Raw genomic sequence first — 114,850 nt, forward strand, 5'->3', positions numbered from 1 at the left:
GAAAACACCGGCACGTACGATCCCGAATTTACATTCGGAAACATCGTCTCGATGGTCGAACTGGCCAAGGCTAATAAAATAAAAGTGATTATAGCCTCGGTGCACCCTGCGGGCGCTATGCCTTGGCATCCGCATGTGACAGACGTTCCGGCAAAGATACACGCCTTGAATTATGTGCTGAAAGATTATGCCAAAACGAATAAAATCCCTTATATCGACTATCATGCCGCTATGGAAGACGGCAGCGGAGCAATGCGCAAAGAGCTTAGCGCAGACGGCGTACACCCCAACAAGGAAGGCTATGCCATCATGGAAAGCCTTGCCAAACCGATTGTCGACAAGGTCGTTAAATAATATTCACAAACCGCAGAGGTGGATTACACACTAATTTAACTATTTTTGTCGTTCAATTCATGTAACATACGTGTAACTCGTAACGAATAACTTGTAACTATTAATTAGACATATGAAAAAGTATCTGATAGCATTCTTACTATCATTTGTTGGCGTAGTAAACTTTTATGCACAAGAGGTTACCTATTCCATCAGTGCGCCCAATTCGACCGTGGAAGGGGCACAGATACAGCTGCGCTATGTTTTGCGTGTGACAGGTGACGCAGGAAAGGTAGACCTTCCTGTGCTCGACGAGAACGAACTCGATGGCTTTGTCGTCCTCTATGGGCCGGCTTACAGTGTGTCGCAAAGTATGAGAACGATAAACGGGCAGACCACATCCGAAGGCAACTGGACGTTTACCTATACCCTCACGGCTAACAAGCAGGGGACATTTACTTTCCCGCCAACAACAATCAAGGTCAACGGTAAGACGTATACGTCCAACACTTCCACTATCAAGGTGTTGCCTCCTGACAAGGATGCCCAGACGACCAACGGCAAGCCTACGCAGGAAACGACATCTACTTCCACTTCCAAAAATATCAGCCCGAATGATGCCTTTATCAGGGCTATTTTCTCCAAGAAAAAAGGAATGGAGCAGGAAGCCTATGTTGTTACGTTCCGCCTCTATTCGGTATTGAGTATCCGCCAGCTCGATAAGATTCAATTCCCTGAATTCGAAGGATTCATGGTCGAAGATTTAGATATCCCCGAATCATTGCAGGGGCGTCTGGAAAATTATAACGGCAAAAATTATGTGACCTACAACCTGCGTAAGATGCTGATATTCCCGCAGCGTTCGGGCAAAATGACGATACCTTCGGGCTCGATAGATATTGTCTTTTATGTGAAGTCGGGGCAAATCATTATGGACCCTTTCTGGGGGCCGCAGGAAGGGATGACCGACGTGAAGCGTACACTCAAGACCAAGCCCGAAACGATGGATATATCTCCTTATCCGGCGGACGGAAAACCGCTCGGCTTCTCGGGTGCGGTGGGGTCATTCGATTTCGAACCGACTATATCCAAGACCGATGTGGTGGCAAACGACGGTATCACCATTACCCTGAAAATAAAAGGTACGGGGAATATGAAGCTCATCAAGAACCCGGAAATTCAATTCCCGACCGAATTTGAGACATACGATGCCAAAGTGACAAACGACCTCAAGGTAACCGAAAACGGATTGTCGGGGACACGTACTATCGAGTACCTGTTCATCCCGCGCTATCCGGGCAAATACACCATTCCGCCGATAAACTTCACCTATTACGACACCAAGGCGAAGGAATATAAAACACTCTCGTCGGAAGAATATACCATCAACGTAGCCAAAGACCCGAATGCATCTGCAACCAACTCGGGAACAAGCTACAGCAGCCAGCGCGAAGTGCAGATAGACCAGGATATCCGCTATCTGAAAACGGATGATTATGATTTCAGAGATACCGAAGACTTCCTTTTCGGTTCGGCGAAGTATATCCTCCTGTACTACCTTGCGCCGTTGCTGATATTTGTGGCGCTCGCCATCTACTACCGCAAGCGGATAAAAGCGAATGCCGACGTGGTGCGCATGCGGACGAAGAAAGCGAATAAGGTGGCTTCGAAACGTCTCAAACTGGCGAAGAAATACCTTGCCGCCCACAACAAAGACAGCTTCTACGAAGAAGTATTGCGCGCTGTATGGGGCTACCTGAGCGATAAGCTGGTTATTCCGGTAGCCGACCTCAACCGCGAGAATATCGAAACCGAACTGACCGGCTACGGCGTAGACGAATCGCTGATAAAGCAATTTATCTCGATACTCGATACCTGCGAATTTGCCCGCTATGCTCCGAGCGAATCGGACGAGGCAATGGATCGCACCTATGCCGAAACGGTAGATGCAATAGGTAAAATGGAAAATGTGATTAAAAAGTAACCGATTATGAAACGGATTATATTATCCCTGTTTATCATTCTTTGCACCGGTGCAGTATACGCTCAGGAGGTACAGCCTGCCGACTCGCTGGCGCAAGCCGCCCCTGTTGTAACGGAATATGCGAGCGAATTGCAGCGTAAGTTTATCGAAGCATACAACGCAGGCGAATACCCCAAAGCTATCGCCTTACTCGAAAAAGAGAAAGAAGAGCAGCTTGCCAAAGGCATGGAGTCTGCCGACCTGTACTATAATCTGGGCAATGCCTATTTCCGCGACAACGAAGTAGCCAAAGCCATCCTCTATTACGAGCGTGCCCTGCTGCTCAAGCCGGGCGATAAGGACATACAGCACAACATATTGTATGCCAATACACGGATAGAGGACAAAATAGCCAAGGCAGGGACGTTTTTCCTTAGCGAATGGATGAAAAGCTTGCAGGAAACAAACAGTTCGGACGGCTGGGCTGTTTTTGCCGGAGTATGTTTTATACTGCTCGTCGGCGTATTGTTCCTGTTCTTTTTCAGCCGTAAGATAGCCTTCAAACAGCTCTCTTTTTATCTTGGCATCCTGCTTGTGGTGCTGGTCATCGTAGGCAATGTGTTTGCCTACCGCCAGAAAGTCGATATACAGCAACGCGACTATGCCATTGTTATGTCGCCTACGGCCACCGTACGCAGTTCGCCCGATAAGAATAGCAATCAGGTATTTACCCTCCATTCGGGTACGAAAGTGAAAATTACGAAAGACGACCGCGACTGGTGCGAAATAGAAATTATCAGCGGCAATGTCGGTTGGATAGAGAAGTCGCGTATAGAAGTTATTTGAACCAAAAGATAAATATATATCGAATCCGGCAACTATTTGTCGGATTTATTTTTTTGTTTTTTGCCGATATGGAAGAATATGTGTATATTTGTGTTGTAGTATAATTGATTGCAATGTTGATGAGTAAGGTGAAATTCTGCATGTTTTTTTTAATCAACTTCTTTTTTATCAATGAGATAATTGGTGGAAAATTAATGCACACACACACACACACACACGAAATATAGTCAATATTTCGGAATAATCCAAGGTTTCAGGGTAGTTTTTTTTAAAAAGAGTCACCTCCCCCCAGCCCCCTCCAACAGAGGGGGAGCGAGGGGCTGTCTTTCAGTTAACAGTGAGCAGTTATCAGTCAACAATAGAACCCATGTAGGGGCGCACCTGTGTGTGCGCCCGCGAATCCATATATACGAGGCAATATTTATTGCCCCCTACAAAGCTATAACGAGATCCCTCGTAGTCACTCGGGATGACAAAGCTAACAGCTATCAGCTAATGGCTTACAAAAATAATGAGCTAATTAGCCAATGTGCCAATATGCAGATAAAAATCATTACACTGAGAACCATTGAGAATGCATTGAGGACCACTGAGAATAAACTCAGTGTCTCTCAGTGTGTCTCAGTGTCTCCTTTGTGTAACTCAGTGTTATAAAATTTTCGAATATGCTAATTTACTAATTTTCAAATTGATATTATTATGAACAAAACTTTGACACAGGCTATTATCATATTAGCCTTACTTACAGCAATCAACCTGCATGGACAGGTGACTATCGGTAGCGACCAAGCTCCGAACAAAGGGGCTTTGCTCGACTTGAAAGAACATGCACCCGATGCTAATAACGCAACAGCAACACGAGGGCTTGGACTACCAAAAGTAGAACTTTCAGATTTAAGCAAACTAATAATAGGCACCGCCCCTGAAATAACGGGGGCAGACGCATTGAGTCATGCAGGACTGATAGTCTACAACACAAAAGCTTCGATGTGTTTTTCCGAAGGAATGTATGTCTGGAATGGCACGCAATGGGATCAATTGGCTGGAGTGGGAATTGGCAGCTACCAATCGGATGTAGAAGCGCTGAAAACGCTCTATAATGCTAATCCGGGCAATACTTTAGGGTGGAATCTAGCTCTCGATCCAAGTACTTTTGCCGGAGTGATATGGGCTACTGTGTGTGGCGAAACCAGAGTGATAAAACTGGATGTAAACAGTAAAAATTTAACTTCTTCAGCGGGAATCGAAAAGTTGTATATGCTGACCGAGTTGAACTGTTGGTTTAATTCGCTGACGACGCTGGATGTTTCGGGGGCTAAATCTTTAACACATTTGTATTGTGGTGAAAATCAGCTGACCAGTTTGGACGTTTCCAAGAATACAGCACTGACACATCTGTATACCGGCTTTAATAAATTAACATCTTTAGATGTCTCCAAAAATCCAGCATTGGTGCTTATGGAATGCTACGCTAATCAGCTAACATCTTTAGATGTCTCCAAAAATACGGCATTAGTAACCTTATTTTGCCATCGCAATAAGCTGGCATCATTGGATGTCTCGGGTGCTACGGCATTGGAAACACTGTATTGTCTTGAGAATAAACTTATGACATTGGATGTCTCCAATAATATGGCGTTGACATCCATCACATGCGGTGATAACCTATTAACTACTTTAGATGTTTCCAATAATACACTCTTAAACTATTTGGAGCTCTATAATAATTCACTCACCACATTGAATATTTCCAACAATACAGCACTAACAAGTTTGAATTGCTCAGATAATAAATTCACTACTTTGAATATTTTCAACAACACAGCATTGATGAGTCTAAATTGCAATAATAACAAGCTCACCGCTTTGGATATTTCCAACAATGCGGCATTGATAGCTGTGTGGTGCTCCGGCAATTGGCTTACACAAACGGAAATAGATAAATTCAAGCTTCACCCGAACTATTGTACTTCCTCTTTTATGCGAAACAATCTCTTACCTCAGTATATCTACGGAACAACAACCGTAAATGCTTCTATAACAGCGCCTACCTGCCCGTAACGAAATAAAAGATATTTTTATCTATTCCATAAGAGGCGAGCCCAGCAGGTTCGCCTCTCTGCTTATAAAAAAGACACCTTATATCAAACAAAAAGCCCTTGTAAACGTTTAACCGAAAGAGAAAAGCGTCTCTCTCCCGAAAGGTATATTTCGTTATTTTGTTAATGAGTTTAGGATTTTTTTAGAAAAAAGATTTGCGTATTTCATTGTTATTATTAAAAGTATTACATAACTTTAAAAGCACAATCAGTTATGCGTGATATCGAGATATTACGATTAAGTCTAACCCATAATACCATTAAACATTATGACAAAAGTGATAACATTTCAGGAGTTGCGCAGAATAAAAGATACTCTGCCCGACGGAAGCGTTCACCGTATCGCCGAGGAATTACAGATTCCAGTAGAGACCGTATGGAATTACTTCGGTGGATACAGTTACAAAGAAGGTCAAAGTTGTGGTGTGCACATCGAACCCGGTCCTAATGGCGGATACGTATCGCTCGACGATACCACTATCCTCGAAATGGCACTGGACATAATCGACGCCAGTAGCGCCAACTGAAAAAGAAACTGAAATTGTCGGAGCAGAAAAGGCTATACAAACATAATTCGATTATAAAATATGGAAGCAGAAAAACTGGTTACACTCGCGATACATACGCCGCAAAAAGCTAAGATACTCGAAGCCGTTCTCGAAAAAGAACACATCACCGTGTACACATCCCCCGTAGGGAATGATGAGCTGACGGAAATGAAAGGTATCCGCATCCGTATCCGCGAAGCCGACCTTCCGCGCGCATTGAGCGTTGTCGAAAGCCGTCACCTGTTCAGCTACGACGAAGAAGAAACTTATCGTGTGGACGATGGACGTCCGCGCATCCTTATCCCCGTCGATTTCTCCGACTATTCTATCAAAGCCTGCCGCATAGCCTTCAATATGGCGCGCGACCTGAATGCCAAAGTCAAAATACTGCACGTCTATTTCAACCCCTATTACCCTACGGCTTTGCCCATCGCAGATGCCTTTGCCTATCAGGGTAAGGAAGAAAAAGAGTTCCAGAATATAATCAATAAGGTAAAAAACGACATTCAGAAACTGTGCAATATCATTGACGAAAAGATAGCATCAGGCGAATTTCCTTCGGTCAACTACTCCTACGTCCTGCGCGAAGGGCTGCCCGAAGAAGAAATAGTCGGCTTTGCCAAAGAATACAAGCCCGCTGTCATCATCATGGGCACGCGCGGCAAAGACCAGAAAGATGCCGACCTGATAGGAAGCGTTACGGCCGAAGTGATAGAAATGACAAAGATTCCTATCGTCACCGTTCCACAAGATGCACATTTTACCGATTTGAAAGAAATAAAGCACGTATCTTTCCTTACCAATTTCAGCGAACGCGACTTGATGTCGTTCAGCCAATTGACCACTCTGCTCGCTCCGTACGATGTGCCTTATACCATTGTGCACATCAACGAGAAAAAGAGCGGAACATGGACAGAAATCAAACTGGAAGGAATCAAGGCCTACTTCAGCAAACAATATCCGACACTCAAAATCGACTATCAGTTGATCAACACCAATGATATGCTGAAAAGCCTCGACGAATACGTGCAGGAAGACCATGTGGACATGCTTGCCCTGACTACCAGCAAACGAAACGTATTTGCCCGTATGTTCAGCCCGAGCATTCCGCGCAAAATGCTCTTCCACTCCGACACCCCGATGTTTGTATTGAGGGGGTAACTTTACGAGAACAAAAGAATGGATTAAAGGCGGATTTTACAGGTGTAGGATTCGCTTTTTTCTATAAAAAAAGCTAAATAGTAATAACACTTACTATTTGTCTTTGTATCTTTGATAAGAAAATAAAAAGACTGTTATGGAAGAGGAAAAATTAGTAACATTAGCGGTTCATACCAACAAGAAAGCCCAGATTTTGAAAGACTTTCTTGAAGAAAAAGGAATCGAAGTACACATCGACAGCATCAACGGGAAAAGCCTTACGGACGTGACGCCGGGCGTACGCGTGCGTGTCATGGAGCAGGATTTGGCACATGCATTGGCATTGGTCGAGAGCGTGCACCTTTTCAGCTACAACAAAGAAGAAACCTACCGCGTGGATGACGGAAAACCCCGCATCCTTGTGCCGGTCGACTTCTCCGACTATTCGCTCAATGCCTGCCGTGTAGCCTTCAATATAGCCAAACTACGCGATGCCAAAGTCAAGATATTTAATGCCTACTACAACCCCTATTACCCGGTCGATCTGCCTTTTGCCGATATACTCTACGGGAGCGATGAGGAAGAAAAGAAAGAGGCAACCAACATTATCGACAAAGTAAAATCCAAAATGCAGGAGCTGGTTTCGGAAATCGGCAAGCGCGTCGAGAGCGGCGACTTTCCCTCGGTCAACTATTCCTACTCCTTCCGCGAAGGCGTAGCCGAAGAAGAGATAGCCGAATATGCCCGGCAATATAAACCCCGCCTGATTGTGATGGGGACGAAAGGTGCCGACGACCAATCGGATAACATGCTCGGTAGCGTTACGGCCGAAGTGATAGAAATGACCAATGTAGCTACGCTGGCCATCCCTAAGGATTCGCTGCTGAGAGATCCGTTGGCTATCAGGCATATCGCTTTTTCCACCAACTTCAGTCAGCGCGACCTTATCACGTTCGATACCCTGTACCAGTTTGCTAAACCCTATGGCAAAGACCTTAGGATTACGCTGTTGCACGTGAATATCCTCGACAAGAAAGGCGCTAAGTGGAGCGAAGAAAATGTGCAGAAAATTCTGACCTATATCAAGGAGCATTACCCCGAACTGAATATCGGATATAAACAGATAGACACCGATAACGAGAATATGTATTCCGAAATCGGACAATTCATCACGGACGAACATGTCGAAGTGGTGACGGTCAACACCCGCCGACGCAATGCATTTACCCGCCTGTTCGTGCCGAGTGTTTCGCGCAAGATACTTGCCCGTTCCAAAGCGGCATTGCTCGTCTTGAGAGAAAATTAGTTATATGTAGCGCAAATTAAGAGGCAAATCCTTTCGTCAGATGGAATGGATTTGCTTTTTTTGTATATGTAAAATAAATAAGTATTTAAATGATAAATAGATGAAAAAAATCGTATTGGGAGCAACATTTGCTCTTGCAGCATTGTTTACAGCATGCGACGGAGAAAAGAAAGGACAACCGGAAACGAATCAAAATTTTACGTACGAAGTGGAAGAATTTGCAGATATACAAGTCCTGCGGTACAAGGTACCCGGATTTGAAGACCTCACATTGCAGGAGAAAACATTGATATACTACCTCTCGCAGGCAGCACTCGAAGGGCGCGATATACTCTACGACCAGAACAACAGATACAATCTGGCTATCAGGCGCACGCTCGAGGCTATCTACGAAAACTATCAGGGCGACAAGGAAAGCGCCGACTACAAAGAGTTTGTCGTTTACCTCAAACGCGTCTGGTTCTCCAACGGTATTCACCACCATTACGGCGAGGAAAAATTCCTGCCCGGCTTTTCGAAAGACTTTTTCAAAGAGCAGGTAAAAGCCCTTCCGGCCGATAAAGTGCCTGCCAAAGAGGGACAAACCGTAGACCAGTTCATCGCCATGATGGAACCTGTCATGTTCGACCCGAATGTGATGGCAAAGAAAGTAGACAAATCGGCGAAAGACAAAATACTGGCATCCGCCAACAACTACTACGGCGAAGGCGTGACGCAGAGCGAAGTAGAGGCATTCTACGAAGCCATGAAAAAACCGGACGATGCGACGCCTGTTTCTTACGGCCTGAACAGCCGACTGGTAAAAGAAAACGGCAAGCTGCAGGAAAAAGTATGGAAAGAAAACGGCCTTTATTCGCCCGCCATCAAACGGATTGTTTACTGGCTCGAAAAATCGCTTCCGGCAGTGCACAACTATGATAAGTCTCAGGAAGAAACCATCTCCAAGCTTATCTTCTACTACAAGACAGGCGACCTGAAAATGTTCGACGATTACGCCATTGCTTGGGTAAGCGATAATGCCCGTGTGGATTTCGTAAACGGATTCACCGAAACATACGGCGATGCCTTGGGCATCAAAGCCAGCTGGGAGTCTATCGTGAACTTCCGCAACGAAGAAGCGACCAAACGCACCCAGACGATAAGCAGCAATGCCCAGTGGTTCGAAGACCATTCGCCGGTGGACAACCGCTTCAAGAAGGAAGAAGTGAAAGGTGTGACAGCCAAAGTGATTACCGTTACCCAGTTGGGTGGCGATTGCTATCCCGCTACGCCGATAGGCATCAACTTGCCCAATGCCGATTGGATTCGCGCGGATTATGGCTCTAAATCGGTTACTATCGAAAATATAATGGAGGCATACGACCAAGCTTCGCTACATACAGGATTCAACGACGAATTTGTGTGGAGCGAAAACGAAATCAATCTTATCAAAGAATATGGCTTCATGACGGACGTATTGCATACCGACCTACACGAATGCCTCGGACACGGTTCGGGTAAGCTCATGCCGGGAACAGACCCGAATGCTTTGGGCGAATACAGTTCCGAGATAGAGGAAACCCGCGCCGACCTTTTCGGGTTGTACTATTGTGCCGATCCTAAAATTGTAGAATTGGGCTTGTTGCCGAACGCTGATGCTTACAAGTCAGAGTATTATCGCTTTATGATGAACGGGCTGTTGACGCAGCTTGTCCGCATCGAACCGGGTAAGAATATCGAAGAGGCACATATGGTCAACCGCCAACTGATAGCCAAGTGGGTATTGGAACACGGCAAAGCCGACAATGTAGTCGAATATAAAGTTCGCGATGGCAAAACGTATGTGGTGGTGAACGACTACGAAAAACTGCGCGACTTATTCGGACAATTATTAGCCGAAATACAACGCATCAAGTCGGAAGGCGACTTTGCCGCCGGAAAAGCATTGGTGGAGAAATATGGCATCAAGGTAGACCCGAAACTTCATCAGGAAGTATTGGAACGCTACAAAAAGCTGAATATGAAACCATACAGAGGCTTTGTGAATCCTGTCTTTACAGCCGAAACGGACGATAAAGGTAAAATCACGGATGTCAAGGTTTCGTACGACGAAAGCTATATCGATCAGATGCTTCGCTACTCGAAAGAGTATTCGACTTTGCCGACATACAACGATTGATTTCTTGTTGAAACAGATACCAAACGGAGTTCTCTCACAGGGAGCTCCGTTTCTTTTTTACTGAAAAGTTATTTTATCCAGGAACTTGCTCTTGAAATCGAGCCGTTTGGTAAAGCTAAGCTGCACAAGCCCCGAAGAAAGATTCAGCTTGTCCTCTTTCGTCTTTATCAGGCTGGAATTGTAAAAGACGCCCGACACGCTCACCGTCCAGTCGTCGCCGTAATAGCCGGCCGCTATGCGTGGCAGGACGGAAGGATAGACATTTACCTTGCTGCGGTAGAACTCCGAAATATTGTCCGTCCCGAGATTCACACCCGCCGTCAGCGATGCCGTGATATACCATCTTTTGATAAACCACGAATGTGTGTATCCGCCCACGATGCCTACCTGTAGGTTCTTTTGCTTATAATTGTCTTTATATACGAGCGAACTGTCCGATGTTATGCGCGTGTAGAATACATTTCCTCCGAGGTGGAAACTGCCTGCCGAACGTATCTGTCGGGCATTGTTGTTGAAGGCGGCCGTGTACGAAAAGCGTTTGTTGTTGAATATATATTGCCCCGATCCTCCGTATCGGGTAACATTTATATCGGGACAGATGGCTAAGACGTCATTCGTTTCGTCATCCTTCTGGTAAAAGCCTTCGTAGTGCTGGACGAATATGTCGGATACGAACTTCTGCCCATAATAGTGATGCTGGAAATCGAACGATTTGGTCTTTCCCCGTTTTTTGTCGCGCAAAGGCGAAATACTGACCGAGCCGCTCACCGAAACTTTTTTCCACGTGATACCCACTCCGACGGACATAGGATTGTTAGAGTTGAACGAATCTTCGATTTTACCATATTGATGCTCCAGCTCCATAAACTTATACTGCGTATATACTTTTATGGAAAGGGGATGGTTGTAGCGCTCCACATAGCTGCTATCGACCTGTGCAGCCACATTGGTCTGTACAAGAAAAAGGAGCGCCCCCGCAAAAATACTTAAAATGGCAGATCTCGGCATGTTAATAGAACGCAGCTATCGGTAAATAATTATTGCAGGATGGCGAAAAGAAGCTCGGGGTGTTTTCGTGCCTACTTTTTATCTTCCTCTTCCTCTCCGAAAGAGAGCGGATAGGCAACCTGATTGATTATCTCGCCACCGGACAGATAAATATAAGTGGTGAAAAACGGCTTGCTATCCCACAATTCTATCACGCGGCAACCGTTCTTGCCGAGGTTGTTGTATACCGTATTACCGCCCGAATAGCGTCCGTATGCCAATGCAATATCGTAATACGAACCGATGTAGTCGTTGTCGTGGTCGTGTCCGGCAAAAATGCCTATCACATCGCCCGACTCGCGCATCGCCGTATACATGCCCGTATTGAGTATCCCGTTGCACTCGTTTTCGCGGCGTTCGCCGAGCAGATTTGCATTCTCTTTTGTCGCCATCGTATGATATTCGGGCAGCGGAATATGCAGAAATGCCAGTGCAGGCAGCGGGCTTCCGTTGTTGTTGGCGGTGTATGCAGCGCTCTTTTGGCGGTACCAGTTCACTTGCGAAAAATCGAGCCAGTTGTATGTCCCGATGCCTTTAACCGGGCTGTAAGCACCCGAATCGAAGAAGTACAGAACCGATTTTACCTTTGTCTTGTCATGGTCTTTCAGTTCGATGATGAAGTTACCCACCCCTTTTACATGCTCTTCTCCCGCACGTGACAGGCAATAAGGCATCTGCACCAAAGAGTCCATCAGTTGCTGGCGCGACATATCCGATTCGTCGTCGTGGTTGCCAAAGACCATCGCCCACGGAATCTTTCTTTCTATGACAGGTGCCAGAACGGCATCCAGCGCCTCTTTAGCGGGCTTTCCCCAAACGATGTCTCCTGTGAAAACTACCAAATCGGGCTTTTCGGCATCCAGTGCCTCGTTGACTAATTTTATCCCTCTCAGCGAAGCCGTATCGCCGGGACGGTAGTGCATGTCCGTGAACTGGATGATTTTAAATTTCCCATCTTCGTTGAAAGCAAGCGCTTCGGGCGAAGTTGCGGGAGCCTCATTGTTGCAGGCCGAAAAGAGTAACGATGCTGCTATAACGAGCAAGCCGATGATGTAGGATAGTTTTTTCATAGTCGTTTAGATTTAATAAAAAGTAGCTGTAAAGATAAAAAAAACAGTTCAGAATTTGGCAGATTGAATTTTTTTATATCTTTGTAATATCAAAAAGATAATAGAATGCAATTTCAATTAGTAAATATATATTGGTGGTGGCGCTTACGAAACAAAAAGTCGTGAGTTTATTGCTGCGTATTTACACAATGATATAAGAATACTAAGCCTATCGTAACTCACGGTAGGCTTTTTTCTTGTTAATATCATAAAAACGCTCTTTACTCGTAACTTGTAACTGCCTGAAAGGCGAAGTAACTCGTAACTAATAAAATATAATTAAAATGGGAAAATTCGATGTTGATGAAAATGGTTTTTACGGAGATTTCGGCGGTGCCTATATCCCCGAGATACTCTACGACAATGTAGAAAACCTGAAAAATAATTACCTGAAAATACTGGAAGAGCCGTCTTTTCAGCAGGAGTACCGCGATTTGTTGCGCGACTATGCGGGGCGTCCGTCGCCGCTGTATCTGGCAAAAAGGCTGTCGGAAAGGTATGGTTGCAAAATCTATCTCAAGCGCGAAGACCTCAACCATACAGGCTCGCACAAAATCAACAATGCGCTGGGGCAGATTCTCGTTGCCCGCCGCATGGGCAAAACCCGCATCATTGCCGAAACGGGTGCAGGGCAGCACGGCGTGGCTACGGCAACCGTCTGTGCGCTGATGAATATGGAATGTATCGTCTACATGGGCAAAACGGACGTGGAGCGGCAGGCATTGAATGTGCAGAAGATGGAGATGCTGGGGGCGAAAGTCGTACCCGTTACCAGCGGCAATATGACGCTGAAAGATGCGACCAACGAGGCTATCCGCGACTGGTGCTGTAATCCGGCTGATACGTTCTATATCATCGGCTCAACGATTGGTCCGCATCCTTATCCCGATATGGTAGCCCGCCTGCAATCGGTTATCAGCGAAGAAATACGCCACCAACTGAAAGAGAAGGAGGGACGTGAAACGCCCGACTACCTCGTGGCTTGCGTGGGTGGCGGTAGCAATGCTGCCGGAACGATTTACCATTTTGTGGACGAGCCGCAGGTAAAAATCATCCTTGCCGAAGCAGGAGGAAAAGGTGTAGATACAGGAGAGTCGGCGGCAACTATCCACCTCGGCAGGCTGGGTATTATTCACGGTTGCAAGACATTGATAATGCAATCGGAAGACGGACAAATAGAAGAGCCGTATTCTATCTCGGCGGGACTGGATTATCCGGGCATCGGGCCTGTGCATGCCTATCATGCCAGCATCGGGCGCACCGATGTAGTTGCCGTGAACGACGATGAGGCTATGGAAGCTGCCTTCGAACTGACACGCTTGGAGGGAATTATTCCGGCTATCGAATCGGCTCACGCCTTGGGAGCGCTCAATCATAAGCAATTCAAACCAGATGATGTGGTCGTGCTTTGCCTCTCGGGGCGCGGCGATAAGGATATGGAGACGTTTATACAATATAAAGCTATTAGCTGTTAGCTATTAGCTGATAGTATTGTCATTTCGAGCGGATGCGAGAAATCTCGAGATTCTTCGTTACACTCAGAATGACAAATTAAAATAATAGAATATGAAGACAAGTCTTACTGTTCAAACTAAAACCCTCCTTGCCGACCTGCAAACGCCGGTAGGGTTATACCTGAAAGTGAGGGATGTATATCCCGAATCCGCTTTGCTGGAAAGCTCCGATTATCACGGCGGAGAGGATAGCTATTCCTTTATAGGCGTAGATCCCATTGCCCGCTTCAAGGTAGAAGACAGGACGATAACCCGTTCCTATCCCGATAATACCTTCGAAACGGAGCTACTCGGCGAAGATGAAAAGTTAGTGGATAATTTCCAGCAATTTATACAGGAGTTCGACGTAAAAGGCGGAGCAGGTGCTAAATTTAACGGCTTTTTCGGTTATACCTCGTACGATGCTATCCGCTATTTCGAGGCGGTAGATCCCGTGAACGAGAAGAAAAGCAACGCCGATATTCCCGAGTTTTATTATATCCTCTATCGTTTTACGCTGGCTATCAACCACCTGAAAAACGAGTTGGTGATAGTAGAAAATATTGTCGGCGACGACCAACCGAAGGTGGAAGAATTAGAAGCCATCTTGGCCAATAATAACTTTGCCTCGTACAATTTCACGGCTATCGGCGACGAAGTGTCGCAAATAACAGATGACGAGCATAAGGGGATGATAAACAAGGGAATCGCTCACTGCAAGCGCGGCGATGTGTTCCAGATTGTCCTTTCGCGCTGTTTCTCGCAACGCTTTGCAGGCGACGACTTCAAAGTGTACCGCTCGTTGCGATCCATCAACCCGTCGCCCTATCTCTTTTATTTCGATTTCGGCTCGTACCGCATCTTCGGTTCTTCGCCCGAGACGCATTGCCGCATACACAAAGGCAAAGCTTATATCGATCCCATCGCAGGAACGTATTTCCGTACGGGTGACGACGAAAAAGACCGCATCCTCTCCGAAAACCTGCTGAAAGACGAGAAAGAAAATGCCGAGCATGTGATGCTGGTCGATTTGGCACGCAACGACCTCAGCCGCAACTGCCACAATGTGCAAGTCGAATTTTACAAAAATGTCCAGTTCTATTCGCACGTTATCCATCTGGTTTCGCGGGTGAGCGGCATTGTCAATGCAGACCGCAGCAGCATATCGGTCTATGCCGATACCTTTCCCGCCGGAACGCTTTCGGGTGCGCCCAAAGTGCGTGCAATGCAGCTGATTCGCGACATCGAACATCAGATGCGCGGCGTATATGGCGGCTGCATCGGCTATATCGGTTTCGATGGCGAACTGAATCAGGCGATTACGATACGTACGTTTCTCAGCAAAGACAATACGCTGTATTATCAGGCGGGCGGAGGCATTGTTGCCAAATCCAATCCCGATACCGAAGTGCTGGAAGTGAAAAATAAATTGGGCGCTCTGACGAAAGCTGTTAAATTTGCAGATAAACTAAAAAACTAAACACACATGAAAAAAGCATTAATCATTATCGGAGTCATCGTCTTAGCTGTTGCCGTCGGGTTGTACGTCTATTCGCAAGGCGGTTATCAGGATATTCACGTAGCCAAAGGCGAACATTTGGACGAGGCAGAACTTAAACCCGTAAAAGACCTGATAGATATGGAATTTGAAGGGAAGATACAGGAATACGATCTCGAATCGGACTCGACAAAAGGCTTTTTTACCAAAATATGGCATAAATGGAACTATCAATACCCATCTAAGGTATTCTATACCGACGACGAGTATGTCTACTGGGGGCGCGTCCGGTACGACTTTTTGCGCAGCGAGGTTATAGAGCTCAACAAAACCAAAAAGGAGAAATATGAGCAGGTGATGCAGAAATTCAACCATATTACGTTGGACAAAAGCCGCGAAATATTAGCCCAATATTATAATCAACGGCGGTTTCAGGAATCGAACGGCGACATAAAACCCTCCGCAGTTTATTTATATTGGATACAGCTCAGCGAAGGATACACTCCTGAACTGGTATTCCTGATAAGGATCGATAGCCATATATATCGTGCGACTTCCAGAAATGGGACAGAAATAGATTATATGTATGCCAGCAGCTTGACAGGTTTTTAAAAGAGATAACATGAAGATATTAGTTTTTGACAATTACGACTCGTTCACCTATAACCTCGTTCACCTCATCCGTGAGTTTGGATATAGCGATGTAGAGGTGCACCGCAACGACAGGATAGCATTGGCGGACGTTGCCCGCTACGACAAGATAATCCTTTCGCCCGGGCCGGGCATTCCGTCCGAAGCCGGATTATTGTTGCCGCTGATAAAGGAATATGCCGATAAAAAGCCTATCTTAGGCGTATGCCTCGGGCATCAGGCTATCGGCGAAGCATTCGGCGCGAAATTATCGAATCTGGAAGACGTCTATCATGGCGTATCCACCGAGATAAAAATCATCGAGGCCGATTATATCTTCCACGATGTGAATCCCACTATCGAAGTCGGACGTTACCATTCGTGGGTTGTCAGCCGCGAAGAGATACCTGCCTGCCTCGAGATTACCGCCGAAGACCGCAACGGGCAGATTATGGCGCTGCGCCACAAGGAATTAGATATTCATGGCGTACAGTTTCACCCCGAATCGGTTCTGACGCCGAGAGGAGCGGCTATTGTGAAGAATTTTCTGGCACACTAAAAATAGATTGCTATGAGACACTTGTTATTGCTTCTTACACTTTTGTCGACGCTCTCGCTCGCAGGGCAGGGATATGTAACCGCCGACCCCGATGGATATACCAACGTCCGCGAACTGCCCGGCTCCCGGTCGCCGCTTTTGGGACGGGTTACGGCGTGCCTATATTCTACCATCCGGAGGTCGTCTGCGGGTTCGAAGACTACGCAGAATCCGACTCCATCGTTATGGATAACCCTGACTGGATGCCTGTCCTTATCTCCGAATATCCTTTTAAGGTGGGTTATATATACAAGAAATATCTCCATTCGCTTGATGAATTTCCTGCTCTCGGCTACGCACTCAAAAGCGATAATCAGATAGCGTTCGCCGATGAAGATATAGAGGTTATGGTAGAAACGCAGCTTTTTGATGCGACGAACCATATAGTAGAGAACGATTCCGAAGGGATATTGCTCGTAGACGGCGAACGTACTAACATAAGCGGCGATTATGAAGAATATTATGAGTTGAAGCGGGTGTCGGTAATGTATAAAGGAAAAAAATACCAGCTTCCGGAGGTGAGGATAAATGACGTCTTCTTTCTGAATAATCCGGTGCGGGTTGAACGTTATACTCCGGAAGATGTATATTGCCCTATCCGTGTGCAAAAAGGGATGGACGATATTTATTATCTCTCTATCAATGGGGGAGATGGCGCCGAAAGCTTCGCGGCGATATGGGTATTGAAAGACGGAGAACTTTGCCGGCGCTATATTACCTATGTGTGTGGCGCGCCGGATTTGGATTTGGTTTTTTAGATAAACTTAAAAGAAGATATTTCGATGAAACACATCCTTACATTCAAAAATGCTTTGCTCGCACTGCTTTTGCTTTGCAGTTTGCCCGCATTTTCGCAGCAGGAGACGATAACAATAGAAGGTACTGTTGTGGACGAAATGGGAGAGCCTTTAATTGGAGTTGCTGTTTATCATAAAATGGATGAAGAAACGAAAGTATATACCGACATAGATGGTAAATTTACTATTCAGTCTCCCTCACCGACCGATAATGTATTAAGATTTGATTATGTGACATTAAAAGATATAGAACTAAATGTTGCTGATGTAAAAAGCCAGCCTATAACGGTGGTTTTCGACTTTAGGGATATAAACTCTATAGAGTTTTATGCTTCCTACCCCGAGCATCGGATGCGGGAAGATGATGATGAAGCTTTCTACATCAACACTTATAAATTTGATTTGAGGAGGAAAGAGATCGGACGTTTTGTATCATATCCAGTCCATTCGGGTAATATGGCGAAAAAAACACCTTTTGTCCCTTTCGAGAATATCGATTATGATAAACGGAAACTGATAGTTGTCGGAAATGAAAACTTCTTCGTAGATAAAAACTTCGACCATGAACTTTTATTCCGATTAAGAGAAAACAGAGACAATGCCTTTGAATACGCCGAAGAGCAAACCGACCGATTGCAAGGAGGGCAGGACAAAATAGAAGGATATGAGTATATCGCACCCTTTCTCTACGAAAAAAATGACTATCTTTTTCTCTGCGATGAACAAAAGAATATGTCTGCTACAGGTTTACGATACAATGAGCCGCTAAAATACGTAGCGGATAATGTTTACATATCAGCGCACCATATATATATCTTTACCCCTCATTGTTGGTACACGCGTATAAATTACAAGGGAGAGAACGGCAATTACAACGATGGCTCTTTATTTGTTTTTACAAATCTGTTGCAAAATGATTATTCAAAAGAAAAAGAATCGGACGAGTATGAAACTATAAAAGATGACCTCGGCCGAAATACCTACTACACCACCGACGGCTACCATCTGTTATATAAAAACCAGCTCATCGACAAAGGCATAAACCCGAAAAAGCTAAAAGCCGTCAATGCCCACTTTATCCGCTCGGGCGATACCTACTATCTGAAAGAGAAGAAAATAAACAAAAAAGATATATTCATCGAAATTGTATGTCCGTAAAAAAAGTATGAAACATATATTAAATAGACTATTCGAGCACCAGTACCTCACCCGCGACGAGGCGAGGGAAATACTGACCAAGATGTCGGCAGGCGAGTATAACGAATCGCAGATAGCCGCCTTTATGACCGTATTCCTTATGCGCAGTATCACTATCGAGGAATTCTGGGGATTTGCCGATGCCCTGCTCGAACTGCGAGCCGATGTGACGCCCCTCGCAGCCTACAATCCGATTGATATTGTGGGCACGGGAGGAGACAATAAAAATACGTTCAACATCTCCACGCTGGCATGCTTCGTGGTGGCGGCGGCAGGATATAAAGTCGCCAAACATGGCAACTACGGCGCATCCTCCGTCAGTGGTGCGTCTACCGTAATGGAGCAGCAAGGCGTAAAATTCACGAACGATGTAGGCAAACTGGAAAAATCATTAGCCGAAGCCAATATCGCCTTCCTCCATGCACCTATGTTCAACAGCGCCATGAAGGCCGTCGCCCCCGTCCGCAAAGCATTGGGCGTGCGCACGTTCTTCAATATGCTGGGGCCTGTCGTCAACCCCATCCGCCCCAAGCGTACCGTTCTGGGCGTATTCAACCTGAAAATGGCGCGTATGTATTTCTATACCTATCAGTTGACCGATGTCGATTACTCCATCGTGCACAGCATCGACGGATACGACGAGGTATCGCTTACCGACGCCTTCAAGGTCGTAAGCCCGCAGGGAGAGCGCATCTATACACCCGAACAGTTAGGCTTTCGCCGGTGCGCACAGGACGAACTGTCGGGGGGCGAAACAGCCGAAGATGCTTCGCGCATTTTCAGCGATGTCATCTACAACAGGGCAACCGAAGCCCAGAAAAATGCGGTCGTCATCAACGCTGCCATCGCTATCAATACCATCGACCACGCCAAGCCGCTGACGGACTGCATAGCAGAGGCGCGCAAGGTGATAGAGAGCGGAAAATTAAAAGAAACCTTTGCCCGTTTTCTGGCTTTAAATAGCTAATTTTGTAGTATGAATACAGTCCCAACAAACAATACATTGCCGCCTGCACCCAAGCCCCGAAAGAAAAAAATGTCCGGCTGCATAAAAACTTTTCTTATCGCGTTGCTTGTGGGATTCCTTGTATTTGTCGGAGTTGTTATATATGCAGTCGATTATTTTTCTTCCGGTCCGAAAAAAAGGCGCGAAGCCAAGATAAACAAGGAGTTGGCGAAAGAAGAAATTCCTTTGAAATATCAGTCGTACCAATATCTGTATGAGACCGAAAGCTCGGATGCTTTTAGTATTACGATCATAAACAGGTATTGCTCGTCAGCCTATCTCTTGCCCGACAGCACATTGATATTGAACATCCCTTCGCATGATAGCATCAGTTATTTCTACAAAATCAATACCAGCGGAAACGTTACGGGGATTTATAAGAGTAATGATTTGCACTTTTACGGCACTTCGCTGATGGGCTATATCGCCCCGCCGAATGAAGAGCCCGAAGAGGAAGATGTAACGGCTAATGATACCGAAAATGAGGAAGGCGGCGATCACGAGGATGACCTGAAATTGGTTACTACTGTACATTTTGTCCCACCGGTAATAAGAAAAGCCGAAACAGACTATTATTATTCCGATTGGCCGCTCACCGGAGATACGGCACTGCACCGGGTAGAATATATCGGCAGCACAGGCAAAACAGGAGATGAGATATATGATCAGTCTGATATTGTATTGATTCCCACCGATAGAAATGCGAATAAAGAAAAAGAAAGACTTATGCACTACAACGGATCGTGGTATATGGCATCTTGCGGAAAAGAAGTAAAAAACTCCTACAAATCACCCCTTTATAAATTATTAGAGAAGGAAAGGCTTGCATTGAAGTACAGCTATAAGAAGCAGACAAGATATTACCGGTCAATACGTGAGTACCGTATAGGAAACTGGAATTCAAGAGGTACTACTTATCATCAACCGGAATATTGGGATGTCGATTACTATTTCGACCTAAAAGCCGGACAGACGCTTATTTCGTTCAAAGTATCTGGAAGTGAGGAAAAAAGAGAAGAAAGTTATTCGTTGAGAATCTATAATCTCGGGAAATATTTTATAATAGAGGCTGGTCGCAATAAAACGTATCTTGTACGGCTTAAAAAATAGAAAACAGAAAAGAAATGACCATCGCACCAATAACTTCTTCGTTGAAACGCATACGCTACGCCGTGTTTGCGTTCTACTTTATGCAGGGATTATGCTTTTCCAGCTGGGCGAGCCGCATCCCCGATATTAAAAACTCGCTGGGCATGGACGATGCCGCATGGGGCACTATCCTGCTGATGATTCCCGTGGGACAGATATGCGGGATGAGCCTTTCGGGCTTACTCGTTTCGCGCATCGGCAGCAAGCGTATACTCCCCATTGCCAATATAGGCTATGCCGCCACCCTGCTCCTCGTGGGGCTGGCAAGTAGCGAATATGCCCTTATAATGAGCCTGATAGTTTTCGGGTTCTTCGGCAACTTCTGCAATATATCGGTCAACACGCAGGCGGTCAACGTAGAACGTATGTACGACAAACCCATTATGGCATCCTTCCACGGCGGATGGAGTGCCGCAGGCTTGACGGGAGCGTCCATCGGGCTGCTGATGTCGTCGCTCGAAGTGAATCCTTTCATGCACTTCTGCGTAGTAGCCGCATTGGTGGTCACCAACCTCATCGTCAACCTCAAATATTTGCAGGAAGATGTAAAAGTGCAGAAATCACCCGAAGAAAGAGCTGCCCGTAAGAAGAACAAACCCGAAAAATTTCTCTTTCTGCTCGGCATAGTCGCCTTTTGCGGGATGGCTGCCGAAGGAGCTATGTCCGACTGGAGCGGGTTGTATTTGCAGGACATCGTAGGCGTTCCCGCGCATTTGGCGCCTCTGGGACTGACAGCCTATATGATAACGATGGCTACAGGGCGTTTCTTTGCCGACAAAGCATCGTCCCGCTTCGGGCAGAAACGCGTTGTACAGGCAGGCGGACTGTTGATTTCGGCAGGCTTGCTTCTTGCCGTTGCCTTGCCTCATGTCGTCACCACGCTGATAGCCTTTATGATTATCGGTTTCGGCACATGCAGCATCGTACCCACCGTGTATAGCGTGGCCGGCAAAAAGACGAAAATCTCCACCGGCATGGCACTCACCATCGTGTCCAGCATCAGCTTCACCGGCTTCCTGATGGGACCGCCGCTTATCGGCTACATTTCGCATCTCACCAACCTGCGCTATTCGTATGCCTTTATCGCGCTGTTCGGTATTTGTATAATTTTGCTATCTTCACAAATCAAAGTGTTTAAGAAGGATTAGGCATTTTATTTACATACACTAAAAACTAATTATTATGGCAAAAAGAGCATTTACATTCAAGGACGATAAATCAGACAAATTCTGGTGGATAGAATGTGGAGGAACAGATTTTGTTGTTAATTACGGAAAAACCGGCACAGCAGGAAAATATCAAATCAAGGAATTCGATAGTGAAGAATTATGCTTGAAAGAAGCGGTAAAGATGATTGCTCAAAAACAAAAGAAAGGTTACAAAGAAGCTCCGGATTTTGACTTCGACAAACACCTTTATTTCGACGATGAAGAAATCGGCTTGCATCTGTTGACATCGCACCCGAATTTCCGCGAATATTTCACAGATGAACTATATTATAATTGTGGAGATGAAGAAGCGCCATTTGGAAGTGATGAGGGGAACGACACGCTATACGAACTTGTAGAAGCCGTCCGTAAAAAGAGTAAAGTAAATTTTGCAGGTTTCCCGCAATACCTGATTGAAAATATCTGGGGTATGACATATATCGCTCCCGGCAAACTGGATGAGGAGACTGTAAAAGGACTGATTGAAACGGACGAAATGAACCTCACACAGAGCGATATGATAACGTATGCTTCGGCCTTCGGGCAGATAAAAATAACGGGTTATGTGGATAAATCCCTGAAAGAAGCTGGTATAATGGCTCTGCAACGGGCACAGGTGTGGGCAAAACTACAAGGATATAATTTTTCCGAAATAACGGAAATGCTGATTAAAGACTTATCGGCTTTCGAGAAATATGCCGATTAATGCATAAAATGTCAATATGGAAAATATTTTAGACAAGATAATAGCCAACAAGAAGAAAGAGATAGAGCAGGAAAAATCGCTTATCTCTATCGCGCAGATGGAGCAAAGCTTCACAGATGCTACCATCCGCTCTTTCCGGGAGGCGCTGGCAACATCGCCTACAGGTATCATCGCCGAGTTTAAGCGTCGATCGCCCTCGCGCGACTGGATTTTCAAGGATGCCAAAGTAGAAGATGTTATCCCCCTCTATTCGCAGAACGGGGCGGCGGCTATCTCCGTGCTGACGGATATAGACTTTTTCGGCGGCAGCCTGACCGATTTGGCGCAGGCGCGCGAACTGACTGATACCCCTCTGTTGCGGAAAGACTTTGTCGTGGACGAGTACCAACTCTATCAGGCACGGTTGTCCGAAGCGAGCGTCATTCTCTTGATTGCATCGGCACTGTCTGTCGAAGAAACCAAGCGGCTGGCATCCGAAGCGCAAAGCCTTGGGCTGGAAGTGCTGCTCGAAATACATAACGAGCAGGAATTGGGGCACATCAATGAGTACGTAGATGTAGTAGGCATCAACAACCGCAACTTGGGCACATTCGTTACCGATGTGCAGGTTTCGTTCGATTTGGGCGACAAGATACCCGCCGAATTCCTCAAAATCTCCGAAAGCGGCATATCCGATCCGCAGACAGTGAAAGACTTGCGTCAGGCAGGATTCCGAGGTTTCCTGATGGGCGAGAATTTTATGAAAACCGCCGATCCGGGGCAGGCATTGAAGGAGTTTATAACGCAATTGATATGAGAATAAAAGTCTGCGGGATGAGAGAGCCCGACAATATAGAAGAACTGGCGGAATTGCCTATCGATATGATGGGGCTGATTTTCTATGAGAAATCGCCGCGATATGTAGGGAATATTTCGAAAAGTAACCGTCAGGCTATCGGCAAAGCAACTACCGAACAGGGAATAGACAGGGTAGGGGTGTTCGTGGACGAAAGCCTCATGACCATCCTTCAGGCGGTGGATAGCTATATGCTCGACATGGTGCAGTTGCATGGCGACGAATCGCCCGATTTCTGCCGCGAGCTGAACAAAACCCTCCCCGTCATCAAGGCATTCAGCATAGCCGAAGCCGCCGATCTGGAACAGACAACCGCCTACGAAGGGCTTTTCGGCTATTTCCTATTCGATACCAAAACCCCTCAACGGGGAGGCTCCGGCCAGCAATTCGACTGGACGCTGCTCGACCGTTACACGGGACGTACCCCTTTCCTGCTGAGCGGAGGTATATCCGTGGATGATGCGGCGGCCATCCGTGCCATAAAGCACCCTAAATTCTACGGCGTAGACCTCAACAGCCGATTCGAAGTAGAACCGGGATTAAAAGATATCAGATTACTTGAACAATTTATAAAAGCATTGAAACAATGAACAGGATAAACGAACTATTCACCCGCAAACCGAAAAATATACTTTCTATCTATTTCACGGCGGGATTTCCGCATCTGAACGATACATGCGAAGTAATCAAAGACTTGGAAGCCAACGGCATCGACCTGATAGAAGTCGGCATTCCTTTCTCCGACCCGATGGCCGACGGACCTACCATTCAGGAGAGCGGGACAATCGCCCTGAACAACGGTATGACGCTCAAAATCCTGTTCGATCAGCTGAAAGATATACGCCGGACGGTCAACATCCCGCTGATAATGATGGGCTACCTCAACCCGATGATGCAATACGGGTTCGATAAGTTTTGCCGCGACTGCCAAACGGTTGGCATAGACGGGATTATCATCCCCGATTTGCCTTTCAAGGATTATATGGAGGAGTACAAAGCCATTGCCGAGAAATATGACATCAAGATTATTATGCTCATCACGCCCGAAACTTCGGAAGAGCGTATCCGCCTCATCGACGAACATACCGACGGCTTCATCTATATGGTTTCTTCGGCGGCGACAACAGGTGCACAGAAGGATTTTGACGAACAGAAGCGAGCCTATTTCCGCAAAATCAACGGCATGAACCTCCGCAATCCGCGCCTTATCGGCTTTGGCATCTCGAACAAAGCCACCTTAGAAGCCGCCCAAGCCAATTCGAGCGGAGCCATTATCGGCAGCAAATTCATCACCTTGCTGAAAGAATCGCCGTCGATAAAAGAGGCTGTAAGCCGCCTGAAAGAAGCGTTGAGCAAGTAGAATAGTTTCTTGTGGCTTCTTGGTTTTTCTTTCACTTCCTGATAGACGACATTTAGGGAGTGTGGATTATATATTTGTTAAAAAAAGTAATTCTATGTATAGAAAAAATCTTATATTTGAGCCTTAAAATAAATTCGCCCCACTCAATAGGCGTCCAAAAGATTAAAGCAATTTATAACTTAAAGTTACACAAATTATGAACTTGAAAAAAACAATGACCCTTAACATCTCTTCCATATTCAGGAAAGCAGCTTTTTTATGTGCCGTTATAGGCATCAGTACCTTAACCCTCTTCTCGTGCGGCAGCGACGACGACGATACGCCACCACCTCCAACAGAAATCGCCAACGGATCGGCCGGCCCGCTCACATGGATATTGATGAGCGACGGCGTATTGACTATCAGTGGCGAAGGCAAAATGCCGAGCTATGAAACTACAACCGCTCCGTGGGATGCATATCGCAGTTCTATCAAGAAAGTTGTTGCCGAAGATGGCGTAGCCTCCATTGGCAAGGGAGCTTTTAAGAATTATACAAACATCACAGAGATGGCTATCGCTCAATCGGTAGATAGCATCCATACGTCAGCTTTTGCTGGCTGTGGCTTGACCAGCATCGTATTTCCAGAAGGGATGACAGATATAGGCGAATATGCCTTTACTGATTGTACAGACTTAGAAGATGTTACATTTCCTTCTTCTTTATTAGGAATACATGAATCAGCCTTTGCCGGTTGTACCTCCTTGAATAATTTTACGCTTCCTGCTCTCGAATATATGGGACATGAAGCTTTTGCGGGTTGTACCAGTTTGACACAGGTAACATTCGATAAAGATATATTTGATTCGAGTCTTATGCCCGGGGTGAACGATTTCTTTATTGGTTGTACCAATTTGCAGTCTATAGATGTTCAGTCGGGTGGAGTCAGTGCTTATACTTCTGTAGATGGTGTACTTCTTTCTAAAAGTAAGTATTCTTTACTGGAGTGTCCAGCTGGAAAAGCTGGAAGTTATGTAGTTCCGGATGAAGTAACAATAATATGGTTAGGTGCTTTTTATGACTGCTCTAAACTAACAAGTATTACACTTCCTGATGCTTTGGAAACGATACGAATCCAAGCTTTTATGGGCTGTACCGGTTTGACAGAGATTACTATTCCTGCGAATGTGAACTATATAAATGTAGAAGCCTTTAAAGATTGCTCTAAACTAACAAAAGTAACTGTGATGGCAACGGCTCCTCCATCTCTTAAAAGAGATAATTTCACTGCAGCGAATGACGTCCTTTACGTACCTGCCACCTCTTTGAGTGCTTATCAGGCTGATCCCGATTGGAGTGCGGCATTCTCGGATATAAAAGGTTTCTAAATTCTCCGAAACTATATCAAAATAAAAATCCTCTGTCTTTCGGTAGGCAGAGGATTTTCTTTATTTTATTTCTCTATCGAGCCTCCTCCTTTGGGGGAGGTTTGGAGGGGGTGGCTACTTGTTTGACTGTTTCTTCACCCATTCGCGGGCATTGACAAAAGCTTCCATCCAAGGCGATACATCATCGCGGCGATGCTCGAACGGATAATACGCATTCTGCCAAGGGAAGATAGCACGTTCGGGGTGCGGCATGATGGCTAAGTGGCGGCCATTGTCCGACACCACAGCTGCCGTACTGAAATCCGAACCGTTCGGGTTGCCCGGATACTCGTCGTATACATATTTGGCTACGATGTTGTATTTGTCTTCGCCTTCGGGCAAAGCGAATTTTCCTTCGCCGTGAGCTACCCAAACTCCTAATTTGCTGCCCGACAACGAGCTGAACATCACCGAGTTATTTTGCGGAATAACCAAGCTCAGGTAGGTCGATTCAAATTTGTGCGAATCGTTGTGCAACATCACCGGTTTCAGCGTACGGTGCGGATAAATCAGGCCGAGCTCCATCACCAGCTGGCAACCGTTACACACTCCCAAACTCAACGTATCGTCGCGCTCGTAGAAGCGGCGGAGCGATTCCTTAGCCCGTTCGTTGTACATAAAGCTACCCGCCCAGCCTTTGGCCGAACCCAGTACGTCCGAGTTGGAGAACCCGCCACAGAAGACGATAAAGTTCACATCTTCCAGTGTTTCGCGTCCCGAAGCCAGGTCGGTCATGTGTACATCTTTCACGTCGAAGCCTGCAAGGTGCAGTGTATAAGCCATTTCGCGCTCGCCGTTCGTTCCCTTTTCGCGGATAATCGCGGCACGGATGCCCGACTTTTCTTTGCGCTCGGGGTCGATGCCCAAGGAGGAGAATTTACCGTTGAATTCCGGCTTGAACTGGAATTGAAGCGGTTGTTTTTTATAGTTGTCGAAGCGGTCTTTCGCCAGCTTCTCGCCGCTTTGTTTGCGGTCGAGCAGGTATGACGATTCGAACCATACATCGCGCAGGGCGTCTATATCAAATTCTTCGCGGAACGTATCTTTTTGTATAATCAGTTTGCGCTCTTCGATAGGGCGCGCAACAATGGCAAAGCCTACGCCGTAATCGTCCAGAATCTTCTCTACCAGATGATGGTGTTTCACCTGAATGAGGATACCCGGATTTTCGGCGAACAATATCTTCATCAGGTCTGAATGGTGCAACTTATCCAAACGCGCTTCCAATCCACCTTGCGGATTCGAGAAACACATTTCGAGCATGGCGGTAATCATCCCTCCTGCCGAAATATCGTGTCCGGCGAGGATTAATCCCCTGTCTATCAGTTCCTGTACGGCTATAAAAGCATTCTTGAAATATTCGGGATCGGTCACCGTCGGCACTTCTTCGCCTAATGCGTTGAGTGTCTGTGCGAATGCCGAACCGCCCAATTTGAAGGTGTCGAACGAGAAGTCGATATAATAGAGGTAAGTACCTTTGATATAAGCCAGTGTAGGCGATACAATCTTGCGGATGTTTTTCACCTCTCCGGCGGCTGAAATAATAACCGTTCCCGGCGAATAAACTTTATCCTGACCGTATTTCTGCGTCATCGAAAGCGAATCTTTACCCGTAGGGATGTTGATTCCCAAGGCGCAGGCAAAGTCCGAACAAGCCTCAACGGCACGGTAGAGACGCGAATCTTCGCCCGGATTCTTGCAAGGCCACATCCAGTTGGCGCTGAGCGAGATACTCTTCAATCCTTCTTCGAACGGAGCAAAAACGATGTTTGTCAACGCTTCGGCAATCGACAATACCGAACCGGCAGCCGGATCGACCATCGCCGCTTGCGGAGCGTGTCCGATAGACGTGGCGATACCCGTGCGCCCGTGATAGTCGAGGGCAACTGCACCCAAGTCGCTGAGTGGTAGCTGTATTTCTCCCTGCGTTTGCTGGCGGGCTACCTTACCTGTCACCGAACGGTCGACCTTGTTGGTGAGCCAGTCTTTACAGGCCACAGCTTCGAGTTGAAGCACATCTTTCAGATAGGTTTCGAGATGCTCTATGCTATATTCAGGATTCTGATAAGTATCATCCTGTGTTTCGTCTTTGATGATGGTTTTCGGCGCTTTTCCGAAGAAATCTTCCAGTTTCAGGTCGATAGGCTTTTCGCCATTTTCTTTGCGGAAAACAAGTTTGGAATCGGTGGTCGTTTCACCTACCACATACATCGGCGAGCGTTCGCGGTCGGCAATGCGTCGGATACGTTCGGTAGCCGATTCGGGAACGAGCAAGCCCATGCGCTCCTGACTTTCGTTTCCTACGATTTCCTTGGCCGATAGGGTAGGGTCTCCCACAGGCAGTTTGTCTACGTCGATAACGCCTCCCGTCGCCTCAACCAATTCGGACAAACAGTTGAGGTGTCCGCCTGCACCGTGGTCGTGGATAGACACAATCGGGTTGTCATCCGATTCGGCAAGGGCACGGATAACGTTGGCGGCGCGTTTTTGCATTTCGGGATTGGCACGTTGTACGGCGTTCAGTTCGATACCGCTCGAATATTGTCCTGTATCGACCGAAGAAACAGCTCCTCCACCCATACCGATGCGGTAGTTGTCGCCTCCTAAGAGTACGACTTTTTCGCCGGCTTCGGGTGTGCCTTTCAGCGCATCGCGTTTGTTGGCAAATCCCACCCCTCCGGCAAGCATGATGACTTTGTCGAAGGCGAATTTCTTCTGGTTTTCCTGATGTTCGAATGTCAGTAGCGAACCGCAGATAAGCGGCTGCCCGTATTTGTTTCCGAAGTCCGATGCTCCGTTAGATGCTTTGATGAGGATTTCTTCCGGCGTCTGGTATAGCCAGTCGCGCTCGGCCATTGCCTGCTCCCATGCACGTCCTTTTTTGGTGCGCGGATAGGCGGTCATATAAACGGCTGTTCCGGCAATCGGAAGCGATGCCTTTCCTCCGCCCAGACGGTCGCGGATTTCTCCCCCCGAACCTGTTGCAGCCCCGTTGAACGGCTCTACGGTGGTGGGGAAGTTATGCGTTTCGGCTTTCAGCGAAAGCACGGATTTTATTTTCTTCGTCTCGAAGTAGCTCGGTTTGTCGGCTTCTGCCGGAGCGAATTGTTCTATTTCGGGCCCGATGTTGAAGGCTACATTGTCTTTGTAAGCCGAAATCAATTTGTTCGGGTTGACCTGCGATGTTTTCTTGATGAGTTTGAAGAGTGAACTTTCCTTCTCTTCGCCGTCGATGATGTATGTCCCGTTGAATATTTTGTGGCGGCAGTGTTCGGAGTTGACCTGCGAGAATCCGAAAACTTCGCTGTCGGTCAGTTTGCGTCCGAGGCGCTCGCTCACATTGTTGAGGTATTCTATTTCGTCTTCGCTCAATGCCAATCCTTCCTGCACGTTGTAGGCAGCTATATCGGCTATTTCGAGTATCGGCTCGGGTTGGTGGTCGATGGTGAAGATCTCCTGGCTTAGCCCGTCGTATACGCGTTGTAGCATGGGGTCGTGGTCGGCATCTTTGCCCGAAGCGGCAAAAAACTCCTCGATGCGTACAATGCCTTCCACACCCATATTCTGGGCTATTTCTACGGCATTGGTACTCCACGGGGTAATCATTTCGCGGCGCGGACCAACAAAAAAGCCTGAAACGGTTTCGGTCTCAAGCAGTCCGGCTCCACTGAAAGCCCAAGTAAGTCGTTCGATACTTTCGGCGCTCAAAGGCGCGTTTGTTTGTACGGCAATAATGTCTTTGGATGCGGTTTGGAAGAAAGAAATCATACGTTTATCAACAGATTAAGGTCGCAGACCTATTTATTACTTTGTAAGTATAACAGTTAAAGTTCATTATGGCTCAAAAAAGCTCATTAAAAACTTTTGTTACTGATATTTCTAAATTCTCCCACAAAGGTAATGAATAGTTACGAGTTACAAGTTACAAGTTACAAGAAAATAGTTGCGAGTTATGAATGATGAGTTACAAATTAGAACAAGCGCATCGAAATCCACTTACCATACCGCATGCATATGTAGGGGCGAATAAACATTCGCCCTCTATATCGCTATTTGCACAAGTAAAAAAAACGTTATAATTCAGATATGCCGCTTCGCCGGGAATTATAGATTCAGGTCGTTCTTTTTGCAGCGTACCGGCATGAGAATACTTTTGCTCAGAACACTTCTGCTAACACCTACTGTCGCACTTTTCATATCTCTGGCTCTTATGGTGTTACTTGATGTCTGAGAGGCAGATGCTAAATAGGCAGCGCTTTTTCGCGATGCTTTACCGTTTGATCCATATATGTAACCTACGAGCGGTAGATCAAAACCTCCATTTTTTGCTGACAGGCTTTTGCCGTTCGGGGTTCCTCCGTCGACAGGGCAGATCGATTTCATTGCTGCTCCGTGAGCTGCTGTCACAGTAGAAGCCGGTCTCACTGCGCTGGGCTGAATTTCCCAGTTCGGATCCCAGGGAAGTGCAGTATTCCATGCCGAAACTTCGGCGGCAGTGTATGTACTGTATTGGGCTGCGTTTTGATATATTTCTTTTTCCAGCTCGTTCCATTCCCTGTCGCTCGGCAGATGCCAGCCATCGGGGCAGATTCCCTGCACGATATGACGTCCCCGGTAGTCAGTGTCAGGAAGCGTTGCGTCTTTTTCAACTTCATTCGCTCCCGGTTCGCTGCTTGTGGTGGTTTGCTCAGAGTTTGACGCACCCGCATAATAATTTGTATAGGCCGGATAGTTGTAACATACACCATATCCCTTTTTCCACGAAGCAGGTTTCACATCCCAATTGGGACTGGTAGCATCCGAGTATCCATACATGGCTTTAGTAGGGTTCGAGATCGCTTCGTCATGTACATCCAAAGGTGTTCCGTCGGGGAAGACAATTGCTCTCAGGTGCTGTGTCATCCAGATGCCTGCGTCGCCGAATTTGCGATAAGTGTATGTCTCGCCATCGCGTGGGTCTGTGAAAATATGGACTTCGGAGTTTCCGCCTAAAGGCTGCCATTCTTCTCCGTCCCAGACGTATAGCCCTTGTGAAATGTCAGGATTGGTACAATGATCTTCGAAGCTGTTGTATACCAATAGCCCTATATGGTCGCTCAGTCCCCAGTTGCCGCTCGCTCCAATGGAGGCGGACAATGTTGCCGGAGTGGTCGGTTTCAGATCCGTTAATTTAACTCTTGGAAGCCCGAATCCTTTGGTTGCATTTGCGTCCGAACTTGCATTTTCTTTCAGGTCGAGTAAACTTCCTTTATTTGGTTTATGGTCACTCCCCACCGTTATCTGGGAATGAGCTTGTCCCGCGAAAAATAACCCTCCAAATATCAATAATATTATTACTTGTTTAGCTGTCATATCTTACTCTATGCTCTATTAGATAATACCCTTCTGTCAAGCAGCAAAGATAAACTAAATTTATATAATGGCAAAATGCAAGCTTTCAGCGACTTCTATATTAACGGATTTATAGCATTTATTGTGCTTATTTAATAGGGAAATACAACTCTCCTTTTTCGTCGAGGTATAATAAAACACAATCGCAGGGGCTGCCGAAGCGTGTAAGCATTTATTTCGTAGTCGTAGGCTATATCGTTGCCTTTGCGGTCGAAATAGCTGGAGAAGATATACCAGTCCCCCGAAAGGGGTATATCCTCGATATGAAACGTCATTTCGGACAAAACAATAATCGTGGTATCCGCATCGGTGATGAAATTGAGTTGGGCATAAGGATGCAGCGATGATTCGGAGTATCTGAAATATCCGGTTTCGTCATTATACACGAACTTTTTTCTGTGAAAACCTGATGCCTGCAGCCGTACCTTTCCACTCCAAAAATCTTCGGGGGTTATCTTCGTACCTTCCTTATCCGTCAGGGTAAAATTAAGTCTGAAGGAAAAACTCTTCTGCCCCCACAGAGGTGGGATTGTAAAAAGAGATAATAAAAAGAATAGAAAAGCCGTTTTTTTCATGTGCCGATAGCTTCAATAGCCGTAAAGGTATAGTAAATTCTTTCAAAGCAGAAAAAGAAATTGTATTTTTGATTCCACTATGAGCCGACCGAAAATAAGCGTTATCATCCCCGTCTATAATCCGGGCAAGCATTTCGAGAAATGCCTCGATTCGCTCGTCAATCAGACACTGAAGGAGATAGAAATCATCATTATCCTCGATTGCCCCACCGACGGCAGCGACCGGGTAGCCGAACGTTTTGCCGCTGCCGACAGCCGCATCAACGTATTGCACAATACCGAAAAGCTGCATATCGGTTTCAGCCGCAACCGAGGACTGGCGATAGCACAGGGCGAATATATCGGCTTCCACGATTCGGACGACTATGCCGAACCGCAAATGTACGAATGGCTATACGGACAGGCAGAGCGCGACCATGCCGATATCGCACGGTGCAACTTCTATTGCGTCTATACGCAGCAGGCGGGCGGCAACATAGAACAATACCGCTATCCCGAAGCCTCATCGGCGGTAGGAGCGCGCGACTGGCTCTACGAGTACGTCAGCGGCGACAAGGTGTCGTGTGTCCTCTGGAATCATATTTTCAGCGCCGATTTGCTGAAAAAGAACAATATCACCTTCCACGATACGCGGACGCTTTGCTCCGAAGACAGTATCTTCTTCCTCGAAGCCTATCACGCCGCCTCAGAGCTGGCTGTCGCGGACGGATATTTGTATCACCACATATTCCACACCACCAACACGGGTAAAGCATACAGCTATCGCTCGATAGGGAATAACATCCGCTACTTCGAGGCGCTGTACCGTTTTATGGAAGCCAACGGCGTGGACGAAGATAAGCGCCTTGCCTACCTCTCGCGCAACGTAGCCCGTTCGCTATATAGCAGCGCCCGCAAGGCATTGATTGCCTTTCCGCTGAAAAAAGCATTGGCCGAGATAGGGCAGATAGGCGGCAGCGACGTCGTGCTGAAATGTGTCGCTTTCCTCTACCGCAAAGCGAACCGCAAGGAACGGAAATCGCTGAAACCGACTATCCGCATTTTTCTGCGCCTGATAAAAGCAAAATTTTAAAATCTTTCTCTATCGGAGCGAACAAAAGCAATTCCTTTTTTGTTAAAAAAAATAGAGAAAACATAATGAAATTGATAAAAAATATATTATATTCGAAGTGTGATACACTTGTTACGTAAAATTTAAACCATTAAATATTGAAGATTATGAAAAAGTACCTATTAATTTGCCTTACCGTGATTCTTGCAGCATTTACATTCTCGTCTTGTGGCCCTACTGATGCCGAAGTACAAGGAAATGCCAAACAAGTATTGCTGATGACAGCTCCAAGTACAGACTGTACCGTGCGTAACGGAATTGTTACTATCACCGGAACAGTAGAGTCTGAAGCTATCAAAACCGAACTGGAAACGAAAGTTGCCGAACTGGACGGAGTGAAAAGAGTATACAACGACGTACAGGTAGTAGAACCTGCTCCTGTTCTTTCGGAAGACGATACATTGCGCGCTGCGGTTATCATGGCTATCGAAGAAGCTAAGTTCAAAGACGTAGACGTTATGGTAAAAGACAAAGTAGTGACATTGAAAGGTAAATTCAGCAAAGCCGACCAAAACAAGATCGTTGCTGCTGCCAAAACTATCGATGTGGCGAAAGTAGTGAATGAAATGACAACAAAATAAAAATACTCTTTTCATAAGTAGAGCAGCCCGCAAGATTGACTTTGCGGGCTGCTTTCGTTTGTTAACGGTGTATTTGCCGTTCGAAACGCTCCTGATCCTCTTCCGCCCTCATCTTGTCGGAGCGGTAGAGTAGGAATCCGAAAACTTCGACAACCGTTTTTTGAGTGATTTCATCAAAAAGGTATATTTTATCCTCTGCCAGATCGGCAATCGTTTTGTACCACCCCCACTTTGCACTAAATGCTCTATATCCCTGACAAACCGGTTTGCTTGCGTGACGGTTGTTGAATAAAGGTTCGAAATCTTGCAGAAGCTTTGATTTCTGTGCAAAAAAAAAGCCAGCAGCGGAAGCACTTGCGAGCAAGGCAAGCCGCGAAAGACGGCGCTCCTCGCTTCTGTATTGTCGGGGTTGTATTTCTCACCCACAGGGCGGCAAAGGATAGCCAGCACTTCCGACAGGCGGTTTTCGCGCTCCCCCTCGAAGCAGTTTTCCACGTCCACCCATTCGCCCAGCGTCAGCTTGTCGCCATAGGAAACGGCATACTTCTCGCCCGCAATGCTTACGCTCTCCGACGGGGCGATACTGTCTTCGAACATAAAACCGAGGCTGCCGGCAATGCTCTCGAAAAGCTGGGGTGGGGCACTCATCAGCCAAGCCTCGTCTACCTTGCACAGTTGCGCGATAAACTCGATGTGTTCGCTTTGCGTTTTGGGTTGTTGGAAGTACCATTTCTCGTACTCGCCGAAAAGGATTTCGTCCCAGCTTTGGGGGACATTAATCGTTTTACCTTCAAATTCAATCTTAGTCATAATATTCTTGTTTTTAGTATTCTGAATATTGATAAAACAGGAGGCGGAGCGCTTACTTTTTTAACAAAAAAGAAAATAATACGGCAAATACTTTTTAAAATATTTTAAAAACAGTAATTTTGTAATTCTTCGGAATTTATAAATCTATCAAAATGAAAAAATATCCTATTGGTGCACTCATTATTATTCTATTCATCATTTTCTTCGCAGCTATGTCGAATAGTAAAAATAAAGAAGTAAACGTAGGCGGAGAACAACTACCGCACATCATCGCCCATCGCGGGCATTGGGACACCGAAGGCTCGGCACAGAATTCGCGCAAAGCGCTCGAACTCGCTATCGCACACGGTTTCTACGGATGCGAATTTGATGTACACCTGACCAAAGACAACCGTGTCGTTGTTTTTCACGACCACGACATACAGGGCATCAACATCCAGACGACCGATTATGCCGACCTGAAAGACCTCAAACTCCCGAATGGCGAAACGCTCCCCACGCTCGATGAATACCTCGAAATAGCCTCGAAGCAGAAAGGCACCAAACTGATACTCGAAATCAAGGGGCATCAGGGGGCTGAACGTAACCGCGAGGCTGCACGCGAAGTGCATAAACTGGTAAAGCAATACGGTGTGGAAGGCATCACCGAATATATATCCTTCAGCATGGATGTCTGCAAAGAGCTTATCGCTATGGATGACAAGCATAAGGTGTTCTTCCTCCATTGGGACAAGGATGCCCCTTCGCCCAAGGAGTTGAAGGCTGCCGGATTCTACGGGCTGGACTATGCGTGGGGCGCTATGAAAGAACGTCCCGAGTGGATAACCGAAGCACGCGAGGTAGGGCTGAAAGTCAATATCTGGACGGTGAACGATGAGGCTGATATGCGCCATTTTGTAGAGGCGGGAGCCGATTTCATTACGACCGATGCCCCCGAATTGCTGAAAAAAGTTATAGACGAAAAGAAAAAGAAATAATCCTCGATGACTAAGACATTTTACTACTTAACACTGTTGTGCCTTGCTGTCCTTTTAGCCGGAGCGGGCTGCGGGGGCAAGAAAAAGGAGAGCGACGAACCTGTGCAATACATCCCGCCCAAACCGAAAGGCAAAACAATGGATGAGGTACGTGCCGAACTGAAAAAACACATTGTCGATGCGATAGATAGGTGGGTGGATGAAGACCGCAGCGGACGGAAATACGGAGCAGTTGCCGAGTATTATCAGGATTTCAACAACGACGGGCGCACGGATTATCTGCTTGTCTTCGAATACGCAGAAAAGGGAGAATACGTCAATAATATATGGCACGAAGATGCTGCTTATGGCGTAGGCTATGTGCTCTCGAACAAGGAGACGAAAGACTATGATGCAAGGGTGGTTTACGACGTTTTGCCCTCCATCAGTGAAGCAAGTAAAAGATATGGCGACAAGGAAAAATATGCCTATACCCTCGTAGGGGTGGAAAGCCCGAAGAATAATACACTTACGCTCAAATACACCGATTATTACTTCGATGGCGACGAATATGAGGAGGTGAAAGAAGCCGCCCGCAAAAAGAAAATGGAATCTTTCTGGGCAGAAATGACCTTCGAGTGCGATACGGAACAGAACTTTTTCCGGCTTGTAAAGTTTGGCGGGCTGAATGTATATGGCAAGGGCGAACAATATATCGATTTCAACGATTCGCAGTATACGCCTCTCTATCTGATAGACTGGAGTTGGAAGTGGTATGCTCCGCTCAAATTTATGACAGTAAACAATACGCCTGAAAAGGAGAAAACTATATATGTAACCGACGAAGTAGAATTTGTGGAGGCCATAGGCAGCGACAGAACCATTATTATTCAAGTAGATGAACTGAATCTGACATCTGACACCATCGAGGCGAAAATGCGTGAAAAGAATGACCAATACAAAATTTCCGAATTTTATGATTCGCTGTATGGGCTAAAAAATCTTACCATCATCGGTAGATCGGGAGCAGGCGAATATGAGGAGGAGTATAGTACAAGGCTTGTCAGTGATGAGACAAGTGATATTATTTTCTTCGTTTCTTATTCCAGCAACATCACGCTGCGCAATCTGCATATGACGCACGATGTCCCTCCGGGCGGTTGCGAAGAAGGCGTGTTTTCGGCTTTCAAGTGTCAAAACCTGCATATCCGCAACTGCACGTTCGATGGGTCGGGTATTGTAGGCATCGCCTTAGATAGTGTTACGAATGCCGTTATAGAATCCTCCTATTTCCTCAATAATTCGGATAATGCTATCAAGGTGCGCGATTCGGAAAATATCCATTTCTTCCAATGCTCGGTATATCAAAACAAAACAGCTTACCCCACTGTCAGTGTCAACAACTCGTCTGTCCGCTTCGGGCGATGCTATCTAAGCAGCAATGTACTTCCTGACGAAGAAGATGCGCTTATCTCTTTTACCGTGCGCGACCATGAAAAGACGATGCAGAAAGAAGAGAACCCGATAAACGGCCGGTTGGAATTCTTCGATATGCACATCGACGAAAACGAAGGGGAAAGCGGTTGCTATCTGATGTGTGTAAAAGAATGGGAAGCTTACACGTCGTTAGACTCAACTTATATGGAGACACAAAACTGGAGAATACCGTTTACCCCAATCAATCCGGGCGAAATTGCGTATGAATCGTATGACATCAATATAGATGATGGAAGGTAAATAGATAAATTTATCTATAATTAATAGAGTAAAAATGTTCTTTTATTTTATACTTATTCTTTCGCGTCTTGGCTGCGCGGAATCGTTTTCGCGATTCCTTGCGTTCCTTTTGCCCAAAGCCGCAAAAGGAACCAAAAACACATTCCGCCACACTTCTCGGCGACCCGTCGTAGGCTCAATGGCGAAATGAAATAAAGGAATGCTTCGCATTCTGGCATTTCATTTTACGCCATACATCGCCTGTCGGGTTCCCCGCCTGCGAAGTTGGGGGCGGGAGATTTCTTTTTCATTGCATGGCGCTCCCCTGATTCCGACATTGCCGGATAGACGGGGCACCCACACAGCGCCAGTGAGCGATATGAGCAAAACGTGTTTGAGCGCAGCGAGTTTTTTGCTCAGCGAACAAGCTGATTGTGGGTCGTCGTAGACGGCTAAGTCGTGAAAAGCTTTAGCTTTCGGCCTTAGCCAATTTGCAGGTTCGTTTTTGGTCAAGCAAAAATGAACGAAGGCAAGCAACGACAGTTGCGCGGCAGTATAAAATAAAAGAACATTAAAGAATATTGCTGCTGAAATTTAATAAAAAAGCAAAAATGCTTAAAGAAAATAAAGCGTATTACCCATCGCGGGCGATACGCTTTCGTTGTATAAACACAAACTAAATATGAAAATGAAGAAAGTATTTTTTATTTTCCGAAATAGAAGCCGCTATCGTACGATTTCTCGTCCGAACCCTGTTCGCCTGCATGTTTTGCACATCCCTCCGACGGTTGCCACAACGGGTAATTGGCGCGGCATTTGCCGAGGAAATCAATCAACTGCGTGCGTAGCGTGTCGGCGTCATCCTTTATCCATCGGCGGAGTTGAGCAATGTCTTTGATGTCTACGCTTTTGCTGTTCTCGCTCTCGCGAATGGTAATCCCTTTATTCACAATGCTTGCCCAGTGGAAAGGCAATGCCTGATAGACCGCATAGAAAGAGAGTGCCGGAGCGATGCGCACAATCAGGTCGCTGTTGGCAGGCGTGAGTGTGTCCGAGGCGATTTGCTCCTTCAATTCGGCAGTAAGCGGTTGCCCTAAGACGGTTTCGATATACAACTCCTGCGCGATGCAGATATAAGGCACGAAATCGGTTATATCGGTCGATTGCGTCACAGGAGAATGGAGCTTGAAAAGTTCTTCGCTGATAAGTGGGGTTTGCATGTATTCGTTCATAATCTTTTTCGTTATAGATAAATACCCTCCGCCCGCAAACATTTTATTAACATATTAATGATAGTTACAAGTTACAAGTTACGAGTTACAAGGCTTGATTTTTGTTTTCTTGTAACTTGTAACTGCCCGTAGGGCGAAGTAACTTGTAACTTTTTTAACAAAATATACTTATTTTTGCAGATGCCAATAAGAAAGTTGCCTAAACATCGTTATGTTGTTTAGTAAGCATGCTTATAAATTATGTCTGACAATTAAAAACTCACTGAATACTGTATGAAACAACTTGTTTTTCCTATACTGACTATACTATTCACCCTCTCTTCGACCGCATTAGTGGCGCAAAGTAGCCATCTGGAAGACGATATCTTATTAGACAAAAAGTTCGATGGCTTCAAAGCCCTCGACATACAATACGAATACCTCTCCCCGTCGGACTATCGCATGAAAATGGATAAGGAAAACAAGCAATACGAAAAAGGGCGTATCAATTCGATACAGCGCTTCAATGCTGCCGCTACGATGCCCATTATCGCAAAAAAGACTTTCGTTTTCTCCCTCTCGGGAAAATATAACTATCAGGCAGTCGATTTCGGTAAAGTGCAAACCGTGAATATCGGCGTGCCTACACCTCCGCACCATTATAGCGAAGAACTGCACGGATATGCCGTGGGCGCTTCGGCCGTGATGAACGGTAAACTATTCGGCAAGCATATGCTATATGTGGCCAGCATAGTAGCCGACGGTTCGCACGGATTCGAGACTGTGACAGGGATGATGGTGGCGACCATGGTGCTGAAAAAGAACGAAACCACCAGCATGTCGGTCGGGCTGTACGGAAGCACGGCACGCTCGTCTATCTTCCCCTTCTTCCCCATCTTTGCCTATACACACCGCTTTGCATCGGGGTGGACGTTCGATTCCGTATTGCCGCAACGTGCCCACATGCGCAAGGTGATAGGGCGCAACGGACGCTTTTCGGGAGGATTCACCCTCGACAGCAACACGTTTTATATCTACCCGTCGGACAGGCAGAATTTCCCGCACAACTATACCTACAACCGGATAGATGCGCGCCTCGATGTGGAATACGAGCACTTTATGACGAAGCACATCCTTTTCAATGCCAAGGCGGGATTCAACAAATGCTACGAAGGGGCGTTGAGGCAGAAATATAAAACCAAAGATATTGTGATATTCAAGCAGGATGCCAACTTCTTTATGAATGTGGGAGTAGCTTACAAACTATAAAAGAGAAGTTATAGGATACAAAAAAAACCGGATATATATCCGGTTTTTTGTTCCTTAGCCCTAATAGCTTGGTTTATTGACGTGTGTAAGTATATATATCAGTTGCATGGGTTTGGTCTGTCAATTGTACAGTCAATACATTTCCGCTGATAGTGTACAACCAGATAGAAAGGGGTTTGTCTTTTTCGTCGTAAAGCATATACGCTTCATCGTTGATACCATAGCGGCTGGTACGTTCAGGAGTAAGGCCTCCGTTTTCGCCACGGTTAGCATAGAAATCCATATATAGCTTACCGTCTTCGCCTCTTCTGCATATCATCCATTTGAAAGGGTTGGTGTCGCGTACCCATTTGCCTTCTATCGGATTAAACGATGCTCTGTATCCCGGATCGAGCGGATCGTTATAGTCACCTTTCCATTCATGTGCTAATGAACCAGTGGGCTTGCTATCGTCATCATCGTCGCTACAACTATTGAATCCTACTAAACATGGTGTCAGAAACAACACAAGCATAAGTAATTTTTTCATTGAGTTTAGTTTTTATTAGTTTGGTTATGTTTTTGTATAAATATAATACGCTGTACTAATCAAATTTTCCTCAAAAATAATATCTTTTTCTCTTTTATCATATTTTTAACGGCAAAAAATGTAACCTTAACATCTCGCCACCCCTTAATATCCTTTTCCCGATGCGCTTTTTTCCGATTGTGATTTGTATATTTGCAATATGTTAATTTCTCGTAATACTATCGATATATGATGAAAATATACCTTTTCGCACTCTGCTGCCTGCTGTGTCTGCCTGCCTGTAACAGCAAAAAGGCCGAAACAACCGAAGCAGCACCCGAAAATACCGAGAACACCGAAAACACCGAAGAGCCGGCGCCACAGGCTGCATATACCGAAAAAGCCGATACCTTGGCAGAGTATGTGTACAGCAACTATTACCGGGTAGACGACCTGTTCGACCAATCCACCCCGTTTGCACCTGCCAAAGAGGAGACTGACATGATGAAAACGCCTGCCGATGGCAGTTATGCAGTCCTGCGGATGAATGTCAACTACACAGCCGGAATACACTCGCGCATCGTCTCCTATGTCAAAAGCGACAGTTCGGATATGCGCCTGTTCTGGATGAATTACGATGCCGGCAACACGCCACTCTATGCAAAAGAAATCTCGCAGTTGGCAGGAGATAACCGGTACGACTTTTCATTCAATGCCAAATCGAGAATAATGAAATTGCAGTACGAGCAGAAAGAAGGATTTTCTGACTATAAGTATTACAAGCTGGGCGACGACGCCCGATTCCATCAACTGCCGACGCCCGTACTCTATCAGGTGAAAGAGGATAAGGTAATGAATTGCAGCCTGCGCGGAGGAACGGAGCTCACTGTTTTCAGCCCCGATTGCGATTCGCGGGGAGCAGAAGATTGCAGCTTTGTTGCCACGCTCAAAGCATCCGCTCCGCCCCACAAAGAAATATACGAACATAGCGTTGCCGAAGACGGCCGCCTCTATCTGGCGATAGAAGGCGCGAAAAGATATGCCTGCCAACCTGATTTGCAGGAAGTTCCTGAAACGCAAGAGCGGCTCGATTGGCTGCGCCAACGGCTGATAGACCAGTACATGAAAGACGATGCCACAGCCGCCTTTATCAGCGACGAAGTGGTAGCGCACAAAATACCCTTTGGAGATAATACATATCAAGTCTATACCATCGATTCCTCCTTCCGCTATGGCTCATACAAATGGTTCTTTGCGGCGGTAGACGAAGATTTGGACAATCTCTACTATATCGGCTCTGTGCCGGGGACGATTCTCGGAGGGATTAAAGTTTTTGCCCTCGACGAGCATCTGTTCTTATATATGCGCAACGAATGGTACACGGCCGATAGCGAACTCTACACGGGCGTGCAGATGAGTTACCTCAGCCCCGAAATCTGCTTCGACCTTTCGATGCTTGGTTTAATGCAGGAGAAAAACAGTGATTCGGGCGAAGAAGAAGAAGTTGTAGAGTATGATGATAGCGACCGGTATGCATATTAATCTGAATCTATTGAGGATATGAAAAAGTTAAAGGCGGACGGCATGAAAGTATTGAAAATCTTTCATCTGATATTTGTAATGATGTGGGTTGTGGGCGTGGCTACGCTGGCGATTATCAGTGCGCTGACCTATTACTCGGGCGACGAATTATACACGGCGTTGAGGCTTAGTCGTATAGTAGACGATGTGCTGGTGATACCCGGGGCAACGCTGACCGTGCTGACGGCAATCGTGTATGGCGTGTGGACGAACTGGGGATTCTTCAAACATCGCTGGATAACTGTCAAGTGGATTATTTCCTTGACTATCGTCCTGTTGGGCACTTTCTATTTCAGCCCTCATCTGGATAACAGCCTCTACATTGCCGACACCACGCGTGACGCTGCCCTGACAAATGCCGAGGTGACAGACGGCATACGCATCTCGCTGATAGGGGGTATTGCACAAGGGAGCGCCCTTGTCTTTCTGGTGGTGATTTCGGTATTGAAACCGTGGAAAGCAAAGAAGAAATAGCTGATAACATTGTAGGGGGCAATAAATATTGCCCCGCGAAAACCGAGTAGCTTGTAACTCTCTAAACAACAATTATAACGATATTGGCGACGGGTTTTGACCGAATTTTCATACTTTTACACTTTCAATAAAACGACAATATACAATATACATGAAACGAAATAGCATTCTTCTCGGCGCATTGTGCGTAGTCATCCTGCTGCTTTCCTCGTGCCGTACGACCCAACGCCTGCAAGTCCTTCCCCCTTCCGAAGCCGAAATCAGGCATCCGAAGCGCGAGTTCCGCGGAGCATGGATAAGCACCGCCTGGCAAAGCCGCTACAAGGAAATGAACAGCGAGCAGATGAAACAGTATTTCAGCCGTGCCCTCGACGAATTGCAGGCAGTCGGCATCAATGCTGTTATCTTCCAAGCCCGCCCGCATGCCGATGCTTTCTATCAATCGGGCATAGAGCCGTGGAGCGCCTTGCTCACAGGCACACAGGGCAAAGCGCCTGACAATGGCTTCGATCCGTTGGCATATCTTGTTGAGGAATGCCACAAACGCAATATGGAGCTGCATGCATGGCTCAATCCCTATCGTGTGACGGCAGGGGTAAACGACGTACTCGCGCCCAATCACCTCTACTATCGCGAACCGCAACGCTTTGTGACGTATGGCGGCAAAATCTATTTCGATCCCGGGCTACCCGAAAACGAAGCCTATATCTGCCGCATAGTGAAGGATATTGTGGCGCGCTACGATGTAGATGCCATCCACATGGACGACTATTTCTATCCCTATCCCGTGGCAGGGGAAGCCTTCCCCGACGATGCCAGCTTTGCGCGCTACGCAGCGGCGCAGGGTTTCGGAGCCGAACAGCGTGCCGATTGGCGGCGCAACAATGTCAACAAGCTCGTCAGGGAGATAAAATACACCATCGCCGCTACCAAGCCGTGGGTGCGCTTCGGGATAAGCCCCTTCGGCATCTACCGCAACAAGAAGAATACGCCCGACGGTTCGGGCAGCGACACGAATGGTTTGCAGAATTACGACGACCTCTACGCCGATGTATTGCTCTGGGCGAAAGAGGGTTGGATAGATTACAATATGCCCCAGCTATACTGGGAGATAGGGCATCCGGCTGCCGATTACGAAACGCTGATCCGCTGGTGGTCGAACAAGCGCGACGACAGCCACCTCTATATAGGGCAGGATGTGAAGCGCACGATGGATGCCACGCAACCTTCTGGTGAATCGCAATTGGAGCAAAAAATGGTGCTTGCGCGCCGGATGAGCGGAGGTAGCTGCTTCTGGCCGGCATACGAATTGCTGGACGATTACAAGGAGGTTTCTACTGACCTGTTGCTCAACTATTACCGCTATCCGGCTCTGATTCCGGCATATACGCACATGCACGGCAGAGCGCCCAAAAAAGTGAAGAAGATTTGGGAAGAATATACCGAAAAAGAGCATTTGCTCCGCTGGACGGCAGACGTAGATCCGTCCGACCCCGAAAAGGCGAAGTATTATGTCGTTTACCGTTTTGCCAAATCGGAGAAAGAGAACACAGACGATGCTTCGCGAATCGTTTCCATCACACGCCAACCGCAATACGTATTGCCGTATGAGGGTGGGAGAGGAAGCGAATACAAATATGTGGTGACGGCTGTGGATGCCTTTCACAACGAATCGAAAGGGCGCACGAAGAAGGTGAAGCTATGAAAAAATCGCGTTTCTCGCTGATAGCGCTCGCCTGCTATTTTATTACTTGTCCGCCTGCCTTTTTTATGGCGGGGCTGGCTTACGGAGGCTCTGCTGCGAGGTTGATAGAAGAAGAGCCCGACTATGCTCTGTTTGTGCAGATTGGCGGTTTTGCGATACCTGTGTTTCTATTGGCTGCTATCATCTTCTCTGTCCTTGCCTATAAGAGAAACGAGCCGTGGCGCCCATTGTCCATTGTAGGCGGTGCTTTCTCGCTCGGCTTCAATGCGATGATGTTCCCCTTTTGGAGCCGCCTGTTTTTTGACATTCTGCATGCAACATAAAAGCCCCCGATTATTTTCCGGAGGCTGTATTTTGATAACTGATAACTGATAACTGTGTGTCAGTTTTTCTTGCAGCGCACACTCATTAGCGAGCGATGATAGTATACATCTGATTTCTCTACACTATCTTTATTGTAGGGTAATATCCTGAACCATGCATTTATAGGACTGTTATTACTTGCTGTCCAGATGTAGGCTACTTCTCCGTATTCTTGGGTGTATGAGACATCTACTTGCCCTACTAATAGCGTATTGAATCCCCCTTTTGAGAGCGATAAACTATTTCCTCCTGCCGGATATGTACTGTTGGGCAGAGGGCATTGGCTTTTCATAACCGCCCCATGGGTTCCTCGGAGTGCCCAGGTAGCATTTTCCCAAATGGTGTTCCATACGCTATTTGCTGTGGATTCGCTATAGAGCGAAGCATTTTCGGTCAGTTCTTTTTCCAATACATTCCATTCCCTGTCGTTAGGTAAGTGCCATCCTTTCGGGCAAATACCCTGTATTCCTTCCGAATCGGATTCGTCTGCCTGTCCCTGTCCTTCGCTGCCCACAGGTGTCGTCCCATCGCTACCTTTGCGCGATTTGGTAGCCGCCTGCCAATTGTAGAGTATTCCCTGCTCGAGCCTCCAAGTGGAAGGTATTACACTGAAGTCAACACTCCCGTAGGGTATTGAACCATTTTCATTTGCATTGGGATAAGCTATAAGCGGATCCACCAGTTCGTCTCCCGAGTAGTATGATTGCGTAAACGGTATCGGGTTGTCCGTATCGGCCGTTCCGTCGGGTTTGGCATAGTGCTTTGCCGCGAGGTTCTGCGTCATCCATGTGCCCGCATTCCCGAACTGGCGTGCATAAAACGCATTTCCGTCCTGATCGGTATAGGTTTCTACCGGCCCGAAAGGATCTGATCCTATCGGCTGCCATTCGCTGCCATTCCATACGTATAGCCCCGATGGTATGGCGGCACAATACGGGTTGCTCTCGTCAGCTACGTTGTAGACAAGTAATCCCGTATGGTCGCCCGGATATGCTCCTGCGGCCACGCCGTTGATGGTTGTCGAAATGTCGCTGTCGACGCGTTTGACTAATTTCACGCGAGGCAAACCTAATCCTTTGGTTGTTGTACCTGCTTGTTTCAGATCGAGGATAGCTCCGGATGCCGGAGTTTCGGTACTTCCTATGGTGACCTGAGCATGCAAATTGACTGATAAGAATAATGATAAAGTCAGTGCCAGTGCTGTCGTTAATGTTTTCATTTGTTTATTTTATAGTTGCTTTATATAATATGTTAATGTGCTGATGTGCTGCTTGTAAGTGCAAAGGTAATATTTTTTTACAAATTGCAAAATCTAATTGCGATCAATCGACTCATTTAGGTGGCTGCATGCAATGCAAAAGCCCCCGGTTATTTTCCGGAGGCTGTATTTGATAACTGTTAACTGATAGCTGTGTGTCAGTCTTTCTTGCAGCGCACGCTCATCAGCGCGCGGCGGTAATAGTAGCCTGCACGTGCTACACCATCGGACAGCCACGAATTGTTGGTAACCTCCCTATAGCATGAACCAGCTGCAGAATCTCCACTGGCTGAACTCAGAAATGCATTTGTCCCATATTCCGACGGAGAGTCCTGATCGATTATCCCCACTAATAACACCTCGAATCCTCCTTGCCCGAGAGAGAGGCTCTTGCCGCCCGTAGGAGTTGCATTCGGACTCCCTTTGACGATACAAGGGCTTTTTATCACTTTGCCATGTTGCCCGCGCCAATTTCCGGCATCCTGTTCCCAATAAGTATTCCATGCCGAGTTGGCTACATCTTCGGCATAAGAAGTCGCGTTCTCGGTCAGTTCCTTTTCCAGCACATTCCATTCCCTGTCGGTCGGCAGATGCCAGCCTTTGGGGCAGATACCTTGTACATTGGCTGCGTTGTATTCGTCGGTAGATCCTTGACTTTCGTTCAAATAATCGAATCCATCTGTATTACCACCTCTTCTGTTTGTTGCCGCCGCCCAATTATATAACAATCCCTGTGCTATCGTCCACGTAGAAGGCGCCCTGTCGTATTGTATAGGGTATATCGTTCCGTTTTCGTCTACGTTCGGATACGAGTAGCGGGGCTCGCGGATATTTTCGTCATTCGATACCGAAGGATCCGGCACTAACAGCGGATTGTCCGTGTCGGCTGTCCCGTCGGGTCTGGCATAGTGCTTCGCTGCCAAATTCTGTATCATCCATGTGCCTGCATCTCCGAATTGGCGGGCGTAAAACTCGTTCCCATCCTGATCGGTGTAGCTTTCTATCGGCCCGAGAGGTTCTCCGCCTACCGGCTGCCATTTGCTGCCATCCCATACGTATAGCCCCGATGGTATGGCGGCGCAGCGCTCATTGGCTTCGCCCGATACATGATAGACAAGCAATCCCGTATGGTCGCCCGGATATGCTCCTGCGGCGACGCCGTCGATGGTTGTCGAGATGTCGCTATTGAAGCGTTTGACTAATTTCACGCGAGGCAAACCTAACCCTTTGGTGGTTGTACCCACTTGTTTCAGGTCGAGGATGGCTCCTGCGGCAGGTGGCTCGCTACTCCCTATGGTGACTTGCGAATGTAAGTTTGTCGATAAGAATATAGCCACTGACAAGAATAGGGCTGTTGTTAATGTTTTCATTTAATAGTATGCATATTTGTTAATAATCTTATTTTTAATTCGTGTCGGTAAGCAAAAATAAGATGATGAGATATGCCGATATCAAAAAGTAGACAAACAGCCCCAATTTTGCGACAAGTGGGCTTGTGGCTGAGATAAATGTTTTTATCGCCGGGATTTTTTTTTGTGTAGTTTCCGTTTCTTATTCCATAAATCAGTAGATTTGTAGAATCGAAAACAACTTCAAATACAACACACGATGAAAAAGCTTTGTGCTATGCCTTTCGTATTTCTGTTCCTGTTTCTTTTTTCCTGTTCCCAATCGAAGAAAGAATTCCGCATGCCCCGTATCCCTGTGGACTATGTCATAGCAGGCGTGTTGGATGTCGACCGCAAAGGACAGACAGATGCTTTCTACGAGCCGTTGTACTTCGGCAAGTGCGATACGCCCGAAATCTATCCCAACTTTGGGTTGTATCTCGATTCGCGCCTATGGAGACAAGTGTCTGATACTACTATCCGTCGCGACGAAGAAGTTGTTGCCGACTTCGACCGTAAAATTGTTTCGCGCGATATGCCTCTCCATCTCCCTGTTGCTACGGGATTGGGTTTGTATGTCGATACGGCGCAATACTTTTTAGGCGAAGCCCGCCATTGGAGCCGTCAGGATAAGATGCAGATATGGCACCCTTTCGAGGCAGTGGTGCGTCCGGCAGCCCTTGTCAACCATTCGGCGGACAGCCTTGCCATCTGGATAGATAATGACAACCTGCCGCTATTGCTGGAGGCTAAGGACAAAGAGGGCAAATGGAAAGCGATAGAAATATTGAACCGGGGGCGCGAACGCGAATTGGAATATCTCTATACAAACAGGACTATCTGGTATTATCCCTTACCACCCGATGAAATGATACTGACTGCCGTGCCTATATTGAGCGGTGAGTTCGAAACCAAATTGCGCCTTTGCTATCGGTGCGATTCGGTGCGCATCTATTCCAATGAATTTATGGGGAAAGTGAATCCCGAACAATTCGGTCAGGAAGAGGAGTAAAAAACAAACGGCGATTATCCTTTCGGGGGATAACCGCCATTTAACTTCTTCTTTCACTTGGGGCTTTTTTCCTTTATCTTAATTCAAGCTTTGGGCATTGTTGTTGCAATTCCTATTCTGTTCCATGCATTGATGATGACAATGACCATAATTATTTCGGCGAGTTTCTCCTTCCCGAACATCGCTTCGGCCTTGTGATACCTTTCGTCGGATATCCCGTGCTTGGCGATTTTTGTAATGTCTTCGGTGAGAGCCAACATCATTTTTTCCTCTTCGGAGAATAAATCCGATTCCTTCCAGACGTTCAGCATATATATGCGTTGCTCGGTTTCGCCGTGCTGGCGGGCTATCTTGGTGTGCATATCCAGACAATAGGCGCATCCGTTGATTTGCGATGCCCGTATCATCATTATGCCCTGTTCGATGGGTGTGAGTGATATTTTCTGCAAGTAACCTTGTAGCCCCTGTATTCTTTTCAGTGCATCAGGAGCTACATCCATCAGGTTTATTCTTTTCGATTCCATTTTTTATACTTTATTGATATTCCTTTCTACAACTTAAACAAGATGGAATAGAAATAGTTCATTCTTTTTATAAAAAACTTGCTTGCGCAATTAATTGAATCGCGACGTTGTTGTGATTGTGTCCTGTAAAATAATGGCTTATGTATTCTTTTTTGCAAAAGGGAGAATCCCGTTAATCCGATTATATTTCCTACATTTGCAGCAAATTAATCCGAAAAAGCGTATGTATAGCAACGAGTATGCAATGATAGCCAAAACAATGGCGGGGCTCGAAGAGGTATTGGCCTCGGAACTGATAGCATTGGGGGCGAACGATATAGAGATTGGGCGGCGGATGGTTTCGTTCACCGGCAACAAATCGCTTATGTACAAAGCCAATGTGTGTTGCCGTACGGCGTTGCGCATCCTCAAGCCGATACATACCTTCAAGGCGAAAACGACGGACGAGATATATAAGGAAGTGAAAAAACTGCCTTGGTTCGACTACCTCACGCCCGAAAGCACATTTGCCATCGACGCGGTGACTTTCTCGGATTACTTTACTCACTCCAAATTTGTGGCATACCGCACCAAGGACGCGATAGCCGACTATTTCACCCAGCGCACGGGCAACCGCCCTTCGGTGGATGTGCGTAATCCCGATTTGCTGATAAATATCCATATCGCGCAGGATAAATGCACCCTTTCGTTCGATTCGTCGGGCGAATCGTTGCACAAGCGCGGTTATAGGGTGGGGCAGACCGAAGCTCCGCTGAACGAGGTGCTGGCGGCGGGCATGATAATGCTCACCGGGTGGCGCGGCGAATCGGATTTTGTAGACCCCATGTGTGGTTCGGGGACGTTGCTCATCGAGGCGGCGCTCATAGCGCGCAACATTTCGCCGGGGATATACCGCAGCAACTTTGCCTTCGAAAAGTGGAAAGATTTCGATAGCGAGCTTTTTGAGGAGATATACAACGACGATAGTGGCGAACGCGATTTCGAGCACAAAATCTACGGCTCGGATATCGACCCCAAAGCGGTGGATGTAGCCATTTCGAACGTGAAAAGCGCCGGGTTGTCGGACTGTATCGACCTCAAAATAAAGCCGATGGAGCGATACGATGCTGCTCCTGCTCCTGCCGAAAAGGGTATACTCGTCACGAATCCGCCTTATGGCGAACGGCTGAATCCCGACGACCTGTTCGGGCTGTACGAGATGATAGGCGAACGCCTGAAACATGTTTTCACAGGCTATCAGGCGTGGATATTGAGCTATAAGAAAGAATGTTTCGACAAGATAGGCCTCAAGCCGTCGAAGAAAATCAAGCTGATAAACGGTTCGCTGCCCTGCGAATTCCGCCGCTACGATATTTTCTCCGGCAAACGCAAGGAACAGGGGTAAGCCTTATTCGAGGCTGTACACATATTCCAGCATGCGGGCGATATCCCCTTGCTGTTTGAAGTTGATTTTGTTCTCTTTGGCAAACTGTTCTATTTCCGTCTTTTGCGATTTATATATTTTCGTTAATGCTTTTGGCGAAGTAATCCGGACGAATTTATCGTTGCTTTTGATGTAATACATCGGCTGCAACTCCTCTTTGATGCGATGCTCGTGCTCCTCCTTCGCTTCGGCAACCGGCAGGTGCGACGAATCCAATATCGGCGTCACATTTTTGGTCGATGTGGAAGGCGAATAAAATCCGTAGCCTACATGAGCCCCTTGCAGGTTATTATTAGATTTCCAGCGGATATAGTATTCCCCACCGGTGATTTCTATCTTCTCATAAAACGCTTCCTTTTCGCCTTGCACAAATCTTCGTCCGTTGATGTCGATATGGGAAAGCCGTTCGGGATTTGTGAGCGCAAGGATTATTTTATCCTCGCCAACAAAGGTAATCTTCTCTGTTTCGAAGTTGTAATTGAACTTCGACTGGAGCGTATTGCCTGTTTTGGTGGTTGCCGTTCCGTCGAGGAAGTCGTAGAAGAGATAACTTCCGGGCGAATCCTGTGCACGTGCGTTAAGGAGTAAAATAAATCCGGCAAATAATAGCAATGTGATTCTTTTTTTCATAATAGTATTTTTTTCTTTCAAAATAGGTTGAATATGACTTGCAATTTAACAAAAAAACTATTTGAAGTCATGCTTTTGTCGAAAAAAAGAATTTTTTTGCCTTGTTTTGTGCTACTCCTTAGTCCTGTACGCAGCTATAATTAATACTCCTACAAACTATATGCGTATTCCGATATACAGGTAATATCCTTTCATTTTTTTATTCCCAATATTTTGTAAACATAAAATATATATTAACTTTGTATTTCAAAGTTCTTTTTGTATATGAAAGTAAAAATGATTCTCCCCTCATTAGTTGAGGCAGACAGTATATTCTGGCGACCGATAAAGTATTCGCTTTTCCCACCTTTGGGATTGGCAACCTTGGCAGCATACCTTTCGCCCGACGACGAAATCGATTTGCAAGACCAGCATGTCGAAAGGCTGAAACTGGACGACGACCCCGATTTGGTTGTTATACAGGTCTATATCACCAACGCTTTCCGGGCATACCGGATTGCCGATCATTACAGGGCAAAAGGCGCTTTTGTCATTCTGGGCGGCTTGCATGTCACCTCGTTGCCCGAAGAGGCTGCCCGCCATGCCGATGCCATCTTCATCGGTCCTGCCGAAGAATCGTTTCCCCGTTTCCTGTCCGATTTCCGCAATGGCAGGCCTCAAAAGATATATACCTCATCCGTGCGCACGTTGACGGATTTGCCTTTCCCCCGCAGGGATTTGATTAAACGGAGCCGCTATCTCGTTCCCAATTCGCTGGTTGTCAGCCGTGGATGCCCTCACCATTGCGATTTCTGCTACAAAGACGCTTTTTTCGGCAACGGGAAATCGTTCTACACAGAGCAGGTAGACAGGGCGTTGGCAGAGATAGACAGCCTGCCGGGACGGCATCTCTATTTTCTGGACGATCATTTGCTTGGAAGCAAGCGTTTTGCAGCCGAATTGTTCGAAGGAATGAAAGGCATGAACCGTGTATTCCAGTGTGCGGCGACTATCGACTCCATTCTCGATGGCGACCTGATAGAGCGTGCTGCCGAAGCGGGATTGAGGAGTGTATTTGTAGGATTCGAAACCTTTTCGCCCGAAAATCTTCGGCAGAGCAATAAAAAGCAAAATATGGCCCGCAGCTATACCGAGGCGGTCAACCGCCTGCACGGGTTGGGCATTATGATAAACGGCAGCTTTGTTTTCGGTTTAGACCACGACGACCGTGATGTTTTCCGCCGCACGGTAGATTGGGGCGTGGAGCATGCCATCACTACGGCAACCTATCACGTACTGACGCCTTATCCGGGTACGCGCCTGTTCGATGCTATGGAGGCTTCGGGGCGTATCGCCACCCGCAACTGGGATTTGTACGATACCCGCCATGTGGTCTACAAAACGCAGGGACTTTGCGCCGAAGAACTGAAAGAGGGCTACGATTGGGCATACCGCGAATTCTATCGCTGGTCGAATATCGGCAAGGCGGCTTTTTCGCATCCATCTGTCAAGCATCAGTTGAAGCACCTTTTCTACACGGGTGGCTGGAAAAAGTTCGAGCCGTTGTGGAATGTGCTTATCAAGGCGGGCGGGCTGACGCATATGCTGCCCTTGCTGGAGTCGCTGCTCAGCCAAGTAAACTATGGAGTAGGGAGAAAAGAAATAGCAAACGAATCTGTTATTTTAGAGAAATGAATGATATAACCCGCAATATAATCCGTTGCATACTGTTTGCATTCAGCCTGTTGATTGCTTTGGCAGCTTGTCTCTTAACCTTTTCATTGGATAGGATGTTGCCGCTATTTCTTAATTCCGTATTTTTTGTTTTTGCAGTTATCGTATTGGTTTTGTTGTTGATAACTGTGTTGATTCTCAATCTTATACTCAAGTGTCAAGGGGCAAAGAAACGGTTGTTCCCGCTGTATCCCCTTTTTGCCGGGGTGCTGGGCATAGCAGGCATAATAATATATCAGAATACCTTGGATAGTAGCCCCCTTGTGATGTCGGCAAAGCATTATGAAGATATTGCCGGAAATGTGTATATGGAATTCGGGGAAGATGGGCGATATCGTTTAGATTATTACGGCTTTTTAGATGGCATGCGTTATCGGGGAAAATACACGATAGCCGGCGATACTATTTTTTTGAGCGAAGATACGCCAATAGCAGAGAACAAAGAATATATGACCAACAAGCTGCTGATAGAGGAAGATTATATCTATTTCCAGCTCGATAGTGTCGGAAACTATGACAAATATTTCAAAATGCACATTTATAAACCATTAGAATATGAAAGCAATTAAAGACGAAAAACAACTGCTGCGCATTATCCGCGCCATTACTCTATTCTTCATTCTGGCGCTCGTGGTGTCGGGTGCAACCGCCTTCCCTCTCGAAACGGAGTTGTCGATAATAACCGGATTTCTCGAAGGCTCGACGGGCGTGATGGGTGATTTATATGCTTGGTTTGCACGCATATACGAAGGCATATTGCACACCAATGCCAACTATCCCTTCATCATGTACGGCTGCGACTGGCTTGCCTTTGCGCATATTGTCATAGCCATTGCCTTTGTGGGTGTACTGCGCAAGCCGGTGACCAACCGCTGGATTGTTTCGTGGGCGATGATAGCCTGTGTGGGCGTTATTCCCGCCGTGATTATCTGCGGATTTGTGCGCGAAATTCCGATTTTCTGGCAATTGGTCGATAGCTCGTTCGGTATATTCGGGCTTATTCCCTTGCTCGTTTTGCGACACTATATCAGGCAGTTGGCAAAAGTCAGCAACTACGTCGAACAGCCATACTGAAGCGTGTGCCTTTCACCTTTGCACATCCGGCGATTGTTTTGCCGTTGGTCAAATACCTCCGGCGCTATGTGTCGGCTACAGGGCTGATTATCGGGACGATGCTGCCCGACTTCGAATATTTTATCCGCATGCACCTGCAGAGCGATTACAGCCATACGGTTTGGGGCGTTTTCCTGTTCGATTTGCCATTGGGCGTTGCGTTGGCTTTTATTTTCCATAACCTTGTGCGCGACAGCCTTATCGGGCAATTGCCCGCTTACTTTCACCATCGCTTTGCCCGTTTCGCGGGCTTCGACTGGAACGGCTATTTTGCACGCAACAAGCTTGTAGTTGTGATTTCTTTCCTCATCGGGATATTTTCGCACATACTCTGGGACTCGTTTACACATGTCTCGGGGTTCTTTGCCGGGCATATTCCTCTCCTGCAAAGCGCGGTGATGGATATTCCCGTCTACAAGCTGCTGCAACACGCGAGCACACTTCTCGGGTTTATTTTTATTTTGCTTTATATCCACAAATTGACTACTTTAGAGCATCGGAAACATCATCGTCCCGATATTCGTTATTGGGCGGTATGGGCGAATATGGCTCTGTTTATCCTCGGCGTATGGTATGTCTTGCAGCCGGCTTTCTATGTAGGGCATTTTATTGCAGCGGCTATCTCGGCTGTGTTGTTGTCGCTTATCCTTGTTTCGTTGTTGTGGAAGTTCAGGTAGTTTGTTTATAGAAAGCGTTCTTTTCTACTGCCGCGCCTCTTATAGAGGCTTGCCTTCAATACTTTTTGCTTGACCAAAAAGTATTCAAAAAGTCACGACTTAGCCGTCTATCCGACCCACAGGCAACTTGTTCGCTGAGCAAAAAACTCGCTTTGCTCAAACACGTTTTGCTCTGATCGCTCACTGGCGCTGTGTGGGTACCCCGGTTATCCGGCAATGTCGGAGTCTTTGAAAAAAGGACGTGCATTAGTTTCGTAGTTGGGTACCCGTCCGGTGCAGGCGGCGAAGAATGAAATTCTAGAATACGAAGTATTCCTTTATTTCATTCAGCCGACAAACCGACTGACGGGTCAACAAGAAACGTAGCACTAGCCTTTTGGTTCGTTTTGGGCAATGCCAAAATGAACGAAGCAAGAAGCCAAAGGCTTCGCGCAGAAAAGATACAAAAGTATATGTATAAATAAGAATCAGATTAATTAACTAAAAATACCAATCGATGAAAAAAGCATTTATATTCCTATTCATTCTCTTTGCCGCGATGGCAACCGAATTGCAGGCGCAACAGGTGACGGTGACTACCTCTGTCTCCGACGGCGTCATTATCGTAGAAAATATACTGGCACGCCGAAGCATTCGCAAATATACGCCTCAACAAGTTTCGCGTCAGGATTTGGACATTATCATGGAATGTGCTATCAATGCTCCGAGTGCGATGAACAAGCAGCCGTGGCAGATACGCGTGGTGCAGAATGCCGATCTGCTGGCGAAGATTAAGGATTTGGGCGGCAACTTCCACGGAGCGCCTACGCTGATTGTGATAGCCAAGGACAAAACCAACGGCAGCAGCGACCTCGATTGCGGCTTGCTGGCGCAGAATATCATGTTGAGCGCACAGGCGTTGGATTTGGGGACATGCGCATTGGGTTCAGTTGCCCGCACTTTGTGCACGGATAAGGCAAAAGATGTGACTGCCAAACTGGATCTTCCTGCGAACTACGAGCCGGTACTTTGCATTGCCCTCGGACACCCCGACCAATCGCCCGATGCTAAGCCGCGCGACGCGAAGAAGGTCAAATATATCGACTGATTATCCCATCGAAGCATAAAAAAACAGAAAAGCATTTCCCCCGAAAAAGGAAATGCTTTCTTTGTATCTTTTCTTGCGGAAATTATTCTTTTTCGCAACGCACAGGGAGCGCAAAGGCGCTGTTTCTCAAAGCCAGCGGAGCAACATACGCCTGCCCGTAGCTATTGTCCTGAAATTCGAAGGCATACGCCATTGTCGATGTGCCTCCCCACATCCATTTCTCCGACGAGGCCGTCCAGAAACTGCCGACATGCTCTATTCCTGCCGAAAGGCTGCTCGCTCCTTCGCCTGCTGCGGGATAATAGCCTACGGCCGCGCTCTCGCGTCCCTTACCGGCAGCAGACCATGGCAGGTTGGTATCGGTGTCGGAGTTGTAGTATAGCCCATCCCATGGCGACGTCCCTGTTCCGTGTTCCACAGCCGGCACACGCCACCCTTTAGGACAAGGATCGAAATACGATTTGGCTTCGGTCTGAGGTGTCCACAACCTCGAGGTGAAGTCGCTTGTCCATGCCGCTTCGCCTGCCCCGTAAAACATATCGGGTAGCCTTATCACCTTGGATAATGGCTGGTTGCCCGATGTCTGAAGCATCCCTATCGGGCTTATCACCGAACCGTCTATTTCGCGCAAGGTGTAGAACGATTTATTCCAGTCTTTATAGGTCGGTATAGGGTCTTTGCGTCCCCATTGGTAATACATGCCTATTGTTCCCGCATCGCCCGGGATAGCATTTTTTGCTCCCAGATTCCTGTCCATAAACACATGGTCGAACATCCCGTCGTTGTATTTGTAAACGCTGCCTTTGGTTGCAGTATTTGCACCATAACTCGTTGCCGATGCCGTATTCGGATTGTAGTCGGTCACCCAGATATGCCAGCTCCAGCGGACGGTGGAGCCGCCTATCAGGATGGCGACGGATGCATTTCCTCCTCCGCAATAGTCGCCGTTGGCTTTCACGCGTATAACCGACTTGGTTGCATCGGTTGTGTTTTTTACGAGCTCCACGCTTTCAATAAGTGTCTCAGCATCTTCCCACAAGAACAGTACCCTCAAATCGTCGGGGTTAGTCGAGAGCGTTACATTGCCCAGGATGTCGCCGTATTCGGCCGAATGCCAAACGGTATAGGCCTTGGTTATGGGAAACTCGATGGTCGCTCCCGGAGGAAGGATAAACGTATTGGATTCGGCATCGTTGGTCTTGATTATCTCTGTCGATCTCTTTTGCATAGATACCCATTCGCTGCCGTTCCAGATATAAACGCCCGGGCAGGTCGCCTGATTGATGTTGTAGACTAACATGCCGGTATGCGCTGTCTTGTCTGTCTGGCTCGCCCCGGTCACCAGCGGCGCCAAATCGTCTAATTGTTCCAGCTTTACACGCGGAAGCATTAAGCCTTTGTCGGCATTAGCGTTGCCGCTGTATGTTCCGCTGCCTTTGAGCTGGAGCAGTGTTCCCGGAAGAGGCGGAGAATCTGTCCCGATTGTTACTTGTGCTATCGACGCACCTTGGAAGGATGCACATAGTACACCCATTATACACACCCTTAAAATCAATTTCATGTCTATATTACTATTTGCTTTATCTAAATTTAGTGCAAAAGTAATTAAATGATTTTTTTATTAATCAAAATAATGTTAAGCAGTCGTGGTTTTAACTATTAATAAGAACCAGTGTTTAAAAAATGTTTTTTTTCTGTTCGATAGCATTTTTTCTGCGCGGAATTGTTTTACAGTTGCGTGGCAGTATAAAAAAGCATTTATTAATAAGGAGGCGCAACAGGTATTTCCATCAAAATGTGGATTGTACGAAAATTTCGTCGAAGAGTGTTTTCAATTTGTCTTTCACGGCTTCCTCATCCACTTCTCGGCCCAGCTCCTGCTGCATGGAGGTCACTCCCTTATCCACAAATCCGCAGGGATTGATGAGGCTGAAATAGGACAAATCCGTATTCACATTCAGCGCGAAGCCGTGCATCGTGACAAAGCGGCTGCACCGCACACCGATAGCGGCTATTTTGCGTGTACGCGCGGGATTGTCTACGTCTAACCATACGCCTGCCGCCCTCTCGAGGCGGGTTGCCGCGATGTTGTAGAGCGCCAGAAGGCGGATAATCGCTTCTTCGAGGAGGTAGATATATTGCTTCAAACCGATGTTGTACGTCTCGAGGTCGAAGATGGGGTAGCCTACCACCTGTCCCGGGCCGTGATAGGTGACGTCGCCGCCCCTGTCGATACGGAAAAGGGCTACTCCCCGCTCCGAGAGGAAGGTTTCGTTGAATAGCAGGTTGTTTTCGTGCGCATTCCTGCCGAGTGTGATGGTATGCGGATGTTCGCACAAAAGCAAGGTGTTTTGCACGGGTTCGCCTATCTGTTTCTGCTGCAAAGCGTTATCGAACAGTTGCTGCTGATAGCGCCATGCTTCGGCGTATGCTGTATTTCCTAAATCTTCGACGCGCATATCATTATTTCTTTACCTTGCCCGGATTTTTGTGCATATAATCCTTCCAGCTGGTGAATTTCTTTTCCTGACGCGGGTTATTCGTCTCGAAGTAGTGGCAGACAGCCGCTGCCAGTCCGTCCGTGGCGTCCAGTTGTTTGGGCATATCGTCGGCGGGTATTTTCAGCATTTGTTGCAGCATGTAGGCAACCTGTTCCTTGGCGGCTTTTCCGTTTCCGGTAATCGCCATTTTTATCTTTAGCGGAGCATATTCGAAGATGGGGATATCCCGCGAAAGGGCGGCAGCCATGGCTACACCCTGTGCCCGTCCCAGTTTGAGCATACTCTGTACGTTCTTGCCGAAGAAGGGGGCTTCGATGGCCAGTTCGTCGGGCAGGTATTCCTCGATGATGCCTATCACCCGCTCGAAGATGCGTCGCAGGCGCAAATAGTGATCGTCGTACTTGTTGAGTTGCAACACACCCATTGCCAGCAATTCGGGCTTATTGTTCACCACCCGCAGGATGCCGTATCCCATGACCTGCGTGCCGGGGTCGATGCCCATGATTATGCGTTCTTTTTGTATCATATCTCAAAGGCAAAGGTAGTGAAATTTGTCATTGACTACACTTCGTTTCGTCGAACGTTGCCATTCCGAGTGATAACGAGGAATCCCGCATCCTTTTATGCCGTGTCGGGATATTTCGCATCCGCTCAGCATGACATGTCTGTCATTCCGAACGCATGTGAGGAATCTCTTGTCGTCTATGTATCTCTAATGCGAAGCCGTGTCGAGATGCTTCGCTTCGCTCAGCATGACAAAGAGATTATTCTACTTCATCATTCAAAAACACCCATTCGGGGTTAAATTCAGAAATCAATTTTTCTTTTTTGGAGCGTCGCCAACCTTTTATTTCTTTTTCGCGAGCGATGGCTTGTTGTATATCGCCGAAGCGCTCCCAATAGATGAGGTAATGAGTTTTGTATTTATGTGTAAAATGCTGGTTATCTTCAGCTATACTTCCGTCAAATTCATGTTCGTATAACCTTCGCCTTAAATTATTCGTAACACCGATATATAAAACATATTTATTTTTATTGGTTACGATATAAACAAAATAGTTGTGCATACCTAAAGGACGAGGCATATTTCTGATTGTTAAAATTGAAGGGTAAAGATAGTATATTTCATTAAATGTTATTCCGAGTCTATGTGAGGAATCTCATTTCCTTTTTATGTCGTGTCGAGATGCTTCGCTAACGCTCAGCATGACATGTTTGTCATTCCGAACGCATGTGAGGAATCTCTTTTCGTCTACGTACTCTCTAATGAAAAGTCGCGTCGAGATGCTTCGCTAACGCTCAGCATGACAAAGCTTGTCCTTCCGAACGTATGTGAGGAATCTCATGTCATCATGTCGTCTCTAATGAAAAGTCGTATCAAGATGCTTTGCTAACGCTCAGCATGACAAAAGCTTACCACACCTTTATCCCCTCGTGTTTGCGGACGGGAGCGTTTACGAAGCTGGCTTTAATCAGTGGGTTGAGTTGGTTGATAATATCCTCGTTCTCCCCCTCGAAGATGTTTTTGGGGATGTATATCTTCTCTTTATCGGACGATTGGATGAGTTTCGTCTGCTGCCATTTTATTTTGCCGCGACCCTCGTAGTTGCCGCTGATGTGGACGCTCAGTTTCTTTTGGCGGTCTATCTCCAAATTCGTAGCGACTAAGATGCTCGCGATGGTATGGTATTTATTATCCAGAAAATAGTGGATTCGGAAATCGCCTTCGGGCATCTCCCCTTTGTAGTAGGGCGACCTTTCTTCCCATTTCAGGTCGGTTCTCGAACGCTCGTCCGCGTAGTAGCCCCATGCCTCGACGTAAATATTTCCATCGGTCACGGTGCGGTTGCGGCGCAGCACTCTTTTGCCTGCATATCTGACAGGCTTTTCGAGGCTGTAGATGAACGGGATATAATAGTCCGCATCTTCCCCTATATCCGGCTGATAAGTGCCGTAAATATCGGAGAAAAAGAACTGAAAAAAGCAATCGTTCTGCAAACGCTCTGTCATATCTCGCTGCTCGCTGAATGCCACGTCGTTGAGCCTGAAAAACTCTTCCAGCCCATCGCCCGTATAGGTCTTGGACAATTCTTTTTTCAATTTCTCCCAACGCAGTTGTATTTCGGCAAAATTGACAATATCCTTTATCTTCCCATCTTCGACGGAAACGTCTGCCAGCATCGGGAATATGACACCCGACGTGTGCACCGACAGGTTGTAAGCCACATTCAGGTTCGATTGCTTGCTGTCGACAAAGACGTCCGAGAGGCGGTCGAGCTGTATGCGGAAAGTCTTATCTTCCTCATCTGCCGAGAGGTATGTGACCGACATGGCATATCTTATACTATGTTCTTTCCCCCGGTCGATAAAATCGTCCTGCAAGGTCACATCGACGTAATATTCTTGCGGTTCGGGGTTTGCCGCCGGCGCGAGGGTGACTAACTGCGCGTTGCCATAGGCAGCCGACAGAAAGAAAAGGCTAAGGAATGTAACCGTTTTCATTGTTTTGTGTGTTTTTATGTGCGTTTGCTTTAGAGCGAAATTTCTTCCAGTACGGTCACAAAGCCGAGCATCTTGTTGCCGAAACGTTGTGCCAGTTGCTGCTGCAAGGCGTGCCCGTCGGTCGTGAGCCAATGGTTGAGCACGTCGACATTCTTGACGTGGAATTGCAGTGAATAGCTCACACCGCCCTCCTCGTGCTGCCGGTGGATGCGTGCCAGCCGTGGTTGTAGCAGGAATCCGCTTCCCGCAGCCGAAGGGATATACGTTTGGCGGAGGAAAGCCAGTCCTTCGTCGTGTATCTCGTCTTCGAGGTGGAATGTCGTATTGAATATAATCATATAGGCAAAGGTAGAGATTTCGGTAAGTTATGCAAACCTGAAACGGTATTTTTATTAAAAATCGTCAGCCTGTTTCTCCGACGTGCGAAGATTGAGCGCGATGGTTTTATATTCCGCGCAGTTTTTCTTTTCATCGGGCAATCGGCTGTACAGGGCGAATACCAGTTCGCGGTAGGGGTAATCCGGGTTGTGGTGGCACTTCTCGGAATATTGTTGCAACAAATCCATCCAGCAGGCACTGTAGGAAGGATATCTTTTCATCACTTCGAGGTCTTTTTTCTCTATCAGCAGGTCTACCGAATCCTGTTGGGTGTGCAATGCGTTTATTTGCCTGCGCAGCTCCGTCTCTTTTTCGGGAGATTCTTCTATTTCGGCGGATAAAGTATTGATTTCGCACAGCAAAACCTGCAGACGGTGGAGGTTGCGGGTGCTTTCGCGAACGTATTTGTTTTGCTCGTTTTGCTCCTTCACTGTGCTCTTTGTGTTCCATGTGCGGAGTAATTTGCCATCGCCTTTTATTATTGTCCTGCTGCCCGGGCGCACCCATAGTGTGAGGTGCGATGGAGGGAATCCTTCGCCCCGGCATATCAGTTTTATTCTTTTCAGGGCGGGCACCGTGTCGGTGTAAGAGATGCTTATTTTGCCGTCGCGGATGGTGTCGCTGATAAATGGCTTGGCAGCCTTATCGTCCGGTTGGCAGAGGGATACGATGGCGCCATCTTCTATATTCGTAAACTGGCCGGTGATGGATATTACGTTGCTCTCTTGTTGGTCTGTGCAGGCAGGTAGGATGCATAGCGACAACAAGATGAAAAAAAGTATTTGTTCAGATTTCATTTCTTCTCTGAAAATTTCCGTATTTGCTTCGATAATAAAGAACAAATATACGCAAAAAGAATTGGAATGGTGCAACCCGTTTCTGCAAAAAAAATATCGTCCCCCGTGAAGGAGACGATATCCGATTCTGTATTTTTCCGAATGTTTTTACCTTTGTGTATCGCGGTAGTATGGATTCGGTATACGTTCGCGCGTCCAATTATCGAGGCGTCCGTCTACAAGCCTGATAATGTATCTCCAATCGTCGTCGATAGCAACTGACAGCGTTTCCACACGTCCGCCCGAAGCATCGCTTTCGAGGCTCATAGGAGTATACGATTTGCCCAAAATTTCAGTTACCTGTTTTTTGGTCATACCTAATTCCAGCTGCTTCACTCTTTCTTCCGGTGTCTTGTTGAAAACAGACTGGACACTGCTACAAGAGAATAGCGCGCATGATACGGTGATAATCATCAAAATAAATAGCTTTTTCATAGATTTCTAAAATTTGTGTTCTACCTTATTATTTATAAAACCGAGCGAAAGGTAGGAATTTTTTTTTGATTCTTCAAACATTAATAATTATAAGTTATGAGTTGTGAATTATGAATTACAAAGCGCTGTCAGACACTACTGCAATACAATCTGTTAGTTCATCGCTCATCATTCATAATTTATCATTCATCATTCATCATTCATAATTCATCATTCATAATTCATCATTCTTTTACGCTGCCACCTCCCTGTATTCGTCTACGAAGCGTTTTTGTGCGCGCAAATCGCTCATTATCTTGGAGATAATCCGCTGGATGATATACGGCTTCGTCCCGGTGATTTCGGCTAAGGTCTTGTAATTGACGGCCGGTTTCAGGGTGATGTACATTTTGAAGAGTTCGAATTCGCGCACATAATAATGGTCGTGCACATAGTTGTAAATCTCGTTTTCGAGTATCATCTGCCGCCGTTCGCGCTCGGCCTGATTGCCGTTGTCGGCGATGCGCAGGTCGTATTTCAGCGGGTCTCCGTAGCGGTTTTCGTGTGCGCGCTGCTGGATATAATTGGTGTAGTAGGCGCGGTGGAAATAGGCTCTCCTGTCGTCTATCTCCAATCCTGTGTACAGTATTTTCTCGTACATGCGCAGGTAGGTTTCGGCAAAAGCATCTTCGTCGTAACTGTTCTTCATAATCAGGAAATTGATAATATCCGTGCGGTTGTCGACTATCCATTGGCTGAAATCGTCCGCCTTGCGCCGGTTCTTTTCCGAAGGGACAATCGTCCCCAGTTCTTTGCGTAAGAAATACTTTTTGCCTCTGTTGTTTCCGTTGCTGTTTCCTAATCTCATAATTTGTTGATTATAAAATGTTATTATTACAGTAATTTTTTTGTGCTTTTGCCGCTTCCTTTTCTTTGTCATCCTGAGCGGAGTGAAGGATCTCTTTTTCTTCGTGACGAGATTCTTCGTTTCACTCAGAATGACAGAGAAGCGTCTTCATGCCTGCCGTTTATAACTCTTTGTCAATCTTCCCCTTTCGGGGATAAGGGGACTAAAACGGTACGCTCTCGTCCGTCGTGAAGAAGTCGGCAGGCTGTTGCTCCCTTTCCTTGCGGGTGAGGTAGTTGTCGTTATCCCAGTCGGCGCTTCCCTCGTCGTTGCACGGCACATAGCGCCCGTTGTTGATGTTGTAGCGGAAGCTTGCCGAGCCGCATTCGCCCAAGTGGCGGAATTTCACCTTCTGCACATACACCTCTACGCGGTCGTTGGCAAAGTCGCGGTAGACGGCGATGCCGTAATCCGTTTTGTTATAGAAGTTTGCCGAACCGTTGATGTCGTACAGCGTAGGCACTTCGAATGTCATTTCGCCCTGTTTCTTTTGCATTTTGCGCGGATGGGCGACCAGCAGTATCAGGATGTCGTTCTTCTGCGCGAAAGCGATAAGGCGGTCGAGAATCATCGAGATATAATTGGTTTCGGGCATCCCCGGCGGAATCTGATGTTCTATCTTGTTGTAAGGGTCTATCACCAACCCTTTTACGCCGCGCCGGCGGATGAGGTATTGCGCCTTGCCCAGTATCTCGTCCAGCGTGAAATTGTCCGACGGGTAGATGAACGAGAAGTTTTTGTTCAGGTACTCCTTTGCCTGCGTGTACTCCATCCGGTTGAGGTGCGCCTTGTCGAAGCGTTTTCCGGTGAGCTTCGACGTGAGCTTCGACAACAGGTAGGCGGTGGGATGGTTTTCGGGCGAAAAGTAGGCGAATTTCATCCCGTAACGCATATTGAGGAGCACCGTTATTTCGTCTACAAATTCGCTCTTTCCGTGTCCGGGTATGCCCGTGACGATGGCAAGGCGTCCCGTCTCGAAGCTGCACAGGGCGTCGAAATTGGGGTGTCCGATGGTATGCCCCTTCGGCATGCCGTTGAGGTAGAGATTGTCGAGGTCGTCGGCAAAATCGTTCAGTCCGTACACGCCGTCTATCTTCACGTCCTCGGCCTCGCGGATGCGGGCGGCAAGCGAGTGCTGCCCGTATTTCACCAGATGCTCGTTGGCATCCTTGCATCCCTCGCCATAGCTCACGATGCGGCAGCGTTCTGCCCCGAAGCGGGCGATGAGGTTGTTGCGCAGGGCGATGCCTTTGCTGTCGTTGTCGGAGGCGATGAAAATCGTTTCCTTGTCGTCGAAATAGGCTTCGAGGTAGTTGTCGAGATACTCCGTCCCGTTGGCGCCGTTGGGCACGGAAACGGTGTGGTCGAAGCCGCATTCGATAAAGGACAGGGCATCTATCTCGCCTTCGGTGACGATGCATTCCGGCTGCCCTTTGATGGCGTCGATGTTCCACACGACCAGTTCGGCACCCGATACCAGTTTGAAGCATTTGTCGCCCGTGCGGTATTTCACGTTGACCAAGCGGTCGTCTACGAAGTAGTTGAACTGCACGGTGTTGCACTTCTTCCCTTTCTGCGGCATAAACTCCTCTCCCTCGCTGATGCGCATCTTTTTCAGCGTGTACTGGCTAATCCGGCGCGCTTCGAACCACTTCACCAGACGGTCGCTCAAGGTGGTATTGTTGTGCCACTCGGGACGCTTGTACACCTTGTCGCTCTTTTCGCCCTTCCGCTTGCGCACGCTGCCCGACCAACCGCAATAGTGGCAGTTGTAGAGCCCTTTGCCTATGTCGACGGACAATGCCCTGTCGAGCCTGTTCTGGCGCTGGTCGCAACACTTGGGGCAAATCACTTTCACTTTGCCGTCGGTGCGTCCGTAGGGGAGGTGTATTCCGAGTTTCTCGAGAGCGGTTTTCATTGATTTTTTGTTTTATTTTTTCTTTTTTTGCTGCGCGGAATTGCTTTTCGCTGCATTGCGGCAAGATGTGCATCAGTTTCGCCGTTGGGGTACCCGTCCGGTGCAGGAGGCGTAGAATGAAATGTCAGAATGCGTAGCATTCCTTTATTTCATTCAGCCGACAAACCGACTGACGGGTCAACAAGAAACGAAGCACTAGCCTTTTGGTTCGTTTTGCCTCGCATTCGCTTCGGCGAACGTTGTTTGGGCGATGCCAATTAACAATCGAGGAGCGCAGGCGACTCAAAATGAACGAAGCAAGAAGCCAGAGGCTTCGCGCAGGAAAAGAGCGCGGCAGTAAAAACAAGAAAGAACTTTTACTTGTAAACTTGTCTACTGGTTTACTTGTTTACTCGTTTACTCGTAACTACTTACGATAGCTTCACCAATCGCACAGCTTGAGGGGTGTTTGCCGATTGCCTGTCGAGATATTCGCAATTGCGGCGATATCGGCGATACGATTCGTGCAGGTGGATAAGGAATTTTTGCAGTTCGGTGAGTTCATATACCGATTCGCGGATGTAGCGGTTGGTATATTCAAACTCGTTGTCGAGGCTGTCGCACGTCTCGCCCGCGCCTTTGTTCACCACTTCCTGCAACGACGAGGCGATGAGCGCCATCTGCTTTTCGAATCCGCCTGCCCGGAAGAAATCTTCCACTACCTGTTGCATTTCCTGTTTTGATTTAGATAAATTTTCGAGTCCGTTTTTCAATTTTGCTGTTTCCATCTTGTTTCGTGATTAATTTTTAATTTAACTTTGGGTTAATATTTTACTATCGGGTAAATTCCCAGACTATTCAGCTGGTCGCGCCGTATCTGTCGCGCCTGACGGATAGCCTCGCACCGGTCGCTGTTGAAATCCCTGAGCAGGCTTTGTAAGCGGGATGTGAGCACGGCGGAATCTTCGTATAGGGTCTCCCAGTCACTGTCCTGTACCTCTGCCGATTTCAGCCTGATGGTATCCATAAAGACTTCGAAATCGACGCATACGCGCATGTCTGCTATTTCCTCGTCGATGTCGCCCAAGGTGTAGCGGTCGGTTTGGTACAGGTAATCGGCTATGTGTCCGATGATAGTGTCCATCTGGCTTTCGTCGCAATGACAATTGATTTTTAATACTCCCATAGTCTTTTTTTGTTAGTTACAAGGTCAATTATTTAAGTCTTGTTTCATGATTCAAAATTAAACCAATTTTATGTAATAGTCAAATTATTTACCTAAATAATTCAATTTTGAACCAAATTTAGACAAGAATAAAAATAAGGGGAGACATACTGTACCTACTATCAGTTTATTACCTCTTGACAGGGGCAAAAAGTGTTTTTCTTATATTGCTAATTCACTGTTGTATAGGTGTTTGGTGTTTGCTTTGTGAAAAATAAAAAGTTAATTTGCCGGATAATCAGCCTGTTTTTGAAAATAAGATTTATCTTTGTCTTATCATTTACAAATACTAATTACAAAACGTATGAAAACTCCATTAAACAAATTATTGTGCTTTGTTGGCATATTTCTGCTGGTCGCAGTTGCGGCGACGTCGTGCGGCCCGAGTAGCTATAACCTGAAAAATGCAGAGGAAATGCAGCAGGTGGGCGAAATCCTTAAAAAACATATCACCGAGGACATGGTGATAACAGGCATCGACCTGAAATACTCGGACAGCAAGACGTTCACTTTCGTAGTCGATGAGGCTCAGATTGTTTATGTCGACCCCGAAAATAACAAGCGCGAATGCGCGTTGGACGTAGACCTGAAAACGGGCGAAGCCACCGAAAGCGAGTGGTATAAGAAGAAACCCGACCACCACAGGGTTTATAAAGGGCTGACCTTGCCCGAAGATTTCGACTTCGCGGCCATATCTACGGCGGTCAATGCGGGATTGGAGCTCGCAGCCGAAGAGGATTACAAAATAAACGGGATAGGGACGTACTCGATTACGTTCGGCACCGGAAAGCTGGCGGATGCACATATGTACTTCAAAATGCAGCACATAACCGGCACGACTACTGTCGGCCGCACCAGACGGACAAGCTATGAAGAAGTTTCGATGAAAGCCAAACTCGATGGCGAGTTGAAAGATTAGCTTCCTTTATACAAATATATCTATCTAAAACCTGAGAAATCCCGTATTGTTGCCAACTTTACGGGATTTTTCCTATTTGCACCCGGCAGCCAGATAGCTCATGTCGCCCATGGAGTGGACGGTGAACCGGCCATCTTCGTAGGTCACTTTGCAGACGGCGGCATTCTCGAGGTGACCGTTGAGCAATGCCTTCCCGCCGAGGTTGTAGAGCAGGCACAGGATGCTCATTCCGTGCGCTACGACGAGGATGTTGCCTTCGCCTTTGAGCGTTTCCGCTTGTGCAATCTCGAGCAGTGTCTCCTGCGTGCGGGCTTCCACTTCCGAAAATCCTTCGGCCATATCCATCGTGTCCAGCGTCTTTACGGCATCCAGCACGTCGCCCGAAGATATGCGGCGTTCCATAACGGCGCGGTACATCGCCTCGGACGAGGTAAATTGCAGGTAAAGGGCGGCCTCTTTCCACATGGTGGCGTTTGCTCCCGATTCGTAACTGCCGAAGCAGGCTTCGCGGAATCCGGCGCACTCGGCGAGGGGGATGTCTCCTTCGCCTTTCGCCCCGAGTATGATTTGGGCGGTTTGGCGCGTACGGCGCAGGTCGCTGCAATAGGCGGAGCGGAAGTGTATCCCTTTCTCGTCGAAGCCGTAGCCGAGGTGGCGGGCTACTTCTATTCCTTCTTTGGTGAGGGGCGAATCGCACCAGCCTTGTACGCGGTCGAGGGCGTTCATCATTGTCTGCCCGTGACGGACGATGTAGAGTGTTATTGTAGACATATTAGTTACAAGTTACAAGTTACAAGTTACGAGTTACGAGTTGAAAAAACTCGCGATGACAAAGGTATAACTATTTGCCGGACGAAAGGTTCAAAAAAGGAAAGGAAAATAGCAAGAATAGTCAACTCCATAGCCGCTACTTGTCGTATATTTGCACATAATCTATGACTACAACAGCGACCAGCCAGCGCAGCCGCCGCGAATATATGGCACGTATCAACCGCGTTATCGACTTCATCGAGGAGCATATCGCCCAGCCCCTCGATTTGCAGACGATTGCGGGGGTGGCAAACTTTTCACCGTTCCATTTTCACCGTATATTCAGTTTCGTGATGGGCGAAACGCCGAACGATTTCATCCAGCGCCTGCGGCTCGAGAAGGCTGCTTTTATCCTCCTCCGCGACAAGGACGTGACCGTCACCGAGATTGCCTATGCCTGCGGATTCAGCAGTATATCGCTTTTCAGCCGTACGTTCAGCCGCTACTTCGGTGTGTCGCCGAGCCGCTTTGCCCGTACCGAGAAAGGCGTTTACCTGAAAGATGGCGAATATTTCAGCAAGAACGGTCAACCGCTTAGCAAGAATGTGCAAAAGTGTCTCGATTTGAATGCCGAATTTTGTTCCGTCGAATGTTTAAATTTAGTTATTATGGATGCAAAAATCGAAATTATGCAGTTGCCTGATATGAAGGCTGTTTATTGCCGTCACATGGGGGCTTTTCACGAAATTCACCGAGCCTACGAAAAGGTTATCAAATGGGCTGTTCCGCGCGGATTGTACGACCCGGCTGTCACCAAAACGGCGACGGTGGTACACGACGACCCCACCATTACCGGGCAGGACAAGGTGCGCCAGAGTGCCTGCGTCATCGTGAACGAGGATGTGAAGGTGGAAGGCGAAATAGGCAAGATGACCATTGCGGGCGGGAAGTATGTTGTCGGACACTTCGAAATCGGTATGGACGGTTTCCAGGATGCGTGGAACACGATGTGCCACTGGTTCACCGAAAGCGGCTACCAGCAAGGCGACGGATATACGTTCGAGTTGTACCACAACTTCTACCAGCTTCACCCCGAAAAGAAACATATCGTAGATATCTGCATTCCGGTGAAGCCGTTGTAACGGGTGATGGCAAACAAAGAAGAGATACCCTGCCAAGGTATCTCTTTTATTTTGTTATCCGTGCGGCGGACTTATTCTACTTCGATAAACATGTGGTCGAAACTGATGGTTACTTTCTCGAACAGCCTGATGAAGCCCATTCCCAGTGCACCTTCTTCGCCACCCAATTGCAGTGTATTTTCGAGAGGAGTGGTGTCGATATAGATGTCTTTTATCTCAAAATTGTGGCTGCCTATACGCAGCGGAAGGGCAGGGTAGGTGTAGAACTGCTTGGTGTTGACTCCTCCGTAACCGCCTGTGAGAAAGGATTCTTTCTTTCCGTCGCGTTCGATTGCCTCCTTATACCTGTGATAGTAACTGCTGTTCAATCCCGCGTTGGAGTCGCCCGTGTCTAATAGCATAATAAGCCTTTCGTTGCCCGAATATGCTTTCACGAAGAAGCTGTCGCCGGAAGTTTTCATCATATTGCGTCCTGTGGCGGGGAGCGGTGTTTTGTGAATCGGGAAAACGATTTTTCCCTTGTTTGGGAAGATTTGCACTTCTCCTGCCAGCTTCATAATGTCGGTTCCCAAAACGGCATCGACCTTGAAGACGCTATCTACTGCGGGATTGGACGGGACGACAACCACCACCAGATTTTTTAGTATCATATCTCCTATGGCTACGCTATCCAGTATACCCATCTTGCCCATACCCGAACCTCCTGTGCCTGATACCCCCAGCGAATCGAAGGTGATTCTGACACCATAGCGGGTTGCATATTCCTCCGAAAGAAATACGCCGCCCGGGCAACCTGTGTCGAAGATGAAGCGTTCTTCTTTGCCGTTCACCGTCACAGGCACATAGGGCAGATATCCTCTGCGGATGTTCTGCTTCGATTTCAAAGACTCTATGTATAAGGGTATTGCACAATCTTGGGCAGGGCGGATGAGTTCCGTTTTCTTCTGCCCGCACATCGAATGGTAATACTTGTAGAGCGATTGCAGGCCGTTTACCGTTTCGTCGTCGAGGTGTGGCGCTACCAGGTCGAGAAAGCTTTTAGTCTCTTCCGAGGCTTCGCAATACGCTCCCATGCGGAAGCGGATAGCGTTTTGGCACAGCAGCATATTCATTGTACTCTCGAAACCTATCTCGTCCTGATAGAACAAAATGAGCGAGTCGATAGAAGATATGGCTTCGTGTTGACGGTCAAAGACGGCATCGAGCAGCGATTGCGATAAGCATTTCAGCACGGGCGATTGCATCTCGTGTTGGAGTTGCGAATATCTTTCGTCCAGCAGGAAAAAATCGCTGGCACTGAGGGCTTCGCCTATCTGTTCGTCAGGCGATTGGGCTAAGGCACTCCCTAAAGAAAAGCACAACAGGAGCGAGAGCAGTATTCTTTTCATGGTATTTCTTTTTTTAGTATGGGGTGAAGATAGCTATTTTTTGCAAAAAAAATCAAGGCATCCACTCTATTACCGCATTTGCCGGATTATTTTTGCGCCATTCCACCAGTTCGGCGTATGTTTTTATGCCGTCGCGCAATACCGCCTGATAGTATTCGATGCCCATTATCGGTTCCGTTTCGGGCGTATCGTATTTCAGTTGCAGGATAGTCAGGCGCGTTTCGGGTGTCAGTATGGCTTTTATCCTGTCGCGCACACGCTCCATGTGTCCGTCGAATTTCGAGCCTTTCACGATGTGTATCATATCCATTTTCCACGTTTCGCCGTTCTGCGCTTCGTAGATGGCGTGCCACTCGAGGCATTCCTCTTCGGTGTCGAGCAGGTTGCCGTACTGTATTTGCCTGATGCCGGGCTTCTGTGCCAGCCGGTTCATCGCCTCGAAGCTGTCGGCTACCCGCAGGGGAGACGAGTAGATGTGGAAGTCGAGGTCTTTGTTTTTCATTATCAGTCCCATACTTGCCGAGCCGATAAGGTTGGGCTGTGCCCCTACCGATTGCCAGATGTTGATAATGTCCGTTTCGCGGATGATTTCCTGTGCGCGTCGAGCGGCTTTGTCCGATAGTTCGAGCAGATTTTCCATACGTTATTCTTTTTAGATAGATAATTGGGGGGCGCAAAGATAGATAATTTTGGAATATTTTTCTTTTCTTTATCGGCAAATAATGCAAAAATGAAAAAAAGCTACTCAAAAGGTTGCCTGATTACGGGCATTGCCTGTATCGCCTTTTGCGCTTTCGTGGTCTGGAAATGCTCTCAATCCTCCTTTTTCAAGACTTACGACAAGAAAGACCTGACCGAAAACTACGACACGCACGAAGCCGAAATGAAGCAACTGATAGCGTATTTCCGCGCCAAGACGCCTTCGTATATCCATGTCGATATCGAGATTAACGACATCAAAAATATAGACATCTTCCACGTCGTACTCAACGAGCAGAATTATGGCGGCTGGGATATCGATGTCGATTCGCCCAAGGCCGACACTATTTTCAACCTGCTGAATTGGGACAAAAGCGAAATCAAAACCCTGAAAAAGAAACTCGATGCCGTCAATTGCATTTCGATTGACAACCGTAATCCTGCTCGCATCGGCTTTCAGCGAAGCGTTATGAGCAAGTTTTTGTATGTGATTTTCGACGAACCCATAACCGAAAACGATTCGTTGATGAAAATCTACGATACCAAATGCATCTATATCCACTATCGTGACAATGTTGTCCTCGAATATGGCAGCGGAGCTACCGGCTCGCTCTGTTTCCCCGAACGGTTTTTAGAATAAAGGCGATTGTGCCGCTTCGTCTTATTCTTCACCCGGGCTGACTAAAAGATAATCAGTAAGAGTATGCCTGCATTTTTTTAACATTTTTCTTCAAAAAGAAAGAAAAGTAGCAAAAGAAAGAAAACTTTTATAGGATATTTTCTTTGTCTTTCCCCAAAGAAAGAAAAAAGAAAATATATAAAAGAAAAAAGAAAGAAAGTTTTCTGTCTTCAGAGACGCAGCCGAGAGGTATGGACGAGCGAGATATGAGACGGCGACTACCACATCAGCCGTCCGGCTTCATGCGGAGATGCTTTGCTTGGGTGCGCCGCATCCCGCCGAAGCCGCGAAAAACGATGTGCCGGAAGCTGGAATGAAAAATAAAATGTTAAAATTCTGTATCGATGTCGGGCGCAGTTATCATTAAGTCAAAAAGCGCTATGAATCAGACGTCGACAAACAACATGCAATATTCGGTTATCCACCTGAGCGAAACAGTAAAATCGTATCCCACTTTCCGTCGTAATGTAAGGGGATGGATAAATTACGACACCGACAATTTATTGCCTCAACGTATTATCGAACTAAACAACGAATCGGCTGTAAACAAAGCCGTTATCGAAAACAAAGTGACCTACATCTGCGGAGCCGGCGTAGACGATGCCGCCTACTACGGCCAACCGAATCCGCAGGATGACTGGGATGTGCTTATCGAGCGATTGGCGAAAGATTATGTGACCTTTGGCGGATTTTGCTTTCAGGTCATAGCCAATGAAGACGGGCGGAGTGTGAGCCTCTACCATACGGATTTCAGCAAGATTCGTGTAGGACAAACGAACGAATTCGGAGGATATTTGTCGTTTTTCCTGTCCAACGACTGGCGAAAAACAACCGGGAAATATGCGCCGGTGGAGCTGAAAGCGTATGGCAGCGAGCAGCCGCAAAAAGGTGAAGCGTATCTTTTCTACCACAAGGATTATGAGCCGAGCCTCGACTATTATCCTGTGCCACAGTATTATTCGGCATTGAATTATATCGAAGCCGACGGCTTGTTGGGGCGTTTCTACCGCAACTCGATTAATAATGGTTTTGTGCCGTCGACCATTATCACTATGCCGAGCAACCCGACCAATGCGCAGAAGGAGCAGTTCCAGCACGACATAGAGCGGAGTTATGCCGGGGCTAACGGGGCTAACAGCATCGTGGTGCTTTGGGGCGAAAGCCAAGAGGTGAAGCCTGTGGTGACATCGTACACGGCGAGCAACAATGCGGATTTGTACAACAAAGTGGACGAGATTATTTTCCAGAAGATTATTTCGGCGCACCGCCTCACATCGCCTACTTTGGCGGGATTGTCGGGCTCGGGCAATCTGGCGGGCAATGCCAACGAGATTATCAATTCGTATGTCTTGTACAATCAGACGGTTATCCAAAAGCTTCGCCGCAAAATCCTCGACACGCTGAATCCGTTTGTGGTGGCCAATGGCTATATGACACCGCTCGTTATCCGCGACTTAGATATTGTGAGCGAGGTGAAGTAGCTACACTCCTTGCTTCGGCCTCTCCCTCGGAATGGGAGAGGTTTTTTTTGGAAAATATGTTAAAGAATATATATTTTCTTAACAATTACTTCCCGACTTTGATATATCTTTGTTTATTGGGCAAAAGACCTGAATAATCTAACTATATTATTTATTATTAATCTAAAACTAAATAAAAAAATGAAAAAGACTCTTTTGTTTATCCTGTTCGCTATCAGCGCGACCTGTTTACTGCATGCGCAAGACCAAACGGTAAATGGATTTTTGAGTGTAACAAAGAATGCAACCATTATGCAAAATCTGTTCGTTGGAGATTGGAATGTTGCCGGAAAAACGGGATATGGATCTAAACTATTTTTAGCAGGAAACGATTTTCATACAGATGAACTATGGTTGAGTAAGTTTGTCAAAGGAGAAGGGGTGTCCGAATTAAGGATCAATATTGGAGATGATACAAATCAAGATAGGCTCTCGATCGGCAACATAAAGTGGAATGCTAACGGAGCTTGGACTGATTGGTTTGTTGTTTCGGAATTAGGAGTAGGCATTAAAACTTCAACTCCAAATTATACCCTCGACGTCAACGGTACTATTCATGCCAAAGAAGTGAAAATTGACAATAACGGCTGGGCTGATTTTGTTTTCGACAAAGGCTATAAGTTGCCTACCCTTGCCGAAGTAGAAGCACATATCCAGGAGCATAAACGCCTGCCCGAAATTCCATCCGAAGCAGAAGTGAAAGAAAACGGCGTTGATGTAGGAGAGATGCAAGTCAAGCTATTGCAGAAAGTTGAGGAATTGACACTATACGTAATTCAGCAACAAAAAGAACTGGAAGAAGTAAAGAAAGAAAATCAAGAACTAAGAGAATTAATAAATAACAAATAATAATAATAATAATAATAATAATAATATGAAGAAAATTCTATTTTCAATACTTTTTCTATCGCTTTGTTGGATAGGAGCTAATGCGCAAACAAAAGTATTTGAACAAAACCCAGTTAGCGGAGATATTATCTATTATAATAAAGATAGAGGCACAGGGGGACGAGCTTTTGTCCATGACACTAATAATAGATTAACAATAAATTTTGGAAACGATTTTGCTGGAGGTATTAAACTTGGAACCCATGTACATGTAAGGCCACCCGGAACAACTCCGTATGAATTCTATGTGGAAGGAAATCTTCTAGCCCAAACTCTTACCCTTTCCCGAGGTATATTACTAAGTGACCTTATATTACAGAGTGATGGGAATGAGGTTCTTTATAATACTTGGGGCAGACGATTATATTTTGGAACGCCCAGAGAAAGTACGGACGATATGTTTATTGCCCGTTATAACACAGGGTTTAATGCCTCAGAATTAAGAGTGTGTATAGGAGACGATAATTTGGAGAATGCCCCTTATGATCTATGCGAGAAGTTTCGTATAGGAATTATCAGGGGTAATGATTTTGCTGGTGTATTTACCGTAACAGGCACAGGAAGTGTCGGCATCGGAGTTGATAATCCTCAAAATGCCCTCGACGTCAACGGCACCGTTCATGCCAAAGAAGTGAAAATTGACAATAACGGCTGGGCTGATTTTGTCTTCGAAACAGGCTATAAGTTGCCTACCCTTGCCGAAGTAGAAGCACATATCCAGGAGCATAAACGCCTGCCCGAAATTCCATCCGAAGCAGAAGTGAAAGAAAAAGGCGTCGATGTAGGCGAGATGCAGGTCAAGCTATTGCAGAAAATTGAAGAGTTGACGTTGTACACCATTCAATTGGAAAAACGAATAAAAGAATTGGAAAACAATAAATAATAATTGAAAAATGAAAAGACTTATTTTAACTATTCTTTTAGCAATCAGCGCCATCTGTTTATTGCATGCACAAAACCAAACGGTGAATGGTAATTTGACGGTAACAACTTCAGCTACTCCTACGGATGGAGGTATCACTATTGGAAAGGTTGGTTATGCGGGGATTTTAGATGTACCTAAAGGAGGCGTCTCTCTTCAATACAATATCGATTTTCAAGGTTATAGGGATATTGTTCATAACCAGATTGCAGCTCGCATTTCAGCTTTAAGAACCAACAGATGTAGAGATGGTTTCTCTGCAGTTCAGAGTACAGCTTTACTTTTTTATACAAATGAATTAGGCGTGAATGCTGGTACGACCGATTTGTTTGAGCGCATGCGTATTGCTCCTAATGGCAATGTTGGTATTGGCATGACTAACCCGACTCACAAACTCGACGTCAACGGCACCATTCATGCCAAAGAAGTGAAAATCGACAATAACGGCTGGGCTGATTTTGTCTTCGAAACAGGCTATAAGTTGCCTACCCTTTCCGAAGTAGAAGCACATATCCAGGAGCATAAACGCTTACCCGAAATTCCATCCGAAGCGGAAGTGAAAGAAAAAGGTGTCGATGTAGGCGAGATGCAGGTCAAGCTATTGCAGAAAGTTGAGGAATTGACACTATATGTAATAGAATTAGAGAAGAAACTGCAAAAGCAGGATGCCACTATTCAGGAGTTACAAAATCAAAATAAATGAATTATGACAAGAATGAAAAATATATTAATTATATTACTTTTTTTGCCAACAGTTGGCTTTCTGCATGCACAGAACAGAGATATAATATTAAATTCGCCTAATACAACAGGTGGAATAATAGAGGCATGTAATAGCATTACGTTACTACCTGATTTCTCTTTTAAATCAGAGGAAAATAGATTCTTACAATTAAGAATTAACGAAGATGCATGTATACCTCAGCTACCTACTCAAGTCGACCTTCATTACAAGATGGCTGTAAGGTACTCCTATGGCAACAACTGGTTAGTCGAAGATCATCCTTTAGGTTTTGTAGAATCCGATTACAAGGGTATCAGAATAGGTGAATATTACTGGATGGACAGGAATTTCTCGCACTTTGAGCCGCAACGCATGCGCTCCCCTGACAATGATCTTGTTACAGGACGAGAAAACTACACTTACGAGGACATCACCAATTGGGGAGTAACGCAAGAGAAAATTAATACTTACTTAGACCACCTAACACTCGACAAGAACGACTTTCAGGTGAATCTCGATACCTTTAAGTATTATTACGGAGAATACTATACTCCTAATACCTATAAATTCATGAATACATGGGCTGATATGTACGAAGACGGTCAGAAGAACCCGCTGGATCTCAGATCTTTTGAAGAAAGAAAGACCATTCCCGCAGATAAGCGCAACTGGTGGGGCTTACCTGACCTGAAAGACTATCGCCAACTAATGGCTATGACGTCACCCATGGTTTCGCACCCCGAACTCTCGGCGGTTGATATTCAACGCGAGTTAGGTGTACGCTACGGACAAACCCCTTTGGCAGGATGGGATAGACACAGGGTTTATTTCTTGCCCGGCTCTCCATGCTATAAGGAAATTGCCGGAACAGATTATTGGTTCGATCGTGCTGGAAGAATAGAAGATATAAAGTATGACTTCCGTTTGATGCCAAGTGGACAACGCTTCAATGGTGATCATTATTTTGATACTGACTTATGTGGTGTATCCAAAAGATTTCCAGCCAAGATAGGAGAAATACAACAACTATTCTATGTAGCTACAATGGCTGTCAAACCAATTCCCGGGACCGGTGCTCCCCGCTTCTTCCGCATACATGATGCCCTCGATTCGCGCGGAGAAGAATTGTATCATTGGCTTACAGTACGCTGGTGTAGGGAATTGACAGATGCAGAATTGGGATATAAGATATTCATCAAAATAGATGGAATCGATAAAAATTCAGATGAATGGCAATCGCTTGTTGCAGGAGATGAAATACCACTGCTTATTGCTTTGAGGAATAACAGAATTGACAGGAATAAAATTGCTATCACCAAAATAGACGACCCTTTAGCTGCCACACCGGATGCTAATTATACCGAATTGCCAAAGGGTTACCTGCGCGGTTTCTATGTGCAATACAATATAGAAAAAGATGCTATTCGCAAAGCAGATGCAGAAGTAGCCTACCTTGCGTGCAATGTGCAAGACGAAGTATTGGGTTACAGACCCCCTCATCAAGCAGGTGCAATTCCTACGGTATCCAGTCTGAGCAAGAGTTTGGCTTCAGATACCTTTGGCATGCTAGAAAGTCAGAACAATGTCTATATATCGCCTAATCCGGCAGATGACCAGATAACCGTTACTTCTGACGAGCCGATAAAGGAACTTAAGATTTACAGTGTTTCTACGGGTGTATTATATGTTAGCCTGAAGAACCCCGCATCAGAGGTGATAGATATCAGAACATTACCTAAAGGAGCGTATGTAGTTGATATTAAAACTGAAAAAGGGGATGTTCAGAAGAAACTCATGAAGAAATAAGGTAAATTACCCTTATTATAACAGAAATCATAGAATAGAGTACAAGTGATATTTTTTTACTTGTACTCTATTTTATACTTGATACTTTTCAGGTACGCCTCGCTGAGGGGGATGGTATCGCGGCGGAGAATCATATTTTCGCGGCGGACGACATGCCATGTGTGCTTCTGTATCGTGTCTAAGCTCACAACCGTGGTGAAGAGCGTGTCGTAATGCTGGAAATCGGGATAGATGTACTCGGTGAACGACTGGAACCGCCCGCTTTTGTAGAACGGGTAGATAACCCGCCCCAAGTATTCCTCGCCGGGTGGAAGTATCTGTTCGGCTGAATAGGTCTTATAGATGTAGATGCTTTGGTCGGATTTGTTTACATACGACAAGGTGTCGTCGTCCACATCGCATGCAACCAAGAATAATCCGGCAAAAACCGTTGCCAGCACCGAAAGTCTTTTCTTCATATCGTATTTGTATAAGCCCTCTACGACCGGTAGCGGGTAAGCAGGCCGTCGAAGCGTTTATCGTCGCGGATATTGGCAAAATCGGGCTCTACTTCGATAAACTCGCGTGTGACGCTGGTCGTCGCAAGCATCTTTTCCAGCCAGTCGAATGCTTTATCCTTCTCCCCCGTGAGCGCATAGAGGCATGCAAGATTGTATGCCGCCTTACGCGAATTGAGTTCGTATGTCTTTAAAAATCGTTTCTCTATCTCGTCTTTGTAAGTATCGATGTCGTTTTCGGCCTTTGCCAGCGCCAGCATATCCAGTGCCATATTGAAGCGCGCCTTGATGGAATCGGGGCGAAGTTCGATAGCCCGTTCGTATTTCCCGAAGCTTTCGAGCATAAGCGATTTGTCCTGTTTGAAGCGTGCGTAGCCCGATAAGGCTATCGCCCAGTTGTTGTATATCTCGGCTTCGTCGGGGTTGAGTTCGGCGGCTTTGGCGTACTTGTCGATGCAAAGCTCGTAATGCTTTTCGTCCTTTTTCAGGTCGGCGAGGGCGAGCAATGCATTGGCCCAACTGTAATAGATATCGGCGTCGTTGGGGCTGAATTTGGCTGCCTGACGGTATTTCTCCACGCTCTCGGCATACATCTGCGGGTCGTCGAATACTTCGCCCAAATCCGACAGCAAGTTTGCCCAGTTGTAGTAGGCCATCGCATAATCGGGCTTGACCTGTGTGGCTTTGCGGTACTTGTCTACGGCCTCGGCAAAGTAATGCTCGGTACCTGTCTGGTCGAGCAGGTCGGACAAGGCAACTCCCCAGTCGTTGTAGGCTTGCGCAAAGTGCGGATCTAAGTCGGTCGCTTTGCGGAAACAATCGCAGGCGTCCTGGTATTCGTTATCGCGATAGTGTTCAGCTCCTCTTTTGAACCAATCTTCTGCCGAGTAATTGTTGGGTGTCATAATACTTCAGAATTAAGCCAATAAATCAGGTTTTAGTCTTATGTAAATATAGCTATATTTTTTTCTTTTTGCTACGAAAAAAACGCTTTTTTTATCATATATTATACAAATAAGAACGAAAAATGTTCAATTACTTGTCCTTTTTCGTGTGTTATGTTATGCGTCAGCTGGTTGCGGAGGGTGCTTGTGTGAGGAATCCCACCCCTTGAAAACAGTGGGGAGCGGGATGCCTCGGTTAAACTCAGGACAATGGTTTAAGAAAACCTTTCCATTTTAATAATTTGTCAATTACTCGTTTCATCTTTTAAGACAGCAAAACTTCCTGTACGTTTAATCCCTGCTCCTGCCTTTTTGTAATTTTAACATAATTTCACCCCTGCAAGCACACCCTGCTACCGCCTGAAAATCAATATTAGTTACTTCGTTGTAAGTGTCTTACAAGCAGGTAAGTTCTTGTTTTTACCGATGCGGATGATTAGCTTTGCTATCAATACGTAATAAACTTACTAATGGTAACTGATTGTCTTTTGTAAAAGCGGTCTTTTATTTTGTACTGTCGCTCACTTGCGTTGCGTGAGTACTTCGTCTATCCGGCAATGTCGGAGTTGTTGAAAAAGGACGTGCATTAGTTCCGTAGTTGGGGCACCCGTCCGGTGCAGGCGGCGGTAGAATGAAATACCAGAATACGAAGTATTCCTTTATTTCATTCAGCCGGCAAACTGAATGGCGGGTCAACGAGGAACGAAGCACTAGCCTTTTGGTTCGTTTTGCGCAATGGCAAAATGAACGAAGCAAGGAATTGTTTTACAATTCCGCGCAGCAAAGAAAAGTGGTAGTGAAAATAATAAAACATATCTGAATTGCAGATGTATAATAATAACTAAAAAAAGGATTGAGTTATGTCGAAAAAAGTAGCCATTTTAGCCGTAAACCCTGTGAATGGGATGGGATTGTTCCAATACCTCGAAGCCTTCTTCGAAAATGGAATCGAATACAAAACCTTTGCCGTAGCCGATAGCAAAGAAATCAAAACCAATTCGGGTGTAACGCTCATACTCGACGACGTGATTGCCCACCTGAAAGGCAAAGAAGACGAATACGATGCCGTGGTATTCGGTTGCGGCGATGCCGTTCCCGTCTTCCGCGACAATGCCGATAAGGCCTATAATCAGGATATGATGGCCGTGTTGAAAGCCTTTGGCGACAAGGGAAAGCTGCTTATCGGGCACTGTGCGGCAGCCATGTTCTTCGACCAATTGGGCATTGCCGACGGAAAGCGTGTAGCCCAGCATCCACTTGCCAAGCCGGCTATACAAAAGGCTAAGGCGACCGATGAGAAGGTCGAAGTAGACGGAAATATCTACACCGCGCAAGACGAAAATGCTATCTGGATGATGATGCCGGAAGTGTTGAAAGCGCTCAAGTAACGAAAGCAAAAAGAGAGGTTTTTTACGACCTCTCTTTCTGTTTATGTGCCTGCGGATTTTTATGTTCTGCCGAAAGTAATATCGTCATCCCGAACGGCGGATAGCTTGTCATGCTGAGTGAAACGAAGCATCTCGCCACTGAATGAGAAAGAGATTCCTCATATCATTGAGTCGCCTATGCTCCTCAATTTCCAATTCGGAATGACAAATTATAGCCCTACAACATCTTCCTGATTAATTTTAGTGTCGTCTTGCGCATCCCGAGCGGATCGTAGCCCTCCACCTCGGCGGCATGGTACAAGTCGCCATTGAAGCGGATGAGGCAATGCTCGAGCATATCGTACTCCTCGGGCGAGAGGTAGCATTCGACCTGCGTATAGCAATTCTGCGCATCGGCCAGAATGGTGAAATAGTTGCGCAAGATACTGTCGGGCTTGTCTTTGTAGTCGAGCTCCATCCGTTGCCCCTTGTCGAAAGTATCGGTCACCAGGGCAGCATCCACCTCCACTTTATTGTTGATTTTTACGCGGTAACTGCCATCCGCTTTGTACCAGAAGCGTTGCGCCTTGTCCGTATAACTTTTCATCATCATTTCGGCATAATCGCTCGAATCGCTGCCCCAAACCTCCTTGTCGGAAATAACCGGGAAAACGCCGTCCTTGTAGAAGTTGCTGTCTTCGGATTTTATCGCTTTCATCCAGTTGTACGAGAAATTGGAAGTCTGCTTCACCACGTTGCTTTCGGGGCTTCCCGTCTCGAAACGCCCGCCACCGTCGTTCCCTTCGAAGGCTTTTATCTCGCCCATCGGGTCGCGCTCGTAGTCGCCGTCGGCAGCCAAGCGGCGGGTGCTTTCCACAAATCCTATCTCGTCCTTATCCACGGTGAATCCTATTTCGTATGCTTTGGGCAGCCCGAACGGTATATTCTGGCGGTTGACGTTGACGTCCGCCTTCTGGTCGAGGTCGAGGATAAGCGATGTATTGCCCGACAGTTTTTTGCGGATGTTGAGCTCGAAATTCTTGTCATTGTGCTGAATCAGCTCTAAATTGAACGCCTTGCAGAAATTATCTATCCATTCGTCCACTTTCACTTCGGACGGAAGGAATCTGATGACATCTACTGTATCTTTCGGGAAATCGTAGTCTTTCTCGGGTTTGCTGTTCCAATCCAATTCGGCTATACTGCTGCCTGTGAACTCGTTGATTTGCGCCCATCCTTTGTCGCGGCGATAAGGTTCTATCGACAATTCGAAGTCTATTTTATGCCATAGCCAATAATTGGAACCACCTTTGGCGGTGTCGCTTGTAGAAATGAGCGTCACCCGTTCTCCTTTCTCGAACCAGACAATAGCATTCATTTCGCCATCGCCGTACCAATTGACGGGGCGGTCTTTGTGGGACGCATCGATAATAGGTTTTGCCTCTCCTTTGTAGTATCCTCTGCGTGCGTAATTGACAGGAGCGTTTTTTAATACGATTTTGTGCATCCTCGTTTCTTCGAGTACGAAATCCTCTTGATTGGCATTCCCATTTTCGCTGGGGTCTATACATTTTATGTATGGTGTAGGCTGATTGACAAGAACATAAGAAAGCGTCTTGTCTTTATAATTATTATTCCATGAGTGACACGATTTGGCGGCCAATGTGCGTGCCCATACAGGATTTAGGTGGCGTTTCGGGTTTTCGTCATTATCGTAGCCGTCAACCCTTCCTTTTGCCCTGTCAAATGGTGTTCCAGCCCGATACCGACCATTTTCGAAAGCTCCCCATGCAATCCCTATAACCAGTTTGTCGTTTTGCGCCGGATCGACAAATACGGTCTGGTTCGGTTTGAAGTTCAAGGGGTAATTTTCGTTAAACACGGGAATCTGAATAGGTGGGTATACATAACCGTCTGTTTTTCCGGCTTGATCATCTTTAATTTTTAGACCTTCCTGTGTTTGCTCTTGATTATTTTGGTAATATATTCCATCTATTGTTATTCCATCAAGTGTGAAATCTCCTTCGCCTCTGTCGCGGATCAGTTTGAGTTCGAAGCGCTTATCGTTCAGATAGTCGTCGTTGTCGCTCTTATGATCACCTGAAGCAAAAATGTATCCTGTGTTACCATCTGTGATATGAAAATGGGAAAAGTCGAAAAAATCGGGGTCTGACCGCCTCGGGATGTAGATGTCTCCTTTCAACGAAACTTTGTAATACCCCGACATTGGGATGCGGATAGAATGGTGATATTTCTTTCGCGGATAAACTACATTGTTGACTTTATAGTCTTTTATATCCTCTGTATAAGAGGTTATGTTTTCGCCCAGGTCTTCGAGTACTGTCAGCTTTTTCAAGTTGGTCGAATTGAGCATGTTGGCTGTATATGCCCCCCTGTTATCCCCGTCTGTTGTAGAAAGGAATCCGGTTGTCTCGAAAAGCTTAGGCTGCTTCTTGTTTACACCTTCGTCTTCCGGCAGAAACCAGCAATTATCCCACTGTCCTTTTATCTTTATCGTCCCCAAATCGCCGTAATTCCACGGCATATCGAAATTCGACGGGTTTTTGTAGCTCATATACAGGTTTTTGAGCCGTTCGTCCGAGAAAGCCGTTCCCGTGATGTTTAGCTTGTGGCTTTTAAAGATATTCTTCAGCGTGTCCAAGCAGTTGAGCGAAGGCGGGAAGTCCTCGAGCCCGAAACGCACATTGTCGCTTATCCCGTCTTTTGCCCCATACAAGCCACTTCCGGCAGGCACTTTGGGCAATAGTCCGTACATGACCAGCGGAAAGAAGAAGCGCATATCCGCAGCCCCTTGGCTCTGGTTGTATTGGCTTATCATTGCCAGATTGGGGAAGGGGACAGGGTAGGAACCGGCCTTGTTCATCGTTTTGTCGCCGAATATCTCTTTGATGGTTCTTGCGGGTGGAGTGCCCAGATTCCCTTTGTAGGCGCGCGAAGTGACTTCCGTCAGCTTGAAATAGCCGTCGAGTATTTTCACGCCTCCCATGATGAGTTGTGCCGGGTAAAGGGTTGCGAACTTGCCTTTTACCTCCTCGGTGTTGATGTAGCCGAAAATGGCGTTGTTGGCATTGGATGCGGGCAGCGTTATCTCGTACGAGCGCTGCGTATCTTTGGCGCTGACCTCTACGGGCGAGATAAACTGCCGCTTGAGGTAGACCGCGAAGTCTTTTGCTTCGCCTATGTCGCACAGTTGGTGGTTGATATACAATTCTATTTGTTTCATAAGAAATAATTAAAATGTTGTTGGTGTTTTCTTGTATAGATAAATATTTGGTAAAAGGGTAATGGTTCGTTTTTGTGTATTAATCTTCTTATATTTGTGCTGTAATATTGTGAATTAGTATGGCAAAGAATAATAAATTAATCGTTCAAAATACAGAAATATCTTTCATAAGTCAGGCAAATGAAGATTATATCTGTCTTACGGATATGGCGAAAGCAGCATCTGACGATGCTCGGGCTGCAGATATTATCAAAAACTGGATAAGGGGTAGAGGAACTATTGAATTCTTAGGGACTTGGGAAACTATTTATAATCCAAATTTTAAAGTGGTCGAATTTGACCACTTTAAAAAAGAGGCTGGTTTACCGACGTTTACGATGAGTGTAAGTAGTTGGGTTGAAAAAACTGATGCTATCGGTATTTTCTCAAAAGCAGGGAAGTATGGTGGAACCTATGCACACAAAGATATTGCTTTTGAGTTTGGAGCAGCTATAAGTCCAATGTTCAAGCTTTATTTGATAAAGGAATATCAAAGATTAAAAGAGGCTGAAACGAATCAATACGGCTTAGAATGGAATGTTAGGCGTGTTTTGAGCAAAGCTAATTATAGGATACATACAGATGCTATAAAGGAACACATTATTCCCCAGTCAGGATATGCAAAAAGCAAAGAATGGTTACTTTATGCTGATGAAGCCGACATGTTAAATGTCGCATTGTTTGGTTGTACAGCGAAAGATTGGAGAGAAGCGAATATGGGTAGGGCTTTATCGGGTGAAAACATTAGGGATATGGCGAGCATAAACGAATTAGCTATATTATCAAATTTAGAATCTCTCAATTCAACATTAATAAAAAATGGAGTAGCTAAAAAAGATAGGTTTAAAATATTGAGCCAGACTGCAGCAGAGCAAAAACACTCCTTAGATAGAATGGATATCCTTAAGTCTATAAAGAAAGAATCTACATTAACCTATGTAAATGCACAGAAACAACCTCAATTATCTACTTTCAAACAAAATGTAGAAAAGAAAGAGAACTATAATCTTAATGAGGGTAAAGAGGATAATGACACATAAATAGAACATCGTCTCTGATGTGGTCGAATTTGACCACTTTAAAAATAAAAAATGTTAAATTAAGTAAAACAAATGGAGTGGGATTAAACAATCGCTTAGTTTCGCTGTCTTATAATAAAACCAATAATTATTCTGATTATGAAGAAAATTACATTAATTGCCATTTTTGCCCTAACCGGCATATTATTTTCAGCAAATATTTCAGCGCAGACAGTGAAAGCAACAGATGAAGCGATAAAGAACCTGAAACCATATCCCGAAAAAATGGGCGATATGGAACGACATGTTATCTTCCTCGAACCGAGGGCGGACGAAAGCCTGTACAAGATAGAAATCATTGCGGGCATGTACAAAGAGGTAGACTGCAACCGCCACACGCTGGCAGGTGCGTTCAACGAAGGCACTGTGGAAGGCTGGGGATACAGCTATTACACATTCGAAACGAACGGGCAGATTGCCTCTACCATGATGATGTGCCACGATCCTAAGACGACTAAGTTCGTATCGGGAAAGGGCGAAGTTGTACGCTACAACAGCCGTTTGCCGTTGGTTGTTTACCTTCCTCAAGGCGTGGAATTGAAATACCGCGTGTGGACGGCAGGCGAAATGTTGCCTGAATAAAGGAAACTACTTCCTGCCCGCGATAACCGAATAGCTGAGCGCGTTGTTCCGTTCGAGCAACTTGTTGAGGCACACATAGCGTTGTGCGTCTATCGAGTGGTTGAACTTATCCTCGGGGCGGTTGACAAAGCGTCCGTGCTGGTCGGTTTGCCAGCGGTAATTGCGATATTCTTCGATGATATTCAGGCTGCGGCTTGTGACATTTTTGTGGTAACGGTTGAGGATGGATATGCCGGCTATGATGCTGTCTTTACCCTTCTTTGCCGCCTCCACATGCCATCCTTGTGTCGTTATCTCTTTGATGCTTTTCGGCTCGGCGCTGTCGGCAATGATAGGCGTATCGCGCGGAACAGCCATCTCGACAAGGTGGTCGGCTATCATCATATTGTCGTAGCCCTTGGCAAAGAGTAGTTCGTCTATCCACAATTCACCGCCCGACAGGCGTACGTCGACGATTGCCGTGGGGTCGTTCGTGAAGCCGAAATCGATGCCTATCCAGCGGCTTTTGTATAGCTCCGGCATATCGGCTGTTATATCCCAGTTGCGGATGATAGCCCCTTCGAGCATGCCGGTGACGCCTTCGCCGTAGATGCGCCACCAGTTTTCGTCGTCGCGGTTCGATTCTATCTCCTTCACCTGTGCCGCGCTCAGAAACTCGTTGTCTTTGTAGGTGGAATGGATGAGGAAAGCGTCCTCTTTGCCCAATACTTTCTCGTCGAGCCAAAAGGCATGCGAAGGGTTGCAGTCGAGGAATACATTCTTGGTGGTGCGGATAGCGAGCTGGCGGAATATCTCGTAGTCGATATTGATGCACTCGTTGATGTAGAGGATATTGCGCGATGGCCCATGCACTTTGCCGGCATTGTCGGCGGAGAAGAATTCTATCATCGATTTGTTGATGGAGTAAATCTTTTCGGTGGCGTTCCAGCTGTGCGCATCCCAGCGTTCTTCGCGCAGAAGCATATCGCGGAAGTCGCGTATACAACCACGTTTCAGATGGGGGAGTGATTCGGATACGACCGATATAACCAGCGGCTCATCCGAGCGTTCGGCTAAGGAATAGAGTAATTGCAGGATGCTGTATGTCTTGGACGAGCGCGTCGAACCTTTGTTCACTATATAGCGATAACCGGCGTTGTATGCTGCCAGATTGCGCGCAAATACGGAAGTCGTCTTCATCTTTTTTTGTATAGATAAAGAAGTGGGTAAGTGGTGAATGGTTCGGAATATGTTCTTTTATATAATACTTGTTCTATTGTTCCAATCCTGCGCGAAGCCTTTGGCTTCTTGCTTCGTTCATTTTGCCATTGCGCAAAACGAACCAAAAGGCTAGTGCTACGTTTCTTGTTGACCCGTCAAACGGTTTGTCAGCTAAATGAAATAAGGAATACTTCGTATTCTGGAATTTCATTTTACGCCGCCTGCACCGGACGGATACCCCAACTACGAAACTAATGCACGTCCTTTATTCAAAGACTCCGACATTGCCGGATAGACGGGGTACCCACACAACGCCAGTGAGCGGCGAGAGCAAAACGTGTTTGAGCGCAGCGAGTTTTTTGCTCTGCGAACAAGTTGCCTGTGGGTCGTCTTAGACGGCTAAGTCGTGACTTTTTGGTTCGTTTTTGGTCAAGCAAAAATGAACAAAGGCAAGCAACGACAGTTGCGCGGCAGTCAAAATAAATAATACACAGAAATATATCTAATAATAAATAATTGCATTCATTTAACTTGTTACGTATGAAAAAATATTTACCTGTAATATCTCTGTTCGTAGCCCTCGTGGCTACCTCCTGTGCCAGCATAACGCACTATATCGGCTACGATGTGAAGAATCTCGATTTCGAATACAAAGAGCGTCGCCAGCCCGAGAAAATGCTCTATCCGGCATTCTTTTACTACAATACGCAGGTTACCCTGCCTGCCGCCTACAAGGGTGTAATAGACCAGCAAAGCCTTTCGAAGCAGATACAGATTGAGGGGCAACGCTATACCGATAATTCGCGCACGAAAGACTTTACGGTGGCCGTTTCGTACGGTGTGCTGACGACGTCGGAAGTAAACGTCAGGAATGGCGTGACAAAGACGCTGGACGAGCGTACGCGCGATACTATCTATACCCCGTCTTATTGGATTGAGTGCCAATACCAGATGAATATAGATGCGTCGCTGCTGAAAGGGGAGAGCAAAGTCAGAAATTACGATCTGGGCAAGGCGCTTGCGTCGCAGCCATTCGAGACAAAGACCTTTGCCAACCGTCGCGAGGCGCTGGACTATTGGGAGTTGAATAAGGAAACCCTTACGGCCGAATTTGTGAAGGGGCTTTCGTCGAAGGCAATTCAGTTGCTATCGCGCGAGCTGTCAAAAGATTATGGTTACCCCATATATCAGCGGATAGGTATTTTGGTTGCGATTGATAATAAGAAGATTGAGGAAAGCGTAACTTTCCGCACCAGATGCGAAGAACTGATGCCTAAACTTTCTGCGTTGAACGGGACAACTCCATTGAGGCAGAGCGATGTGCAGGCGTATATCGATTATTTCAATTCCCTTCCCGAGAAATATGCGACATTGGAAAGTAAGGAGGAAATGCGTATTCGCTTTGCGGCCTACTACAATCTGGCGCAAATCTATATCCTGCTGGAGAAACCTGCCGAAGCGGCATTCTATGCCCAAAAGGTAGCGGAGAACGGTTATGCCGGAACGGTGGGGAATGACCTTATGAGCGAAGTAGAAGAAATGCAGGCCTATTTCGAGAGCCATTCGATAAAGACTTTCCAGTTCTCGACCGACAGCTATTTTAAAAAGTAGGGAATATCTTTAATCGGAAATCGTTCTTTTCACAAAGAATTTATTTGTTAATAATCTGCTTCTTTTCGGTAGCCTTTTATTAATAAGGTAAATATTATTAACTATAGGGATTCATTTTTTAGCATGCAAATTTGTATATTTGCATTGTTAATTAAATAAAGAAAACCATTGAATATATAAAAATGGCTAAACTTTCTTTCAAAGCAGAATTGGAAAATTCATCTAATAACAAGATATTTGTTTCGTTAGAATTATATGAATTTATCGAGGATGGGATGAATATTATTTACTGCCCTGCATTAGACCTGTCTTCTTACGGAAGAAACGAAGATGAGGCTAAAAAAGGATTTCAGGAAACATTCGAAATATATATAAATTATTGCATGAGCAAAAAGACGCTCGTGAAAGATTTGCAGCGACATGGATGGAATGTGAAAAGCGCAAAGCAAAAGAAAATGAAGGCTCCGAGTACAAAGGATTTACTCAATTCGAATGATACGTTGCAAGATATAATTTATAATAAAGATTATGTAAAAATGAGTGAAAAAGTAGCTTTTCCTGCATTGGCATAATTATAATATATATCGGAAATGTCTACCAGAAAGCTTAAAAATGTCAAATTAGCGGATTACAGGGAATTTCTGAGCAAATGCGGATGCAAACATATCCGAACGGAAGGCGGGCATGAAATATGGAGCAGAAATGATTTGACAAGGCCTATTACTTTCCAGACACATATAGAACCTGTCCCCGAATTTATTATTAAGAATGCCCTTCGGCAATTGAATCTTACAAAGAAAGATTTTTTCAATATCCTTTTCGATTGTAATACATAAAATAATCCCCCTCGGTAGCCGCTAAGGGGGATAAACATTTATAGGAATGAAGGATTAAGATTTCGCTTCGGAATTGTAGGTGTCGGAATAATGATACTTCATATCCACCCGCACCTGTGTATCCTTGGTCGAATGCTTGATTGTGAGGTCGTCCACTACAATATAGCGTCCCGTCGCAACCTCGTATACCGCCGGCGAAACGCTCATCTCTTTCAGCCAGTCGGCAAGCTCGTGGCGGATAGCCATCGTCTGCACCGTAAAGGTTTCCTCTGCCGATTTATATTGCACGCCTTCCATCACGCTGCTTGTCGTGTAGCGCGGTTGCTGTGTGCGGTTGAAGGTTTTACCCGACGATTTGAAATCCGTTTGCGACGATTCGGAGAAATTGAACGTCGACCATCCACCCAGCGAATTGAGGAAAGCAAAATCGCGTACGGCATAGAGGTGCGACGGCAATATGTTGTATATCTGCGGGCTGCTCACCACCTGACCGTCGCGTGTGAGGCAGACCTTTACGATTCCCGTATTCGAATGGAGCGCAAGCAAAGAATCGATATCGAGGCGGATAGTATTCGCAATCGCCAAATCCTTGCACGACTGCTCGTGCGCCGTCACGCGTGTAATCAGCGTCCCCGACTGCGTAAGCAGTTCGTATCGGATACCTATCGTGCAGCCGTTTGCCGCTTGATGATGGTATTTGTCCGACAAGAGGAAGTTGAAATACTGCGCCTGCCCCGCGATATGCGGCAACTCGGGCTGTCGCGTCAGCGGACGGATGGTATTATTTGCCATTACATCGTAGATGTAATCCGTCAGGTCATTCGCTTCGAGGTTGCGGTCGTAGCCTGTGATGGTGTACAAAACGTCCGACATATAAAAGACATCGTTCGTGTAGAACTGCTCGTCGTTGATGAGGCGTTTCCCGATAAAACGGTAATCCTGCACCGTTCCCGTATCGCACCAATCCGCCGCCGTGAGGAACGTATCGGAATATTTTACGGGCTTCACCGCATTCAGGTCGAACCATACGGGAGCGTCGAGGTAGGCTTTAGAAAGGGTTGTGACAAACGTTCCCGGCACGCCGTTGTTGGTCGGGTCTTCGCCCAGAAAGATGCCTGTGTCCTTGTACATATCCATCTGTATCTCTATCTCGCTGTAACCTTGGCTGATAGCGTCGGTGGAAGCGGAAATCTCCGAAATCGGCTTCACATCGAGGAAATGGCTGTACAGGGCATTGTCCTTCGGCTTGATAGTGAAATTGTATTTCTGCCCGAAGCCTTTCGATACGATGCGGATAGCCGTCCCCATGCCCAGATTGCCGCTCATATCCGTCTGGAAAGGGAGCGAAATGTCGAAGTTCGATTTCAGGTAACTGTTTCGCAATAAGCATTCTTTCAGGCTGTTGGCTATCTCCTGCAAAGACCACGAAGGATAGTCGTCGCCCCCCTTAGCACCCAGATAGAATGTGCTGCTGTTCATCTCTTTGGGCTCCATTGTCCCGCGAAAGGTGTGTATTGTTCCGCTGTTTGTTTCGACGAGATTGAATTCCGTCACATTCTTCTTATCGCTGTCCAAGCCTTTGCCTGTCACCGTCAGCACGATTTCGAGGCGTTTATCTTCTTGCGGAGTTTGCTGGGGAACAGGATCTTTGGGATTGCCGAAGACGTGTACAAACGTGTTCCATAGCGTGCTGTCGGGTTCGATGGTGAAAGCATAATCGTCCGTAAAGCCGCGCGGAGTGAGGTATATCGATTTGTAAGGGTATCTGCCGTCTTCCAGAATAGGGCCTCCGATGGCGATGGAGAGATGGAAATTGTCTTTGAGGAACGTGTTTTGCTGCAGGCAGGCAAAAAAGGTGTCGGCAGCCTGTCCCGGTCCCCATTGAGGCACGCCCGAAGATGAGATAGGGCCTGTGTAAAACAGATTCTCGGTCGTAGAAGTTTCCGATGGATTGCTTGTTGCCCTGAAAATGTGCCTGATACCTGTTTTCTTCTCCACCACCGTAAATTTGGAGATGTTGTCGTAGATAGAGGGCGAGCTTCCTGCACGATAATGGTAGCCGTTGCCCACGATGCCGAAAATGGTTTGTGCTTTCTCGCGAATATCGGTGGTCTTGAAAAACTTCACGTCATTGTAGCCATCGGTGTGGAAGTCGAGGCAGTAATCGTTTCCCGGCACTTTGGCTTTGATGTGGACAAATATGCCGGTCACTTCCTCGGGATTGGCCGGATTCTCTTTTTTCAGTACCAGGTTGGTATTATACCTCTCCTTGAAGTAGTCACGATTGGCAATACAATCCGCTACTGCCCTTCCCATTTGCTGTTCAGACCATTTAGGCTTTATCCCTCCCCAGTTGAAAGCCATTTCGAATGTTGTGTCTGTACCTGTATACGACTCCCCTATGTCTAATCCTCTGAATCCAAACTTCTTACCTGTTGCAACTTCGGTAATCGTAAACGGAGAAATGTTCTTGTACTTGTTCCATATAATAGTCTTGATATAAGCATTATTCAGAATCTCCATATACACCTCGAAGTAAACATCATCCGCCGTATCGGGTGGCAGCGGCTCGGATTCGAACTCGATGAAATTCGGATTGTTAGCCATCGAAACCTTAACGGGCGAAACACTCTCTTTTGCAATCTCTTTGTTTTTGATAAAAAATCCCATGTTATAATTTTTTTTTGTTTATGTCAATCAGTTGTATTCTTTTCTTTAGAAATGTTCTTTTCTGCGCGAAGCCTTTGGCTTCTTGCTTCGTTCATTTTGCCATTGCGCAAAACGAACCAAAAGGCTAGTGCTTCGTTTCTTGTTGACCCGTCAGTCGGTTTGTCGGCTAAATGAAATAAGGAATACTTCGTATTCTGGAATTTCATTCTATCGCCGCCTGCACCGGACGGGTACCCCAACTACGAAACTAATGCACGTCCTTTATTCAAAGATTCCGACATTGCCGGATAGACGGGGTACCCACACAACGCCAGTGAGCGGCAAGAGCAAAACGTGTTTGAGCGCAGCGAGTTTTTTGCTCAGCGAACAAGTTGCTTGTGGGTCGTCGTAGACGGCTAAGTCGTGACTTTTTGAATACTTTTTGGTCAAGCAAAAAGTATTGAAGGCAAGCCTCAGTAAGAGGCGCGGCAGTAGTAAATTTTAAAGAACGATTTATTAAAAAAGCAGAACAACTGATTAACATCAATTTATGAATTAAAATACTTAATCAAATCATCTGTCAAAGCTTCGAAGAGCATCTCCGCCCATCTCGTCTCGAACTGTTTGCCGATACGTTCTTCGAGTGTTGCCATAATGGGGCGCGGTTCGATGCCGTCGCGCCAGATAGCCTCCGCAATGGCAAAAAGCGTATCGTTGTCCGGCTCTATGCCTTTGCCTATCGCCCATTCGCGCAGCGCGTCTATTGGCGGGCGTTTGCCTTGCCTCGGTGCACGCCCGTTTTCGATATACTCGATGTAGTTGTCGAACAAGAGGCTGATAACCACGCTGTCGCTTTCCGTTTGCACCTGCGTGCGGATTGTCTCGCGGAGGTGGCTGCCCGAGAGGCTTCCCCCATCCGTCTCGGCGACAATGATTTGCGCCAGAGCGAGCATTTCGGTGGCTATCACTTCGGCAACCTTTTTCAAGCGGGTGCTCATCATTTCGAGGTTTTGAGGGTGAATACGGGGAATTGCTTGCTATACACCTCGCAATTGCTGGCGGGAGATACGGCAAAGCCTTGCAATGCGGAGCTCTGCTCAAAGTCTCCGTTCTCATCGAACTGCTCGTCTATCAGGCAGAGGTTCTGCATATTGACTTGCGTAAACGAGAGCGAGAAGCGGCATCCGCAGGCGTTGTTGTCGTAGTAGTCGCAAAGGGTGATATACGACCAGTCGGGGCGGATGGAGATGCTTTCCTCCTGCTGTTTGATGCGTTCGATGATGTTCAGCCCGATGGAGAAGGCGAGGTTTTGCAGCTCGCTCACGCTATGCTCCTCATCGGGCAGGAAAAGGATGGCGAAATTGACCGAATTGCTGAATACATGGTTCTGGTTGCTACCGTAAATCGGGTCTTCGAGCCAGAGGAGGGGATGCTGTTCGCGTCCGCTACCGAGTTCGTAGCTGCGGTTGTAGTAGAAAGCCCTGATGGCTTTGTGCTGCCGTGCCTGACGGCGGAAAATGTCGATAATCGTTGTAATCATAATTCCGTTTTCTTTATATAGATAAAGTCAAGGGATTATGATTGAAGGTTTTTAACGGAGGGCTATCAATTCACTTTTTAAGGTGTCAGATCGGTTATCAAATTGTTGAAATGGGATAATACTTCCTCTTTTTCGGGGTGGTCGGCATGGATGAAAAGAGAGGCATACATATCATAATAATTTCCTTTTTGGGCGATATCTTTCTTCAGTATTTTGTTGTTAGGATGGCATTGGTATTCTTTATACCATTTATCGAATAGCTTTTTCCGTCCCGAGTGACGCCCATCGCTGCTGTCGCAGACATAAATCATTGATTGTTTGTTGTTTCTGAAAAATGCTTCCAGGATATATATAATTGTGTGTTTTACAAAAGGGTCATGGTTTTTCAGTATTTCTGTCCCTTCGTGCTCAAAGTTGAACATATATGTATGTGTCAGGGCGGGATTATAGTAATCGCAACAAATAAAATAAGCGATATATTTGATACCGCTTCTTGTTGTGAAAATATATTTTCCTTCCTCTATGTCTATGTTATAGAGGTGTTGCGAGCTTGATTTTTCTTTCATCCAGAACGTTGGCTATATTGCCTTTTTCTCTAATGCATTTAGATAAGGCTTTTTTATCTTCAAGCATCTTCTCCAGCGTATTAGCTTTTTTATTTTGCTGCTTTTTCATCTGCTATCATCTTGATATTACGTTGTAAAGATATATTATTTTTATTTAATTGATAAATTTATTTTTCTATTTATATTATTATTAACCGATTTCAACTTTGTTTGCAATTCTTAGCCGAAAGTTGTATTATTGCACCCTGTTTCGCCGGAAATTTGAAAATAATAGGATGAATATCGAAGAATTCAGAGAATATTGCCTGACAATAAAAGGAGCTGCCGAATCATTTCCTTTCAAACAAAATATTTTGGTTTTCAAGGTTATGGATAAGATGTTCGCATACATCCATCTGGAACCTAAAGACGGAATATTCAAAGCGGATATGAAATGTGATCCCGAAAAATCCGCTAATTTGAGGAATAGGTACGAAGGTGTTAATCGCGGTACCCATACCACCTATCTGACATGGAATACGGTCATGTTGGAGAATGATGTGCCTGATAAATTAATCAAGCAGCTGATACAGCATTCTGTAGAAGAGGTTATCAAACAGCTCCCGAAAAAGAAACAGCAGGAATACAACGAAATGTAAAATCACACTCGCCTCTGCCCTTGAAAGGAAAGAACAGCCCGAGTAAAAAAACAAAAGACTGCTTCCTACAAGAGAAAACAGTCTTTCGCTATAAATTCTGAAAATATATCACCCCGTATTGCGCATACCTGCGGCAATACCGGAAATCGTTATCATCAGTGCCATTTCGAGGTCGCTGGAATGTATTTCGTCCTTACGTGTACGCGACAAGAGTTCGACCTGCAACAGGTTGAGCGGGTCGGTATAGATAGAACGCATACCCACATTGCTGGCAATCTCGGGCTGGCTTTCGAGCAGATACTTGTCTTCCGAAATGGTGAGTATCGTTTCGATGTCTTTGGCGAGCATATCGCGCAACATCTTACCGAACTTGCGCAATTTAGGTTCAACCAGATGCTCGTCGTAATACTCCGACATGCGTGTGTCCGATTTGGCAAATACCATCTCAAGCATACTGATGCGGGTGTTGAAGAACGGCCATTCTTTCTCCATGGAACGGAGCAAATCCATTTTGCCCTCGTCGATAGCCTTTTGCAGGGCAGTACCTGTGCCCAGCCAAGCCGGAAGCATCAGGCGGTTTTGCGTCCACCCGAAAATCCACGGGATAGCGCGCAAGCTCTCCACACCACCCGTCGGGCGACGTTTGGCAGGTCGCGAGCCTAACGGCAGCTTGCCCAGTTCCGTTTCGGGGGTTGCCTGATAGAAATATGGTACAAAATCGGGTTCTTCGCGTACGATGCCTTGATATACCTGACGCGACTGGTCGGCCATCTCGTCCATCAGTGCGCGCCATTCGGCTTTCGGCACAGGTGGCGGCACCAGGTTGGCTTCGAGTATGGCATCGGTATAGAGCGACAATGTTTTGGCGGCTACGTCGGGTATACCCAGTTTGAAACGTATCATTTCGCCCTGTTCGGTTACGCGCAAACCGTGTTTGAGCGAACCCGGAGGTTGCGAGAATAAGGCGAATTTGGCAGGGCCTCCGCCACGACCGACAGTTCCGCCGCGTCCGTGGAAAAGGGTGAGGGCGATGTTATGCGCTTCGCATGTTTTCAGCAATGCTTCCTGCGCACGGTATTGTGCCCATCCGGCTGCCAGCGAACCGGCATCTTTGGCCGAATCGGAGTAGCCTATCATTATCATTTGTTTGCCTGCGACAGCGCCTTTGTACCATTCGATATTGAAGAGGTCTTCCATTATGCTGTTGGAATTGTTGAGGTCGTTCAATGTTTCGAACAATGGCGTCACGGGCATGGTATAAGGGCATTCGGCTTCTTTCAGCAGCAGGTGTACGGCCAGAATGTCGGATGCCGAGCGTGTCATCGAGATGATGTATGTCGGGATAACGCCTTCGGGTGTGTTGGCTATTACGCGGCAGGTGTCGAGCAATTCTTTTGTTGCCGGCGAAGGCTCCCAGTTGCGCGGGATAAGCGGGCGGTTGGAGTTCAGCTCTTTCACAAGGAAAGCCACTTTGTCGGCTTCGTCCCACACTTCGTAGTCGCCCATGCCGAGATATTTGGTTATTTCGGCCAAGGCTTCGGTGTGTATGGTACTTTCCTGACGGACATCCATTTGCACGAGCGTCACGCCGAAACATTTTACGCGGCGCATGGTATCGAGCAGCTTATCGTTGGCGATGATTTCCATTTTGCAGGCAACGAGCGACTTATAGCATTCGAGCAACGGTTCCCACAACTGGTCGTTGTTGAGGATAATATCTGCCGTCGGGTTCGGATGGTCGCCTTTGGCGATGGCATCGAGGTAAGCGATTGTCTGTTTCAACTGCGAACGCAGGCGTTTCGCCAGTTCGCGGTATGGCTCTTGCACGTCGAAATCGCCGAGATATACACGGAAATCCTGTGTACAGTTCGACATCGACAATTCGCGCACCAGTACTTCTATGTCTTCGAGGAAGAGTTTGGCGGCGCGTTTGCGGCTTTCTATCAATACGTCGCTGGTCACTTTGGCCGTTACATTCGGGTTGCCGTCGCGGTCGCCACCCATCCACGAGGAGAAGTGTATCGGACGCGCGTCTATCGGTATGCGGTGCGACAGGGTTTTCTGTACTTGGCTGTCAAACTCGCGGATGTAATCGGGTACGGCGCGCCACAGGCTGTTTGCTACTACTTCGAATCCCCATTTGGCTTCGTCGTTAGGCGTCGGGCGGCTCTGGCGAATCTCGTCGGTGTACCAGTATTGGGCGACTAACTGCTTCAGGCGCTCGATGACGTGTACTTTGCGGTAATCGGCAAGGTCGTCGTGGTCGAGATAGGCGAGGCAGCTGTCTACCTGATTGAGGTTGTTGATAAGCGAACGGCGGTTGATTTCGGTAGGGTGTGCTGTGAGCACTAAGTCGATGGAGATGTTATCGACTGCCTTGATGATGTCTTCGTCGCTTACGTTTTCTTCTTTCAGTTTCTTATATACTTCGGGGAAGTCTACCGGGTTTTCGGCTCCCAAAGCGTGCGGCGAAACGCTGTTGTATTGTTCCGCTGTATTGGTAAGATTCAGAAATTGGTTGAAGGCACGTGCTACGGGCAGGAATTGGTCGTCCCTCAGATTCTGAAGGGTAGCGACAAGCACTTCGTGTGCTCCTTCTTCGCCCTGATGCATGGCTTTGGACAGGCGGCGGATAGATTCCACCAAGTTGAGGGTTTCTTGCCCTTCGGCTTGCTTGATAGTCTCGCCCAGCATGTCGCCTAACATCTTGATGTTTTCGTGCATCAACGATTGTTTTTGCTCATTCATAAGCTATTGTTATTTAGTTACAAGTTACAAGTTACAAGTTACGAGTTACAAGTTACAAGTTACAAGTTACGAGTTACAAGTGCTAAATTACAAATAGGCAGCAACTTGTCTTTTGTCTGTCTACTTGTAACTGCCCGAAGGGCGAAGTAACCTGTAACTTGTAACTTAATTCTACTCATTGATTAGTGTGAACATTTCCTCCGCCGCTTCGCGAGGGCCGTCTTTGGCGCGTCCGTCGATGGCCAGCGAAGTGTGCATCTCGCCGATATGCGTTCCGTTTTTCTGCATGGCGGCAAAGTATTGACGGACAAGTTTTTCGGCTAACGGGCGTTCCTGCACAGGGCCGAACGGGTTGGCAAAGTATGATTTCACCAAGCCTTCTTCGGTAGTCGTACCTTTGGCTTTGCGCGCTCCGTCTTCGAATATCTTGATGACGGCGTCGAGGTCGTCGTATATTTTTATTTTCTTATCCGTATCGGTATAGTTATTGGCATAGAGCATGTAATCGACCGGATAGCCTTTGGAAATGACTTCGTACGTACTGATAGGTATCGTCACGCGGGCATTTATCTTGTCGGGGTTGGAATAGATTCCGTAGTCGAGCTGCTCGTAGGCATAGGAAGGGTCGAGGTCGTCGATGCGGACGAATGCGCCCACTTCTGTTCCGTAAGCTTTGATTTTGCCTTCTTTGTCGAGGGCGAGGAATCCCATGTCGTCGAAGATGACACGCATGTGGCGGATATATTTGGCATTCAGCGTACGGAAGGCTTCGAGGCTTTCGGATTTTCCTGCACCGCTGTCGCCCATGATGACGATGTTGGCTTCTTTGCCGTTGTTGAGGAGGATGTTGACCATGGCACCGTGTATCGGCAGGCGTCCTTCTTCCATCTGTTTCACGTTGTGGAGGGTGAGGAGCATTTTCTTCATGTAGCCGAAGTAGTCGATTTCGTCGTTGTGGTTGGCATAGCCGATGAGGATATCGTTCTTCTTGTCTTTGTAGTAGAAGGTACGTTTTTCGTCGTGTCCGTCAGGGTAACCGTAGATGTAGATGATATCCGGTTTTTTGCCGATATATTGGTTTTCTTTGGCTATCTCGAACAGGTTGCACAGGCCGAATCCCTGATCCATATAGTCGGTATGGAAGTATACGAACGTTAGCATGCTTCCTACCCAGATAGGGAATAGGAACCACTCGTCTTCGTTGAGGACGATGTTTTCGATAGGGTTCACATCGTGCTCCTGAAAGATTCCGTCGCGCTTGTTACGCTTGGTATAAGTGATGAACGGAGGTTCGAAAGATACGGATGTGATGAATGGGATAGGGGTGAGGCCGTAGTATTCGATAGGGCAGTTCCAGCTGATATCGCTGAGCATCAGTCCGGCATTTACGCCGGCTGTGAGTTCGCGGTATACGCGGTGCTGGTAGCCCATCACTGTTTCTTTGATGCGGCGGTAGAGGCTCAATACCAACTCGTTGAACAATCCGCTGGCTTGCATGAAGCGCACATTCTGCAATCCTTCGGCAATGGTAGTGTTGCGCACGATGGCAAAGCGCTCGAGGCGACGCCAGTAGTTGAACAGGAGGTCGATAAGTTCGAGGAAAAGATCCTTTTCGTCGAAGAATATTTTGTATTTATTGTTTACGTTTACAATTTCGTCGGTGTTTCCTACCGAGAGCCATTTGAATACTTCGATAAGTGATTTTGCCAATTCATCTTCCGTAGCGAATTCTTTCGAATAGTAGTTGTAGATAATTGGCTGTTCTTTTTTGATTTTCTGTACAAATGTTTCGATGACGCGCTTGAATCCGTAGCTGTTCAGAATCTTTTGGCGGTTGTCGCAGAATTTGACAGAAAAGTTTAGTATTGCCTTTCCTTCATTTAATGAAAATTCTTGTAACATATTGTTTTAAATATTATATGGTTATATATTTATCTTATTCTTAGGCCGATAGGTCTTCTTGCCTGTTAAATCGGGGGCGGGTTGTACACGCTTGCATTTCCCGAACCCCAAATTTAACGAAACTTACCTATACAATTAAACTATTTGGCGATTAAATTTCACCCGAATCAAAAAATATATTAACCTCACTTCCTTTGTAGACACAAAGTATAGGCCTGCCCTCCGGCAGCCAGCGACCATATATTGCCCGGACATAGCGATGCCCTGTTTCCTGCAAAAAACGTTTTGTATCTCAATCGTTGATCTGTACCGACAGTGCCCCTTGAAAATCGCGAAAGGCAGCATTGTTTTCTATTCTGGCAGGTCTTCTGACTTACTCCCGATTGTATCACCTTCCCATCTACAGTTATCAGATAACAGTTATCAGTATTTTATGCGTGTTAACTGATCACTGTTGACTGTTCACTGGCTCAATGGTGGCCTGAGATTTATACAATCGTTTGGCGTAGAGTTTACAGCAGCGCGTCTGTTCAGGCTTTTCACCTGATTCCCTTTTCATTGCGCATCCGAGGCAAGTGGATGGCGCAACACCAAAACTGGGGTAAAGGTATATAATATTTGGGGAAAATATGGGGCGATGAAAGAAAAAAAAATGTAAATAATGGATGGGTTTGATTAGTAGTTTTTTATAGTATACCTTTCAGTTCTTCACGTATAATCTCGAGCCATTTCTTTCTGAAAGGCAGCCTTTTTTTTGGATTTTTCTCGTAGAAGGTGATGGTGTTGCCGTATTCGAAATAGAATTCGACTTTGTTGTCGTGGTAGAATAAACTCTCTGTATCGCTTTCGTGGCATAGAAAGGGAGGTGTAAATTTTACCTTTTCTGTTTCCTTCTCGAAAACGCCTGTTTCTAAATAATCTTTGTAGCCGAATATCGTGTGGCTTTGCAATATTCCTGCTTCGACGAGATTCTCTTTGAAACACCAATATTTCACAGAATCGGCACTTTCGATAATCAGAATACTGCAAAAATCGCTTATCTGCGCTGAAGGACGATAGATTACAGCCTTGTATTCGTACTTCCTGTAATCGTTGAGGATGGAGTCTATTGCAAGTTCGTTGCAATCAGCCGTCCCCGGAAGCGGGAGGTAGCCCTTTTGGGCATTCAATGTGCAACAGCAGATACAGATAGTTATCAGTAGCAGGTATTGTTTCATAATGCTTTTTTATGATTCAGAATAGATAAAGATACTCATTTAATCTGATCTGGGATTTTTTCTCATTTATTAGAAAGCTATCGGCAGCATCAACAGATGATAAAGCCTCGTTGTGCCGTCGCCGGTGGGCGTCCAGTCGGGCATCTCGCGGATGAGGCGCAGCGCTTCCCTGTCGGCTTCGGGGATAAGGCTTCGGACGATGGCGGGGTTGTGCACTTTGCCTTTCTCGTCCACAATAAACTGGATAATTACCCGCCCCTGAAAGCATCCCCCGACCTGGGGATAGCGCAGATTCTTTCGCAGGTATTCCCTCAACCCTTCTTCTCCTCCCGGGAAGGCCGGCATCTCGTATATATGGCTGAATGGCACGTTGAAATCGTCGGGTAACGCGTAGAGGATTCTATACTTACCTCTGGTCGGGATGGAAAAGTCGACGGACAGGCTGTAAGATACATCCACCGGCTTGCCCTCGTGCCTGCCCGGCTCCCATCGGGGCATCATGGAGCGCACGATGCCGGCGGCGATGCTGTCGCAATGTGGGTGGAGGCTTTTCAGAATGGTTACGTCGCGAATCTTGCCTTCTTTGGTAACTATAAAGCGGAGTTGTACGGCTCCTTCTATGCTGTCTTGCAGGGCGGTGGCAGGGTAATAGATGCGGTCGTTGATAAATTCCTTTAAGGCTTCCTTTCCGCCCGGGAAAACGGGTTCGTCTTCTACGGGGCATAACAGGCGGAGGGGTTCTAATTTGTATTCGTTTGTGTCCTTTACAATAAGCTCTTCGAAGTCTACTGTAATTCCCTGCGCGTGAATGCAGCAGGACAGGCAAAGGATGACGGATATCATTATCAGCTTTCTCATTGTTTTGCTTTCTCTCTTTTGAAGAAGATAGGTATGTGGTAATATACTTTTACAGGAACCGAAGATTGTATTGCAGGCGACCATCGCGGCATGGAGCGGGCAATGTCTACGGCAATGCTGTCGCAATCGGGGTGAATTTTCCGCTTTAGCTCGATGTTTTCCACGTCTCCTTGCCTTCCTATTGTGAGCCGCAATACAACACGCCCTTGGATGCTGTCTCTTTTTGCAGCCTCGGTGTAGTGAATGCGTTCTCTGATATAATTCGTCAGCCCTTCAAAACCTCCCGGAAATTCGGGCATAAATTCAGCTATATCATAAATCTTTGTCGTATCCACCATATAAGCCTCATCGGGGAATACTGTATCGGCAAGGACGCTTATCCGGGTTAAGGGGACATGCTGCTGCTTCAGTTCGATGAAATTGTTGTCCTCTTTCGACTGGGCAAAAGCGCTATAAGCGATGAGTATAAACAGTTGTATCAGAAAGGCTTTTCTTATCATAATCCGTCAGCTTTATTATAATAGAGTGTAAAGGAAGTGAAATTCCATAAAAAAATGTACAACCTTATGCTAAAGTATAAGGCTGCACGTCAATCCGCTATTATTCAGGATAGTTATGGTATGACTATTATTCTGTAATATAGGGATTTTGTATGTTTCTGCATTAAGCTAACGGCTCGAGCGGTCCGTGGAAAACCTGTTTGGTTACGATGATTTTATTTACTTTTCCTTCTTTTTTGAAGACGATCGAATAGCGGGTTTCCAGCTGCCCTTTATTGTCGTAGAAACGGCAATAATCGGGCTTTACTTCGCCGTCTACCTTTCGTGTCGATTCCATATAAGCATTTGCTTTGTCTTTTTCGAAAGCGGCGAATAAATCTTTGCGTAACTCGTCGTTGTCGGCGAAAGTTATTCGTACAGTTTCTCGTTCGAGTTTTTTAGTTTCGGGATTTTTGTAGCTTATCAGCGACGTTTCGACCGAAGAAATACTTTCGCACTTTTTTACCCATTTGTTGAGGTTTTCTTGCGCACTGAGGCTGTTTACTACACTTCCTGCTGAAACAAAGAGTATTGCAAGGATTATAAGTTTTATTGTTTTCATATTCGATTTGTTTTTAATTGTTTTTTTAATATTCGTCATATTCGGCACCTAAAGGTTGAAGCATTTGTTCTATTTCGAACTCTTTTTCTTCCATCTCCGCCTCAATGCTTCGGTATTCGGCTTTGATTTGCTTTACATCCACTATTTTCACGCCATTCCGTACGATGTAGCTACCCTCGTACGGGTCGAACGGTTTGTGGAACAGGGAAGAAACGGACGCTATAATCAATGCGATAGCTGCAGCCGAAGCAAGAGTGATGATCCATTTGCGCGCGATGGAGTGCTTTGCCTTCGGCATGGGCGGTAGCATTTCTTCAGTTTTGTCCTTGTCAGCCAATTCCTGTTCCAGCTGATTTTCGAAATAAGCGAATACTTGTTTGTATGGCAGCAACTTTTCGGGAACGTCTTCCCCGGTGAAAAAGCTGTACAGTTCTTTTTCCTCCGCAATGCTCGTTTTGCCTTCGAAAAAGCGTTCGAGCAATTCTTCTATATAGTTATTTCCTGCTTCCATAATCCTGTAGTTTAAAGAAAATATCTTTTACCCGTTTACGTGCCCGCGAGAGGTTCATCCGTATGGCCTCGGGGCTGCTTCCGGCCAGTCGGGCAATTTCGTCTATCTCCATTCCCTCGATATGCCTCATCTTCAATACCATCTGCTGCATATCGGGTAACGTGTCGATAACGTGCAGCATGTGCGACATATCGTCTTTGTGCGTCAGAAGCGTTTCCGGTGTCGGAGAATCGGTTTCCGTAGCCTCGTTTCCGTAGTTCTCCCCATAGCGTTGGAGTTCCTTTAGCCTGTTGAGGCTGAGGTGTTTTGTTATCTGTAGGGAGAGGGCTTCGATGCTATGGTATTGAGCAAGGTTGTCGCGTATACACCAAAGCTTCAGGCAGACTTCCTGCACGATGTCCTCGGCTTCGTCCTCGTCTTTCAGTAGCCTGAGGGCGTATGCTCCCAGTTTTCGGCGCAGAGGCAATACTTCGTTTATATAGCGTTCTTTTCCCATTCTATACTAAAGACAACCGAAGGTCGGAATTGTAACATCAAGATGCAAAGTTTTTTGTGAGAAAATAAAAATAGCCCTGCCCGAATAAGAGGCAGAGCTATAGAATATTTTCTACCTCCTCATCCACTTTGCACCCAGCCAGAGGGCGAGTAGTAAAAGGAGAATCCGTCCGCACCAGACCTGGAACGACTGGAAGGAGGACAAACGGTTGACCTCTCTGGTTTCTATGACAGGATAAGGAACTCGTATGGTGTCGTTTATGTGGATAGAATCGCTAATGATGCGGTCGCGGTAGAGATAGCGGTATTTCTCGAGCCAGAGGGTATCGCCTTTCTCGCGGACAAAGATGCTGTCGTAATGATGCACCGAATCGTGCATCAGGCGGTCTTTGTATTCCGTTCGGACGGTTTCTACGGGGATGTAAACCGTTTTAGCCCGGCAGCCGGCAAGAAGGAGTAGCGAAAGGAGAAGTATATATTTGCTCATAGCGAAAATTCTTTTGTGACATCGAAACACGGGCAGGCCTTGTTGGCAAACTCTTTGTGTCCGTGTATTGTCAGGTTGGGGTGACGGTTAGTGATTTCTGCTATCAGGTTGTTCAATGCGACTTTTTGCGCCGGAGTGCGCGTGTCGCAGGGTTTTCCGTTTTCGTCTAATCCTCCGATGTAGCAGATGCCGATAGAGGTTACGTTTTGCCCGACGCAATGTGCCCCGATTTCGTCCTCGTTGCGTCCTGTTTCTATTGCGCCATCGAGGTCGATAACGTAATGGTAGCCGATTTTGCGGAATCCTCTTGCCCGATGCCAGCTGTCGATGTCTTTTGCGCTGAAATCCTGTCCCACTTTGGTGGCCGAGCAGTGGATGATGATTTTATCTATCTTTCTCATTTTCTCCTTCCTGTTTTTTCGTTATTTCAGATATGGCTTTCAATAGGTCGTCGCGGTTCTCGAGTAGCGTTACCAATTCGTTGAGGCTGCGGTTGAATTTGCGTTTGTCTTTGTCGTTGGCCTTTTCGAATACGGATTTACATTCGATAAAAATCAGGAAAGCAGCAGCGATGAGCGTCACGATGGGCAGGGGATAGAAAAACATGCCGATGCAATCGAACATGAAAGCGAAGAGCATAAAGGCAAAGTAAAGGACGGCTTTGTTGACCGTTTGTTTGAATCCGTAGGAGGTGCGGACTTCGCCGCGTTCTTTTGCTTTGCGTACACCGCTGATGAGGTCGATAATGATGGCTATGGCTACGAACAGCCACATGATGCCTACGATAGCCAGTTGTGTGCGCAGGGTGGTGCTGTCGCCCGAAAGGAATGGATTGATAAATAAAAGTGTGTGCATAAATTGTTGATTTTATGATATTTGTTTCTCTATTGATAAAGAATAGGGACTTTGGTAATGCTTTGTTAACATAATATTTGTACTTTTGAGTTTTTAAACAAGCTATATAACAAGCTATATATAAACAAGCTATATAAATGCAGGGCACAAACGTTCTTAGTTATCCTGTGCGCAATGTGACACTTGATTATTTCAGGCTGATATTTGCGTTTTTGGTTATTACGATTCATATCCCTTACGCCAACTTGGGTGTACTGGGGTATTTTGTTCCGCATGGACTGGCAACTATTGCTGTTCCCTGCTTCTTTGTTATCAACGGTTATTTCCTTGCGCCTATCATTGACGATAAAGCCAAAGTCTGGCGGTATATTAAAAAATTGCTGATAATATATGTGGTATGGATGGCGGTTTATTCGCCTTATATTTACCTGTATTCCAACCATCTGCAAAACAAAGAAATGTTTATCGATTACATCGTATTCGGTTATTATCATTTATGGTATGTGGTAACGCTAATAATCGGGACAGGTATTCTTTTCCTGCTGCGCAAAGCGAATAAAAAAATACTGTTCTTCCTTGTGGTTATTGTGCATCTGGCAGCTTATATCTACTTACAGTACCGGCATAGCACGCATACATACAGCCTGTGGGATAAGTCTTTTATATACAATATCCTGTACTTGGGTTTCCCGTTTATCTTTGTCGGTTACTTTTTTCGCAGCAAGGATATTGAGAAGTGGTGCCCGTCTAAAAAGATGTCGCTGGCCGGCTTATGCGTTGTAGGATTTATTTTGCTGTTTGCCGAATATTGGATTAAAGCTAATTACGGAGCGGGTACTATCTTTACGACGAAGCTCAATCTTACTCTGACAGTGCTTGTCCCGGTCTTATTTCTTACGATACTGGCTTTTGCCCGCTATAAGCCCGATAGCGGTTATGTGGCTAACCTTTCGGCCTCGATATATTTTGTCCATATTTTAGTTATAGAATTTGTACTTATCGGCGGAGGCTATACAGGACAGCTGTTTTATCCTGTAGTTGTGTTCCTCGGCATAGTATTGTCGGCCGGAGTAATTGCCGTGAATAGGCATATAAAGATATTCCTTTGAGGTATATATCCCGATAATTAATATAATTTAGTATTTTTACTCCCGATTATACTAAACCAAAAGATTCGATGATTGCAGTGCTTATTTCGTGGTTGGTTATGTTTGCCGTTTTTCTTTCCGTGGGGAAAGGGGTCATTGTAGCAACCCGCAGAATTATAGGTTCTTCTGATAACTATTCGATTATAGATACATTCTTTATCGGCCTTTGCTCGACAGGAAGTATTATTTCTATTTCGTCTTTGTTTGTGCCTTCGGGGATATATGTCCTGTTTGCTCTGGTAATCCTCTCCATGCTGTTTGCTATTTGCAACAGGAAGCGTGTCGCTAATCTGGTGAGACGGATGCTTTTGCGCGTATCGAGCTTGTCGGTTTTTCAGCTGATAGCGATTGCCGTGGTGACGGTTATGGCGGTTTCTTTTTGTGCTATGCCGCCCCAATTGCCCGATTCGTTCTACTATCATATACAGAACATCATGTGGAATGAAGAATACAGTGTCGTTCCCGGGCTGGCTAATTTGTTGGAGCAATTCGGTTTCAACTCCAATTTCCTCCTTTTAAGCTCTGTTTTTGGGATGAAGCCTGCTTTCGGGCAGTTCATCTATTCGCTCAATGCTTTGTGCTTTTTGCTGCTTATTGTCTGGTTTATTGTGCTGTATCGGGAGAAATGCCGTATCCTTAGCATTATGGGCGGCCTTACATGTTTTCTTGCTTTTTTAATATATAAGATTCATATAGCATCGCCATCGACAGATTTGTTGCCGAATATATTTGTTATCTATTTGGGTATGAATGTGCTGCTGACGCCGAAGAATGTTTATAAAAAGAGTATGCTCTTTTGGCTGCTTCCTGTTTTCTGCATTACGCTGAAGTTGTCGGCTGTTTTCCTTTGCCTGTTCTGTTTGTGGCTGGCTATTTATTTCATTCGGAATAAGTCATACAAGGCTGTCGCTTATTACATGGTGTTGTCGCTGATATTCGTTATTCCGTGGTTGATGCGGAATTATTATGTATCGGGCTATCTGATATATCCTTTTCCGGCAATCGACCTTTTCGATGTCGACTGGAAAATGCCTTTGGCCTATGTCACAGAATCGAAAAAATATGTCGAGGCATATGCCATCAGTGTAGAAGCCATGCACCAGTCCAGCGATTATGTATTGAGCCTCTCTTTTATTGAAAAACTAAAGCTCTGGCTCTCGGAACAGCCACTCTATGAGATAGGGGTACTGGTGGTCTTTCTCCTTTCGCCCATCATAATGGGCATCGCCTATTTCAGGAATAAAGGGTTTGTTAAAGTACCCTTTATGTGGGCATGGGATATTTTTCTGATAGGGGGATTGTTTATTCTGGCAACAGCTCCGGCTGTACGGTTTGGGTTCGGATATTTTGTTATGGCAGTTATGATTCCTTTATATTTTCTGGTTATGCGGATAGGGACTCTACGGAAGTTGATGCTTGCCCGTCGGACGGCTATCATTCTTATAGGCATTGTCCTGTTGGTAACAAGTGTATTGTCGTTCCGCTATCTTCGGGTTGTAATGGATCCGGAAAAGCCGTTTTCGGCAATCCTATCGACACCTTTAGGGCTGGATAGCACCCGTCCGGGTAGAAATCAGACAATCACGACGATTAAAGTGAACAATTTATATATTAATCAGCCTAATGGTTTGGCGATGGATGCTCCGCTCCCGTGCAGCGGCAGGTATATCGACAATATCGAAATGCGGGGAGAATCTTTGCAGGAGGGTTTCAGAGAGGGGAGATAAATATGCAAACTATAGAGACAAAGCAATACCCGGAACGAAATATAACATTAGATTATTTCAAGGTGATATTAGCTATATTAGTGGTGTCGATTCATACTTATGCTACACCATATCCTTACTTGAATTATATAATTGGATCAATAATAGGGAAAATTGCAGTTCCTTGTTTTTTTATTATTAATGGTTTCTATATTAATTCAATTATAAATAATAAGCAAAAAACGTATGCACATATTAAGAAACTTATAGTTGTATATACCACATGGTCGATAATATATATAGGTTTGTATGCTCACTCTTTTGAAATTAAATCGATTAAGACGTTGTTGGTTCTACTTATGGGGTATGGACATTTATGGTATTTACCAGCGCTTATAGGAGCCATATTAATGATATACATAACGCGACGAGTTAATAAAGTATATCTGTTGTCTATTGCCATATTTTTATATTTTCTTGCATATATATTGCAACGTATATACACCACTGAACCAATGTTTATTGTATATAAATATTATTTTTTTAGAAATTTTTTGTTTTTTGGATTTCCATTTGTATTTATTGGATATTTTTTGTTTGATGCTCTGAAGAGCAGTACTCTTTTATGTAATCGGAAAATTCTTATTTTAGCAATTGTTATAGGCTTTGCTTTATTATTTATAGAAAGATCAATCATGGAACACTTAATTCCTGGTTATAATTATGGGGATTTTTATTTTGCGCTATTTTTTCTATGTCCTGCTTTAGTTCTTTTCGTCCTTGCTATCTCGAGATATAAGAACGTTGACGGATACATCTCAAAATTAGCATCTTGTATCTATTTTGCCCATATGCTTGTTATTGATCTATTTTATATTCTGTCTCCAGGATTGCCTATTCAGTATTTGTTTGTAATAATAATATTTATTTCGGCAATTTTTTCTGTTTCGATTATTGAATTAAATAAAAGAATTAAGCTCTTTTTATAGGCGTTGTTTATTTATGAAAGACCCTTTTCATAAAATATTTATTTAATCTTACATATATCACCCGTTCGATCAGGTATGAGAAACCCAAACAAATCAGAAGATACATTGGATAGCGAATAAAAGAATTTTGGATGAAACTCAAATAGTCAGCTGTTACAATTAAGAACCAATGAGAAATATAAATTCCATATGAAATATTCGCAAAATATTTGAACACTCCTATTGTCTGATTAAAAAGACGCCATTTTAAGAGATGCCAAACGATTCCCCCTAATAAGACAATCAATGAAAACTTCATATAAAAGTAAGTAACATTGACATAGCTTTTATATTGTTCATTTACTATATTGAATTGAAGAGATAAAAATAGTATAACAACTATAGTCGTTAGAACTAAAAGTGGCCTGTACATACTGATAAAAGTTATCCTTTTATTTTGAGCATATAGTTTAGCAAGCTCTACTCCACTCCACCAAATTACAAGAAAGATTAATAGTTTATTATAAAAAATAGGATACACAATAGAGATAAATACAGATATAATGGCTGCTATATATACAATTCTGGTTGCGTATCGATTACAATATTTAACCAATACAAAGTAAATCATGTAAAACCACCATTCGAAAGTTAGCGACCATAATGGTGCATTACCCAAAAATGTGCCAAATTCTATATGTTCAGGAGAGTATAATGAGACATTTTGCAACATTAACAAATTTCCCACAAGATTATGTAATAATGAATCTTCAATAGGTTTTCCTTGTATAAGGATTAACAAATAATTAGCGATAAAGACGCAAATAAGAGGAATATAGATTCTGAAAAATCGTTTAACGAAGAAGGTTCTAAAGGATTTGTCTTTTGAGTTTTCAAAAGATAATTGTATAACAAAACCTGATAATACAAAGAAAACCATTACAGCGGCAGCACCATATTCAAACAAAGCTGCAATATTTATCCCAAATAAGGGATAGTGAGCTCCAAGAAAAATGTGGTGTAGTACTACATACAGCGCAACAAGACCTCTTATAGCATCAAGCTTTTCTATCTTTTTCATAAGCTGCAAAGATAATATTAATTATGTTTTATGAAAAGGTTAAGGAGAGTAACTTAAATTACTCTCCTTAAAAATATTACAAATACATTGCAGCGTTATACCCAATATCATTTAACGAATATGATACTGAAGAGATGGAAGATATTGTAGAAGATAATTTATTTATGAAAGATCCTTTTCATAAAATATTTATTTAATCTTACATATATCACCCGTTCGATCAGGTATGAGAATGCAAAGCATATCAGAATATAGAGGGAATAACGGATTATAGAGTTGTCTATAAAATTTAAATAACTTGCATGTGACACTAAAAACCAATGAGAAATATAAATTCCGTATGAAATATTCGCAAAATATTTGAACACTCCTATCGTCTGATTGAAAAAACGCCATTTGAAATAGTGCCAAATAATGCCACCGCATAAAACCATAAGTCCGTATTTCAATCCATTGTATGATGGAGTGAAAACCCCTCGATAAGTATTGTCAAAGTCGGTACGCAAAATAAAATTCATCACAATTGTGCATATTAATATTACAGACAATGGTTTTAGCATAGTTATAAATGTGATCTTTTTATTCGCTGTATATAGTTTTGCAATTTCTACTCCACTCCACCACAAAACAAGAAAAATGAAGAAACGGTTTAGGAAAATCGGGTAAATGATGGTAAGAGCACTTATTATGGCTAATGTGTACACGATTAATGAAGCTTGATTTCTTTTATATTTATATAAAAAGAAATAGAATATGTAAAACCACCATTCGAAAGTTAAAGACCATAGAGGACCATTCCCTAAAAAACAATCGAATACTGTATGATTTGGATTGATGAGAGGTGTATCTTGTAGCATAATAAGATTACCTATTAGGTCTATACAGTCATTTATTCCAAAAGCTTTCCCTTCTATGTATAATATAAAAAAATTTAATATGAAAACACAAATCAAGGGTATATATATTCTAAAAAATCTTTTGAAAAAGAATAACTTAAATGATTGGTCTTTGGCCTGTTGGTGTGAATATTGAATTACAAAGCCTGAAAGGATAAAAAATACCATTACTGCTGCACTACCATACCCAAATATCCCCCCCACATAAAAGTCTCCAACTTCAAAATTCATTGCATAAAATATATGATGAAACATCACATATAGTGCAACAAGACCTCTTATAGCATCAAGCTTTTCTATCTTTTTCATAAGCTGCAAAGATAATATTAATTATGTTTTATGAAAAGGTTAAGGAGAGTAACTTAAATTACTCTCCTTAAAAATATTACAAATACATTGCAGCGTTATACCCAATATCATTTAACGAATATGATACTGAAGAGATGGAAGATATTGTTTCATCAGTCTCTATATAGACTTCCTTGCCTAAGGATATACTCTTTATTTGAGGAAAAACAGCCTCTGGGTATTCTTCTTGGTTGAAAGAAATTGAAGAAATACTTCCTTCTGCTTGTGAGACAGGAGGTAATCCATTGTCGAAATCAGCCATGATTACATTGGGTTAAGCGTTGATAATACTAATTCTATCTGCATATATTTTCCGGTGATAGGATAGGCTGGAATGGGAACTCCGGATTCAGCAGTTATCATATTATAGAATCCAGGGTAGCCGGTAGCTATGTAGGTGTTGTTCGCTGATTGCATTTCACCGCCTTTTGCACTATTGTTTTTCATCAGGCAACGCATATCATGGGGAACAACATCGAACCAGACAGGCTTCTGAATACTACTCCAAAAAAATTTGTCGATAGTTTCTGTTGCAAAATCGAATGCTTGTTTCCAACAACGCCGCAGGCGACAATCGCCACTGATAGAGAAGGTTCCTCCAGTAGACAGGAACGAAGCGAAGCATGGATATTGCTTCCCGTTGTAAGTAATGTTTCCTGCCGGATTATCAACATCTACCGGTTCAACAAAATACCAATAGCCACTTTCGAGTGAGCCGGTAGTGATTTTGTCGGTTGGGAGAGTATCCACTATACGCATTTTGATAGTACTCAGAATAGCAAGGTCTTTTACTTTGTAAACCTGTTCGTTACCGGAAGATGTTATCCAAGAGTTTACGTCTGTAGCTCCGATAAAGATATTTTCCCGCTCTTCCAACGAAGAGGTATATGCAACGCCATTATAACTGATACTGGCTTTCAGATTGTCAGCAGAACGTACAAGATAGAATTCACCTTCTTCTATTTGTCCGTTTATAACAGGCACGATAGAAGGTGTGCTATCGATAAATACACCATATTGGGCTGCCAGATTGTGAAGTATGTTGATAGAATTGATTTTTTGCAATCCTTCTCCTAACCAGATAATATTGGAGGTTAATGTATCGGTATGTTGTTCTCTGATATCGATATCATCTTTATAAGCAATACTACCATCCGACACATTCAGGTTGGCAGAAGGGATGAAGCCTATTGCATTGGCTGATGTTGTATCGGTAGTAATGGCTATTGGTTCAACAGTTTCTTGTTTCCATCCCAATTGAACAAAACGTCGTTTCTGAAAATTGTCGATAATAGAATCACGAATAACACATCCTCCGGTTGTAGAATTATTAGCAAAAATCCAACGGTACATGGGCAGGTTTGTTTCTCCGTACTCCGAACCGGTAGGAACTGTTAAGCTTTGCGCCACACATCGATCGACAAAATGTTGTCGTAATTCCGTTTCTGTATTTCCAGTAAGAGGGTTATAATCTGTTTCGTCTCCTATCTTGAATCTACAGTTGTCGAAGCCGAGATACTGCCAATAGATACTGTTCAGATTACTTTGCGATATAGATATATTACAGTCCGACAATAGACCAAGCGACATATTACTGTTTAATGATGGTATATTGATACCGTGATAGCTATTGTTGGAGGCATTTGCTGCCGTAAAAGGTTGGTCGGCTACCACCATACAATATGACATCGTTTGAATTGTTGTCGGGAAATCTTGTCTGATTATACATCTGTAAAATCCTGTCTGGTTGTATCTATAATTGGTTATGTCTGATATAATCGAATCGGTTATTCGTAATATATCCGATTGTAATGATGTACCATTAAATTCGGTATTCCCGCTGCCATACAAATTTGTTCTTACTGTCCCGTTAATAATGTCCGGAAAGTTCCCGTTTGATAACACGTACTTAACTTCAATTGCAGTTCTGAAATTTGCAGGAAGTGGATTATCCTTTGTCCCTGTCCCATTTTTACTACCCAAAGCACTTACATATACCGGTGAAGCTATTAAAGCTCCATTCTCATCATAATACCTCTCCTTCCAATTATAATTATTCGCCATCTTGCACCTCCTTTGTTGAAATGATTACACGATTAGTGGGTAGAATGAGGCAGATACAGTTATCAAACTCTGCCATGTCACCCTGTTTCAATTCGTTGAAAACAACCTGAAAATCTTTCGGTTGAGCGTCGAAAAAGACAGTGTCGTCAATTTCGTACTCTTTGTCGTCTTTTATTACTTTGTAAATCATGCTATTATTGCTTTTGCGTAAATAAATACAAACATTTTCTGTGTATCGGTCGAGACCGGAGTCGCATTCAGCGTGATGACCGATTTTGCCGGAACATCGACCGAAAGAGCCGAATCCAATGCTATATCATATGATGTGCCTTCCACGTCGATGGATAATTTATACACATCTTTCACTCCGATTTGGTAGATAGTCATCGACTCATCAATATACATCTGTGGACTTTCGGAACTCCCTATCGTAAAAGACAGGCGTCGCTCCAACGGTAACCGCTTTGCATATTCGAGTAGATTGTCGAGCGAATATCTTCCCGACTGAAAACTTCCATCGGTGTCTTCTTTCGAGCCGAAAACCCAGAAGCCTTCCGGCATATTTATTTCCGGTAGCTCGGAGAGCCTTACCGGATTGATTTTTTCATTTGCCATAATTTTCTTTTTCTGTTTTTTTATATTGCTATAGTATTCATCCCGTTTTCCGTTAAAACAGCTTGCTCTGCTTCCGTTCCCAACACATTGACTGTGTTGTAGCCATCAGGATTTAATTCGAAAAGCGGAAAGGCAGATTCCTTATTAAGTGTAATCTGATAACCTGTCACTTCACCAACTTTGCCCGATTGCTGACCGAATGTGAGGCTTGCCCCGCCATCCGAACCGAAGCAATAGGTTCTCCCTTGCGTGTTGCGGAAAACGACTAAATAATTGTGCAGAGAAGCTGCTAATAAGTCAGCCGATTTTGTCCCTTCCACGGTGCGCACATACGTCCAAAGTTCCTGCCGGTACAATCCGTTACTTTGCGTTTCGGTGAAATAGCTTTCGTCTACAGCTCCCAGTTGGATAAAATCGTTGCGGGAGTTTATTTTTTCGACATAACAGCTATTGTATAACCCGTCGTCGCGGAAACGATAAGATACGAAATCGCGTATGTCGAGCAGCCATATTTCGGTAATGCCTCCATTGTTGTAACTGCCTGTATGCAGTATATCGCGAATAGTTCTACTGTTCATTTGCCATTGTTATTTGCAGAAAAAGCGGCGCCTGCTATTCGTGGCAACCGCTTTTATCTTGTGAAACATCTATATCGGTTATGGCGTAACAGTCGTATTGTCAGCAATGGCTGCAATTACTGATTCGTCTTTCAACAAACGAGCCATCTCGATTTCGGTACCAGCCATCGTAACTGTCCAACCTGTGGCGTCGGCGTCGGCGGCTCCCGAAGCGTAGTTAAACGCTGTGGCTGTCAGACCGTTGTTGCGTCCCAAAACGATTGCTCGTCCCGATTTATCGACTACTACTGCTGTGAATTTACCTAAACTCAAGGCTTCGTCCTGATTCAATAGTTCGTAATCGTAGTTTTCGACGGTAAAGTTCAACGTATGCGTGCGGTATTTTCCGCCGTTTCCGTTCTGAGCCAGCTCGTCGGAGAATGATGCCGTGTTGTCGATGAAAGCTATTTTGTAAGCTTTTTCGGTGACATCGGCAAGGGTGATGGCGTCGATAGTTGTTTTGTCGGCATCCTCGAAGGTATAGGCATTCTCGGTGTCGTAGTTGAACAGGTAAACCGCTTTGACTCCTGCCGGAGCATATTGGCACTTGTTTCTGGTTATACTTGAAGTTAGTTTACATCCCATAATAATTCGGAAATTTGATAATTTGAAAATGTGATAATTAAAAACATGAGCATGTGCTAATTGGCATATTAACTCATTAGCACATTGGCTCATTAATTTTAGTTGTTCGGGCTATAGAATACCACTTCGTCCTCGAAAGGGATAGCGAATCCTAAGCGCAGGCGGCCGTCGATAAAGATTTTGTTATCGTTCGGGGCAGCGAATTGTCCCAGACGGATTTCTTCCAAGTCGCTCAACAGGTCTGTTCCCAAT

General features: G+C 45.7%; 111 protein-coding genes, 1 pseudogene and 1 riboswitch (2 of these 113 running past the window's edge). Of the genes and pseudogenes, 56 read left to right on the top strand and 56 right to left on the bottom strand.

Annotation, left to right across the window (positions count from 1 at the left end; genetic code table 11):
- The 8 genes from D0T66_RS09620 to D0T66_RS09655 form a co-directional block, all read left to right on the top strand.
- A protein-coding gene (locus D0T66_RS09620; RefSeq protein ID WP_163357069.1) for an SGNH/GDSL hydrolase family protein crosses the window boundary here: on the top strand, positions 1 to 354 show its 3' portion. 333 nt of this gene lie to the left of the window's left edge; the window shows 354 of its 687 coding nt (coding positions 334-687); its start codon lies off the left edge, out of view; it ends in the stop codon at positions 352 to 354.
- A 112-nt stretch (positions 355 to 466) separates the two neighbouring features.
- The gene (locus tag D0T66_RS09625) at positions 467 to 2,317 is read left to right on the top strand and encodes a BatD family protein (protein WP_163357070.1); all 1,851 of its coding nucleotides are present in this window, start codon (positions 467 to 469) and stop codon (positions 2,315 to 2,317) included.
- Positions 2,318 to 2,323: 6 nt separating this feature from the next.
- Positions 2,324 to 3,142, top strand: coding sequence for an SH3 domain-containing protein (locus D0T66_RS09630; RefSeq protein WP_163357071.1), 819 nt, complete (start codon positions 2,324 to 2,326; stop codon positions 3,140 to 3,142).
- A 699-nt stretch (positions 3,143 to 3,841) separates the two neighbouring features.
- Entirely contained in the window at positions 3,842 to 5,203 is a 1,362-nt protein-coding gene (locus D0T66_RS09635; RefSeq protein ID WP_163357072.1) for a leucine-rich repeat domain-containing protein, read from the top strand.
- 307 nt (positions 5,204 to 5,510) lie between these two features.
- Positions 5,511 to 5,768, top strand: a complete 258-nt coding sequence (locus D0T66_RS09640; protein WP_163357073.1) for a DNA-binding protein — start codon at positions 5,511 to 5,513, stop codon at positions 5,766 to 5,768.
- A 60-nt stretch (positions 5,769 to 5,828) separates the two neighbouring features.
- The gene (locus D0T66_RS09645) at positions 5,829 to 6,950 is read left to right on the top strand and encodes a universal stress protein (protein WP_163357074.1); all 1,122 of its coding nucleotides are present in this window, start codon (positions 5,829 to 5,831) and stop codon (positions 6,948 to 6,950) included.
- A gap of 136 nt (positions 6,951 to 7,086) precedes the next feature.
- Positions 7,087 to 8,235: a universal stress protein gene (locus D0T66_RS09650; protein WP_163357075.1), complete on the top strand. Its 1,149-nt coding sequence runs from the start codon at positions 7,087 to 7,089 to the stop codon at positions 8,233 to 8,235.
- 100 nt (positions 8,236 to 8,335) lie between these two features.
- Positions 8,336 to 10,393 carry a dihydrofolate reductase gene (locus D0T66_RS09655; RefSeq protein WP_163357076.1) on the top strand — a complete coding sequence of 686 codons (2,058 nt, stop codon included), beginning with the start codon at positions 8,336 to 8,338 and terminating at the stop codon, positions 10,391 to 10,393.
- A 57-nt stretch (positions 10,394 to 10,450) separates the two neighbouring features.
- Here the strand turns inward: D0T66_RS09655 and D0T66_RS09660 are convergent, their stop codons facing one another.
- Complete coding sequence (locus D0T66_RS09660) at positions 10,451 to 11,401, bottom strand: DUF4421 family protein (RefSeq protein WP_163357077.1); 951 nt, start codon at positions 11,399 to 11,401, stop codon at positions 10,451 to 10,453.
- A 71-nt stretch (positions 11,402 to 11,472) separates the two neighbouring features.
- On the bottom strand, positions 11,473 to 12,510 hold the full coding sequence (locus D0T66_RS09665; RefSeq protein WP_163357078.1) for a metallophosphoesterase family protein: 1,038 nt from the start codon (positions 12,508 to 12,510) through the stop codon (positions 11,473 to 11,475).
- 323 nt (positions 12,511 to 12,833) lie between these two features.
- Here D0T66_RS09665 and trpB point away from each other — a divergent pair, with 323 nt between their 5' ends.
- From trpB to D0T66_RS09735, 14 genes are all read left to right on the top strand, one after another.
- Positions 12,834 to 14,024 carry a tryptophan synthase subunit beta gene (gene trpB, locus D0T66_RS09670; RefSeq protein WP_163357079.1) on the top strand — a complete coding sequence of 397 codons (1,191 nt, stop codon included), beginning with the start codon at positions 12,834 to 12,836 and terminating at the stop codon, positions 14,022 to 14,024.
- A 91-nt stretch (positions 14,025 to 14,115) separates the two neighbouring features.
- Complete coding sequence (locus D0T66_RS09675) at positions 14,116 to 15,522, top strand: anthranilate synthase component I family protein (RefSeq protein ID WP_163357080.1); 1,407 nt, start codon at positions 14,116 to 14,118, stop codon at positions 15,520 to 15,522.
- A 6-nt stretch (positions 15,523 to 15,528) separates the two neighbouring features.
- Positions 15,529 to 16,152, top strand: a complete 624-nt coding sequence (locus tag D0T66_RS09680; RefSeq protein WP_163357081.1) for a hypothetical protein — start codon at positions 15,529 to 15,531, stop codon at positions 16,150 to 16,152.
- A gap of 10 nt (positions 16,153 to 16,162) precedes the next feature.
- Positions 16,163 to 16,729: an aminodeoxychorismate/anthranilate synthase component II gene (locus D0T66_RS09685; RefSeq protein ID WP_163357082.1), complete on the top strand. Its 567-nt coding sequence runs from the start codon at positions 16,163 to 16,165 to the stop codon at positions 16,727 to 16,729.
- Between the two features lie 155 nt (positions 16,730 to 16,884).
- A complete protein-coding gene (locus D0T66_RS09690) occupies positions 16,885 to 17,526 on the top strand; it encodes a hypothetical protein (protein WP_163357083.1) in 642 nt (213 codons plus the stop codon).
- A gap of 24 nt (positions 17,527 to 17,550) precedes the next feature.
- Entirely contained in the window at positions 17,551 to 18,723 is a 1,173-nt protein-coding gene (locus tag D0T66_RS09695) for a carboxypeptidase-like regulatory domain-containing protein (protein WP_163357084.1), read from the top strand.
- Between the two features lie 7 nt (positions 18,724 to 18,730).
- Positions 18,731 to 19,729, top strand: coding sequence for an anthranilate phosphoribosyltransferase (trpD, locus tag D0T66_RS09700; protein ID WP_163357085.1), 999 nt, complete (start codon positions 18,731 to 18,733; stop codon positions 19,727 to 19,729).
- Positions 19,730 to 19,738: 9 nt separating this feature from the next.
- Positions 19,739 to 20,878 carry a hypothetical protein gene (locus D0T66_RS09705; RefSeq protein ID WP_163357086.1) on the top strand — a complete coding sequence of 380 codons (1,140 nt, stop codon included), beginning with the start codon at positions 19,739 to 19,741 and terminating at the stop codon, positions 20,876 to 20,878.
- A 14-nt stretch (positions 20,879 to 20,892) separates the two neighbouring features.
- Positions 20,893 to 22,065: an MFS transporter gene (locus D0T66_RS09710; RefSeq protein ID WP_163357087.1), complete on the top strand. Its 1,173-nt coding sequence runs from the start codon at positions 20,893 to 20,895 to the stop codon at positions 22,063 to 22,065.
- A 34-nt stretch (positions 22,066 to 22,099) separates the two neighbouring features.
- Positions 22,100 to 22,831, top strand: coding sequence for a WGR domain-containing protein (locus tag D0T66_RS09715; RefSeq protein WP_163357088.1), 732 nt, complete (start codon positions 22,100 to 22,102; stop codon positions 22,829 to 22,831).
- A gap of 16 nt (positions 22,832 to 22,847) precedes the next feature.
- Entirely contained in the window at positions 22,848 to 23,627 is a 780-nt protein-coding gene (trpC, locus tag D0T66_RS09720; protein WP_163357089.1) for an indole-3-glycerol phosphate synthase TrpC, read from the top strand.
- A complete protein-coding gene (locus D0T66_RS09725; protein WP_163357090.1) occupies positions 23,624 to 24,256 on the top strand; it encodes a phosphoribosylanthranilate isomerase in 633 nt (210 codons plus the stop codon). Before trpC ends, D0T66_RS09725 begins: the two co-directional genes overlap by 4 nt.
- The gene (gene trpA, locus D0T66_RS09730) at positions 24,253 to 25,026 is read left to right on the top strand and encodes a tryptophan synthase subunit alpha (protein ID WP_163357091.1); all 774 of its coding nucleotides are present in this window, start codon (positions 24,253 to 24,255) and stop codon (positions 25,024 to 25,026) included. The genes D0T66_RS09725 and trpA overlap by 4 nt, the downstream gene beginning before the upstream one ends.
- Positions 25,027 to 25,222: 196 nt before the next feature.
- Positions 25,223 to 26,392, top strand: coding sequence for a leucine-rich repeat domain-containing protein (locus D0T66_RS09735; RefSeq protein ID WP_163357092.1), 1,170 nt, complete (start codon positions 25,223 to 25,225; stop codon positions 26,390 to 26,392).
- Between the two features lie 114 nt (positions 26,393 to 26,506).
- Here D0T66_RS09735 and purL read toward each other — a convergent pair whose 3' ends face one another.
- The 3 genes from purL to D0T66_RS09750 all read right to left on the bottom strand — a co-directional run bounded on the left by purL (position 26,507) and on the right by D0T66_RS09750 (position 32,397).
- Positions 26,507 to 30,199 carry a phosphoribosylformylglycinamidine synthase gene (gene purL / locus D0T66_RS09740; protein ID WP_163357093.1) on the bottom strand — a complete coding sequence of 1,231 codons (3,693 nt, stop codon included), beginning with the start codon at positions 30,197 to 30,199 and terminating at the stop codon, positions 26,507 to 26,509.
- 336 nt (positions 30,200 to 30,535) lie between these two features.
- Complete coding sequence (locus D0T66_RS09745) at positions 30,536 to 31,783, bottom strand: FISUMP domain-containing protein (RefSeq protein ID WP_163357094.1); 1,248 nt, start codon at positions 31,781 to 31,783, stop codon at positions 30,536 to 30,538.
- Positions 31,784 to 31,914: 131 nt separating this feature from the next.
- A complete protein-coding gene (locus D0T66_RS09750; RefSeq protein ID WP_163357095.1) occupies positions 31,915 to 32,397 on the bottom strand; it encodes a hypothetical protein in 483 nt (160 codons plus the stop codon).
- A 79-nt stretch (positions 32,398 to 32,476) separates the two neighbouring features.
- Between D0T66_RS09750 and D0T66_RS09755 the strand changes: the two genes are divergently transcribed.
- Together D0T66_RS09755 and D0T66_RS09760 are read left to right on the top strand one after the other, a co-directional pair.
- Positions 32,477 to 33,469, top strand: coding sequence for a glycosyltransferase (locus tag D0T66_RS09755; RefSeq protein ID WP_163357096.1), 993 nt, complete (start codon positions 32,477 to 32,479; stop codon positions 33,467 to 33,469).
- A gap of 146 nt (positions 33,470 to 33,615) precedes the next feature.
- Complete coding sequence (locus tag D0T66_RS09760; protein WP_163357097.1) at positions 33,616 to 34,089, top strand: BON domain-containing protein; 474 nt, start codon at positions 33,616 to 33,618, stop codon at positions 34,087 to 34,089.
- Between the two features lie 108 nt (positions 34,090 to 34,197).
- Here D0T66_RS09760 and D0T66_RS09765 read toward each other — a convergent pair whose 3' ends face one another.
- Positions 34,198 to 34,899 (bottom strand): hypothetical protein, encoded by a 702-nt coding sequence (locus tag D0T66_RS09765; protein ID WP_163357098.1) that lies wholly within the window; start codon positions 34,897 to 34,899, stop codon positions 34,198 to 34,200.
- 152 nt (positions 34,900 to 35,051) lie between these two features.
- On the opposite strand from D0T66_RS09765, the gene D0T66_RS09770 reads away from it, so the two are divergent.
- Both D0T66_RS09770 and D0T66_RS09775 read left to right on the top strand, forming a co-directional pair.
- On the top strand, positions 35,052 to 35,876 hold the full coding sequence (locus tag D0T66_RS09770) for a glycerophosphodiester phosphodiesterase family protein (protein WP_163357099.1): 825 nt from the start codon (positions 35,052 to 35,054) through the stop codon (positions 35,874 to 35,876).
- A gap of 6 nt (positions 35,877 to 35,882) precedes the next feature.
- Positions 35,883 to 37,592: a right-handed parallel beta-helix repeat-containing protein gene (locus D0T66_RS09775; protein ID WP_163357100.1), complete on the top strand. Its 1,710-nt coding sequence runs from the start codon at positions 35,883 to 35,885 to the stop codon at positions 37,590 to 37,592.
- A gap of 683 nt (positions 37,593 to 38,275) precedes the next feature.
- Here the strand turns inward: D0T66_RS09775 and D0T66_RS09780 are convergent.
- Positions 38,276 to 38,803, bottom strand: a complete 528-nt coding sequence (locus D0T66_RS09780) for a DUF6712 family protein (RefSeq protein WP_163357101.1) — start codon at positions 38,801 to 38,803, stop codon at positions 38,276 to 38,278.
- Positions 38,804 to 39,076: 273 nt separating this feature from the next.
- Here D0T66_RS09780 and D0T66_RS09785 point away from each other — a divergent pair, with 273 nt between their 5' ends.
- The gene (locus D0T66_RS09785) at positions 39,077 to 40,051 is read left to right on the top strand and encodes a hypothetical protein (protein WP_163357102.1); all 975 of its coding nucleotides are present in this window, start codon (positions 39,077 to 39,079) and stop codon (positions 40,049 to 40,051) included.
- 73 nt (positions 40,052 to 40,124) lie between these two features.
- On the opposite strand, the gene D0T66_RS09790 is transcribed toward D0T66_RS09785, so the two are convergent.
- Positions 40,125 to 40,580, bottom strand: a complete 456-nt coding sequence (locus D0T66_RS09790) for a hypothetical protein (RefSeq protein ID WP_163357103.1) — start codon at positions 40,578 to 40,580, stop codon at positions 40,125 to 40,127.
- A gap of 228 nt (positions 40,581 to 40,808) precedes the next feature.
- On the opposite strand from D0T66_RS09790, the gene D0T66_RS09795 reads away from it, so the two are divergent.
- From D0T66_RS09795 to D0T66_RS09810, 4 genes are all read left to right on the top strand, one after another.
- Complete coding sequence (locus D0T66_RS09795; protein ID WP_163357104.1) at positions 40,809 to 42,101, top strand: hypothetical protein; 1,293 nt, start codon at positions 40,809 to 40,811, stop codon at positions 42,099 to 42,101.
- 18 nt (positions 42,102 to 42,119) lie between these two features.
- On the top strand, positions 42,120 to 42,614 hold the full coding sequence (locus D0T66_RS09800) for a hypothetical protein (protein WP_163357105.1): 495 nt from the start codon (positions 42,120 to 42,122) through the stop codon (positions 42,612 to 42,614).
- A gap of 151 nt (positions 42,615 to 42,765) precedes the next feature.
- Entirely contained in the window at positions 42,766 to 44,319 is a 1,554-nt protein-coding gene (locus tag D0T66_RS09805) for a glycoside hydrolase family 10 protein (RefSeq protein ID WP_163357106.1), read from the top strand.
- On the top strand, positions 44,316 to 44,642 hold the full coding sequence (locus D0T66_RS09810) for a hypothetical protein (RefSeq protein ID WP_163357107.1): 327 nt from the start codon (positions 44,316 to 44,318) through the stop codon (positions 44,640 to 44,642). The genes D0T66_RS09805 and D0T66_RS09810 overlap by 4 nt, the downstream gene beginning before the upstream one ends.
- A gap of 59 nt (positions 44,643 to 44,701) precedes the next feature.
- Here D0T66_RS09810 and D0T66_RS09815 read toward each other — a convergent pair whose 3' ends face one another.
- Entirely contained in the window at positions 44,702 to 45,901 is a 1,200-nt protein-coding gene (locus tag D0T66_RS09815) for an FISUMP domain-containing protein (protein ID WP_163357108.1), read from the bottom strand.
- A gap of 197 nt (positions 45,902 to 46,098) precedes the next feature.
- Complete coding sequence (locus tag D0T66_RS09820; protein ID WP_163357109.1) at positions 46,099 to 47,310, bottom strand: FISUMP domain-containing protein; 1,212 nt, start codon at positions 47,308 to 47,310, stop codon at positions 46,099 to 46,101.
- Positions 47,311 to 47,548: 238 nt separating this feature from the next.
- On the opposite strand from D0T66_RS09820, the gene D0T66_RS09825 reads away from it, so the two are divergent.
- Positions 47,549 to 48,340, top strand: coding sequence for a hypothetical protein (locus tag D0T66_RS09825; protein WP_163357110.1), 792 nt, complete (start codon positions 47,549 to 47,551; stop codon positions 48,338 to 48,340).
- 83 nt (positions 48,341 to 48,423) lie between these two features.
- Here the strand turns inward: D0T66_RS09825 and D0T66_RS09830 are convergent, their stop codons facing one another.
- Positions 48,424 to 48,864 (bottom strand): carboxymuconolactone decarboxylase family protein, encoded by a 441-nt coding sequence (locus tag D0T66_RS09830; RefSeq protein WP_163357111.1) that lies wholly within the window; start codon positions 48,862 to 48,864, stop codon positions 48,424 to 48,426.
- Positions 48,865 to 49,108: 244 nt separating this feature from the next.
- On the opposite strand from D0T66_RS09830, the pseudogene D0T66_RS09835 reads away from it, so the two are divergent.
- Positions 49,109 to 50,239, top strand: a pseudogene (locus D0T66_RS09835) (class I SAM-dependent RNA methyltransferase); the annotation flags it as partial.
- Positions 50,240 to 50,251: 12 nt separating this feature from the next.
- Here the strand turns inward: D0T66_RS09835 and D0T66_RS09840 are convergent.
- Positions 50,252 to 50,917 carry a hypothetical protein gene (locus D0T66_RS09840; RefSeq protein WP_163357112.1) on the bottom strand — a complete coding sequence of 222 codons (666 nt, stop codon included), beginning with the start codon at positions 50,915 to 50,917 and terminating at the stop codon, positions 50,252 to 50,254.
- A 264-nt stretch (positions 50,918 to 51,181) separates the two neighbouring features.
- Here D0T66_RS09840 and D0T66_RS09845 point away from each other — a divergent pair, with 264 nt between their 5' ends.
- The 5 genes from D0T66_RS09845 (at position 51,182) to D0T66_RS09865 (ending at position 55,507) form a co-directional block, all read left to right on the top strand.
- A complete protein-coding gene (locus D0T66_RS09845; protein ID WP_163357113.1) occupies positions 51,182 to 52,591 on the top strand; it encodes a B12-binding domain-containing radical SAM protein in 1,410 nt (469 codons plus the stop codon).
- Complete coding sequence (locus D0T66_RS09850; protein ID WP_163357114.1) at positions 52,588 to 53,199, top strand: hypothetical protein; 612 nt, start codon at positions 52,588 to 52,590, stop codon at positions 53,197 to 53,199. Before D0T66_RS09845 ends, D0T66_RS09850 begins: the two co-directional genes overlap by 4 nt.
- Entirely contained in the window at positions 53,186 to 53,704 is a 519-nt protein-coding gene (locus D0T66_RS09855; protein WP_163357115.1) for a hypothetical protein, read from the top strand. Before D0T66_RS09850 ends, D0T66_RS09855 begins: the two co-directional genes overlap by 14 nt.
- 5 nt (positions 53,705 to 53,709) lie before the next feature.
- Positions 53,710 to 54,420, top strand: coding sequence for a DUF4184 family protein (locus D0T66_RS09860; RefSeq protein ID WP_163357116.1), 711 nt, complete (start codon positions 53,710 to 53,712; stop codon positions 54,418 to 54,420).
- Between the two features lie 496 nt (positions 54,421 to 54,916).
- Positions 54,917 to 55,507, top strand: coding sequence for a nitroreductase (locus D0T66_RS09865; protein WP_163357117.1), 591 nt, complete (start codon positions 54,917 to 54,919; stop codon positions 55,505 to 55,507).
- 82 nt (positions 55,508 to 55,589) lie between these two features.
- On the opposite strand, the gene D0T66_RS09870 is transcribed toward D0T66_RS09865, so the two are convergent.
- The 12 genes from D0T66_RS09870 to D0T66_RS09925 form a co-directional block, all read right to left on the bottom strand.
- A complete protein-coding gene (locus D0T66_RS09870) occupies positions 55,590 to 57,068 on the bottom strand; it encodes a hypothetical protein (RefSeq protein ID WP_163357118.1) in 1,479 nt (492 codons plus the stop codon).
- Between the two features lie 229 nt (positions 57,069 to 57,297).
- Complete coding sequence (gene lipB / locus D0T66_RS09875; RefSeq protein ID WP_163357119.1) at positions 57,298 to 57,966, bottom strand: lipoyl(octanoyl) transferase LipB; 669 nt, start codon at positions 57,964 to 57,966, stop codon at positions 57,298 to 57,300.
- Between the two features lie 4 nt (positions 57,967 to 57,970).
- Entirely contained in the window at positions 57,971 to 58,534 is a 564-nt protein-coding gene (ruvC, locus tag D0T66_RS09880) for a crossover junction endodeoxyribonuclease RuvC (RefSeq protein ID WP_163357120.1), read from the bottom strand.
- 238 nt (positions 58,535 to 58,772) lie between these two features.
- Positions 58,773 to 59,093, bottom strand: coding sequence for a GIY-YIG nuclease family protein (locus D0T66_RS09885; protein ID WP_163357121.1), 321 nt, complete (start codon positions 59,091 to 59,093; stop codon positions 58,773 to 58,775).
- A gap of 328 nt (positions 59,094 to 59,421) precedes the next feature.
- Complete coding sequence (locus D0T66_RS09890) at positions 59,422 to 60,510, bottom strand: hypothetical protein (protein WP_163357122.1); 1,089 nt, start codon at positions 60,508 to 60,510, stop codon at positions 59,422 to 59,424.
- Between the two features lie 29 nt (positions 60,511 to 60,539).
- Positions 60,540 to 60,848: a DUF4286 family protein gene (locus D0T66_RS09895; RefSeq protein ID WP_163357123.1), complete on the bottom strand. Its 309-nt coding sequence runs from the start codon at positions 60,846 to 60,848 to the stop codon at positions 60,540 to 60,542.
- A gap of 54 nt (positions 60,849 to 60,902) precedes the next feature.
- Entirely contained in the window at positions 60,903 to 61,685 is a 783-nt protein-coding gene (locus D0T66_RS09900) for a hypothetical protein (RefSeq protein ID WP_163357124.1), read from the bottom strand.
- Positions 61,686 to 61,832: 147 nt separating this feature from the next.
- Complete coding sequence (gene bamE, locus D0T66_RS09905) at positions 61,833 to 62,159, bottom strand: outer membrane protein assembly factor BamE (RefSeq protein WP_163357125.1); 327 nt, start codon at positions 62,157 to 62,159, stop codon at positions 61,833 to 61,835.
- Between the two features lie 232 nt (positions 62,160 to 62,391).
- On the bottom strand, positions 62,392 to 63,006 hold the full coding sequence (locus D0T66_RS09910; protein ID WP_163357126.1) for a hypothetical protein: 615 nt from the start codon (positions 63,004 to 63,006) through the stop codon (positions 62,392 to 62,394).
- A gap of 202 nt (positions 63,007 to 63,208) precedes the next feature.
- The gene (locus tag D0T66_RS09915) at positions 63,209 to 64,963 is read right to left on the bottom strand and encodes a bifunctional DNA primase/helicase (protein ID WP_163357127.1); all 1,755 of its coding nucleotides are present in this window, start codon (positions 64,961 to 64,963) and stop codon (positions 63,209 to 63,211) included.
- 410 nt (positions 64,964 to 65,373) lie between these two features.
- Positions 65,374 to 65,730, bottom strand: coding sequence for a hypothetical protein (locus D0T66_RS09920; protein WP_163357128.1), 357 nt, complete (start codon positions 65,728 to 65,730; stop codon positions 65,374 to 65,376).
- Positions 65,731 to 65,765: 35 nt separating this feature from the next.
- Positions 65,766 to 66,128 (bottom strand): hypothetical protein, encoded by a 363-nt coding sequence (locus D0T66_RS09925; RefSeq protein ID WP_163357129.1) that lies wholly within the window; start codon positions 66,126 to 66,128, stop codon positions 65,766 to 65,768.
- Positions 66,129 to 66,471: 343 nt separating this feature from the next.
- Here D0T66_RS09925 and D0T66_RS09930 point away from each other — a divergent pair, with 343 nt between their 5' ends.
- Positions 66,472 to 67,086, top strand: a complete 615-nt coding sequence (locus tag D0T66_RS09930; protein WP_163357130.1) for a hypothetical protein — start codon at positions 66,472 to 66,474, stop codon at positions 67,084 to 67,086.
- A 72-nt stretch (positions 67,087 to 67,158) separates the two neighbouring features.
- On the opposite strand, the gene D0T66_RS09935 is transcribed toward D0T66_RS09930, so the two are convergent.
- Positions 67,159 to 67,857: a histidine phosphatase family protein gene (locus tag D0T66_RS09935; RefSeq protein WP_163357131.1), complete on the bottom strand. Its 699-nt coding sequence runs from the start codon at positions 67,855 to 67,857 to the stop codon at positions 67,159 to 67,161.
- Positions 67,858 to 68,021: 164 nt separating this feature from the next.
- On the opposite strand from D0T66_RS09935, the gene D0T66_RS09940 reads away from it, so the two are divergent.
- A complete protein-coding gene (locus D0T66_RS09940; RefSeq protein ID WP_163357132.1) occupies positions 68,022 to 68,978 on the top strand; it encodes a GyrI-like domain-containing protein in 957 nt (318 codons plus the stop codon).
- A gap of 71 nt (positions 68,979 to 69,049) precedes the next feature.
- Here D0T66_RS09940 and D0T66_RS09945 read toward each other — a convergent pair whose 3' ends face one another.
- The gene (locus tag D0T66_RS09945) at positions 69,050 to 70,366 is read right to left on the bottom strand and encodes a retropepsin-like aspartic protease (RefSeq protein WP_163357133.1); all 1,317 of its coding nucleotides are present in this window, start codon (positions 70,364 to 70,366) and stop codon (positions 69,050 to 69,052) included.
- A 52-nt stretch (positions 70,367 to 70,418) separates the two neighbouring features.
- Complete coding sequence (locus tag D0T66_RS09950) at positions 70,419 to 71,006, bottom strand: phosphoglycerate mutase family protein (RefSeq protein ID WP_163357134.1); 588 nt, start codon at positions 71,004 to 71,006, stop codon at positions 70,419 to 70,421.
- Positions 71,007 to 71,096: 90 nt separating this feature from the next.
- On the opposite strand from D0T66_RS09950, the gene D0T66_RS09955 reads away from it, so the two are divergent.
- The 6 genes from D0T66_RS09955 to D0T66_RS09980 all read left to right on the top strand — a co-directional run bounded on the left by D0T66_RS09955 (position 71,097) and on the right by D0T66_RS09980 (position 77,604).
- A complete protein-coding gene (locus D0T66_RS09955) occupies positions 71,097 to 71,705 on the top strand; it encodes a hypothetical protein (protein ID WP_163357135.1) in 609 nt (202 codons plus the stop codon).
- Between the two features lie 383 nt (positions 71,706 to 72,088).
- Positions 72,089 to 73,225 (top strand): phage portal protein, encoded by a 1,137-nt coding sequence (locus tag D0T66_RS09960; protein WP_255489793.1) that lies wholly within the window; start codon positions 72,089 to 72,091, stop codon positions 73,223 to 73,225.
- A gap of 180 nt (positions 73,226 to 73,405) precedes the next feature.
- Positions 73,406 to 74,113, top strand: a complete 708-nt coding sequence (locus tag D0T66_RS09965) for a hypothetical protein (RefSeq protein ID WP_163357136.1) — start codon at positions 73,406 to 73,408, stop codon at positions 74,111 to 74,113.
- Between the two features lie 25 nt (positions 74,114 to 74,138).
- Entirely contained in the window at positions 74,139 to 75,035 is an 897-nt protein-coding gene (locus D0T66_RS09970) for a hypothetical protein (protein ID WP_163357137.1), read from the top strand.
- 10 nt (positions 75,036 to 75,045) lie between these two features.
- Positions 75,046 to 75,777 carry a hypothetical protein gene (locus D0T66_RS09975; RefSeq protein WP_163357138.1) on the top strand — a complete coding sequence of 244 codons (732 nt, stop codon included), beginning with the start codon at positions 75,046 to 75,048 and terminating at the stop codon, positions 75,775 to 75,777.
- Positions 75,778 to 75,789: 12 nt separating this feature from the next.
- The gene (locus D0T66_RS09980) at positions 75,790 to 77,604 is read left to right on the top strand and encodes a T9SS type A sorting domain-containing protein (RefSeq protein WP_221412206.1); all 1,815 of its coding nucleotides are present in this window, start codon (positions 75,790 to 75,792) and stop codon (positions 77,602 to 77,604) included.
- 56 nt (positions 77,605 to 77,660) lie between these two features.
- Here D0T66_RS09980 and D0T66_RS09985 read toward each other — a convergent pair whose 3' ends face one another.
- Both D0T66_RS09985 and D0T66_RS09990 read right to left on the bottom strand, forming a co-directional pair.
- Positions 77,661 to 78,062: a hypothetical protein gene (locus D0T66_RS09985; protein ID WP_163357140.1), complete on the bottom strand. Its 402-nt coding sequence runs from the start codon at positions 78,060 to 78,062 to the stop codon at positions 77,661 to 77,663.
- Between the two features lie 20 nt (positions 78,063 to 78,082).
- On the bottom strand, positions 78,083 to 79,006 hold the full coding sequence (locus D0T66_RS09990; protein WP_163357141.1) for a tetratricopeptide repeat protein: 924 nt from the start codon (positions 79,004 to 79,006) through the stop codon (positions 78,083 to 78,085).
- Positions 79,007 to 79,905: 899 nt separating this feature from the next.
- On the opposite strand from D0T66_RS09990, the gene D0T66_RS09995 reads away from it, so the two are divergent.
- Positions 79,906 to 80,433 (top strand): DJ-1/PfpI family protein, encoded by a 528-nt coding sequence (locus tag D0T66_RS09995; protein ID WP_163357142.1) that lies wholly within the window; start codon positions 79,906 to 79,908, stop codon positions 80,431 to 80,433.
- Between the two features lie 217 nt (positions 80,434 to 80,650).
- On the opposite strand, the gene D0T66_RS10000 is transcribed toward D0T66_RS09995, so the two are convergent.
- On the bottom strand, positions 80,651 to 83,656 hold the full coding sequence (locus tag D0T66_RS10000; protein WP_163357143.1) for a hypothetical protein: 3,006 nt from the start codon (positions 83,654 to 83,656) through the stop codon (positions 80,651 to 80,653).
- 119 nt (positions 83,657 to 83,775) lie between these two features.
- Between D0T66_RS10000 and D0T66_RS10005 the strand changes: the two genes are divergently transcribed.
- A complete protein-coding gene (locus tag D0T66_RS10005; protein ID WP_163357144.1) occupies positions 83,776 to 84,735 on the top strand; it encodes a KilA-N domain-containing protein in 960 nt (319 codons plus the stop codon).
- A 138-nt stretch (positions 84,736 to 84,873) separates the two neighbouring features.
- The gene (eco, locus tag D0T66_RS10010; protein WP_163357145.1) at positions 84,874 to 85,356 is read left to right on the top strand and encodes a serine protease inhibitor ecotin; all 483 of its coding nucleotides are present in this window, start codon (positions 84,874 to 84,876) and stop codon (positions 85,354 to 85,356) included.
- Positions 85,357 to 85,362: 6 nt separating this feature from the next.
- Here the strand turns inward: eco and D0T66_RS10015 are convergent, their stop codons facing one another.
- Complete coding sequence (locus D0T66_RS10015; protein WP_163357146.1) at positions 85,363 to 86,535, bottom strand: PBSX family phage terminase large subunit; 1,173 nt, start codon at positions 86,533 to 86,535, stop codon at positions 85,363 to 85,365.
- 561 nt (positions 86,536 to 87,096) lie between these two features.
- Between D0T66_RS10015 and D0T66_RS10020 the strand changes: the two genes are divergently transcribed.
- The 3 genes from D0T66_RS10020 to D0T66_RS10030 all read left to right on the top strand — a co-directional run bounded on the left by D0T66_RS10020 (position 87,097) and on the right by D0T66_RS10030 (position 89,003).
- Positions 87,097 to 88,167 (top strand): hypothetical protein, encoded by a 1,071-nt coding sequence (locus tag D0T66_RS10020; RefSeq protein WP_163357147.1) that lies wholly within the window; start codon positions 87,097 to 87,099, stop codon positions 88,165 to 88,167.
- Positions 88,168 to 88,349: 182 nt separating this feature from the next.
- The gene (locus tag D0T66_RS10025; protein ID WP_163357148.1) at positions 88,350 to 88,739 is read left to right on the top strand and encodes a hypothetical protein; all 390 of its coding nucleotides are present in this window, start codon (positions 88,350 to 88,352) and stop codon (positions 88,737 to 88,739) included.
- An 18-nt stretch (positions 88,740 to 88,757) separates the two neighbouring features.
- Positions 88,758 to 89,003: a type II toxin-antitoxin system HicA family toxin gene (locus D0T66_RS10030; protein ID WP_163357149.1), complete on the top strand. Its 246-nt coding sequence runs from the start codon at positions 88,758 to 88,760 to the stop codon at positions 89,001 to 89,003.
- Between the two features lie 54 nt (positions 89,004 to 89,057).
- On the opposite strand, the gene D0T66_RS10035 is transcribed toward D0T66_RS10030, so the two are convergent.
- The 5 genes from D0T66_RS10035 to D0T66_RS10055 all read right to left on the bottom strand — a co-directional run bounded on the left by D0T66_RS10035 (position 89,058) and on the right by D0T66_RS10055 (position 93,867).
- Positions 89,058 to 91,673 carry a hypothetical protein gene (locus D0T66_RS10035; RefSeq protein WP_163357150.1) on the bottom strand — a complete coding sequence of 872 codons (2,616 nt, stop codon included), beginning with the start codon at positions 91,671 to 91,673 and terminating at the stop codon, positions 89,058 to 89,060.
- Between the two features lie 527 nt (positions 91,674 to 92,200).
- Positions 92,201 to 92,653 (bottom strand): hypothetical protein, encoded by a 453-nt coding sequence (locus D0T66_RS10040; protein ID WP_163357151.1) that lies wholly within the window; start codon positions 92,651 to 92,653, stop codon positions 92,201 to 92,203.
- On the bottom strand, positions 92,650 to 93,192 hold the full coding sequence (locus D0T66_RS10045; protein WP_163357152.1) for a hypothetical protein: 543 nt from the start codon (positions 93,190 to 93,192) through the stop codon (positions 92,650 to 92,652). The genes D0T66_RS10040 and D0T66_RS10045 overlap by 4 nt, the downstream gene beginning before the upstream one ends.
- 77 nt (positions 93,193 to 93,269) lie before the next feature.
- Positions 93,270 to 93,758, bottom strand: coding sequence for a DUF6169 family protein (locus D0T66_RS10050; RefSeq protein ID WP_163357153.1), 489 nt, complete (start codon positions 93,756 to 93,758; stop codon positions 93,270 to 93,272).
- Positions 93,724 to 93,867 carry a hypothetical protein gene (locus tag D0T66_RS10055; RefSeq protein WP_163357154.1) on the bottom strand — a complete coding sequence of 48 codons (144 nt, stop codon included), beginning with the start codon at positions 93,865 to 93,867 and terminating at the stop codon, positions 93,724 to 93,726. Before D0T66_RS10055 ends, D0T66_RS10050 begins: the two co-directional genes overlap by 35 nt.
- Before the next feature lie 166 nt (positions 93,868 to 94,033).
- On the opposite strand from D0T66_RS10055, the gene D0T66_RS10060 reads away from it, so the two are divergent.
- Positions 94,034 to 94,396, top strand: a complete 363-nt coding sequence (locus D0T66_RS10060) for an MmcQ/YjbR family DNA-binding protein (protein WP_163357155.1) — start codon at positions 94,034 to 94,036, stop codon at positions 94,394 to 94,396.
- Positions 94,397 to 94,504: 108 nt separating this feature from the next.
- On the opposite strand, the gene ppc is transcribed toward D0T66_RS10060, so the two are convergent.
- From ppc to D0T66_RS10115, 11 genes are all read right to left on the bottom strand, one after another.
- Complete coding sequence (ppc, locus tag D0T66_RS10065; protein ID WP_163357156.1) at positions 94,505 to 97,144, bottom strand: phosphoenolpyruvate carboxylase; 2,640 nt, start codon at positions 97,142 to 97,144, stop codon at positions 94,505 to 94,507.
- 171 nt (positions 97,145 to 97,315) lie between these two features.
- Positions 97,316 to 99,046 carry a phosphoenolpyruvate carboxykinase gene (locus D0T66_RS10070; protein ID WP_163357157.1) on the bottom strand — a complete coding sequence of 577 codons (1,731 nt, stop codon included), beginning with the start codon at positions 99,044 to 99,046 and terminating at the stop codon, positions 97,316 to 97,318.
- A 340-nt stretch (positions 99,047 to 99,386) separates the two neighbouring features.
- Positions 99,387 to 99,656, bottom strand: a riboswitch (cobalamin riboswitch).
- Between the two features lie 76 nt (positions 99,657 to 99,732).
- Positions 99,733 to 100,263 carry a hypothetical protein gene (locus D0T66_RS10075; RefSeq protein ID WP_163357158.1) on the bottom strand — a complete coding sequence of 177 codons (531 nt, stop codon included), beginning with the start codon at positions 100,261 to 100,263 and terminating at the stop codon, positions 99,733 to 99,735.
- A 69-nt stretch (positions 100,264 to 100,332) separates the two neighbouring features.
- Positions 100,333 to 101,121, bottom strand: coding sequence for a TonB family protein (locus D0T66_RS10080; RefSeq protein WP_163357159.1), 789 nt, complete (start codon positions 101,119 to 101,121; stop codon positions 100,333 to 100,335).
- Positions 101,118 to 101,621 carry an energy transducer TonB gene (locus D0T66_RS10085; protein ID WP_163357160.1) on the bottom strand — a complete coding sequence of 168 codons (504 nt, stop codon included), beginning with the start codon at positions 101,619 to 101,621 and terminating at the stop codon, positions 101,118 to 101,120. The genes D0T66_RS10080 and D0T66_RS10085 overlap by 4 nt, the downstream gene beginning before the upstream one ends.
- A gap of 163 nt (positions 101,622 to 101,784) precedes the next feature.
- Positions 101,785 to 102,222 (bottom strand): DUF5024 domain-containing protein, encoded by a 438-nt coding sequence (locus tag D0T66_RS10090; RefSeq protein WP_163357161.1) that lies wholly within the window; start codon positions 102,220 to 102,222, stop codon positions 101,785 to 101,787.
- A gap of 25 nt (positions 102,223 to 102,247) precedes the next feature.
- Positions 102,248 to 102,733, bottom strand: coding sequence for a hypothetical protein (locus D0T66_RS10095; RefSeq protein ID WP_163357162.1), 486 nt, complete (start codon positions 102,731 to 102,733; stop codon positions 102,248 to 102,250).
- Entirely contained in the window at positions 102,717 to 103,229 is a 513-nt protein-coding gene (locus D0T66_RS10100; RefSeq protein WP_163357163.1) for an RNA polymerase sigma factor, read from the bottom strand. The genes D0T66_RS10095 and D0T66_RS10100 overlap by 17 nt, the downstream gene beginning before the upstream one ends.
- Positions 103,230 to 103,340: 111 nt before the next feature.
- A complete protein-coding gene (locus D0T66_RS10105) occupies positions 103,341 to 103,715 on the bottom strand; it encodes a hypothetical protein (protein ID WP_163357164.1) in 375 nt (124 codons plus the stop codon).
- The gene (locus tag D0T66_RS10110) at positions 103,712 to 104,116 is read right to left on the bottom strand and encodes an N-acetylmuramoyl-L-alanine amidase (RefSeq protein ID WP_163357165.1); all 405 of its coding nucleotides are present in this window, start codon (positions 104,114 to 104,116) and stop codon (positions 103,712 to 103,714) included. Before D0T66_RS10110 ends, D0T66_RS10105 begins: the two co-directional genes overlap by 4 nt.
- Complete coding sequence (locus tag D0T66_RS10115; protein WP_163357166.1) at positions 104,100 to 104,570, bottom strand: phage holin family protein; 471 nt, start codon at positions 104,568 to 104,570, stop codon at positions 104,100 to 104,102. Before D0T66_RS10115 ends, D0T66_RS10110 begins: the two co-directional genes overlap by 17 nt.
- Positions 104,571 to 104,707: 137 nt before the next feature.
- Here D0T66_RS10115 and D0T66_RS10120 point away from each other — a divergent pair, with 137 nt between their 5' ends.
- The 3 genes from D0T66_RS10120 (at position 104,708) to D0T66_RS16450 (ending at position 108,413) form a co-directional block, all read left to right on the top strand.
- On the top strand, positions 104,708 to 105,679 hold the full coding sequence (locus D0T66_RS10120) for an acyltransferase (protein ID WP_163357167.1): 972 nt from the start codon (positions 104,708 to 104,710) through the stop codon (positions 105,677 to 105,679).
- A 68-nt stretch (positions 105,680 to 105,747) separates the two neighbouring features.
- A complete protein-coding gene (locus D0T66_RS10125; protein WP_163357168.1) occupies positions 105,748 to 107,445 on the top strand; it encodes a hypothetical protein in 1,698 nt (565 codons plus the stop codon).
- Positions 107,446 to 107,447: 2 nt separating this feature from the next.
- Positions 107,448 to 108,413, top strand: a complete 966-nt coding sequence (locus D0T66_RS16450; protein ID WP_163357169.1) for an acyltransferase family protein — start codon at positions 107,448 to 107,450, stop codon at positions 108,411 to 108,413.
- A gap of 7 nt (positions 108,414 to 108,420) precedes the next feature.
- On the opposite strand, the gene D0T66_RS10135 is transcribed toward D0T66_RS16450, so the two are convergent.
- The 9 genes from D0T66_RS10135 to D0T66_RS10175 form a co-directional block, all read right to left on the bottom strand.
- Positions 108,421 to 109,473 (bottom strand): acyltransferase, encoded by a 1,053-nt coding sequence (locus D0T66_RS10135; RefSeq protein ID WP_163357170.1) that lies wholly within the window; start codon positions 109,471 to 109,473, stop codon positions 108,421 to 108,423.
- Between the two features lie 158 nt (positions 109,474 to 109,631).
- Positions 109,632 to 110,678 carry an acyltransferase gene (locus tag D0T66_RS10140; RefSeq protein ID WP_163357171.1) on the bottom strand — a complete coding sequence of 349 codons (1,047 nt, stop codon included), beginning with the start codon at positions 110,676 to 110,678 and terminating at the stop codon, positions 109,632 to 109,634.
- A gap of 76 nt (positions 110,679 to 110,754) precedes the next feature.
- Positions 110,755 to 110,979, bottom strand: a complete 225-nt coding sequence (locus D0T66_RS10145) for a hypothetical protein (RefSeq protein WP_163357172.1) — start codon at positions 110,977 to 110,979, stop codon at positions 110,755 to 110,757.
- A gap of 2 nt (positions 110,980 to 110,981) precedes the next feature.
- Positions 110,982 to 112,781, bottom strand: coding sequence for a hypothetical protein (locus D0T66_RS10150; protein WP_163357173.1), 1,800 nt, complete (start codon positions 112,779 to 112,781; stop codon positions 110,982 to 110,984).
- Positions 112,771 to 112,971 (bottom strand): hypothetical protein, encoded by a 201-nt coding sequence (locus D0T66_RS10155; protein WP_163357174.1) that lies wholly within the window; start codon positions 112,969 to 112,971, stop codon positions 112,771 to 112,773. The genes D0T66_RS10150 and D0T66_RS10155 overlap by 11 nt, the downstream gene beginning before the upstream one ends.
- A complete protein-coding gene (locus D0T66_RS10160) occupies positions 112,968 to 113,396 on the bottom strand; it encodes a hypothetical protein (protein ID WP_163357175.1) in 429 nt (142 codons plus the stop codon). Before D0T66_RS10160 ends, D0T66_RS10155 begins: the two co-directional genes overlap by 4 nt.
- 20 nt (positions 113,397 to 113,416) lie before the next feature.
- Positions 113,417 to 113,974 (bottom strand): ribosome-inactivating family protein, encoded by a 558-nt coding sequence (locus tag D0T66_RS10165; RefSeq protein WP_163357176.1) that lies wholly within the window; start codon positions 113,972 to 113,974, stop codon positions 113,417 to 113,419.
- A gap of 78 nt (positions 113,975 to 114,052) precedes the next feature.
- Positions 114,053 to 114,598, bottom strand: coding sequence for a hypothetical protein (locus D0T66_RS10170; RefSeq protein WP_163357177.1), 546 nt, complete (start codon positions 114,596 to 114,598; stop codon positions 114,053 to 114,055).
- A 98-nt stretch (positions 114,599 to 114,696) separates the two neighbouring features.
- Positions 114,697 to 114,850: the 3' end of a hypothetical protein gene (locus D0T66_RS10175; protein ID WP_163357178.1), read on the bottom strand. Its footprint extends 794 nt past the window's final position; only the last 154 of its 948 coding nucleotides appear in the window; its start codon lies off the right edge, out of view — the gene reads right to left on this strand; the stop codon is at positions 114,697 to 114,699.

It is taken from the genome of Dysgonomonas sp. 25, assembly GCF_010501075.1.
In the GTDB taxonomy this organism is placed as follows: domain Bacteria; phylum Bacteroidota; class Bacteroidia; order Bacteroidales; family Dysgonomonadaceae; genus Dysgonomonas.

What these genes read in the sequence shown, in the direction of transcription:
- D0T66_RS09625 (WP_163357070.1), top strand. Translation starts at nt 467, where the DNA reads ATGAAAAAGTATCTGATAGCATTCTTACTATCATTTGTTGGCGTAGTA.
- D0T66_RS09630 (WP_163357071.1), top strand. Translation starts at nt 2,324, where the DNA reads ATGAAACGGATTATATTATCCCTGTTTATCATTCTTTGCACCGGTGCA.
- D0T66_RS09635 (WP_163357072.1), top strand. Translation starts at nt 3,842, where the DNA reads ATGAACAAAACTTTGACACAGGCTATTATCATATTAGCCTTACTTACA.
- D0T66_RS09640 (WP_163357073.1), top strand. Translation starts at nt 5,511, where the DNA reads ATGACAAAAGTGATAACATTTCAGGAGTTGCGCAGAATAAAAGATACT.
- D0T66_RS09645 (WP_163357074.1), top strand. Translation starts at nt 5,829, where the DNA reads ATGGAAGCAGAAAAACTGGTTACACTCGCGATACATACGCCGCAAAAA.
- D0T66_RS09650 (WP_163357075.1), top strand. Translation starts at nt 7,087, where the DNA reads ATGGAAGAGGAAAAATTAGTAACATTAGCGGTTCATACCAACAAGAAA.
- D0T66_RS09655 (WP_163357076.1), top strand. Translation starts at nt 8,336, where the DNA reads ATGAAAAAAATCGTATTGGGAGCAACATTTGCTCTTGCAGCATTGTTT.
- D0T66_RS09660 (WP_163357077.1), bottom strand. Translation starts at nt 11,401, where the DNA reads ATGCCGAGATCTGCCATTTTAAGTATTTTTGCGGGGGCGCTCCTTTTT.
- D0T66_RS09665 (WP_163357078.1), bottom strand. Translation starts at nt 12,510, where the DNA reads ATGAAAAAACTATCCTACATCATCGGCTTGCTCGTTATAGCAGCATCG.
- trpB (WP_163357079.1), top strand. Translation starts at nt 12,834, where the DNA reads ATGGGAAAATTCGATGTTGATGAAAATGGTTTTTACGGAGATTTCGGC.
- D0T66_RS09675 (WP_163357080.1), top strand. Translation starts at nt 14,116, where the DNA reads ATGAAGACAAGTCTTACTGTTCAAACTAAAACCCTCCTTGCCGACCTG.
- D0T66_RS09680 (WP_163357081.1), top strand. Translation starts at nt 15,529, where the DNA reads ATGAAAAAAGCATTAATCATTATCGGAGTCATCGTCTTAGCTGTTGCC.
- D0T66_RS09685 (WP_163357082.1), top strand. Translation starts at nt 16,163, where the DNA reads ATGAAGATATTAGTTTTTGACAATTACGACTCGTTCACCTATAACCTC.
- D0T66_RS09695 (WP_163357084.1), top strand. Translation starts at nt 17,551, where the DNA reads ATGAAACACATCCTTACATTCAAAAATGCTTTGCTCGCACTGCTTTTG.
- trpD (WP_163357085.1), top strand. Translation starts at nt 18,731, where the DNA reads ATGAAACATATATTAAATAGACTATTCGAGCACCAGTACCTCACCCGC.
- D0T66_RS09705 (WP_163357086.1), top strand. Translation starts at nt 19,739, where the DNA reads ATGAATACAGTCCCAACAAACAATACATTGCCGCCTGCACCCAAGCCC.
- D0T66_RS09710 (WP_163357087.1), top strand. Translation starts at nt 20,893, where the DNA reads ATGACCATCGCACCAATAACTTCTTCGTTGAAACGCATACGCTACGCC.
- D0T66_RS09715 (WP_163357088.1), top strand. Translation starts at nt 22,100, where the DNA reads ATGGCAAAAAGAGCATTTACATTCAAGGACGATAAATCAGACAAATTC.
- trpC (WP_163357089.1), top strand. Translation starts at nt 22,848, where the DNA reads ATGGAAAATATTTTAGACAAGATAATAGCCAACAAGAAGAAAGAGATA.
- D0T66_RS09725 (WP_163357090.1), top strand. Translation starts at nt 23,624, where the DNA reads ATGAGAATAAAAGTCTGCGGGATGAGAGAGCCCGACAATATAGAAGAA.
- trpA (WP_163357091.1), top strand. Translation starts at nt 24,253, where the DNA reads ATGAACAGGATAAACGAACTATTCACCCGCAAACCGAAAAATATACTT.
- D0T66_RS09735 (WP_163357092.1), top strand. Translation starts at nt 25,223, where the DNA reads ATGAACTTGAAAAAAACAATGACCCTTAACATCTCTTCCATATTCAGG.
- purL (WP_163357093.1), bottom strand. Translation starts at nt 30,199, where the DNA reads ATGATTTCTTTCTTCCAAACCGCATCCAAAGACATTATTGCCGTACAA.
- D0T66_RS09745 (WP_163357094.1), bottom strand. Translation starts at nt 31,783, where the DNA reads ATGACAGCTAAACAAGTAATAATATTATTGATATTTGGAGGGTTATTT.
- D0T66_RS09750 (WP_163357095.1), bottom strand. Translation starts at nt 32,397, where the DNA reads ATGAAAAAAACGGCTTTTCTATTCTTTTTATTATCTCTTTTTACAATC.
- D0T66_RS09755 (WP_163357096.1), top strand. Translation starts at nt 32,477, where the DNA reads ATGAGCCGACCGAAAATAAGCGTTATCATCCCCGTCTATAATCCGGGC.
- D0T66_RS09760 (WP_163357097.1), top strand. Translation starts at nt 33,616, where the DNA reads ATGAAAAAGTACCTATTAATTTGCCTTACCGTGATTCTTGCAGCATTT.
- D0T66_RS09765 (WP_163357098.1), bottom strand. Translation starts at nt 34,899, where the DNA reads ATGACTAAGATTGAATTTGAAGGTAAAACGATTAATGTCCCCCAAAGC.
- D0T66_RS09770 (WP_163357099.1), top strand. Translation starts at nt 35,052, where the DNA reads ATGAAAAAATATCCTATTGGTGCACTCATTATTATTCTATTCATCATT.
- D0T66_RS09775 (WP_163357100.1), top strand. Translation starts at nt 35,883, where the DNA reads ATGACTAAGACATTTTACTACTTAACACTGTTGTGCCTTGCTGTCCTT.
- D0T66_RS09780 (WP_163357101.1), bottom strand. Translation starts at nt 38,803, where the DNA reads ATGAACGAATACATGCAAACCCCACTTATCAGCGAAGAACTTTTCAAG.
- D0T66_RS09785 (WP_163357102.1), top strand. Translation starts at nt 39,077, where the DNA reads ATGAAACAACTTGTTTTTCCTATACTGACTATACTATTCACCCTCTCT.
- D0T66_RS09790 (WP_163357103.1), bottom strand. Translation starts at nt 40,580, where the DNA reads ATGAAAAAATTACTTATGCTTGTGTTGTTTCTGACACCATGTTTAGTA.
- D0T66_RS09795 (WP_163357104.1), top strand. Translation starts at nt 40,809, where the DNA reads ATGATGAAAATATACCTTTTCGCACTCTGCTGCCTGCTGTGTCTGCCT.
- D0T66_RS09800 (WP_163357105.1), top strand. Translation starts at nt 42,120, where the DNA reads ATGAAAAAGTTAAAGGCGGACGGCATGAAAGTATTGAAAATCTTTCAT.
- D0T66_RS09805 (WP_163357106.1), top strand. Translation starts at nt 42,766, where the DNA reads ATGAAACGAAATAGCATTCTTCTCGGCGCATTGTGCGTAGTCATCCTG.
- D0T66_RS09810 (WP_163357107.1), top strand. Translation starts at nt 44,316, where the DNA reads ATGAAAAAATCGCGTTTCTCGCTGATAGCGCTCGCCTGCTATTTTATT.
- D0T66_RS09815 (WP_163357108.1), bottom strand. Translation starts at nt 45,901, where the DNA reads ATGAAAACATTAACGACAGCACTGGCACTGACTTTATCATTATTCTTA.
- D0T66_RS09820 (WP_163357109.1), bottom strand. Translation starts at nt 47,310, where the DNA reads ATGAAAACATTAACAACAGCCCTATTCTTGTCAGTGGCTATATTCTTA.
- D0T66_RS09825 (WP_163357110.1), top strand. Translation starts at nt 47,549, where the DNA reads ATGAAAAAGCTTTGTGCTATGCCTTTCGTATTTCTGTTCCTGTTTCTT.
- D0T66_RS09830 (WP_163357111.1), bottom strand. Translation starts at nt 48,864, where the DNA reads ATGGAATCGAAAAGAATAAACCTGATGGATGTAGCTCCTGATGCACTG.
- D0T66_RS09840 (WP_163357112.1), bottom strand. Translation starts at nt 50,917, where the DNA reads ATGAAAAAAAGAATCACATTGCTATTATTTGCCGGATTTATTTTACTC.
- D0T66_RS09845 (WP_163357113.1), top strand. Translation starts at nt 51,182, where the DNA reads ATGAAAGTAAAAATGATTCTCCCCTCATTAGTTGAGGCAGACAGTATA.
- D0T66_RS09850 (WP_163357114.1), top strand. Translation starts at nt 52,588, where the DNA reads ATGAATGATATAACCCGCAATATAATCCGTTGCATACTGTTTGCATTC.
- D0T66_RS09855 (WP_163357115.1), top strand. Translation starts at nt 53,186, where the DNA reads ATGAAAGCAATTAAAGACGAAAAACAACTGCTGCGCATTATCCGCGCC.
- D0T66_RS09865 (WP_163357117.1), top strand. Translation starts at nt 54,917, where the DNA reads ATGAAAAAAGCATTTATATTCCTATTCATTCTCTTTGCCGCGATGGCA.
- D0T66_RS09870 (WP_163357118.1), bottom strand. Translation starts at nt 57,068, where the DNA reads ATGAAATTGATTTTAAGGGTGTGTATAATGGGTGTACTATGTGCATCC.
- lipB (WP_163357119.1), bottom strand. Translation starts at nt 57,966, where the DNA reads ATGCGCGTCGAAGATTTAGGAAATACAGCATACGCCGAAGCATGGCGC.
- ruvC (WP_163357120.1), bottom strand. Translation starts at nt 58,534, where the DNA reads ATGATACAAAAAGAACGCATAATCATGGGCATCGACCCCGGCACGCAG.
- D0T66_RS09885 (WP_163357121.1), bottom strand. Translation starts at nt 59,093, where the DNA reads ATGCCTCGTCCTTTAGGTATGCACAACTATTTTGTTTATATCGTAACC.
- D0T66_RS09890 (WP_163357122.1), bottom strand. Translation starts at nt 60,510, where the DNA reads ATGAAAACGGTTACATTCCTTAGCCTTTTCTTTCTGTCGGCTGCCTAT.
- D0T66_RS09895 (WP_163357123.1), bottom strand. Translation starts at nt 60,848, where the DNA reads ATGATTATATTCAATACGACATTCCACCTCGAAGACGAGATACACGAC.
- D0T66_RS09900 (WP_163357124.1), bottom strand. Translation starts at nt 61,685, where the DNA reads ATGAAATCTGAACAAATACTTTTTTTCATCTTGTTGTCGCTATGCATC.
- bamE (WP_163357125.1), bottom strand. Translation starts at nt 62,159, where the DNA reads ATGAAAAAGCTATTTATTTTGATGATTATCACCGTATCATGCGCGCTA.
- D0T66_RS09910 (WP_163357126.1), bottom strand. Translation starts at nt 63,006, where the DNA reads ATGAGATTAGGAAACAGCAACGGAAACAACAGAGGCAAAAAGTATTTC.
- D0T66_RS09915 (WP_163357127.1), bottom strand. Translation starts at nt 64,963, where the DNA reads ATGAAAACCGCTCTCGAGAAACTCGGAATACACCTCCCCTACGGACGC.
- D0T66_RS09920 (WP_163357128.1), bottom strand. Translation starts at nt 65,730, where the DNA reads ATGGAAACAGCAAAATTGAAAAACGGACTCGAAAATTTATCTAAATCA.
- D0T66_RS09925 (WP_163357129.1), bottom strand. Translation starts at nt 66,128, where the DNA reads ATGGGAGTATTAAAAATCAATTGTCATTGCGACGAAAGCCAGATGGAC.
- D0T66_RS09930 (WP_163357130.1), top strand. Translation starts at nt 66,472, where the DNA reads ATGAAAACTCCATTAAACAAATTATTGTGCTTTGTTGGCATATTTCTG.
- D0T66_RS09935 (WP_163357131.1), bottom strand. Translation starts at nt 67,857, where the DNA reads ATGTCTACAATAACACTCTACATCGTCCGTCACGGGCAGACAATGATG.
- D0T66_RS09940 (WP_163357132.1), top strand. Translation starts at nt 68,022, where the DNA reads ATGACTACAACAGCGACCAGCCAGCGCAGCCGCCGCGAATATATGGCA.
- D0T66_RS09945 (WP_163357133.1), bottom strand. Translation starts at nt 70,366, where the DNA reads ATGAAAAGAATACTGCTCTCGCTCCTGTTGTGCTTTTCTTTAGGGAGT.
- D0T66_RS09950 (WP_163357134.1), bottom strand. Translation starts at nt 71,006, where the DNA reads ATGGAAAATCTGCTCGAACTATCGGACAAAGCCGCTCGACGCGCACAG.
- D0T66_RS09955 (WP_163357135.1), top strand. Translation starts at nt 71,097, where the DNA reads ATGAAAAAAAGCTACTCAAAAGGTTGCCTGATTACGGGCATTGCCTGT.
- D0T66_RS09960 (WP_255489793.1), top strand. Translation starts at nt 72,089, where the DNA reads ATGTCGGGCGCAGTTATCATTAAGTCAAAAAGCGCTATGAATCAGACG.
- D0T66_RS09965 (WP_163357136.1), top strand. Translation starts at nt 73,406, where the DNA reads ATGAAAAAGACTCTTTTGTTTATCCTGTTCGCTATCAGCGCGACCTGT.
- D0T66_RS09970 (WP_163357137.1), top strand. Translation starts at nt 74,139, where the DNA reads ATGAAGAAAATTCTATTTTCAATACTTTTTCTATCGCTTTGTTGGATA.
- D0T66_RS09975 (WP_163357138.1), top strand. Translation starts at nt 75,046, where the DNA reads ATGAAAAGACTTATTTTAACTATTCTTTTAGCAATCAGCGCCATCTGT.
- D0T66_RS09980 (WP_221412206.1), top strand. Translation starts at nt 75,790, where the DNA reads ATGAAAAATATATTAATTATATTACTTTTTTTGCCAACAGTTGGCTTT.
- D0T66_RS09985 (WP_163357140.1), bottom strand. Translation starts at nt 78,062, where the DNA reads ATGAAGAAAAGACTTTCGGTGCTGGCAACGGTTTTTGCCGGATTATTC.
- D0T66_RS09990 (WP_163357141.1), bottom strand. Translation starts at nt 79,006, where the DNA reads ATGACACCCAACAATTACTCGGCAGAAGATTGGTTCAAAAGAGGAGCT.
- D0T66_RS09995 (WP_163357142.1), top strand. Translation starts at nt 79,906, where the DNA reads ATGTCGAAAAAAGTAGCCATTTTAGCCGTAAACCCTGTGAATGGGATG.
- D0T66_RS10000 (WP_163357143.1), bottom strand. Translation starts at nt 83,656, where the DNA reads ATGAAACAAATAGAATTGTATATCAACCACCAACTGTGCGACATAGGC.
- D0T66_RS10005 (WP_163357144.1), top strand. Translation starts at nt 83,776, where the DNA reads ATGGCAAAGAATAATAAATTAATCGTTCAAAATACAGAAATATCTTTC.
- eco (WP_163357145.1), top strand. Translation starts at nt 84,874, where the DNA reads ATGAAGAAAATTACATTAATTGCCATTTTTGCCCTAACCGGCATATTA.
- D0T66_RS10015 (WP_163357146.1), bottom strand. Translation starts at nt 86,535, where the DNA reads ATGAAGACGACTTCCGTATTTGCGCGCAATCTGGCAGCATACAACGCC.
- D0T66_RS10020 (WP_163357147.1), top strand. Translation starts at nt 87,097, where the DNA reads ATGAAAAAATATTTACCTGTAATATCTCTGTTCGTAGCCCTCGTGGCT.
- D0T66_RS10025 (WP_163357148.1), top strand. Translation starts at nt 88,350, where the DNA reads ATGGCTAAACTTTCTTTCAAAGCAGAATTGGAAAATTCATCTAATAAC.
- D0T66_RS10030 (WP_163357149.1), top strand. Translation starts at nt 88,758, where the DNA reads ATGTCTACCAGAAAGCTTAAAAATGTCAAATTAGCGGATTACAGGGAA.
- D0T66_RS10035 (WP_163357150.1), bottom strand. Translation starts at nt 91,673, where the DNA reads ATGGGATTTTTTATCAAAAACAAAGAGATTGCAAAAGAGAGTGTTTCG.
- D0T66_RS10040 (WP_163357151.1), bottom strand. Translation starts at nt 92,653, where the DNA reads ATGATGAGCACCCGCTTGAAAAAGGTTGCCGAAGTGATAGCCACCGAA.
- D0T66_RS10045 (WP_163357152.1), bottom strand. Translation starts at nt 93,192, where the DNA reads ATGATTACAACGATTATCGACATTTTCCGCCGTCAGGCACGGCAGCAC.
- D0T66_RS10050 (WP_163357153.1), bottom strand. Translation starts at nt 93,758, where the DNA reads ATGAAAGAAAAATCAAGCTCGCAACACCTCTATAACATAGACATAGAG.
- D0T66_RS10055 (WP_163357154.1), bottom strand. Translation starts at nt 93,867, where the DNA reads ATGAAAAAGCAGCAAAATAAAAAAGCTAATACGCTGGAGAAGATGCTT.
- D0T66_RS10060 (WP_163357155.1), top strand. Translation starts at nt 94,034, where the DNA reads ATGAATATCGAAGAATTCAGAGAATATTGCCTGACAATAAAAGGAGCT.
- ppc (WP_163357156.1), bottom strand. Translation starts at nt 97,144, where the DNA reads ATGAATGAGCAAAAACAATCGTTGATGCACGAAAACATCAAGATGTTA.
- D0T66_RS10070 (WP_163357157.1), bottom strand. Translation starts at nt 99,046, where the DNA reads ATGTTACAAGAATTTTCATTAAATGAAGGAAAGGCAATACTAAACTTT.
- D0T66_RS10075 (WP_163357158.1), bottom strand. Translation starts at nt 100,263, where the DNA reads ATGAAACAATACCTGCTACTGATAACTATCTGTATCTGCTGTTGCACA.
- D0T66_RS10080 (WP_163357159.1), bottom strand. Translation starts at nt 101,121, where the DNA reads ATGAGAAAGCTGATAATGATATCCGTCATCCTTTGCCTGTCCTGCTGC.
- D0T66_RS10085 (WP_163357160.1), bottom strand. Translation starts at nt 101,621, where the DNA reads ATGATAAGAAAAGCCTTTCTGATACAACTGTTTATACTCATCGCTTAT.
- D0T66_RS10090 (WP_163357161.1), bottom strand. Translation starts at nt 102,222, where the DNA reads ATGAAAACAATAAAACTTATAATCCTTGCAATACTCTTTGTTTCAGCA.
- D0T66_RS10095 (WP_163357162.1), bottom strand. Translation starts at nt 102,733, where the DNA reads ATGGAAGCAGGAAATAACTATATAGAAGAATTGCTCGAACGCTTTTTC.
- D0T66_RS10100 (WP_163357163.1), bottom strand. Translation starts at nt 103,229, where the DNA reads ATGGGAAAAGAACGCTATATAAACGAAGTATTGCCTCTGCGCCGAAAA.
- D0T66_RS10105 (WP_163357164.1), bottom strand. Translation starts at nt 103,715, where the DNA reads ATGAGCAAATATATACTTCTCCTTTCGCTACTCCTTCTTGCCGGCTGC.
- D0T66_RS10110 (WP_163357165.1), bottom strand. Translation starts at nt 104,116, where the DNA reads ATGAGAAAGATAGATAAAATCATCATCCACTGCTCGGCCACCAAAGTG.
- D0T66_RS10115 (WP_163357166.1), bottom strand. Translation starts at nt 104,570, where the DNA reads ATGCACACACTTTTATTTATCAATCCATTCCTTTCGGGCGACAGCACC.
- D0T66_RS10120 (WP_163357167.1), top strand. Translation starts at nt 104,708, where the DNA reads ATGCAGGGCACAAACGTTCTTAGTTATCCTGTGCGCAATGTGACACTT.
- D0T66_RS10125 (WP_163357168.1), top strand. Translation starts at nt 105,748, where the DNA reads ATGATTGCAGTGCTTATTTCGTGGTTGGTTATGTTTGCCGTTTTTCTT.
- D0T66_RS16450 (WP_163357169.1), top strand. Translation starts at nt 107,448, where the DNA reads ATGCAAACTATAGAGACAAAGCAATACCCGGAACGAAATATAACATTA.
- D0T66_RS10135 (WP_163357170.1), bottom strand. Translation starts at nt 109,473, where the DNA reads ATGAAAAAGATAGAAAAGCTTGATGCTATAAGAGGTCTTGTTGCGCTG.
- D0T66_RS10140 (WP_163357171.1), bottom strand. Translation starts at nt 110,678, where the DNA reads ATGAAAAAGATAGAAAAGCTTGATGCTATAAGAGGTCTTGTTGCACTA.
- D0T66_RS10145 (WP_163357172.1), bottom strand. Translation starts at nt 110,979, where the DNA reads ATGGCTGATTTCGACAATGGATTACCTCCTGTCTCACAAGCAGAAGGA.
- D0T66_RS10150 (WP_163357173.1), bottom strand. Translation starts at nt 112,781, where the DNA reads ATGGCGAATAATTATAATTGGAAGGAGAGGTATTATGATGAGAATGGA.
- D0T66_RS10155 (WP_163357174.1), bottom strand. Translation starts at nt 112,971, where the DNA reads ATGATTTACAAAGTAATAAAAGACGACAAAGAGTACGAAATTGACGAC.
- D0T66_RS10160 (WP_163357175.1), bottom strand. Translation starts at nt 113,396, where the DNA reads ATGGCAAATGAAAAAATCAATCCGGTAAGGCTCTCCGAGCTACCGGAA.
- D0T66_RS10165 (WP_163357176.1), bottom strand. Translation starts at nt 113,974, where the DNA reads ATGAACAGTAGAACTATTCGCGATATACTGCATACAGGCAGTTACAAC.
- D0T66_RS10170 (WP_163357177.1), bottom strand. Translation starts at nt 114,598, where the DNA reads ATGGGATGTAAACTAACTTCAAGTATAACCAGAAACAAGTGCCAATAT.